General features: G+C 35.1%; 108 protein-coding genes and 3 CRISPR repeat arrays (2 of these 111 cut by a window edge). Of the genes, 81 read left to right on the forward strand and 27 right to left on the reverse strand.

Annotation, left to right across the window (positions count from 1 at the left end):
- Nucleotides 1-140, reverse strand: partial view of a helix-turn-helix transcriptional regulator gene (locus tag HCJ45_RS03215; protein ID WP_187123987.1) — the 5' portion only. 781 nt of this gene lie to the left of the window's left edge; the window shows 140 of its 921 coding nt (coding positions 1-140); it begins with the start codon at nt 138-140; its stop codon lies beyond the left edge, outside the window.
- Between the two features lie 100 nt (nt 141-240).
- Here HCJ45_RS03215 and HCJ45_RS03220 point away from each other — a divergent pair, with 100 nt between their 5' ends.
- Both HCJ45_RS03220 and HCJ45_RS03225 read left to right on the forward strand, forming a co-directional pair.
- Entirely contained in the window at nt 241-657 is a 417-nt protein-coding gene (locus HCJ45_RS03220; RefSeq protein ID WP_187123988.1) for an effector binding domain-containing protein, read from the forward strand.
- 318 nt (nt 658-975) lie between these two features.
- On the forward strand, nt 976-1332 hold the full coding sequence (locus tag HCJ45_RS03225) for a hypothetical protein (protein WP_187123989.1): 357 nt from the start codon (nt 976-978) through the stop codon (nt 1330-1332).
- A 153-nt stretch (nt 1333-1485) separates the two neighbouring features.
- Here HCJ45_RS03225 and HCJ45_RS03230 read toward each other — a convergent pair whose 3' ends face one another.
- Nucleotides 1486-1893: a 2'-O-methyl transferase gene (locus HCJ45_RS03230; protein WP_187123990.1), complete on the reverse strand. Its 408-nt coding sequence runs from the start codon at nt 1891-1893 to the stop codon at nt 1486-1488.
- Between the two features lie 3 nt (nt 1894-1896).
- Nucleotides 1897-2100, reverse strand: coding sequence for a helix-turn-helix transcriptional regulator (locus tag HCJ45_RS03235; RefSeq protein WP_187123991.1), 204 nt, complete (start codon nt 2098-2100; stop codon nt 1897-1899).
- Nucleotides 2101-2436: 336 nt separating this feature from the next.
- Here HCJ45_RS03235 and HCJ45_RS03240 point away from each other — a divergent pair, with 336 nt between their 5' ends.
- The 5 genes from HCJ45_RS03240 to HCJ45_RS03260 all read left to right on the forward strand — a co-directional run bounded on the left by HCJ45_RS03240 (nt 2437) and on the right by HCJ45_RS03260 (nt 5044).
- On the forward strand, nt 2437-2808 hold the full coding sequence (locus HCJ45_RS03240) for an iron chaperone (RefSeq protein WP_187123992.1): 372 nt from the start codon (nt 2437-2439) through the stop codon (nt 2806-2808).
- A 92-nt stretch (nt 2809-2900) separates the two neighbouring features.
- On the forward strand, nt 2901-3269 hold the full coding sequence (locus HCJ45_RS03245; protein ID WP_187123993.1) for a hypothetical protein: 369 nt from the start codon (nt 2901-2903) through the stop codon (nt 3267-3269).
- A 169-nt stretch (nt 3270-3438) separates the two neighbouring features.
- Entirely contained in the window at nt 3439-3891 is a 453-nt protein-coding gene (locus tag HCJ45_RS03250; RefSeq protein ID WP_187123994.1) for an MFS transporter, read from the forward strand.
- An 8-nt stretch (nt 3892-3899) separates the two neighbouring features.
- On the forward strand, nt 3900-4724 hold the full coding sequence (locus HCJ45_RS03255; protein ID WP_187123995.1) for an MFS transporter: 825 nt from the start codon (nt 3900-3902) through the stop codon (nt 4722-4724).
- A gap of 26 nt (nt 4725-4750) precedes the next feature.
- On the forward strand, nt 4751-5044 hold the full coding sequence (locus tag HCJ45_RS03260; RefSeq protein ID WP_187123996.1) for a DUF2087 domain-containing protein: 294 nt from the start codon (nt 4751-4753) through the stop codon (nt 5042-5044).
- Between the two features lie 115 nt (nt 5045-5159).
- Here HCJ45_RS03260 and HCJ45_RS03265 read toward each other — a convergent pair whose 3' ends face one another.
- Entirely contained in the window at nt 5160-6275 is a 1116-nt protein-coding gene (locus HCJ45_RS03265; protein WP_187123997.1) for a low temperature requirement protein A, read from the reverse strand.
- A 142-nt stretch (nt 6276-6417) separates the two neighbouring features.
- Here HCJ45_RS03265 and HCJ45_RS03270 point away from each other — a divergent pair, with 142 nt between their 5' ends.
- From HCJ45_RS03270 to HCJ45_RS03285, 4 genes are all read left to right on the forward strand, one after another.
- Nucleotides 6418-7080, forward strand: a complete 663-nt coding sequence (locus tag HCJ45_RS03270; protein ID WP_187123998.1) for a uracil-DNA glycosylase — start codon at nt 6418-6420, stop codon at nt 7078-7080.
- 146 nt (nt 7081-7226) lie between these two features.
- Nucleotides 7227-7532 carry an NfeD family protein gene (locus tag HCJ45_RS03275; RefSeq protein WP_187123999.1) on the forward strand — a complete coding sequence of 102 codons (306 nt, stop codon included), beginning with the start codon at nt 7227-7229 and terminating at the stop codon, nt 7530-7532.
- Nucleotides 7529-8467, forward strand: coding sequence for a flotillin-like protein FloA (gene floA / locus HCJ45_RS03280; protein WP_185345951.1), 939 nt, complete (start codon nt 7529-7531; stop codon nt 8465-8467). The genes HCJ45_RS03275 and floA overlap by 4 nt, the downstream gene beginning before the upstream one ends.
- A 35-nt stretch (nt 8468-8502) precedes the next feature.
- A complete protein-coding gene (locus HCJ45_RS03285) occupies nt 8503-8931 on the forward strand; it encodes a hypothetical protein (protein WP_185397941.1) in 429 nt (142 codons plus the stop codon).
- Nucleotides 8932-8979: 48 nt separating this feature from the next.
- Here the strand turns inward: HCJ45_RS03285 and HCJ45_RS03290 are convergent, their stop codons facing one another.
- The 4 genes from HCJ45_RS03290 to HCJ45_RS03305 all read right to left on the reverse strand — a co-directional run bounded on the left by HCJ45_RS03290 (nt 8980) and on the right by HCJ45_RS03305 (nt 12032).
- Complete coding sequence (locus HCJ45_RS03290; protein ID WP_187124000.1) at nt 8980-9822, reverse strand: polysaccharide deacetylase family protein; 843 nt, start codon at nt 9820-9822, stop codon at nt 8980-8982.
- Between the two features lie 13 nt (nt 9823-9835).
- Entirely contained in the window at nt 9836-10684 is an 849-nt protein-coding gene (gene rsiV, locus HCJ45_RS03295) for an anti-sigma-V factor RsiV (protein WP_187124001.1), read from the reverse strand.
- Nucleotides 10677-11180 carry an RNA polymerase sigma factor SigV gene (gene sigV, locus HCJ45_RS03300; RefSeq protein WP_187124002.1) on the reverse strand — a complete coding sequence of 168 codons (504 nt, stop codon included), beginning with the start codon at nt 11178-11180 and terminating at the stop codon, nt 10677-10679. The genes rsiV and sigV overlap by 8 nt, the downstream gene beginning before the upstream one ends.
- 219 nt (nt 11181-11399) lie before the next feature.
- Entirely contained in the window at nt 11400-12032 is a 633-nt protein-coding gene (locus HCJ45_RS03305; protein WP_187124003.1) for a Crp/Fnr family transcriptional regulator, read from the reverse strand.
- 306 nt (nt 12033-12338) lie between these two features.
- Here HCJ45_RS03305 and HCJ45_RS03310 point away from each other — a divergent pair, with 306 nt between their 5' ends.
- On the forward strand, nt 12339-13022 hold the full coding sequence (locus HCJ45_RS03310; RefSeq protein WP_185381024.1) for an NlpC/P60 family protein: 684 nt from the start codon (nt 12339-12341) through the stop codon (nt 13020-13022).
- Nucleotides 13023-13208: 186 nt separating this feature from the next.
- Nucleotides 13209-13634 carry a GNAT family N-acetyltransferase gene (locus HCJ45_RS03315; protein WP_187124004.1) on the forward strand — a complete coding sequence of 142 codons (426 nt, stop codon included), beginning with the start codon at nt 13209-13211 and terminating at the stop codon, nt 13632-13634.
- Nucleotides 13635-13640: 6 nt separating this feature from the next.
- Here the strand turns inward: HCJ45_RS03315 and proC are convergent, their stop codons facing one another.
- Nucleotides 13641-14441: a pyrroline-5-carboxylate reductase gene (gene proC, locus HCJ45_RS03320; protein ID WP_187124005.1), complete on the reverse strand. Its 801-nt coding sequence runs from the start codon at nt 14439-14441 to the stop codon at nt 13641-13643.
- A 310-nt stretch (nt 14442-14751) separates the two neighbouring features.
- Between proC and HCJ45_RS03325 the strand changes: the two genes are divergently transcribed.
- The 7 genes from HCJ45_RS03325 to HCJ45_RS03355 all read left to right on the forward strand — a co-directional run bounded on the left by HCJ45_RS03325 (nt 14752) and on the right by HCJ45_RS03355 (nt 18769).
- Nucleotides 14752-15234 (forward strand): SRPBCC domain-containing protein, encoded by a 483-nt coding sequence (locus HCJ45_RS03325; RefSeq protein WP_187124006.1) that lies wholly within the window; start codon nt 14752-14754, stop codon nt 15232-15234.
- 315 nt (nt 15235-15549) lie between these two features.
- Nucleotides 15550-15966, forward strand: a complete 417-nt coding sequence (locus HCJ45_RS03330; protein ID WP_187124007.1) for a DUF4064 domain-containing protein — start codon at nt 15550-15552, stop codon at nt 15964-15966.
- The gene (locus tag HCJ45_RS03335) at nt 15957-16370 is read left to right on the forward strand and encodes a hypothetical protein (RefSeq protein WP_187124008.1); all 414 of its coding nucleotides are present in this window, start codon (nt 15957-15959) and stop codon (nt 16368-16370) included. The genes HCJ45_RS03330 and HCJ45_RS03335 overlap by 10 nt, the downstream gene beginning before the upstream one ends.
- A gap of 104 nt (nt 16371-16474) precedes the next feature.
- Complete coding sequence (locus HCJ45_RS03340; RefSeq protein ID WP_187124009.1) at nt 16475-17482, forward strand: inorganic phosphate transporter; 1008 nt, start codon at nt 16475-16477, stop codon at nt 17480-17482.
- Nucleotides 17483-17496: 14 nt separating this feature from the next.
- Nucleotides 17497-17877, forward strand: coding sequence for a VOC family protein (locus HCJ45_RS03345; RefSeq protein ID WP_187124010.1), 381 nt, complete (start codon nt 17497-17499; stop codon nt 17875-17877).
- Between the two features lie 64 nt (nt 17878-17941).
- Nucleotides 17942-18334, forward strand: a complete 393-nt coding sequence (locus tag HCJ45_RS03350; RefSeq protein WP_185345924.1) for a DUF1149 family protein — start codon at nt 17942-17944, stop codon at nt 18332-18334.
- A gap of 12 nt (nt 18335-18346) precedes the next feature.
- Complete coding sequence (locus tag HCJ45_RS03355; protein WP_187124011.1) at nt 18347-18769, forward strand: NusG domain II-containing protein; 423 nt, start codon at nt 18347-18349, stop codon at nt 18767-18769.
- Nucleotides 18770-18834: 65 nt separating this feature from the next.
- Here the strand turns inward: HCJ45_RS03355 and ppsA are convergent, their stop codons facing one another.
- The gene (ppsA, locus tag HCJ45_RS03360) at nt 18835-21435 is read right to left on the reverse strand and encodes a phosphoenolpyruvate synthase (protein WP_187124012.1); all 2601 of its coding nucleotides are present in this window, start codon (nt 21433-21435) and stop codon (nt 18835-18837) included.
- A 200-nt stretch (nt 21436-21635) separates the two neighbouring features.
- Nucleotides 21636-22553, reverse strand: coding sequence for a hypothetical protein (locus tag HCJ45_RS03365; protein WP_343068869.1), 918 nt, complete (start codon nt 22551-22553; stop codon nt 21636-21638).
- 427 nt (nt 22554-22980) lie between these two features.
- Between HCJ45_RS03365 and HCJ45_RS03370 the strand changes: the two genes are divergently transcribed.
- The 3 genes from HCJ45_RS03370 (at nt 22981) to HCJ45_RS03380 (ending at nt 25652) form a co-directional block, all read left to right on the forward strand.
- On the forward strand, nt 22981-23160 hold the full coding sequence (locus HCJ45_RS03370; RefSeq protein ID WP_187124014.1) for a hypothetical protein: 180 nt from the start codon (nt 22981-22983) through the stop codon (nt 23158-23160).
- Between the two features lie 26 nt (nt 23161-23186).
- Nucleotides 23187-23996 carry a ZIP family metal transporter gene (locus HCJ45_RS03375; RefSeq protein ID WP_187124015.1) on the forward strand — a complete coding sequence of 270 codons (810 nt, stop codon included), beginning with the start codon at nt 23187-23189 and terminating at the stop codon, nt 23994-23996.
- Nucleotides 23997-24269: 273 nt separating this feature from the next.
- The gene (locus HCJ45_RS03380) at nt 24270-25652 is read left to right on the forward strand and encodes a polysaccharide deacetylase family protein (protein ID WP_187124016.1); all 1383 of its coding nucleotides are present in this window, start codon (nt 24270-24272) and stop codon (nt 25650-25652) included.
- Nucleotides 25653-25802: 150 nt separating this feature from the next.
- Here the strand turns inward: HCJ45_RS03380 and HCJ45_RS03385 are convergent, their stop codons facing one another.
- The 4 genes from HCJ45_RS03385 to pbp4 form a co-directional block, all read right to left on the reverse strand.
- Nucleotides 25803-27647, reverse strand: a complete 1845-nt coding sequence (locus tag HCJ45_RS03385; protein WP_187124017.1) for an InlB B-repeat-containing protein — start codon at nt 27645-27647, stop codon at nt 25803-25805.
- Nucleotides 27648-27920: 273 nt separating this feature from the next.
- Nucleotides 27921-28691, reverse strand: coding sequence for an endonuclease/exonuclease/phosphatase family protein (locus HCJ45_RS03390; protein ID WP_187124018.1), 771 nt, complete (start codon nt 28689-28691; stop codon nt 27921-27923).
- Between the two features lie 17 nt (nt 28692-28708).
- Nucleotides 28709-29989: a module of peptide synthetase gene (locus HCJ45_RS03395; RefSeq protein ID WP_187124019.1), complete on the reverse strand. Its 1281-nt coding sequence runs from the start codon at nt 29987-29989 to the stop codon at nt 28709-28711.
- A 209-nt stretch (nt 29990-30198) separates the two neighbouring features.
- Nucleotides 30199-32235, reverse strand: coding sequence for a penicillin-binding protein PBP4(5) (pbp4, locus tag HCJ45_RS03400; protein WP_187124020.1), 2037 nt, complete (start codon nt 32233-32235; stop codon nt 30199-30201).
- A gap of 170 nt (nt 32236-32405) precedes the next feature.
- Between pbp4 and HCJ45_RS03405 the strand changes: the two genes are divergently transcribed.
- The 3 genes from HCJ45_RS03405 (at nt 32406) to HCJ45_RS03415 (ending at nt 34755) form a co-directional block, all read left to right on the forward strand.
- Nucleotides 32406-32735, forward strand: coding sequence for a hypothetical protein (locus HCJ45_RS03405; RefSeq protein WP_187124021.1), 330 nt, complete (start codon nt 32406-32408; stop codon nt 32733-32735).
- A 132-nt stretch (nt 32736-32867) separates the two neighbouring features.
- Complete coding sequence (locus HCJ45_RS03410; protein WP_187124022.1) at nt 32868-33803, forward strand: LCP family protein; 936 nt, start codon at nt 32868-32870, stop codon at nt 33801-33803.
- A gap of 235 nt (nt 33804-34038) precedes the next feature.
- Nucleotides 34039-34755 carry a DUF2238 domain-containing protein gene (locus HCJ45_RS03415; RefSeq protein ID WP_187124023.1) on the forward strand — a complete coding sequence of 239 codons (717 nt, stop codon included), beginning with the start codon at nt 34039-34041 and terminating at the stop codon, nt 34753-34755.
- 36 nt (nt 34756-34791) lie between these two features.
- Here the strand turns inward: HCJ45_RS03415 and HCJ45_RS03420 are convergent, their stop codons facing one another.
- The 3 genes from HCJ45_RS03420 to HCJ45_RS03430 are packed head-to-tail and all read right to left on the reverse strand — an operon-like array spanning nt 34792 to nt 39063.
- Entirely contained in the window at nt 34792-36963 is a 2172-nt protein-coding gene (locus tag HCJ45_RS03420) for a DUF4129 domain-containing transglutaminase family protein (protein WP_187124024.1), read from the reverse strand.
- Nucleotides 36960-38111, reverse strand: coding sequence for a DUF58 domain-containing protein (locus tag HCJ45_RS03425; RefSeq protein WP_187124025.1), 1152 nt, complete (start codon nt 38109-38111; stop codon nt 36960-36962). Before HCJ45_RS03425 ends, HCJ45_RS03420 begins: the two co-directional genes overlap by 4 nt.
- Nucleotides 38112-38115: 4 nt before the next feature.
- On the reverse strand, nt 38116-39063 hold the full coding sequence (locus HCJ45_RS03430; protein ID WP_187124026.1) for an AAA family ATPase: 948 nt from the start codon (nt 39061-39063) through the stop codon (nt 38116-38118).
- A gap of 142 nt (nt 39064-39205) precedes the next feature.
- On the opposite strand from HCJ45_RS03430, the gene HCJ45_RS03435 reads away from it, so the two are divergent.
- The 5 genes from HCJ45_RS03435 (at nt 39206) to HCJ45_RS03455 (ending at nt 45797) form a co-directional block, all read left to right on the forward strand.
- A complete protein-coding gene (locus tag HCJ45_RS03435; RefSeq protein WP_187124027.1) occupies nt 39206-40801 on the forward strand; it encodes a PucR family transcriptional regulator ligand-binding domain-containing protein in 1596 nt (531 codons plus the stop codon).
- A 134-nt stretch (nt 40802-40935) separates the two neighbouring features.
- Entirely contained in the window at nt 40936-42219 is a 1284-nt protein-coding gene (locus HCJ45_RS03440) for a cytosine permease (protein ID WP_185345881.1), read from the forward strand.
- The gene (locus HCJ45_RS03445) at nt 42220-43320 is read left to right on the forward strand and encodes an S-methyl thiohydantoin desulfurase family protein (RefSeq protein ID WP_187124028.1); all 1101 of its coding nucleotides are present in this window, start codon (nt 42220-42222) and stop codon (nt 43318-43320) included. It begins immediately after the preceding gene.
- Nucleotides 43313-44863, forward strand: coding sequence for a hydantoinase/oxoprolinase N-terminal domain-containing protein (locus HCJ45_RS03450; protein WP_187124029.1), 1551 nt, complete (start codon nt 43313-43315; stop codon nt 44861-44863). Before HCJ45_RS03445 ends, HCJ45_RS03450 begins: the two co-directional genes overlap by 8 nt.
- 208 nt (nt 44864-45071) lie before the next feature.
- Nucleotides 45072-45797, forward strand: coding sequence for an NADPH-dependent F420 reductase (locus tag HCJ45_RS03455; protein WP_187124030.1), 726 nt, complete (start codon nt 45072-45074; stop codon nt 45795-45797).
- Between the two features lie 105 nt (nt 45798-45902).
- Here the strand turns inward: HCJ45_RS03455 and HCJ45_RS03460 are convergent, their stop codons facing one another.
- Complete coding sequence (locus tag HCJ45_RS03460; protein WP_187124031.1) at nt 45903-46898, reverse strand: HD domain-containing protein; 996 nt, start codon at nt 46896-46898, stop codon at nt 45903-45905.
- Between the two features lie 250 nt (nt 46899-47148).
- Between HCJ45_RS03460 and HCJ45_RS03465 the strand changes: the two genes are divergently transcribed.
- The 8 genes from HCJ45_RS03465 (at nt 47149) to HCJ45_RS03500 (ending at nt 58498) form a co-directional block, all read left to right on the forward strand.
- The gene (locus HCJ45_RS03465; protein ID WP_187124032.1) at nt 47149-47541 is read left to right on the forward strand and encodes a PH domain-containing protein; all 393 of its coding nucleotides are present in this window, start codon (nt 47149-47151) and stop codon (nt 47539-47541) included.
- 269 nt (nt 47542-47810) lie between these two features.
- Nucleotides 47811-48914 carry a dual-specificity RNA methyltransferase RlmN gene (gene rlmN, locus HCJ45_RS03470; RefSeq protein WP_187124033.1) on the forward strand — a complete coding sequence of 368 codons (1104 nt, stop codon included), beginning with the start codon at nt 47811-47813 and terminating at the stop codon, nt 48912-48914.
- Nucleotides 48915-49025: 111 nt separating this feature from the next.
- Complete coding sequence (locus tag HCJ45_RS03475) at nt 49026-49520, forward strand: GyrI-like domain-containing protein (RefSeq protein WP_187124034.1); 495 nt, start codon at nt 49026-49028, stop codon at nt 49518-49520.
- A gap of 158 nt (nt 49521-49678) precedes the next feature.
- On the forward strand, nt 49679-50044 hold the full coding sequence (gene isdG, locus HCJ45_RS03480; RefSeq protein ID WP_187124035.1) for a heme oxygenase IsdG: 366 nt from the start codon (nt 49679-49681) through the stop codon (nt 50042-50044).
- A gap of 141 nt (nt 50045-50185) precedes the next feature.
- The gene (locus HCJ45_RS03485) at nt 50186-50767 is read left to right on the forward strand and encodes a nitroreductase family protein (RefSeq protein WP_187124036.1); all 582 of its coding nucleotides are present in this window, start codon (nt 50186-50188) and stop codon (nt 50765-50767) included.
- A gap of 58 nt (nt 50768-50825) precedes the next feature.
- A complete protein-coding gene (gene rpmF / locus HCJ45_RS03490) occupies nt 50826-50996 on the forward strand; it encodes a 50S ribosomal protein L32 (protein ID WP_185345861.1) in 171 nt (56 codons plus the stop codon).
- 587 nt (nt 50997-51583) lie between these two features.
- Complete coding sequence (gene lcp, locus HCJ45_RS03495) at nt 51584-57637, forward strand: putative cellulose-binding protein LCP (RefSeq protein WP_187124037.1); 6054 nt, start codon at nt 51584-51586, stop codon at nt 57635-57637.
- A 132-nt stretch (nt 57638-57769) separates the two neighbouring features.
- Nucleotides 57770-58498, forward strand: coding sequence for an NUDIX domain-containing protein (locus HCJ45_RS03500; protein WP_187124038.1), 729 nt, complete (start codon nt 57770-57772; stop codon nt 58496-58498).
- A gap of 37 nt (nt 58499-58535) precedes the next feature.
- Here the strand turns inward: HCJ45_RS03500 and HCJ45_RS03505 are convergent, their stop codons facing one another.
- Nucleotides 58536-59429 (reverse strand): LysR family transcriptional regulator, encoded by an 894-nt coding sequence (locus tag HCJ45_RS03505; protein ID WP_187124039.1) that lies wholly within the window; start codon nt 59427-59429, stop codon nt 58536-58538.
- A gap of 197 nt (nt 59430-59626) precedes the next feature.
- Between HCJ45_RS03505 and HCJ45_RS03510 the strand changes: the two genes are divergently transcribed.
- From HCJ45_RS03510 to HCJ45_RS03550, 9 genes are all read left to right on the forward strand, one after another.
- Nucleotides 59627-61621, forward strand: coding sequence for an NAD(P)/FAD-dependent oxidoreductase (locus HCJ45_RS03510; protein ID WP_187124040.1), 1995 nt, complete (start codon nt 59627-59629; stop codon nt 61619-61621).
- Between the two features lie 99 nt (nt 61622-61720).
- The gene (locus tag HCJ45_RS03515; RefSeq protein ID WP_185345853.1) at nt 61721-62596 is read left to right on the forward strand and encodes a shikimate dehydrogenase; all 876 of its coding nucleotides are present in this window, start codon (nt 61721-61723) and stop codon (nt 62594-62596) included.
- A gap of 65 nt (nt 62597-62661) precedes the next feature.
- The gene (gene aroD / locus HCJ45_RS03520) at nt 62662-63420 is read left to right on the forward strand and encodes a type I 3-dehydroquinate dehydratase (RefSeq protein WP_187124041.1); all 759 of its coding nucleotides are present in this window, start codon (nt 62662-62664) and stop codon (nt 63418-63420) included.
- Nucleotides 63421-63520: 100 nt separating this feature from the next.
- On the forward strand, nt 63521-64114 hold the full coding sequence (locus HCJ45_RS03525) for a GDSL-type esterase/lipase family protein (RefSeq protein ID WP_187124042.1): 594 nt from the start codon (nt 63521-63523) through the stop codon (nt 64112-64114).
- Between the two features lie 186 nt (nt 64115-64300).
- Nucleotides 64301-65254, forward strand: coding sequence for a DMT family transporter (locus HCJ45_RS03530; RefSeq protein ID WP_187124043.1), 954 nt, complete (start codon nt 64301-64303; stop codon nt 65252-65254).
- A gap of 76 nt (nt 65255-65330) precedes the next feature.
- A complete protein-coding gene (locus HCJ45_RS03535; RefSeq protein ID WP_185345845.1) occupies nt 65331-65555 on the forward strand; it encodes a DUF896 domain-containing protein in 225 nt (74 codons plus the stop codon).
- Nucleotides 65556-65797: 242 nt separating this feature from the next.
- A complete protein-coding gene (locus HCJ45_RS03540; RefSeq protein ID WP_187124044.1) occupies nt 65798-66733 on the forward strand; it encodes a ribose-phosphate diphosphokinase in 936 nt (311 codons plus the stop codon).
- Between the two features lie 243 nt (nt 66734-66976).
- A CRISPR array of direct repeats spans nt 66977-67970; the repeat unit is 29 nt; unit sequence GTTTTAATTACTTATTGTGAAATGTAAAT.
- Nucleotides 67971-68177: 207 nt separating this feature from the next.
- Nucleotides 68178-68762, forward strand: a complete 585-nt coding sequence (locus HCJ45_RS03545) for a hypothetical protein (RefSeq protein ID WP_187124045.1) — start codon at nt 68178-68180, stop codon at nt 68760-68762.
- Between the two features lie 79 nt (nt 68763-68841).
- Complete coding sequence (locus HCJ45_RS03550) at nt 68842-69528, forward strand: type 1 glutamine amidotransferase (RefSeq protein WP_187124046.1); 687 nt, start codon at nt 68842-68844, stop codon at nt 69526-69528.
- Between the two features lie 108 nt (nt 69529-69636).
- On the opposite strand, the gene HCJ45_RS03555 is transcribed toward HCJ45_RS03550, so the two are convergent.
- Both HCJ45_RS03555 and HCJ45_RS03560 read right to left on the reverse strand, forming a co-directional pair.
- On the reverse strand, nt 69637-69996 hold the full coding sequence (locus HCJ45_RS03555; protein WP_187124047.1) for a Lin0512 family protein: 360 nt from the start codon (nt 69994-69996) through the stop codon (nt 69637-69639).
- Nucleotides 69997-70002: 6 nt separating this feature from the next.
- Nucleotides 70003-70461, reverse strand: coding sequence for a MarR family winged helix-turn-helix transcriptional regulator (locus HCJ45_RS03560; RefSeq protein WP_185345835.1), 459 nt, complete (start codon nt 70459-70461; stop codon nt 70003-70005).
- A gap of 359 nt (nt 70462-70820) precedes the next feature.
- Here HCJ45_RS03560 and HCJ45_RS03565 point away from each other — a divergent pair, with 359 nt between their 5' ends.
- The gene (locus HCJ45_RS03565; protein WP_187124048.1) at nt 70821-72695 is read left to right on the forward strand and encodes a LapB repeat-containing protein; all 1875 of its coding nucleotides are present in this window, start codon (nt 70821-70823) and stop codon (nt 72693-72695) included.
- Nucleotides 72696-72780: 85 nt separating this feature from the next.
- Nucleotides 72781-73212: a universal stress protein gene (locus tag HCJ45_RS03570; RefSeq protein ID WP_187124049.1), complete on the forward strand. Its 432-nt coding sequence runs from the start codon at nt 72781-72783 to the stop codon at nt 73210-73212.
- 33 nt (nt 73213-73245) lie between these two features.
- Here HCJ45_RS03570 and HCJ45_RS03575 read toward each other — a convergent pair whose 3' ends face one another.
- Nucleotides 73246-74058, reverse strand: coding sequence for a histidine phosphatase family protein (locus HCJ45_RS03575; RefSeq protein ID WP_187124050.1), 813 nt, complete (start codon nt 74056-74058; stop codon nt 73246-73248).
- 369 nt (nt 74059-74427) lie between these two features.
- Nucleotides 74428-74843: a CRISPR direct-repeat array (repeat unit 29 nt; unit sequence GTTTTAATTACTTATTGTGAAATGTAAAT).
- Nucleotides 74844-75189: 346 nt separating this feature from the next.
- On the opposite strand from HCJ45_RS03575, the gene cas6 reads away from it, so the two are divergent.
- The 23 genes from cas6 (at nt 75190) to HCJ45_RS03690 (ending at nt 100889) form a co-directional block, all read left to right on the forward strand.
- The gene (gene cas6 / locus HCJ45_RS03580; RefSeq protein ID WP_187124051.1) at nt 75190-75912 is read left to right on the forward strand and encodes a CRISPR-associated endoribonuclease Cas6; all 723 of its coding nucleotides are present in this window, start codon (nt 75190-75192) and stop codon (nt 75910-75912) included.
- Between the two features lie 17 nt (nt 75913-75929).
- Nucleotides 75930-77615: a type I-B CRISPR-associated protein Cas8b1/Cst1 gene (gene cas8a1 / locus HCJ45_RS03585; RefSeq protein ID WP_187124052.1), complete on the forward strand. Its 1686-nt coding sequence runs from the start codon at nt 75930-75932 to the stop codon at nt 77613-77615.
- Nucleotides 77605-78474: a type I-B CRISPR-associated protein Cas7/Cst2/DevR gene (gene cas7i, locus HCJ45_RS03590; protein WP_187124053.1), complete on the forward strand. Its 870-nt coding sequence runs from the start codon at nt 77605-77607 to the stop codon at nt 78472-78474. The genes cas8a1 and cas7i overlap by 11 nt, the downstream gene beginning before the upstream one ends.
- The gene (gene cas5b / locus HCJ45_RS03595; protein WP_187124054.1) at nt 78452-79240 is read left to right on the forward strand and encodes a type I-B CRISPR-associated protein Cas5b; all 789 of its coding nucleotides are present in this window, start codon (nt 78452-78454) and stop codon (nt 79238-79240) included. The genes cas7i and cas5b overlap by 23 nt, the downstream gene beginning before the upstream one ends.
- Before the next feature lie 69 nt (nt 79241-79309).
- Complete coding sequence (gene cas3 / locus HCJ45_RS03600; RefSeq protein WP_187124055.1) at nt 79310-81520, forward strand: CRISPR-associated helicase Cas3'; 2211 nt, start codon at nt 79310-79312, stop codon at nt 81518-81520.
- An 11-nt stretch (nt 81521-81531) separates the two neighbouring features.
- Nucleotides 81532-82020: a CRISPR-associated protein Cas4 gene (gene cas4, locus HCJ45_RS03605; RefSeq protein WP_187124056.1), complete on the forward strand. Its 489-nt coding sequence runs from the start codon at nt 81532-81534 to the stop codon at nt 82018-82020.
- A 3-nt stretch (nt 82021-82023) separates the two neighbouring features.
- Nucleotides 82024-83022, forward strand: coding sequence for a type I-B CRISPR-associated endonuclease Cas1b (cas1b, locus tag HCJ45_RS03610; protein ID WP_187124057.1), 999 nt, complete (start codon nt 82024-82026; stop codon nt 83020-83022).
- A 7-nt stretch (nt 83023-83029) separates the two neighbouring features.
- Entirely contained in the window at nt 83030-83308 is a 279-nt protein-coding gene (cas2, locus tag HCJ45_RS03615; protein WP_187124058.1) for a CRISPR-associated endonuclease Cas2, read from the forward strand.
- Between the two features lie 199 nt (nt 83309-83507).
- Nucleotides 83508-85464: a CRISPR direct-repeat array (repeat unit 30 nt; unit sequence GTTTTTAACTACTTATTGTGAAATGTAAAT).
- 478 nt (nt 85465-85942) lie between these two features.
- On the forward strand, nt 85943-86227 hold the full coding sequence (locus tag HCJ45_RS03620; protein ID WP_187124059.1) for a DUF3130 domain-containing protein: 285 nt from the start codon (nt 85943-85945) through the stop codon (nt 86225-86227).
- Nucleotides 86228-86596 carry a ribonuclease P gene (locus HCJ45_RS03625; protein WP_187124060.1) on the forward strand — a complete coding sequence of 123 codons (369 nt, stop codon included), beginning with the start codon at nt 86228-86230 and terminating at the stop codon, nt 86594-86596.
- Nucleotides 86593-88281, forward strand: a complete 1689-nt coding sequence (locus HCJ45_RS03630; protein ID WP_187124061.1) for a T7SS effector LXG polymorphic toxin — start codon at nt 86593-86595, stop codon at nt 88279-88281. The genes HCJ45_RS03625 and HCJ45_RS03630 overlap by 4 nt, the downstream gene beginning before the upstream one ends.
- Nucleotides 88282-88300: 19 nt before the next feature.
- The gene (locus tag HCJ45_RS03635) at nt 88301-88660 is read left to right on the forward strand and encodes a hypothetical protein (RefSeq protein WP_187124062.1); all 360 of its coding nucleotides are present in this window, start codon (nt 88301-88303) and stop codon (nt 88658-88660) included.
- Nucleotides 88661-88664: 4 nt separating this feature from the next.
- Nucleotides 88665-89210: an RNA 2'-phosphotransferase gene (locus HCJ45_RS03640; RefSeq protein WP_425489886.1), complete on the forward strand. Its 546-nt coding sequence runs from the start codon at nt 88665-88667 to the stop codon at nt 89208-89210.
- Nucleotides 89211-89247: 37 nt separating this feature from the next.
- A complete protein-coding gene (locus tag HCJ45_RS03645) occupies nt 89248-89484 on the forward strand; it encodes a transposase (RefSeq protein WP_187124064.1) in 237 nt (78 codons plus the stop codon).
- Nucleotides 89485-89492: 8 nt separating this feature from the next.
- On the forward strand, nt 89493-89891 hold the full coding sequence (locus tag HCJ45_RS03650; protein WP_246456451.1) for a hypothetical protein: 399 nt from the start codon (nt 89493-89495) through the stop codon (nt 89889-89891).
- A gap of 377 nt (nt 89892-90268) precedes the next feature.
- Nucleotides 90269-91513, forward strand: a complete 1245-nt coding sequence (locus HCJ45_RS03655) for an ABC transporter substrate-binding protein (RefSeq protein WP_185397444.1) — start codon at nt 90269-90271, stop codon at nt 91511-91513.
- A gap of 75 nt (nt 91514-91588) precedes the next feature.
- Nucleotides 91589-92479 (forward strand): carbohydrate ABC transporter permease, encoded by an 891-nt coding sequence (locus HCJ45_RS03660; RefSeq protein WP_185397445.1) that lies wholly within the window; start codon nt 91589-91591, stop codon nt 92477-92479.
- 2 nt (nt 92480-92481) lie between these two features.
- Nucleotides 92482-93318 carry a carbohydrate ABC transporter permease gene (locus tag HCJ45_RS03665; RefSeq protein WP_187124065.1) on the forward strand — a complete coding sequence of 279 codons (837 nt, stop codon included), beginning with the start codon at nt 92482-92484 and terminating at the stop codon, nt 93316-93318.
- A 14-nt stretch (nt 93319-93332) separates the two neighbouring features.
- Nucleotides 93333-95762, forward strand: a complete 2430-nt coding sequence (locus HCJ45_RS03670; RefSeq protein WP_187124066.1) for a glycoside hydrolase family 38 N-terminal domain-containing protein — start codon at nt 93333-93335, stop codon at nt 95760-95762.
- Between the two features lie 15 nt (nt 95763-95777).
- The gene (locus HCJ45_RS03675) at nt 95778-96659 is read left to right on the forward strand and encodes an ROK family protein (RefSeq protein ID WP_187124067.1); all 882 of its coding nucleotides are present in this window, start codon (nt 95778-95780) and stop codon (nt 96657-96659) included.
- The gene (locus HCJ45_RS03680) at nt 96637-98055 is read left to right on the forward strand and encodes a glycoside hydrolase family 125 protein (RefSeq protein WP_246456454.1); all 1419 of its coding nucleotides are present in this window, start codon (nt 96637-96639) and stop codon (nt 98053-98055) included. Before HCJ45_RS03675 ends, HCJ45_RS03680 begins: the two co-directional genes overlap by 23 nt.
- A gap of 89 nt (nt 98056-98144) precedes the next feature.
- On the forward strand, nt 98145-99017 hold the full coding sequence (locus HCJ45_RS03685) for a MurR/RpiR family transcriptional regulator (RefSeq protein WP_187124068.1): 873 nt from the start codon (nt 98145-98147) through the stop codon (nt 99015-99017).
- 123 nt (nt 99018-99140) lie between these two features.
- Nucleotides 99141-100889, forward strand: coding sequence for a class I mannose-6-phosphate isomerase (locus tag HCJ45_RS03690; protein WP_187124069.1), 1749 nt, complete (start codon nt 99141-99143; stop codon nt 100887-100889).
- Nucleotides 100890-100951: 62 nt separating this feature from the next.
- Here HCJ45_RS03690 and HCJ45_RS03695 read toward each other — a convergent pair whose 3' ends face one another.
- A complete protein-coding gene (locus HCJ45_RS03695) occupies nt 100952-101329 on the reverse strand; it encodes a DUF1304 domain-containing protein (RefSeq protein WP_185397451.1) in 378 nt (125 codons plus the stop codon).
- Nucleotides 101330-101473: 144 nt separating this feature from the next.
- On the opposite strand from HCJ45_RS03695, the gene HCJ45_RS03700 reads away from it, so the two are divergent.
- Both HCJ45_RS03700 and HCJ45_RS03705 read left to right on the forward strand, forming a co-directional pair.
- A complete protein-coding gene (locus HCJ45_RS03700; RefSeq protein ID WP_187124070.1) occupies nt 101474-102889 on the forward strand; it encodes a DHA2 family efflux MFS transporter permease subunit in 1416 nt (471 codons plus the stop codon).
- 127 nt (nt 102890-103016) lie between these two features.
- Nucleotides 103017-104021 (forward strand): ROK family transcriptional regulator, encoded by a 1005-nt coding sequence (locus HCJ45_RS03705; RefSeq protein WP_187124071.1) that lies wholly within the window; start codon nt 103017-103019, stop codon nt 104019-104021.
- A gap of 37 nt (nt 104022-104058) precedes the next feature.
- On the opposite strand, the gene HCJ45_RS03710 is transcribed toward HCJ45_RS03705, so the two are convergent.
- The gene (locus HCJ45_RS03710; RefSeq protein ID WP_185348346.1) at nt 104059-105375 is read right to left on the reverse strand and encodes a 6-phospho-beta-glucosidase; all 1317 of its coding nucleotides are present in this window, start codon (nt 105373-105375) and stop codon (nt 104059-104061) included.
- A 201-nt stretch (nt 105376-105576) separates the two neighbouring features.
- Between HCJ45_RS03710 and HCJ45_RS03715 the strand changes: the two genes are divergently transcribed.
- Both HCJ45_RS03715 and HCJ45_RS03720 read left to right on the forward strand, forming a co-directional pair.
- Entirely contained in the window at nt 105577-106329 is a 753-nt protein-coding gene (locus tag HCJ45_RS03715) for a MurR/RpiR family transcriptional regulator (RefSeq protein WP_185397453.1), read from the forward strand.
- A 105-nt stretch (nt 106330-106434) separates the two neighbouring features.
- Nucleotides 106435-106878: a DUF2798 domain-containing protein gene (locus tag HCJ45_RS03720; protein WP_187124072.1), complete on the forward strand. Its 444-nt coding sequence runs from the start codon at nt 106435-106437 to the stop codon at nt 106876-106878.
- Between the two features lie 50 nt (nt 106879-106928).
- Here the strand turns inward: HCJ45_RS03720 and HCJ45_RS03725 are convergent, their stop codons facing one another.
- On the reverse strand, nt 106929-108590 hold the full coding sequence (locus tag HCJ45_RS03725) for a SulP family inorganic anion transporter (RefSeq protein ID WP_187124073.1): 1662 nt from the start codon (nt 108588-108590) through the stop codon (nt 106929-106931).
- A gap of 186 nt (nt 108591-108776) precedes the next feature.
- Nucleotides 108777-109517, reverse strand: coding sequence for a MerR family transcriptional regulator (locus tag HCJ45_RS03730; protein ID WP_187124074.1), 741 nt, complete (start codon nt 109515-109517; stop codon nt 108777-108779).
- A 194-nt stretch (nt 109518-109711) separates the two neighbouring features.
- Here HCJ45_RS03730 and wsfD point away from each other — a divergent pair, with 194 nt between their 5' ends.
- The 4 genes in view from wsfD to HCJ45_RS03750 are tightly spaced (at most 15 nt apart) and all read left to right on the forward strand, a layout consistent with a single transcriptional unit that may run on beyond the window.
- Nucleotides 109712-111187: a glycan biosynthesis hexose transferase WsfD gene (wsfD, locus tag HCJ45_RS03735; RefSeq protein ID WP_187124075.1), complete on the forward strand. Its 1476-nt coding sequence runs from the start codon at nt 109712-109714 to the stop codon at nt 111185-111187.
- The gene (locus tag HCJ45_RS03740; RefSeq protein ID WP_187124076.1) at nt 111180-112679 is read left to right on the forward strand and encodes a DUF2334 domain-containing protein; all 1500 of its coding nucleotides are present in this window, start codon (nt 111180-111182) and stop codon (nt 112677-112679) included. The genes wsfD and HCJ45_RS03740 overlap by 8 nt, the downstream gene beginning before the upstream one ends.
- Before the next feature lie 10 nt (nt 112680-112689).
- Entirely contained in the window at nt 112690-113940 is a 1251-nt protein-coding gene (locus tag HCJ45_RS03745; protein ID WP_187124077.1) for a glycosyltransferase family 2 protein, read from the forward strand.
- A gap of 15 nt (nt 113941-113955) precedes the next feature.
- A protein-coding gene (locus tag HCJ45_RS03750; protein ID WP_187124078.1) for a cellulose biosynthesis cyclic di-GMP-binding regulatory protein BcsB crosses the window boundary here: on the forward strand, nt 113956-115343 show its 5' portion. The gene runs 658 nt beyond the window's last position; 1388 of the gene's 2046 nt are visible here — the first part of the coding sequence; it begins with the start codon at nt 113956-113958; its stop codon lies beyond the right edge, outside the window.

The raw sequence follows: 115343 nt of genomic DNA on the forward strand, positions 1-115343 counted from the left end.
ATGTTGGCCATTGCTAATGTATCAATATCGCGAAAAATAGTTCGTTTCGAAACTTCAAACATTTTTGCCATTTCAGAAGCACTGACTAATTCTCGTTGCAAAAGCAGCATAACAATCCCGATAAGTCGCTCAATTTTCATTTTTTTCTCCTTTTTTAAAAATGATGACAGACAGTTGTCATCATTCGCATGTTATAGTTACATCATATCAAAGTTAAATAACTTTTTGGAGGGAAATATTATGGCATTTGAAATTGTTGAATTAAAAGAAGAAACATTTACAGGAACGAAGACAGAAATCCCTGAATTCGATCCGCAAAAAGGTTTCGAGGTAATGAGCGAAATTAAAGAAACAGCATTTACAAAATTTGCAAAAAATGAAAAAAACTATGTAGGTATTAACGCAAGTCTCGATGGTTTGCAATTTTATATCGTGGCTAGTGTGGATGGTACTGGCGAGACGACTTTTAGTATCCCAGCAGGTAAATACGCTAAATTCGTAACCGCTGAAACAGACCGCCCAGCATTAGACGGATTCATCGGTGCAGCTTACGGCGAAGTTAGCCAAAGCAGTGATGTAAGTATTGCGGGCTCCTTTAATTTGGAAGACCTTAGAGAAGCTGAGTTTACGCTTTATATTCCAGTTGTAAGTAAGTAATAGTAATGTAAGAAAAGCCTTTTTCGATGAAAGGGGCTTTTTTTGATGGTTTTAAGGTTGCGGTGAAATATAAAAAAATGCTAAAATAAAACGATTTCTATTCAGTTGAGGTGATTAATATAGTTGGTATGTCTATAATTGTAACTATTGTTCTATTTGCTTTTATTACATTTTTAATTTTAAAAAAAAAAATGGAAAACATTGAGTATCGTATTAATTGTGTCACTCTTACTGATTATCTGGATGATTAGTTCTTCCTTAAGTATTTTCCAAAAATCTATCAACTTGTCTAGTGAAGGTTTAAATGGAGTTGAAATCTTGTCATCAATAGATGTCACTGACACAAATTCAGTAGAAAATAATAAGTTTTATCATTCATTAAAAGAAAATAAAGACATCTATATTGGAATAGATCACAATAAAATTATTGAATTAACTTTGCCATTTGACTCGACAAACACTGCTATTTCTACTAATAAAGGTATACATGTAAACAGTACTTTTAAGGAGGTTGTTAGTAGTTATGGAGAGTCTTATAAAGAAATGAATTTTGTAGATATGTATGGTTTTGGAATAGAATTTAAAGATAAGGAAAATAAAATTAACATAAGATTTTATTTTGATAATGACAGCAAGAGTGCTCCAGTTCGAAATATTGAAATTCTTGTATTTTGAATTTAAGCTTAGTAGAAAGATACAATGAAAGAGACTTCCGAAATGAAGAACAAACAGGAATTTAGTATCAAACCATTTAATAAAATGGAATGTACTAAATTCCTGTTTGTTTGTTATCTGTTTTTTTAAATGAAGCTCATTGGTATTGGGGTATTATGCTTTTCTTTGAATGATTTCTAAACAAATCATATAGAAAAAGCTAATTATAAAATAGCCAATAGCAAGACTTGAAAGTGATATTTGTAAATGGTGTTGCGTATTTAAAATAGCCATGAAAATTGGCAATATTATGGCTAAGGCGATAACAAAATAAAAAGAGAAGGTATTCCTATTTTTATAATAGCGCTCATCTTTTTCTGTTTTCTCTTTTTTATATTGCTTTTCAAAGGTTTCTTTAAATATGAAAATAGAGAAGACAGATCCGACAATAATTGCAGGAATTAATATGAGGAAATCATTTACTGTGGAAGGTTGTTCTCCTCGTGTAATTGGTAATAAAAAAAAGCATATAATTACCATAAAAGTTAAACTTACAATTCTCATAAATTGATATTTTTTCATCTTCTATGCCTCCTCTAGCTGAAATATCTCTTCTACCGATAACTCAAAATACCTTGCCATCTTTAAGCTAAGCTCTAAACTGGGGTTATATTTTCCTTTTTCAATCGCGTGAATAGTTTGCCTTGAAACTTCTAATATCGAAGCTAAATCATTTTGCGTAATCCCTTTTTCTTCGCGTAACGTTTTAACTCGATTTATTACTTTCAAATGATCACCACCTAGTAAAGATATCTTTACAAATACTTTAAAATAAAATGAAAGAAATGTAAAGCTTCCTTTATATTTTTTGGAAATTATTCTATTATTTGCCGCGCAATATTATGGCAAGTTACTTAAGGGTGATTTTTCTATTCATTAATTTGGTAACTGGTGAGTGTCGATGGAATTAGCTAAAGCAGGAATTGTTTCCGAGCAAGCCAAGACGATATAAGGGATTTATAAACAAGTCGTTCTACTTAAAGTAGCTTGTTTAAATTTGCAACACCTATTTTTTTCTATATAATGGGAGTAAGTAAAAGACGAGTTTTGATAGGAGGAAGAAATATGGAAGTTTTTGCAGAATATTTGGCTGGGATTGAAAACCCTGACCATCGTGAGCGTACAAAAGAAGTTTTAACATGGGTTACGGAAAATTTTCCAACTTTAAAACCAGAAATCAAATGGAACACACCAATGTTTTCGAATAATGGAACTTTCATTCTTGGCATTTCTGTTGCAAAACAGCATATGAGCATTTCTCCAGAAGTAGCTGGAATTGATCGCTTTGAAGAAGACATTAAGCAAGCTGGATATGGCTATACAAAAGGACTATTTAAAATCACTTGGGCAAAACCAGTTGATTATAGTTTAATAGAAAAAATTATTCAGTTTAACATACAAGATAAAGCAAATTACACCAGCTTTTGGCGTATTTAAAAGATTTAGTTACTTTTGTCATCTAGCAAACGCAGATATTTTATGCCATAATAAATAAGCTAATATGGATTTTATTAAAAGAGTGGTGTAAAATGCGGATTTTTTGTGGAATTATGTCAATCCAAGCTGGCTTTATCGGAGGACTTGCCGAAATCTTTAGTCCGGATAGCAAGAAAATCAACCTATTTATGATACCAGACAATCTAGCTGATTCATCCGGATATTTTATGTCGTTCGCAATGATACTCGCAGGCATCCTAATCATCTGCGCCTATCGCAACGACTTCCTAATTTTCATGGCCCTAATACTATGGCTATTTGGCTTAATCTTCGGCCTAATTTTCACCCCAAGCTATTCAGGAATCTACTTCCGACCAGTTGTCTGCCTAATAAGCTTTTTAATGGGGTTGTTCATTTTTACAGATTATACGAGACATCAGGATAGAAGTTTAGAGAGGTGAGCGGGGAGCTTGCTTCTTTTTTTACAAATAAATCAGTTACATCACGTTAATTAAATAGTAAAAGTGAAAAAGATGAAAATATATTATTACAACCAAAATCTCACTTTAAAAACATTAAATCCTCCAAATAAAACAAATATTTTAAACTTGCAATGTAAGGGAGAATAACATGTCAGAAAATACATTACTACGAATCCAAAAGTCTAAAAATCAATTGTTAAAATCTATATTAGCTAGTTTTACCGGTACACTAGGAAGTTCTATTTTCTCATTTTCTTTAGGATTAATGCTTTTAGAGAAAACCGGACTTTCGATAAGTTTTGGACTTTCGATTATGATAACTGCATTAATTGGCCTCTTATTATCACATCTAGTAGGGCCAATAGTAGATAAATTTTCTAGAAAATTTATTATTTTAACTAGTCAATCTATCACTATCGCAGCATTGATTGTATATACATTCATTTTTAATGGTCCAAGTAATCATATTTTGATTCCTACCGTAATACTTATGATTATTCTAGCAGTGACAGATGATTTTAATAGCACAGCCCAAGAGTCTACTAAAGTCAATGTTGTTCTAGAAGATGATTTACAAAAATTGGCAGGAATCAAGAATTAAGTGAGAACATGGTTGGTTTGTTTTCTGCCGTTATGGGAGCTCTCTTATATGCAATTCTCCCTTTTAATATCTTAATTATGCTTGAAATTATTTTAGAACTAACTACATTTCTATTAACAGCCACACTTGATTTTAAATTCAACAAAAGTTCGGAATGCTCTGTGGAAGAGAATAGTAGCACCTCTAACTGGCAATTATTTATCGATGGTCTACTTTACTTGAGAAGGCAGCCCTATCTAGTTATTATTATGGTCGCCTGTATGATTATTAATTTTTTCTATACAATCATTTTTGTAGGTTTACCTTCGCTCATGCTAAAGGTCTTGGAAGCTTCTTCTATACAGTTCGGCATTACTCAAGGTGCACTCAGTCTTGGTATAATCGTTGGAGCATACATCTTAACACGTAGAAAAGAATCACAAACACCTGTCTACAATCTAATGCAGCTAGGAAAAATATTGCCGATTTTATTTATCGGAATGGGTTCTTCCATATTTATTCACTCTCAGCTGTTAATAACAATATGGATTAGTTTATTAATGCTACTCATTGGTTTTTCAAGTTCTACATTAAATATTCCGTTCGCTATCTGGCTTCAAAAAAATGTGCCTACCAATTTACAAGGACGAGTTTTTCATCTATTGAGTGTAATGAGTATGTGTATTCAACCATTTGGGATTTTAATCTATGGTCTATTATTTGATCATAAAGTTACTTCAGCTGCTAATTGGGATTCCTTTATCTTTATTTCCAGTGGGATTATCCTATATACTATTGTATTGATATATACAAATATAACAAAAAAAGATTTAAAACATGCTAAAATATATTGAGTATGCCTAAATTAAGGAGGAGAAAAATGCGCTACGATTATACTGAAAAAGAAAAGGAAAAGGTTCTCTTAAACTTCATGAAGCAGGGTAAAGTAAAGCAAACTCCTGCTTCTGAGAAAAAGAAGTATATTTTACTTACAGAAGTTGTGTTAGAACAATTTGTTGAAGGAGAAATATACTCTGAAAAAGATATAAATTTGAAACTAAAGGAAGTATTTTCTGAAGCGGAATATGTAGAACAAAGAAGATATTTAATTATTTTTGAGTTACTTGATAGAACAAAAGACGGGTCCCAGTATTGGATGAAGCCAATATCTTAATTTTAGATATATTTTGTTTTTGCCATGAAGCTTATTTTTAAATATTTTAGCTCTTCTTTTTTGGGCTACAGTCTATTTCTTAATTATGCCAACCCAATATCATAGTAGGTAGATATTAATAATTACCTAACCTGAACCCCCCAACCCGCACCCAAAAATCCACTACCCCACAAACCAAAACACTCCCAAGCCCAACAAACACCGAAAAATCCCCAATCAAATTCACCAAAAACAACCCAACCAAAAGCCCAAGCAAACAAACATCCTTCCAAACATAAAATCGCACATCCGCCTTCTTATGCGCCACGAAAACAAGCTGCTTCGAAATAAAAAACACCGCCACCGAACCAAACAACATCAACAGTAGCACATCCTTATTCAAATGACCTTCATATAACAAATGCAAATTCGCAGCCAACAGCATAACTGATACAATAATAAAGAAATGCCCATAAATCAAAAACTGCCCGTGCGTCTTCTTATGATGATCAATAACCTTTTCAAAACTATAAAAATACGAAGCCCAAAGCGTGCTAATAATTAAAAATCCAAGTCCTACAAAACAAATCGTGTACCAATCCAGCGTATGGCCAACTAAAATTGTCGTAATCGCAACAATACTTTCGCCAAAAGTAATAATTACAAACAACCCAAATCGTTCGGCCAAATGCGGGAAATCAACCGGAACTTTCCGGAGCGTAGCCGATAAGAACAGCGGTAAAATTATATCAACTGCAATTCCCAAATACATAACAAAATACCGCCAAAAACCATCAAAAAATACCGAAGTCGCCGTTGTAATCACACCAAGCAAAAATACGCCCCCAAGCATTAACGCCACTTTTCGTGCATCCCCCGACAACTTTCGACTAATAACAAAATACTGAATCACGGTAATGAACCGAATTCCCAAATAACCAATCAGAAAGGTATAATATGTATTCGAAAAAGTTAAATCAAAACTTGCGGTCATTAAAATTAAGAAAAACATTTGGGGTAGCATATATAGCTCAGGCCATTTGATTTTTTCGCCAAACCGGTTGAAAAACATTGTCTGACCAACCCATGCCCAAAACATTGGCGTAACCATAAGTAAATATTCGCCAAAATACACCGCCGCTTTTTCGGGGTGATTATTAATACTTAACAATAAATGCGTAGTTGAAGCCACCGCAGTAACAAATATTAAATCAAAAAATAATTCTAACCAAGAAACTTTGCGCTCTTTCATCTCTCCACCTCATTTATACCTTCTTTACCCAAAACCATCCCATGCAAAAAGTAAAGAAAAATCTTACTTGCTTTTGACACAAGCTTCCGTCAATAAGTATAATTAAATAGCATACAAATTTTATTACTAGGAGGAAATAAAGATGGTAAAAACATGGGATGAATTTCTTGAGCAGGAAGCTGCCAAACCATATTTTATGGAATTAATGAAGGAAGTTGCGAATGCTAGGGCAAAAGGAAATGTCTATCCATCAGAGGAAGATATGTTTTCTTGTTTCCGCTTGTGTTCATACGATAAAGTCAAAGTTGTTATCCTTGGTCAAGACCCGTATCATGGACCAGGACAAGCTCACGGACTCAGTTTTTCTGTCCAAAAAGGTGTACGAATACCACCGAGCCTCCGAAACATCTACAAAGAACTAAAAACCGATCTAGGAATCGAACCAGCTGACCACGGGCATCTTGCTAAATGGGCTGAACAAGGCGTGTTGCTGATGAACACTAGCTGGAGCGTGGAAGAAGGCAAAGCAGGAAGCCATAAAAAATTAGGCTGGACAACATTTACCGATCATGTACTAGAAGAATTAAACAATTACGAAAAGCCATTAGTTTTTATTTTATGGGGAAATCATGCAATTAAAGCAGCAAGTGGAATCACAAACCCGAAACATTTACTAATCGAAGGTGTTCATCCATCACCATTAGCAGCGAGTCGTGGTTTTTTTGATAGTAAACCATTTTCCAAAACAAATGATTTCCTAATAAAAGCAGGACGGACACCGATTAATTGGGATTTAAATGAATAAAAAATAACTGGCTTGTATTTTTTATGAAAAAATGAAAAAATTTAAATATTTCTCATTGAAAGCTTTTTACTTAAAGTTTCATTCGTGTTATGGTTATTACAGGAGAAAGTAAAAATTTAAAAAAGTTCCTAAAGAAGGTGACTAGATTGAAGTACAATTTTACAGAAGATGACTTTGTATATGGAGAATCATGGGGACTCGTGCATCGAGGAGTTTTAGAAGACAAGGAAATCGAACGAATGAAAGACTTACGAGATAAAGTGGTCGGCAAAAGGGGCGTAGCTGCAACAACACTAAAACCAATTGGTAGTGTCAAAATAGAAGGAGAAGTCTATGAAGCGCGCTTGAAAACAGGGTATTTGGAAGTAGGGAAACCAATAATTGCCGTAGCTATTGATTTTGGATATGTGTTAGTAAATGAAGATATACAAGAGGAGGAAAAAGGACAATGATTGGACCAATTATTATTGCAGCATTAATTATCATCTTTTTGATCGTATTTTTCACTTTAGTACCAGTGGGGTTATGGATTAGTGCTTTATCTGCACGTGTACCAGTGGGACTAGGAACATTAATCGGAATGAGATTGCGTCGTGTTGTACCATCTCGTGTTGTAAAACCTTTAATCAAAGCCGTAAAAGCAGGTCTTGATTTAGAAGTAAACCAATTAGAAAGTCACTATTTAGCTGGTGGAGATGTGGATAACACTGTTGATGCGTTAATCGCTGCACACCGCGCAAATATTGAATTAGATTTTAGTCGTGCAGCAGCAATTGATCTAGCTGGACGTGATGTACTTGAAGCAGTGCAAACTTCTGTAACACCAAAAGTTATTCGTACTCCTGAATTTACTGGTGTGGCTAGAAATGGTGTAGAAGTAAAAGTTATTACACAAATTACCGTGCAGTCCAATATTGAACGTATTGTTGGGGGTGCTGGTGAAGATACGGTTATCGCTCGTGTCGGAGAAGCCGTAGTATCTACAGTTGGTGAAACTGGAGAACACACAGATGTACTTGAAAATCCAAATAGTATCTCGAAAAACGTCCAAGAACAAGGACTTGGAGATGGTACAGCTTATACTATTTTATCCATTGATATTGCTGAAATGCGTATTGGGGATAATATTAAAGCGAAACTAGACATTGAAAAAGCCAATGCAGACATGGAAGTTGCCCAAGCAGCTGCATCGAAACGTAAAGCTGAAGCGATTGCTCTAGAACAAGAAAATAGAGCAGCCGTAGTAGCCGCAGAAGCAGAAGTGCCACGTGCCTTGTCTCGTGCTTTAGAAGAAGGAAATCTTGGTGTAATGGATTACTACAAAATGGAAAATGTACAATCAGATACAGCAATGCGTGAATCGATTGCAAATGAAGACGAAAAATAAACCTCGATCTTTTTACAAGAAAGAAGGTGTTTTAAGTGGATTGGAATAGTTTTATTGAAGGCGGCTGGGAAAGTATTGTTGTTGTCTTAGGGATACTTGGTTTTATTATTAGTATGTTTAGTAAATCAGGTTCTGAATCTAAGGAGAGAGCCAAAAATGCTGCCTCTACACCAAAACACACCCATTCGCAAACTACTAAAAAGCCGGCGAAACGAAATGTATCACAAGGGACTTTTACACAAAAAGAACAACAAAATAAAGTGCTAGCAAAACAACAAGTGATATTACAAAATTCGCTTAAAGAAGCCGAGCGAGAAGCAAAACGCAAGAAAAAAGTGAAGCCGGTAGAAAGTAGTAGATCGCAAAGTTATAAGCGTAGTAGAAAAATACGTGGAAGTTTGCAAGAAGCTATTATTACTAAAGAAATATTGGATAAGCCGGTGTCATTACGAAAAGACCGTTAAAAAACAGTGGTTCCTCGAATTTCGAGAACCACTGTTTTTTTGCGCAAATTAGTCTTTAAAAATTTCTGTGAAAGGTGTTTTTTCATAATAAGCATCAAATCGGTAACCTTTGTCTTTAAGTTGTTTAATAATGGTTGGTAGTGCTTGGAGAGTATTTTTTCTTTCGTGAAATAAGATGACTAAAGGTTCGTTACTTTGTTCTAAGTTTTTTACTTGGGTCATAACAGACTGGATAACACTCTCTGCATTGTCTTTGTAGCGCCAATCGTTGCTATCTACATTCCAATCAAGCATTTTAAAGCCTTTTTGTTTTACGTTCTGATACTCGCTATCTGTTAAATAAGTACTGCCATAAGGTGCGCGAATTAGGTTGGTGGTAACCCCGGTTTTATTTTGAATAGCTGTTTTTAAGCGTTCCATCTCAGGGATAAATGTGGGGTTAGTATCTCGATAAAGTAGCTTTGCATCATGAGAGTAGCTATGTAGCCCAATGCTATGTCCGGATTTAACCAAAGTAGAAGCTGTTTCTTTATTCATTTGCTCTAAACTATTTCCTACAAAAAAGAATGTCGCCGGAGCTTCTGCTTTATTTAAAATGGAAATAAATTCATTTAAATAAGTGGTAGGGCCATCATCAAAAGTTAGAAAAACCGTTTTTCCGTCTAATTTCACTGGTTGATCGATTTTTTTAGGTTTTAGTTTATCGGTTATTTCTTTTGTGACAAATTGCTTGGCAGGTGGTGCTTTCACAGGATACTCACTAGAAGCATTGGTGTTATCGACAAACACAAAACTTTTTATTACAAGAATTACGCTAAGGAGGCAAATTGGGATTAGGCAAATTAGGAAAAATATCAGCAGGTTTCGTTTGTTTATTTTTCTTTTTTTCATGGTGTTTTCTCCTTTATTTTATAAATGTATTATTTTTAAGGTTGCTTTGAATAGCGCTAGTAGGAATTTCAAAGTCGATGGTTCCCATAAAGCCAGGTGCGATTTCAAACTGGTTAAATGAAATAACTAATTTGTTTTGTGCATTAATATAAAAGCGTTTTTCTAGGTTTTTGGAAGAAAAAGATGGCTCCCATTCATTAACATCCCAGTAAATTATTTCGGGATTTGCTTCCATTTGTGCATGTGCTTGTGAGAGAATATTTTCTTTAATTAATTTTACATAATCATCATTTTTAAATAGATTATGTAGTTTTAGGATGGTTTGATTTTTTTTATCTAAATTAAGATAACTATTTTCTGTGTAACTGTCTGCCCGAGTTTTTTCTGTGGTTAAACGAATAGTAAGAAGGTTAGCGGTATTCGTTATTTCTTTAAAATCACTAGAAATTTGGATATTTTCATTTCCGCTTTCCACAAAGGCTTTATATTCTTTCAAAAGTTCTTCGCCTGTATTAATATAAGTATTATTAATTCGTTTTTGTAGTTCGATTTCGTCTAGGCCTTGAATCTTAGGTAGTTTTAGAGAAATTTCTGTTTTAGCTGTTTGTTCTTTATGTTCAGAACCAACAAAAACTTGAACAATATTTTTTACAATTGGCACTTGCATCATTGCTTGAGCAACAGCCGTATTAGTTGAGATAGTGATGATAAATATCGCTATGCCGATTACTATGGTTGATATAATGCTTCTTTTAATAGAAAAAATCCGTTTCTGTGTTTTTTTATGCAAAGATTGTTGGATTACTCTATCTAGTTCATTGGGAATTGGTGTATTTTTATAGTTTTGTCGCAATTTATTCATCGTGATTCAACTCCTCATTGTTGAGATTTTGACGAAGTAACTTAATAGCTTTATAAAGTCTCGTCTTTGTTGTGCTTAAATTTCGGTTGATAATGTAAGATATATCTTCCAAACTTAAGTCTTCAAAATAACGTAAGACAATCACTGTTTTATATTTTATTGGTAATTTCTCAAGCTGGATTTGTAGATCGATATTTTCATAGTTATCTTCCACCAACCCATGTAAGGAAATGAGAGTATCTTGATTCATAACAATTAATTTTTTTCTTTTTCGAAGGAAATCAATCGATGTGCGCACAACGATTTTGTAAAACCAACTCTTCAGGGAGTCTTTATTTTTAACAGTATGTAAACTGATAAGTGCTTTTTGAATAGAATCTTGTATAATATCGAGTGCATCTGCTTCTGTCTTTACGTAACTAAATGCTAAACGATAGAAATCTGCTTTATTCTCCGTAATACAATCTACGAAATAATCTTGCATAGCTTTATTCATATTATGGTGCTCCTCTCACTATCCATATAATAGACGAATAACCCCGACAAAAAGTTTGTTTTTATTTAAAAAAATTTTGTAGCAAGCAAAAATGGGGAAAGCATGCCTGTTGTTACATTAAATATAATCTATTTTTGAATAATTGAACATAACAAAAAAAGGCACTATTTCCGCAAATGTTTTTGGGAATAGTACCTTTTAAAATTGAGTAAAAATAATTTAAATAGCTATTGATTTAACAAATACTTTCTCGTTTTTCCGTTTTACTAGGTTTTTTTCTTCTAAAGTTTCTAATTTGTTATATAAGTTTTTCCGAGACATGGAACCGTATTGAGCCATTTTTGTTTTATTTAAGAAGGTTGGTACTTCATAGTAATCTTTTGTAGTTTCTTCGGGTTTTGTTTTTTCGCATACTCGTTGTAATGTATAAACAATACGTTCGTCAGCAGGTAAATCGTGTTTCATTAATTCGAAACAAAGAGCGGATGTATTAGAAAGCACTGATTTTAATAACCACTCCATATAAGATACTTTGTTAGCTGCAAAATTTAAAAAGTATTCGCGATCAACAAAAACGATTTTGGCATTTTCGTCACAAACTAGTTTCAGTTGCATATCGACATTTAAATCAAAAGGGGATAAAAAGACAATATCACCAGCAGTGAAAAATTGTAAGATTTGTGAATTTTGATTTTCTAGGTGTAGGATTCCTTTTTCAAGAATTAAGAAATGTTTTAATAAATGACTATTTTCTAAAGTCGTACCTTCTGATAATGTGTCATAGGTTACCCAGTCGTTGTCAGCTTTATTACTTTCCAAGTCTTCTAAAATTAATTCTAAATTTTTTTCCATAATTTCCTCACCTATCCTTATACATAGATTAACATTCTAGAATGAGAGTCAATCAGTAAAAGTATAAGAATTAAATGAAATTCTACGAAGAAATTCTGTGAAGTAGATGAGAAACTTTTATTTTTGTAAGAGGGTTTTAAAACGTTTGTTACTTTGATACGTTAATATTAAAAAGAAAATAATCATAAATTTTGCTTCATTTGAAAAATAAGACTGTTACATAATAACGCGAAGTTTTAAAGTGGTTGTAGTATAACTGTAACATTGAGTTGGTATGCTAGCATTATATAAAAAGGGGTGCGTGTATTGAAAATAATAGCAACGAGAAGAAAGATTTTTTTTGCGTGGATAGCTTTAATGATTTCTTTTACAGTACTATTTCTACCAACAAATAATGCATTTGCAGCGACAACTTACAAGATGACAACTACGGCCGATGTAAATATTCGCACAGCTGATAACACAAAAGGGAAGGTTATCGGATTTTACAAAAAAGGCACGACGGTTACTTTTACTGCAAAAACTAAAAATAATTGGTATAAAACAACATATAAAGGCAAGACTGGTTATGTCTCAGGGAAATGTGTAACTACATATAAAGCTCCTGTTGCTGTGACACAAAGTTTTGCTTCTCTAAATAATGAAGCAAAAAAACATATTGGTAAACGCTATAAAATGGGTGCGACTGGTCCAAGCTGCTTCGACTGTTCTGGTTATACACAGTATGTTTATTCTAAAGGGATTAAGAAGTCCATTCCTCGTACCGCGAAACAACAGTATGCATCTGCCAAGAAAATTAAAGCAAGTGAATTAAAAAATGGCGATTTAGTTTTCTTTAATTATGGTAAAGGGATTGCTCATGTTGGTATTTACGTTGGTAATGGAAAGATGCTTAATGCACAAAACAATGGAGTTAAATATGACACTATCAAATCTGGCTACTGGAAAAAATATATTGCTGGTTATGGTCGTGTAACAAATTTAAAATAAATGATAAAACATCACTTGGTTATAGTGAAGTTTGAACTGTAGACAAAATGAGAAATCAATTTATCTACAGTTTTTTTGTCTTTTAATAAGGGTATTTATATAAAATAACATCTTAAAATACTTTCGTAACATCAATAAAAGCGCGAAGTTACTAAGAAATTAAAACAGAGGCAAGGAGGAATGGAGATGGCGTTTCAAATAAAAGAATTACCGTTTGAAGAAGTTGGAGCAAAGGTAACAGAGGGGTTGCTGGATCATAAGGAACGACTTGGTTATGATATACCAAAAAGTGATATGATACCTGTTAGTTTTGCGATATTAAATGATGCTTTAGAAATGGTTGGTGGGGTTACAGCGAAAATTAGCTATGGAGAATTACATATCTCACTACTTTCAGTGGATAAAAAAGTTCAAGGACATGGTTTGGGGACTGCGTTAATGAATAAAGTAGAGACATACGCGAAAATGCACCATTGTCATCATATAACAGTAACAACATTTAGTTACCAAGCTCCGGAATTTTATAAAAAATGCGGATATACGGAGCTTGGCCGAGTTCAGGATTTTCCTTTAAAAGGAGTAGAAAAGTATTATTTTGTTAAATATTTATAAATCAACTTACATAGAACTATTTTTTAATGCAGCTGCTTGAACAGCATTTATTACAGCTGAACGAAAGCCGTTATCTTCGAGTGATTTTACAGCTTCAATCGTAGTTCCACCAGGAGAGGTTACCATATCTTTTAATTTTCCAGGGTGTTCCCCAGTTTCGAGAACCATTTTTGCGGCACCTAGAACAGCTTGTGCAGCGAATTTATAAGCTTTATCACGTGGTAAGCCATTCTGGACAGCGCCGTCTGCTAAAGCTTCTATAAACATATAGACATAAGCAGGCGAAGAACCACTTACGCCAACAACGGCATCAATCAAATTTTCCGGAACGACTTCTGCTTTACCAAAACTTGTAAAAATTTTAGAAACGATAGCTGTTTCTTCGGCAGTCACACTTGCGCTAGGCGAAATGGAGGACATACCTTCGCCAACTAGTGCAGGTGTATTTGGCATGACACGAACAATTTTAGTTTCTGAAGTAGTTAGCTGTTCTAAATCAGCAATCGTTACCCCAGCAGCTACTGAAATAATTAGTTTATTTGGAGTAAGCTTTTCTTTTATAGTAGTTAGTACCTCAGAAATGGTATATGGTTTAACAGACAAAATAATAATATCAGCTTGTTCCGCTAAATATTGTGCGTTAGTCGTTAGCTGGATGTTGTTAAATTCTGTTTCAAGTGGCTGTAATTTCTCCATATTTCTACCACAGACAAATAAGTTTTTTTGATCTATAAAAGCCGTTTTTGCAAGACCGCGAATCATTGCTGTCCCCATATTTCCTGCACCGATAAACCCAATTTTAGTCATACTGTAATTCGCCCCAATCAATCTTTTTTTCTATTATCTCATGTTGTCCGGTTTTGTCCAATATTGGATGATTTTTATAAGAAAAAATCTTTTGCTAAATATCAATAATTAAGTGTAGTTAAAAGGTGTCTAATCAAACAACTGCAATTTTATCTGTTTTTGAAATGGAAGTTTCGATCGCCACTATTCATTTAGCTGTTTTTTGATCTTCATAGATGCTCAATTAAAGGTTCATTAAAACCTAATCTTTCTTTTTGCGATAATGACCAAACTATGCGAAAATAAAAGCAAATTGCTAGGGGTGATTTGTATGAAAGAAAGTATTGAAAAGCATGTTGGAAAACCTACAAAAGTTAGCTTCGAACTAGAAATAAATGCACCAGCTGCAAGTGTTTTTTCGTTATTAACTACAAATGATGGATTAGCTCAGTGGTTTAATGAACTAGAAATAGGTGAATCTGGACCTAGCGGACATCTGCTTTTTGTGATGACGCCAGAAGAAAAAATAACCATGCCGATTTTAGCATGGGAAACGGACAGAATAGTGAGTTTTGAATGGGATGAAGATAATGTTACTTTTGAGTTATCTAAATCAGCAAAAAATAAAACACTAGTGACTTTCACCGAACAACTTCAAACAATTACCGAGCATACCCCAAGAGACGTGGCAGGCTGGCATATTTGCTTGAAGAAATTACAATCGGTAGCCGAGGGAAGCGACTACGATTTTGATCAAACTGAGTTCGAGTCACTTTTTTTAAAGTATCAAAAAGCATTAAAGAGCGCTATATAAAATAATAATGTCAAGCCTTAAATAAAGCGAAACTAGTTTTATTTAAGGCTTTTTTTGGCTGGAACTAAAAAGTGGTTATGTTTAAAAATGAAATATAAGTATGACTTGAAGAAAATATATTTTTCGGAATGATAATATCTACAAATAACTCAATCTAAAGTAATAATTTAGCTTGAAAAGAAATAGTTCACTTTTAATACTATTAGCAAATGGCTTTTTTCGTGAATTTTTCGTGAATTTTTATACTTTTCCATTTGGTCAAGCATGATTTCGTGGTACACTATAGAGAGAATAATTAAACAGATGGAGGATTTAATGAATAGACAAACAGAATTTATTTTACTAATTATTGGTGCATCATTTAGCATTCTAACTTTTTTCGGAGCTGCTTTATACGCTGTTATATTTGGATTTAGCACTTTTTTGATGTACGCGGAGCCTTATTCCTATAGCAGTGGTGAAGATACATTTGTGGCTGGGTTATTTACTTTCTTTGCAGTTGTAGCTGCATTGTTCGCTATAGTTTCTGCAGTTTTCGGTTTTATCGGTGCATTTAAAATTAAGAATAACCATGCAAAAGTAAAGACTTTTGGAACATGTTTTATTGTTCTAGGTGGATTACAAATTTTCACGATTTCAGGAATTTTATTTTTAATCGCTGGAATATTAACAGTTAGCAAAAAGGAATATAAAACAAATTATAAAGAAGATGAGGGGATAAAATGGGAGTAGGAGTACTTTTTCCAATATTGATAATATTTGTGATGATACTTAGCTTAGCTGCAAAAGCGCTTTTAGCTATTTGGGTTTATAAAGATGCTGAACAACGTGGAATGAATGCAATTCTTTGGTGTTTACTGATGGTTTTTATCAATGTGTTTATTATATTGGTAATCTATCTAATCGTTCGTAGAAAAGGCGAAGTAATGAAGAAAAACCTGGGATTACTAATCAGTGGGATTGGAGTAGCAGTTGTTAATACGCTGTTGGCAATTATTTGTTTTGTTAGTCTAATGTTCTTTATCGCGAACGATGGCGGTATGCACAATATGATGGACGGCTATAATTATGAAGATGATTACCATTATGATGACAGCTATGATTATGATGACGACAACTGGAATGACGACTTTTAAAATATTACCTAGAATCTGTTGCTAAGATAAGAACAGGTTCTTTTTATTTTTATGATAAAAGGGTATATAGTACAAAAAGGAATTTCGACAAGGGGAACTGCTGAATGGATACAGTTATTTTAATTACGATTATTATCGTGTTTATGGGATTAGCGTTTGATTTTATTAATGGTTTTCATGATATTGCGAATGCTGTTGCTACAAGTATTTCGACAAGAGCTTTAAAACCACGTGTAGCAATAGGATTAGCAGCAATTATGAATTTTCTTGGAGCGATTTCTTTTACCGGGGTAGCGGAATCATTAACGAAAAGTATTGTGGATCCGTTCTCTCTCAATAATGGGGAGTTCGTCGTGCTTTGCGGGCTTATAGCAGCGGTCATTTGGAATTTGATGACTTGGGTTGTAGGTATGCCTAGTAGTTCCTCACATGCGCTTATTGGTGCGATTGCAGGTGCTTCAATTGCTTCTGCCAGCAGTTTTAGTGTACTTAATTGGGCTGGATTTACAACAATTATCATTGCGCTTATTGTATCGCCAATTATTGGTTTTACAGTTGGGTATTTGATTTATTCTTTATTTAAAAATTTATTTCATGATAAAAAATTAGGGAAAATGAATCGCCGTTTTCGTTTTATTCAAATTGGGACGGCGGCTTTGCAAGCTTATTGGCATGGGACGAATGATGCTCAAAAAACGATGGGGATTATCACGCTAGCTTTGGTTGCAAGTGGGCTGTTACAAGAGTCAGCAGGCATCCCTTTTTGGGTACAATTGAGCTGTGCTGCTGCGATGGCGATTGGATCATCAGTTGGTGGTTACCGTATTATCAAAACAGTTGGAACAAAAATAATGAAAATCACCCCCGTTACAGGAGTTGCTTCAGATTTAAGTTCTCTTACAGTTATTATGACCGCAACGTTAATTCATTTACCTGTTAGTACCACACAAGTAATTGATAGTTCGATTATGGGAGTTGGAACAGCTAACCATAAAAAAGAAGTGAATTGGCGGACAGGGAAGAATATGGTGGTGACTTGGTTTATTACATTACCACTAGCGGGACTTTTAGCGGCCGTGGTTTACTGGGTTTCCGCAGCGATTTTCTTATAAAAGGAGGTTTATGCATGAAAATAGAACATATTGCATTATGGACTAGAGATATAGAAAAAATGAAAGACTTCTATGTTACATACTTTGGAGCAACAGCGAATGCTAAATACGAAAATAAGACAAAAGGATTTACATCTTATTTTTTAACATTTGAAACAGGGGCGCGTCTTGAAATAATGAAACGAACAGATATATTAGAAGGAGTAGCAGCCGAAAAATTAGGTTGGGCTCATATAGCGATTGCAACAGAGTCAAAAGCGGCGGTTGATGAGCTAACAGAAAAACTAAGAGCGGCAGGGTTTGAAGTTTTAGGAGAAGCAAGGACTACAGGAGACGGCTACTACGAAAGCGTTATTGCGGATCCAGAAGGAAATCGAGTGGAAATCACTTGCTAAAATGAATTGTCACAAATTAAAATATCCTGTAGTATAAAGATATACATTATAATGAGGTGAATTTGTGGATATAGTAACGAATAAAATTATCGTAGAAAAATATAACTTTGAAACAATTTTGGAAGAAAACGGACAAATCGAAAATAAAATTGAATTAGAAGTCCATGAAGTAGAACCAATTGGTGGAAACGATGAACTAATGGCGAAAGGGAAAATTTTTAAAATAACTATTCCTTTTGTATTAGTACTTGAAAAGTTTCGGATAGATGGTAGAATCAGCCGTATTGTCCAAGTGAAAGATTATTTTGGTCAGTTTTCAGATTTAGCTATTCCAGATGTAGAAGGATTATCTAACCCATTAATTGATTATATCAAGCGCTTAACCTACGATGTGACGGAAATTGCGTTTGATGAGCCAGGGATTAGTCTTGATTTTAACGCTAATCATAAGAGCTAGTTAGGAGAGGAAATGCATCAATATATGAAAATGGTTCGCCCATTTGATGTTATTATTATCACTATACTAATATTGGGCTCATTTTTACCATTAATACTTTTTACTGCTGCTGAAGCAAAGACGGCTAGTGATGAAGTTATTGCGATTGTTTCGCAAGACGGAAAAGTTATTCGGAAAATCACATTAACAGGCCATAAAGGAAATGAACAATTTACCATTAAAGGAAAAGGCGCTCAGTATAATTTGATGGAAGTGGACGATGAACGAATCCGAATTAAAGAGGATAACAGTCCCGATCAAGTAGGTGTGATGATGGGCTGGAAATCCAAACCTGGAGAAACAATCGTTTGTTTACCGCATAAAGTTTTTGTGGAAATTAAATCAACAGCTAAAGAAAGTAACGATCCAGATACGGATTTAATTGTACCAAATTAGGAAAATCCTTTTAGCTTAGAGAACAAAAGCCCCGTGATTTCTATTTGAAATCACGGGGCTTTTGGTTAGTTAAGTATCTCAATATAGCCGTCTGTCCCATTTACACGTATCATCTGTCCATCTGATATTATCTTGGTTGCATTTTCCACACCAACCACTGCCGGCAAACCATATTCGCGGGCAATTACTGCGCCATGTGTCATTAGACCGCCAACTTCAGTAATAAGTCCTTTTATAGAGACGAATGTAGGTGTCCAGCTTGGATCAGTAAAGGCAGTAACTAAAATATCGCCAGGTTCTAAATCTGCATGCTCCATATCTAAAATAACTCGAGCACGACCTTCAATAACTCCTGAAGAAACAGGTAAACCAAGAATAGCATTTTCTGGGAGATTGTCCCGACTATATTCACCTCTGATAATCTCGCCATCTGAAGTAATAATGCGTGGCGGAGTTAGTTTTTCAAAAGAAGCAAAATCTGTTTTACGAGTAACTATAAGCGAATAGTCAACTTGATTTGTACGGATAACTTCATGCAGTTCTTCAAAATAAAGGAAATAAATATCTTCTTTTTCTTTTATCACACCACTATCTACAAGTTGTTCGGCAACTCGCAGTAATGCTTTTTTATAGATGAAATAGCGATTTATCATACCGTATTTTGGATATTCTCGGTAACCAATAAAATGACGCAAAATAGTTATTTTTTCTTTTGTTTCAGCAGCTTTTTGTTCACCATCAGGTAGCAGCTTTAGCCGACCTAATATCTCTTCTGCTTTGTTTTTTGCTGCTATTTCTCCTTGCTCAAATTTCTTTTTGCTCGCATCTGGCTCGAAGTTTTTCATATTACTTAGAATCAACGGAATGAGCGTCATAGGGTTTTCTATCCAGCGAGTTTTCGTTAGGTCAATTTCTCCAGGGCAGCGCATGCCATATTTTTTTAAATATGCTTCGATAGCTGTTTTTGCTTCATTACCACCAACTATTGTATCAAGTTTATCTAAAAAGTTCGGATCATTAGTTTTCTCCAAGTAGTTTATCACGGCTGGGTAGGGGCGAATGGCATCTGCAACATCTAATAATTCTAAGCCCATTTGTGAAGTAATGTTGTTTGGCGCTGATTCGGACAAAGTGTCAGCTACATTTTTTTCGGAGAGCCATTTATTGATATGTTCGTTTAACCAAGCGGAAGCATCCATTCCAGCCATAATTGCATCAATACTAATAGGATTGAAGAGGACATTTTTTAATTCTTGAATATCTTCTAAAATAAAATCAAATAAATCGGCGCCATTTTTTGTTTGGATAGCTTGATTTAATTTTTTTAAGGATGCTTCACTTTGCGCTATTAATTCTGAGATAACAGCTACATCGGGAACGTTGCGGTTAGCTAATTTTACGGGTGAAGGGGTAGGGCTGTTGGTGCTATCTTCGGCTTGCATTTTGATGAAATTCTCACGGGAAACAATGGTGTGAAGAGCATCTTTCATAAGTGGGTCTGATTGTCCAAGCGAATTTACCATAATATCTCTCGTTGCAGGAGAAGAGAGGCTTTTAGTAATGTCGACAAATAATCTACCGCCAGCTGGATGCATTGAGGCGGGAGTTGTCATTAAATAAAAAGATAATCCAAGCGGCTTCATTGCATCTGTCATCATTTGTTGATGGGCTACAGAAACATAAACATGATTTTCTTGATCTTTCATTTCTGGGACTGGATAAAGTGTGGTGATTGGCCGACTTTGAACAATATAAAAAGTATCACTCACTAAACACCATTCAATATCTTGGGGTTTGCCAAAATGTGCCTCTATTTTTCTGCCAATACTAGCTAATTGTAAAATTTGTTGGTCTGTTAATGCTTGTGCTGTTTGCTCGTTTTTTTCAAGTTGGCGAGTTTCGGTTCCGCCTTGATTTAATCCATAAATAGCTAACTTTTTCGTAGAGATAATTTTTTCGATGATTTTATTATTTTGCACTTTATAGGAGTCGGCAGAGACTATCCCCGAAACGAGTGCTTCACCTAGGCCGAAACTAGCGTCAATAGAGAGTGTTTTTCGATTGGATGTGATTGGATCAGCTGTAAATAAAATTCCAGATGCTTGAGGAAAAACCATTTTTTGAATTACAACTGCTAGATAAACTTTGCTATGATCGAAGTTATTTTGAATTCGATAAGTAATTGCTCGTTCCGTAAACAAAGATGCCCAACATTTGCTTATATATCGGAGTATTTCGTGCTCTCCGATAATATTTAAGTACGTATCATGTTGTCCGGCAAAAGAGGCGTAGGAAAGGTCTTCCGCAGTCGCACTAGAACGAACGGCAAAAGCATCATTTGCGCTATAATTCAAAAGAAATTGGCTTACTTCTGTTGAAATAATCTTTGGAATGGGAAGTGTTTCTATGAGATTCTGAATAGAAATACTAATTTTGGAGATTTTCTTTTTATCATTTGCATTTAGAGGAGCTAGTTGTTTTAGTAAATCTTGAAATTCGTTATTTTCTATTAATGTCTTTTTATATGCTTCTGTAGTTAGGCAAAATCCTGGTGGGACAGAAATTCCGGTGATTTTTGAGCATTCTCCTAAATTCTTTCCTTTTCCGCCTACAAGTGCTTCATTTGTTTTATTAATTTCTTGGAATCCTAAGACATATGGTTTCATTTAATCTCCTCCATTTTTTCTGAAAAATAATTCTTGACTAAAATAGACTCCATAATGTATAATTAAAATAGGGATTACTTTAGACAAAAATAATAATTCGTATACATCTAACTAAATTTACCATAAATAGCGCTATTTTTCAATAATAAATGTAGATAAAAAGCCAAAATTCTATTTAAAGAATTTTGGCTTTTGTTTTATTATTGTTCAAATTTGCATAATGTTAGGCCACGAGACTGGGCGTCGGATACGGTTACGGCAGTTTCACCATTGGAATTATTTAAACCACGACAATTTTGATCATAATGGTATTTTTTGCCAGTTTCGGTAATATAAACCATCTGTCCCTGTTCGTTACTAGTATCTGGCTTGGGGGCAGCTCTTTCAGCAGCGACACGTTTATCCTCTGCCGCTTTTTTCTCTGCTGCTATTTTTGCGGCTTCTTCGGCAGCTTTCTTATCAGCAGCTATTTTTGCTTCCGCTGCACGCTTCTCTTCTGCAATACGCTGTTGTTCTTCCGCTGCAATACGCTCTTTTTCAATTCGTTCATTTTCGGCTTTTTCAGCTTTTTCAGCAGCGATACGTTCTTCCTCTGCTTTAGCAGCAAGCTTCGTTTCATAACCTTCACTTACTTCCAAAGAAAGAGTCTGTTCTTTTGTTTTGCCATCAATAGTAATTGAAAGTAGGGCTTCACTTGGGTGGTCAAATTCGCTAAGTGAAATACTAAATGCCCCTTTATCATCTGCTGTGGTGCTAGATTCTGGGCTGTCATCTAAAACAAGTTTAACTTCTGCTCCAGGGTTCGTTTTTCCTTCAATAACGATTGTACCATTATCATCTGTTGTAAATGTTTTTTCTGCTTTTAAAAGTGTTTTTACAGATTCTTTTTTTGTTTTTTCTGATTTCTTTTTTTCCTCTTGTTTTGGTTTCTCGGTCGCGGCTTCATCTTCTGCGCTTGGAATAATTCCTACCCCAATAATAATTGCTAAAATAGAACTAAGTATAACAATTTGTGTTTTTTTACGCGGCCAAATTCCTCTTTTAGAACGTATAATCCCAAATATTAGTACACCTATCCCTGCTAAAAACAGCAATGTTCCTAATCCCGTCATATTAATCTCCCTCTCCCTTTTTTGTCTATCGTATTCATTATAGTATGATTGTTCATAAATACACAAGAAAAACCGGAAATAAATACTTAATTTTTTATACGTTCAGCTAATGAACTAAATAAAATGCCACAGAAAAGTGCGAAAATAATAAAAATAGTTACAGATTTTAACCATAGTTCACTAGAAAAAAAGCTGCTTTTTATAGAAAAAAAGGATAGAACAGGACCGATAAAGGCAAAAAGAAAGGTGATGGGAATAGAGCGAAAGGCGGATTTAGCAATATATTTAAAGGTTTTTTCGATAGTAATCTTCCTCTCTTTTAAAGTTTCCAAAAGAAGTATACTATAAAAAGTTCTAAAATAGTACTCTCTTGAATATTCTTCACGATTGCTTTATCATAAAGAAAAGATAAGTGTTTTGGAGGTGTGGAAATATGACAAAACCAATAGAAGAATGGAGCGCTATAGCGGAAAAAGCTGCTCGGAAAACTGGTGAAGTTGCAGGGACAGTTGCAAAAGTATCTGTTTATGGTTCCATTTGGGCTGTAAAAGCTGGTGTCAACAAATCTCGGACATTTGTACAAGGATTCAAAAACGGTTGGTCTGGTAAATAAAACCATGGGAAAAGGGAGAAAGTGAATTGTTAAATTACTTATCATCATTAAACCCAGTACTGCTGGCGCTACTTGCTGGTATCTTTACGTGGGCATGTACTGCGGCTGGAGCATCATTAGTATTTTTCTTCAAAAATCTTAATAAAAAATGGGGCAATGTGATGCTTGGATTTGCTGCTGGTGTTATGCTGGCTGCTAGTTTTTGGTCACTTCTTGCACCTGCAATAGAAATGAGTGCTGATTGGGGTAAATTTTCTTTTGTACCAGCGCTGATTGGCTTTCTATTAGGTGGTATTTTCTTGCGTGTTATTGATAGGATTATTCCACATTTACATTTTGGCTTTCCAGAACAATCAAAAGAGGGACCGAAAACATCTCTTAGAAAAAGTATTTTATTAGTTTTATCCATTACTATTCATAACATTCCAGAAGGTGCAGCAGTTGGTGTAGCTTTTGGGGCAGTGATAACAGGGGATACGGAAACATTAATTACAGCAATTGTGTTAGCGCTTGGTATTGGTATTCAAAACTTCCCTGAAGGTGCGGCTGTTTCGATTCCACTGCGCGGAGAAGGATTATCTCGCGGGAAAAGTTTTTGGTATGGACAATTGTCAGCGGTAGTCGAGCCGATTTTTGCTGTTATTGGTGCAGTGTTAGTAGTTTTTGTAACACCAATTTTACCATTTGCACTTGCATTTGCAGCTGGTGCGATGATTTTTGTTATCGTAGAGGAATTAATACCTGAATCTCAAGTAGAAGGTTCAGCCGATTTAGCAACTGCGGCGACAATGGCAGGATTTGCTGTGATGATGGTCTTAGACGTAGCACTTGGATAGAATTTATCTAAGTGTTTTTTTATGACTAAATTTATATTTGCGGATTAAGCGTATTTAATGTAAAATCAATAGTGAAACATTTCACAATAAGCTAGTTTTCAGGTATATTCCTGTGACTATACATTCGACACGGAAAAAAGCTCCCACTTTATCCGTGTCTTTTTTGGTGCTTTTAGCCTATTTTTAAACTATTACTAGCAACCATTATTTTTTGCTGTATAATTGGCATATAAGAAAAGCTGGGGAAGGCGATTCTTAGATGAGGTGCCTACTGTGCGAATCAGATGGTTTAGAGTATCTGTAGTAGCTATTTTTCTTATTATCATACTTGTAGTTGGAATGAAAGAATTTCAAAAATATCAATTTACAAAGTCTCGTAATAAAGTAATAGCACAAATGGATAAGCTAATGGAAGAAAAAAATGGTAGTGAATTTCACCGTTTGGAAAAGGTGAAAGAGGGAGTCGAAATAATTTCTTATATTCCTAAAACTGCTACAAAAGAAGATAACAAAACTATTCAAAATGAAGTGAATAATGCCATCGACAAAGCGCAACTTGAAAAGGCAGAAATTATTTTTTATACTTTTCAAAAGCGGAAATTGGCTAAAAACGCAGTATCTTATAAAGTGGAGCAATATGAGTATGTTAAAGAAGGCCAAACAAAACTATCGCTCCAAAATGAAAAAGATATATGCAAAAATTTAGTAACGGATGCTGAAACAGGCAACTTACTAACACTTGAAAATGTTCTACAAAAGAGTGATGAAACAAAATTAAAAATCAAAACAGCTGTAGAGCAAGAACTTATTAAATCAGGGGACATTCCTTTAAAAGACATTGGGGTTTTAGGGGAAGTTAAGAGTATAGCTAAATGGACAGATACAAATTTTGGGCTAACGGATACAGAATTAATTTTACCGATTGAAGTACCTGGATATTTAAAAATTAAAAAGGTTAATTTAAAATTAGCTGATATAGCGGATTTGGTCAATAAACGTTATTTACCAGATGATATGAAAGTACCAGCTACGCCAAAAGCAAAAGAAGGCAAAAAAATTGCACTTACTTTTGACGATGGTCCAAGTGCTTCAGTAACACCTAAAGTTCTTGAAATATTGAAACGTAATAAGGTTAAAGCAACTTTCTTTGTACTTGGTTCACGAGCGTTGCAAAACCCGGGATTAGTAAAACGTGAATTAAATGACGGTCACCAAGTTGGAAGTCATTCATGGAATCATCCACAATTGACAAAGCTCTCTAAAAAAGAAGTGTATGAGCAAATTTTGAAAACACAAAAAGTCGTTTTTGATCAAACTGGATATTTCCCAACAACGGTGCGCCCGCCTTATGGTGCGATAAACAAAGAAATAGCAGATGAAATTGGTCTTCCAATAATTCAGTGGTCAGTTGATACAGAAGATTGGAAGAATAAAAATCCAAAAATCATTACATCAAAAATCATGGCAAATGCTTCAGATGGTGCGATTGTATTAATGCATGATATTCATCCAACTACAGAAGCGAGTGTTGATAAAACTATCAAACTGCTAAAAAAACAAGGTTATCAATTTGTCACTATTAATGAGTTGTTTAGTGAAAAATTACAAGTTGGAAAGCAATACTTCGATGAAAGTGAAGCGAGGATAGTAAAATAATTCTATTTTGTTTAATTTGAACGTAGACAATGTGTTAAGTCATTTTGACTGCGTTTTTGTTTGCTATATAAATAAAAAAGTAACTAGCTTAAGCGCAACGTTGAACAGGCTTAGGATAGTTACTTTTTACTATTAGTTAAATGGCTATTTTTATTTGTCTTCTTTTATATTATTTATTTTACGTAAGGTGAATAGAGCGATGCTGAATAAAATTAGACCAAAAATTATAGGTAGAGAGCTTTCTTTATCGCCTGTTGTTGGCAATGCTACATAGTTATCAGGGCTTGAGTTGGAAGAGTTGATAACTGATGATTTTTCGGAGCTACTTCCATTTGTTGGCGGTGTACTGCTATTCTCTGATATAGGAGGAGTTAAGCTGCTACTATCATCACTATTATTAGTACCATCACCATTATTAGTAGTATCATCGCTATTTTTATTAAACTGGGCATATAATGTAATATCGTTAGCGGGCATTGTGTCGTTGGCGAAATCCCATTTATTTCCACCAGTCTGTGCATCATACCAACCAGTAAAAATATAGCCTTCTTTTGTTGGCGGTGCTGGTTCTTGGAGATGATTTTGATAAGTGATGGTTTGCGTAGTGGAAGAACCATCTACATTAAAAGTAGCTTGATAGTCATTAATATTAAACTGTGCATATAATGTAATATCGTTAGCGGGCATTGTATCGTTGGCAAAATCCCATTTATTTCCGCCAGTCTGTGCATCATACCAACCAATAAAAGTATAGCCTTCTTTTGTTGGCGGTGTCGGTTCGGTTAATAATTGATTTACAGCGTTTGCTTCACTTGTTTTTACACCATCCACATCATAGATAACCGTGAAAGCTTCTTCTAAAGGTTGTGATACCGTCCCTGAAAAATAAGTGTTTACATTAGCGATGGAGACATCTTGATCAAATGAATAATTTACTTCGTTAGTAAAAGTGGGTAAATCCCAAGTGATATTTGAATCAGCGTAAGTTCCATTATTACTAATATAATTAGGAACTATTTTTGCTCCTGTCTCATCTATAATATTATTCGGAAGGACTAGGTTAGTTTGGTAGTTTACAGGGGGATTAGTAATAGTTTGTGATTGTAAATCTAGTACAATTAAATTAGTTAGCCCAGCTAAAGGACTTATATCTTTTATTTGATTGCCGGAAAGATGTAAATCTGTCAGGCTAGAAAGTCCAGATAATGAGCTAATATCTTCTATTTGATTGTTACTTAGCATTAGATCTTCTAACATAGCCATTCCAGCTAAGGAATTTATATCACCGATCATATTATCGCCCAAGTTTAATATTTTTAAATTATTTAGTCCGGATAACGAGCTAATATCACTAATTTTGTTTAAATACAAAGTTAAAGTGGTTAGGTCTGATAAGTTAGCTAGTGCACTAATATCATTGACTTGATTAACCCCTAGATTAATTACTTTTAAATCAGTTAAATTAGCTAAAGCACTGATGTTACTTACTTCATTCATATATAAACCTAGTGCAGAAAGTTTTGTTAAGTTAGCTAAAGGACTAATATCATTAATCTGATTGACGGATAAATTTAAGGTAGTTAAGTTATTTAGGTTAGTTAAAGGGGTGATGTCACTTAATAAATTACCAGTTAGTTTAAGTGAAGTTAGGGAAGTCAAATTTGCTAATGGTGTTATATTGCTTATTTGGCAATAACTTAAATCAAGTGTTTGGATATTATTTAAATACTGCATGCCTTCCAGATTTTGTATGCCGCTAGAATTACCTAGCATATTAATGATTGTATCTAGCTCGTCTTGGGAAACATTATCTGTTGTCGATGATTTTCCAAGCGTCTTTTGCATAAGTTTTGCTAAATTAGTATCTGGAAAAATTTGATCAATAGGCGTTGGCTGTGAAATACTCTCTGCTTGGGCTTCTTTTCCAATACATAGACTTAAAATAGTACCTGTAACAATTATTAGACTTAGGAGAATATGTTTTGTTTTTTTCATTTTTATTAACGCTACCTTTCTGATTTAATTTGGATGATAGCAACTAATTATTAATATATCACAGGCCCTATATTTAGAAACTACTTTTAAAGAACTGTTTTTTTATAGTGTTTGTCGATTAGGTGAATTTCTAAACAAAATAGATATCAGTCGCTTATTTAAGACGAAATAGCTGTATACAGGCGTTTATAATTTGTTTTTGTTTTAAAATGTTCTTAAGATGACTAAATTAATGAGTTAAATAATGGAGAAATTTCCGGTATGGCAATGAAGCTATTTCCAATCCACAAGGGCAGTTACTGGAAAATGATCAGAAGCGGAAAATCCGTTCATTTCATCTGTAATTGTTTCATAAGTGATAACCTGAAAAGCATTGGAAACAAAGATATAGTCGATTCGCTGCAACTGATTTTCCGGGCGACGAGGATTAAAGTCATGGAAGCTGCCATTTGGACCGATAGCCGGAGTTTTAGCTATTAATTTTGCATCCTGATATTTTTCAATAATGTGCTGGTAAGTTAAAGTGGTGGGCTGGCTGTTTAAATCACCAAGTAATATTAGTGGCGCTCCTTCCGAAATTAGCTCAGCTCGTTGTAATATAAATTGAATGGCAAATAATCGAGCTTCTTCCGATACGTGGTCTAAATGAGTGTTAAAGACAAAAAATTGTTTTCCGTCGCTATCTGCTAATTTTCCCCAAACACAAATTCGTGGAAACATAGCGGTGGCATAAACGGAAGGAACATCAGGCGTTTCTGAAAGCCAAAAATGACCGCTCTCTAATAAAGTGAAACGATTAGAATTATAAAAAACAGCAGTAAATTCACCTTTTTCAAGTCCATCATCACGACCAACACCAAAATAATCCCAGTTAAGCATTTTCTGAATATCAAGCATTTGCTGCAAAACTGGTTCTTCAACCCCTATAATGTCCCAGTGATATTTTTTTAGTAATGAGTTAAGTAGCGGCTTACGTATTTTCCAACTCTTTTTTTGGTCAGAAGTATCATCAAAACGAATATTAAAACTAGTTACATGAAACATTATTTATCCTCCTTTTTTTATGATACTGATTTTATTGCAAGCAATTCGTGGATTATTTTATCCAAAAAATCTTTTTGCCATTCGTGATCATTTGTTGTTCCGTGTAAATTTGTACTAAGAGTAAGTTCCCCACGAAAAGTAGTTGCTGCAACTTGAAAAAATGGTACATATTTTAACGAGCCACAAATGAAGCAATCCGTTAAATAGCTATTTTTAAAGTGGAGTTTTTCCTCATCAATGATTCCGATGTTGGTGAAGCTGGTTATTGGAATAGAATATAATTTTCCAGAAGCTTTTTTTGCAAAGGAATAGCTTTTTTGTTTAAAAATAAATTCTAATAAATAATAAATTCGTAAGGGGGTAAGGCTGTTTTTTTGAGAGTTAAGTGATTTTTTCACTACTTGAAGTGCTTTTTCAAAAGAAGCTAAATCATCACTCGCGTCAATTTGGCATGTGATGTTGGCGGTTAGGTTGGTAATGCCCTGACTCGTTTTATTTGGTAGATATTTACGCAAATCAGTCGGGCAATCAATCGACATAGCGTGCCGTCCAGTTGTTTGTTGGATGGTTCGGGTCATTGCAGCAAAAAGAACATCATTAACAGTTGCATCGTGCTGTTTAGCATAGGTAATAACTGCCGAAAAATCAGTTTTTGAAAGTTTTGTCCAAATGATTTTTGGATTTTCAGGGTCGCCTTGAAGTGGGAACGTTGGGTTGTTAATCGGTTTTTTGTCAGATGTATCGGTTAAAATTTTTCGTTTCTCTTTCCGTGAAAACTGATCAAAAACTTGTTTTAATTTCCGAGAGCCTAAACTTAAACTGGCTTGATAAGATGGATTAACTAACAAGGCAGAATAAAGCGCACTCAATAAGTACAAATATTCTATAAAACCGGCGCCATCAGCAAGCATGTGATTCATAATAATTACAAGTTGATCAGCTGTCTTAGTTCGCACAATAGTGAAGCGGATTTGCGGCCCATTTTCGGTAGATAATTTTTTAACGAGTGCACGATTTACTTCTATTTCTGGATTAGTAGTCTCAATAAGAAAAACGAGGTCATCAGCAGAAAAAACACTTTCTTGCCAATACGCTCCTTTTTTTGTTTCTTTAAAATGACAGAGAAGTAGGGGGAGTTTTTTCGTAGACATTAGGACAGCTTTTTTTAAAGTGGTAAGATTTAAATGACTTTCAAATGTAAGAACCGTATGTAAGTGATGATCGTTTTTCATTTTCTCACCAGAAATATAGTGTTTAATATCAGAAGGTTCAGCCGGGTATTTCATGATTTTCACCAATGGATTTCCTCCTTTCTTCGGTTGGAATAGTTGTTAATAGTTTCCCTGAATAAGACGGAGCGAAACCAATTGGTGATTTAAGATAGTACAGCTGACTTTGTTTAGAAAAGAGTAAATGATTTATACACAAAGTTATTAGAAACGCTGAATTTTGAATGGTGGGATATAAAAAAGATTGGGACTCGCAAATAGGAGAGTCCCAATCTTTTTTATTTATACATACTTTCGACTACTGGTTTTAATTGATCAATAACTAGTCCGCTGCCACCGCGACCTTTGACGTTTTCAATCATTCCGACCATTAAATAATTTGGATTATCAGCATCAAAGGCATAAACAAATCCATTTTCAAGTCCATCTTCACCTTGTTTTTCTTTTAGTTCAGCGGTACCTGTTTTAGCTGCGATATTGTGTCCTTGGATTTGGAGATTGTGTGCTGTTCCGGCTGGGTCTGAAACAGTTTTGATTAATGCCGCTTTTACTTGATTAGCGGAAGTTGCTTCGGTTGCTTGTGTCGTTTTTCCAGCTTGTTCTTTCATGTCTAATTTTGGATAAGGCATTTTCCCGTTGTTGGCAATAGCCGAGTAGGCGATAGCTTGCTGGATCGGTGACATAAGTAATTCACCTTGGCCATAGGAAGTATCTGCCAGTAAAATATCTGAATTTAGCCCATCGTTGGAGATTTGTGCTGGCTCCATAGTGAAAGGTAGGTCATACTCTTTAGCAAAATCAAATTTTTCAAGTCCGGCTGTTAGTTTGTCTTTGCCGATTTCTAATCCTTCTTGTGCGAAATAAATATTATCTGAGTGAACAAGGGCATCCGTCATATTCACTTTTGGAACGTCATGAACACGAGTGACAAAATATTTACCCCAAGAAGCATCTTTTTGCCATTTTAGTCCAGAGATTTCACGGACTTTATCTGGTTTTGTAATACCTGTATCAAGTCCGATAGTTGCTGTAATTGTTTTAAAAGTGGAGCCAGGAGCATACCGATTTGCATATCTAGCTAGAAATGGTAGTCGTTTATCATCATTGTATTTTGCATAATCTTCTGCAGTAATACCAAGCACCATTTGATTTGCATCATAAGAAGGTGTACTTACTAAAGCTAAGAGTTCGCCATTTGTTGGGTTGATCATTGTGACAGCGCCTGTTTCTGAGCCAAGACTATCGAAAGCCTTCTTTTGAACGGCAGCATCAATAGTTAGCTTTATTTCTTCACCATCTTTACGATCGATTTTTTGTAGTGTGTCTTCTTGTTTTGTTTGGTCATTGATAATTTTGATTGCTCCACCATCTTTGCCGCGAAGTTGTTTATCATAATAACGTTCTAATCCGTTTTTACCAATAACATCGCCAACACCGAGTTTAGGATTTTTTTCAATATCTTCTGCACTTACTTCGCCAACATAGCCAATTAAATGCGAGGTAGCTTCATTTAATGGATAAGTTCGGAGTTCTTTTTGTGCATATGTTAGACCTGTTGCTTCAGGAAGTTTATCTTCATCTAGTGTAACAAGTGGAACAAAACTGTCTGCTTGAACCCATTTTTGTGCTAATTGTTTATTAATATATTCCGTTGAAATGTCTAGTTTTTTACTAATGTCTTGGATGTTTTTCGTTTTTTCATCGCCTTCACCTAGTTTGGTAGGGACGATACCAGCTTCGGAAAATTGACCTTTTGTTGCAAGCGGTACACCATTACGATCGACAATTTGACCACGTGTTGCATTATCTTCCGTTAGCCGAACTTTGTCAGTTTTCACCATTCCTGGGAAAATAAGAGCTGGTTTCCAGTCGATTTTCCAGTCGTCCCCTTGTTTAGAAATGGTTGTTTGATATTTTTGTGTAGCTAGTTTTCCTAAGCTAGTACGCATTTCCAGATTGTAAGTTAGGTTGAATTTTTTGGTTTTATCATCATAAACCGATTGTAGTTTTTTGACTTTAATATTTTCGGCGCCAATGCCACCATATACGGTTTGGTATTTTTCTTCCATTTCTTTGGCGGTAACTTCTACTTTTTTGAGAGATGCAGTGGTGACATTATTTCCAAGACTATCGTATTTTTCTTTAGCGATGTTTGAAGTAAATGTTTCTGCAGCAGCCAAAGCTTCTTTTTCATCCTTATGTTGATTTTGTATGAAAAAATAAATGGCAAGACCTATCAGGACAATAACGACGGCGATAATTCCTATAATTAGGGCCTTCTTGCTGTTCCTTTTTTTTCCATTTAAATTAGTCATAATACACCCCTTATATTCATAATTGTTCAACTAATTATATCAAATGATAGGAAGAATACGAAAAAAATTAAGAAAAACTTTAGAATTGCTGGACATATTTTTTTCTAATTGATGTCATAGTTTGTTCTTATTTACTTGTTAAAGTAGTAATAACGAAAGGATGATGCTAGGTGGAAGAGATGGAACAACAAGAAAAGAAAATCGTTTTTCGCGGAAAAGGTATCCATAATAAATGGAAGTGGAGTACGATTATTGTTAGTATTCTCTCTGTCATTATTATTAGTGTTTTGAGTTATCAGCTGTATTCAGTTAGTCAAAATAGCCCGGGAAATAGTAGTGGTAACATGCAACAAGCTCCTAGTGGAGACGGAGCCCCAAGTGGAACTCCGCCATCTGGTGAACCCGGTCAAAATCCTGGCAGTTCATATGATAGCAGTGATTCAGGCACAAGCGATAGTGATAGTAATAGTAATAGTACAAGTAGCGATAACACGATATGATTTTCTGCCCTCTAAACAGCTTGTTTTAGAGGGTTTTAATTAATCTTTAAAAAATCTTATGTTATTTTCGCTCTCTTTTTTTGTCATTTTATTGTAATATATAGGTAAGTTACAATAAATGAGGTGTGTAAAATGGCAAGACATGCGCAGAAAAAAAAGCGCCGTACTCGTAAAGGCAGAGTTTTTGTTACTATTTTATTGGCATTATTAATTTTAGTTGGTGTATTTGCAGTTATTGGTTATTTTCAATATCAATCTAGTTTAAAAGAAGCGCAAAGTGATAGCAATCTAAAGGACTATACATTCAACGGAGTCAAATCAGATGGTGATGCGATTAATGTATTGCTTATAGGTAGTGATTCTCGCGGAGAAGATCAAGGTCGTTCAGATAGTTTGATGATTGCTCATTACAATAAAAAAACGAAAACACCTAAACTAGTATCTATTATGCGTGATACTTATGTGGATATTCCAGGCCATGGAAAAAACAAAATCAATGCGGCATACTCTTATGGTGGTCCAGAACTTGTCCGACAAACAATTAAAGAAAATTTTGGTGTCGATGTTGAGTATTATGTCGTAGCAAATTTCGAAGGTTTCCCAAAAATTGTTGATACACTTGCACCGGAAGGAATTAAAATCAATGCAGAAAAAGATATGTCGAAAAATATTGATGTAAGTATTAAAAAAGGCGAGCAAGTGATGGATGGAAAAACATTACTACAATATGCTCGTTTCCGTAAAGATGCAGAAGGAGATTTTGGACGGATTCGTCGTCAACAACAAGTGTTAGAAGCATTAAAAGAACAAGCTCTTGATGTAGGTGATGTAACAAAAATTCCAGATGTAATTGGTAAGCTTCAAGGCTATTCATCTACAAATCTACCAACTGGGACGTTAATGTCTGTTGGTTCGGATTTCTTACTTGGTAAAACAGAAAATATGGAAAAATTTGCTATCCCTGTTGAAGGAAAATGGCATAATGAACGAATTGAGGGAGCAGGTTCTGTTCTTCGTTTAGATGATGTCGCTGCAAACGCCCAAGCATTACAAGATTTTTTGAAATAAATTAGAGCACGGAAGTCCATTCTTCGGATTTTCGTGCTTTTCTAGTTATAAAATACAGCTAATCTACACACGACTCGCTGCTTAATATACGAAGGTGCGGTAACAAAGACTATCCAATTTAGATGGAAAATCGGCACAAAATAATGATGAAGAAATGATAGGCTAGTTTTAAATTTCTTTTTTTGCTTGGGATGGCTTATAATGAATACATATTTGAAAAGGGGGAAGATACTTCGTGGAAAGTGTAACAAAAAAAAGGAAATGGAACTGGGCACAGATTCTTGCAATTTTTGTATTAATAACGCTCCTTATTTCAATGGTTTATGCAGTTATTAACTTGATTTCAGCACCATCTGGAACTGTTCCTGAGGGAGAAAAAACAAAGGGCGATTATACGCTAATGCTTATGCAATGTATACTTGGAGTGGTTGTGCTCTTTTTACCATCGCTAATAAGTAAGAAAATGAAATTCGTAATACCAAATGCCATGTATATTGTGTTTATTGTTTTCTTGTATTGCGCAATTTATTTGGGGGAAGTACAAAGTTTTTATTATTTAATTCCTAACTGGGATACAATCTTACATACGTTTAGTGGAGCAATGCTTGGGGGCCTTGGTTTCTCGATTGTAAGTTTACTGAATAATGATGAACGGGTTACTCTCTCGATGAGTCCAGTTTTTGTAGCATTATTTGCTTGTAGTTTTGCTGTATTTTTAGGTGTTTTCTGGGAATTTTATGAATTTGCAGCGGATAGCTTTGGAATGAACATGCAAAAAACAATGTTAGAAGACGGCACGATGCTTCAAGGGCATGCGGCTGTTGCGGATACGATGGGTGATTTATTCGTCGATTTCCTCGGCGCATTTGTTATTTCAGTTGTAGGGTATTTCTCCATTCGTAAAAACAAAAAATGGATGCTAAACTTTGAATTTAAAAAAGTGGATAAATAAGAAGTGAAAAAATGGAAAACAGCTAACGAAAAATCGTTAGCTGTTTTTGTATTTGGTTATAATAGTAACAATGTGATTGATAGCATGAATATCGTCTGAAGTTAAGCTTATTGTTTCGCTAGTTTGACTGTATATCTGATGCTCGTAAATTTTCGTTATTTTGGAAAAATCATTTATTTCTAGCCTATTGTCTACACGATTAGCAAACTCGCGCAAAGTTTCGCTAGTTTGACGAGAAAAGCCATAGGAAGTAAGGAGTTTCAGCAATTTATTGTAAATAGTATAGAAATTTGGATTTTTCTTTAATGACCGAAGTAATAAATACCCGCGAATACGGCGTCTGAAAATTATTGCCGCAGTGATAATTGCAAGTACTAATCCAGCTGGTATCCACCAAATCCATGATGGAATCTCAAAAGTACTGTTAGTGTTATCTTTTTTCGTTTGTTCTTTCTGCTCTGTTTCGCCAGTTGAACTACTGCCAGCTTCTTGTTCAGGAGTTTGTTCTGGCTGCTCAGGTTTTGCTGCTTCACTCGCGCTTTCACTTGGATTATCTGGTTTATTTGCCGTTTCTGTTGTTGGTTCTTGGAAATTCTCTGGGTTCGAAAAAGTGGCAGTTGGCTCAAATGGAACCCAACCAGTACCTGGGAAAAACACTTCTGGCCAAGAGTGAGCGTTATTATTCGTTATTGTATAGATGGATTTGTCGCCATTAGTTTCCTTTTCTCCTTCGCCAGGAGTGTATCCTTTTGCCCAACGCGCTGGAATTCCAAGTGTTCGAAGCATCATAACCATCGAAGTAGAAAAATTGTCACAATAGCCAATTTTAGTTTCAAATAAAAATTGATCTACATAATCGGCGCCATTCGGTGTTTCTTGAGCGTCATCAGTACTATAAGTAAAGTCACCTGATTTACTTAAATAATTTTCAATCGCTTTTGTTTGATCGTAAATGGAATTGGCATCTTTTGTCACTTTGTTAGCAAGAGTTGTAATGCGCTTTGGTAATTCACTAGGCGTTTGGGTATATTTGGAAATAAATGCATCTGGTAAAGTACTAAAATCGGCATTTTGCATCTTTTCAATATCATAAACGGGTGTTTGTAATTGAATAGTGTAATTTTTAATAGTATCTGCAGGTGTAATTTTTTCGGTTGTTAAATTGGCGTTAAATGTGTCAACAGCGCTATTAATAGTCTGCACTCCGTAAGGGTAAGGCACATATTCACTAGAAGCTTCAAAACTGATTTCGGCTGTTTTAGTGTCGCCAGTTGTTTCTTCAGAAAGTTGAATGGGAAAGTCATCACCAGAAGAAAATGTTTGTAGTTCGGTTGACTTTTCATTCGTCCAACCCGTACCAGTATAAATTCGTTTTGATTCTATACGCCAATAATGACCATTGTCAGTGCGTGCTTTAAAGACAGTTGCATTGTCTTTTTTTAGAGCACCGCCAAGCTCGGTATCATCTTCGCTATAACCAACCGTACGCGTCGTATTAATTCCAAGAGCATTGCGGATGACAGGAACAGGGTCCGGCCAAACCGGTGCTTTTTTTGGTAGCATTAACGAACTAAAAACAAAAACAGCGAGTAGAAATAGCACAAAAGCATGATATATAAAGCCATTACGTTTAATCGAATCAGAGTTTACCCGGTTTATGGCAGTAATTCGGCTCGTTAAAGCAAGATGTAGTAACAAGAAACCTTCTAAAACTGTTCGAACAATGGCCCAACTACTATTATAATTTGTAAAAGTATTTATAACAGCAAGATAACTAACTGTTAAAATAAGTACACTCATAATTCGTTGTTTCCGTAAAATGCTATATGTCGTAATATAACTAAGTAGCCACAACGCAATTAGAAAGACAATGAGAATAAAGTCCATTGAAATGTCAGATGAGCGGAATTGAACCATATTAGTAAAACCGCCAAATGTGGTTTGGAAAAACGAAGAAAACCATTCAGCTGAAAAAATTCCTGCTTTTGCATAATATATTCCGGATACAATATAGATCATTCCAATATGTAGCGGAATAGTCCAGTAATATTTTAACCGAATGAAAAAACTAGCTAGTGAGATGGTGATAAATAGAATTATCCAGGTTGCGGTATTTAATTCAGTTAAATTAGCAAAGGGATAAATCCACTCAGAAATAAGTAAAACAGACAAAATAAATAGTAAAAAAATCGAGAGCTTTTTCTTCATCCGTTTTCACGCTCCCATCGGCTCATCAAGCTAGTAGGCTCAAGAAATATAGCACCAGCTGCATCAACTGTTTTCGTTTGTTCATACTGAAATGTAATAATTTGCAGTTGTTTATTATCAGTTAAGCGAGTAACTTTTTGCATTAACATTGTATCCACCGTTGGAGTGAATAGCAGGATTTTCTCGCCATCATGTAAGTTATTATCAAGTGAATCTTGTAATATTAAACTATCTTCTGGTTTAAGTTCAGCAAATGCGGTCGAAATTTCTTGTAATGTATTTGCATCGAGAGCAGGGGCGAATTTGGTTATTTTGTCTCCTAAAATACTAACGCGAATTTCCCCTTGATCTTCAGAAATTTTCCGAATGAATGAATAAGCGGCACGTAAAGATAATTCAAAATACGGATGATTAGCGCCATAAAAAATAACGGACAAACGAGATGTGGCGCTATTTTCAAATTCACGTGTCATCAATTGATCTGTTCTAGCAGAAGACTTCCAATCAATTAAAGAAATTCGGTCACCAGAAGTGAATTCGCGCAAACTGTGCAAATTAGAATTCTTTTTAAGCGTCCAGTAAGCAGCATTTCGTTCATTTTCAGGAGAAGCTTCTTGGATTTTTTCTAGGATGTCAGGAAAGTAACTAGGATAGACAGTGAATGATTTTTCGGAAGATGTGTGAAAAGAACGTTCCAACAACCCGAAAGCATCACTTGTTTCTAAATCAATTGGCGCAAAAGTATGAATACCTCGAAGCCCTACAAAGCTCTGAAATGTCACAGTGAATTTTTTCTTGAAAAGTGGATATACTAATTGTTGACGCGCATTTGTTTGCCCAAAACTAAGTGGTATTTTTTGCTGAAATAACAAATAACCCACTGGATAATGAGATTTTCGCGTGAATGTCACTTGCATATCTATTAAATCACCATCATGATAGGTGTTTTTTGCAAAGTGACGATGCACGCTCCAAGCTTTCAGTGGGTAAACTGACGATAGCAATAATACAATGATAATAAAACTAAAGAAGTATGTTAGAAACCAACTTGCAGTATCACCTTGAAACAAAGTATACGACCAAAGTCCAGCATAAATTAGTAATAAAATAATCCATCTAGATGCCAATAAGAGACGTTTTTTTAACATCCGTTTACCTCTTTTCTACCGGGACTGATGTGTTTTTCAGAATAGAAGTAATGATTGATTCAGGCGTTTCCTCGTTATAATAAGCCTCTGATTTCAAAATTAAACGATGGGTAAAAATTGGAGGCGCTAAATACTGAATATCATCTGGAATAACATAGTCGCGACCTTCAATAAGTGCAAAGGCTTGTGCGGCTTGCATAAAAGCTAACGATCCACGAGGACTAATCCCCAGTGCGACCGAAGCATGTTCTCTAGTGGCAGTAACTAAACGAATAATATAGTTTTTTAAAGCATCATCAATAAAAACGTGTTTTGCTTGTTGTTTTAAGTCTAGTAATTCGTTCAGGGTTACGACTTGCTGAGTTTGGTCGAGTGGATCTTGATATTGTTTTAATGTAAGTAATTGCAGTTCTTCTTCTGCAGTCGGATAACCAATATTGATTTTTAATAAAAAACGATCTAATTGTGCTTCTGGTAGTGCATAAGTTCCCTCATATTCAATCGGGTTTTGAGTCGCCATAACAAAAAAAGGATTGGCTAGTTTGTGGGTTATGCCATCAACCGTAACACTATTTTCCGCCATACCTTCTAAAAGTGCAGCTTGTGTTCTAGGTGCAGTACGATTAATTTCATCTGCGAGAACGATATTCCCCATTATTGGACCTGGACGAAATGCAAAATCGCGGGTTTCTGGATTGAAAATGGATACCCCTGTTACATCCGCTGGCAATAAATCTGGAGTAAATTGAATTCGTTTGAAAGATACACCAATTGTTTTTGCTAAAGTACGCACCATCATTGTTTTACCAACACCTGGAACGTCTTCAAGTAATACATGCCCTCCAGCAAGTAGCGCTGTTAAGCTTAATTTAATTACATGTCGTTTACCGACGATTACTTTTTCCACTTCATTTATAATTTGTTCTATTTTAATGGATGGCTCTGCAGACATAATTTGCCTCCTATTTTTAGTTGAAATTTTCTCATTTATGTATTAATGCTACTATAATCGACCTTGAATGTAAAAGATTTGATGCGTGATGGACATTTTCTAGGAGATTGTTTACACTAAGAATAACTGGAGGCGAGGAACTTTGAGTGTGAAATTAGGAGATTTAATGAAATTACCATCTTTAAAAGAAGCGAAAGTAGTGTCAGGAAAATCTGGTTTATCTAAACTAGTTTCTTCTATTTCTGTTTTAGAATATACCGAAGTGACCCTTTTGGATGATGAGTTATTTGATAATAATGAATTTTACGGTAGTGAAATAGTAGTTTCGGCGTTTGTAAATATTTGTAATGATGTGGAAGCACAATGCCGAACGATCGAACGATTACATAAAGTCGGTGAAGTGGCTTTAATTTTATATTATGTGGGGATTTTTATTCCGAAGCTTGATGCACGGTTTATTGAATATGCTAACGAGTTGGATTTTACTATTATTGTGATGCCTGAAAATGAGATGTCTTTACGTTATAGTGAAGTGATTTATGAGGTGGTAGAAGCAATTGTTAAACAAGAAATGACGGATACTAACTTTGTGAGTGAGTCGCTGGAACAGATTTCAAATGTTAGACCAGCACAGCGAAATATTGATACAACATTAAAAGTTCTTTCTGATAGAACACATGTATCGCTTGTTTTAACGGATAATTCGTTTCAAATAATTAATTCGATTACTTGGCCAAGGACTCGGCAATGGGATTTTGATGAAATAATTGAAGGGTCAAAACAACTAAATGAACACGAACTTACAAAGTGGACAGTGGATGAGCGAGCTATTTATGCTGCTAGAAAGCCGATTTTTCAAGATGGGATGCAAGCGATGCACTTATTTATGATAAAGGAAAAAGACTCACTTACAACGGATGTTGCAATGCAAATCAGTGAGGTAGTTCAAGTGTTTATGAATTTATGGGGCAAAAACTATGTTGAAATTAGCACAGCGGAGTTAATGAAGGCTATTTTAAACGATGAAAGTTTGAAGATGCGCCGACTTGGAAAAATTTTAAATGTTGATGTTTCTTCTATTAAATGGATGTGGATTGTGAAAACAGAAGAAATTCGCGATAATGAACAAGTATTAAGTGAATTAAAAAGCTTTGTTGCAAGTCATTTTAATGTTTCGTTAATCGATTTATTTGAAAAAAATATTGTTGTGTTATTAGATAACTCAGTTGCGCAGAGGGACCGGACGCACACGGCACAAACTTTTGCAGAGATGATGAAGCAACTCGGAATTAAAATGAAAATCACTGTTTGTCAAGGCATGGAACAAACCTCAGATGTGCAATATGCCTATTCACTTGTCAATGAAAATAAGAAAGCTGCTAATGCAATTTATGCTAGAAAGCTAATTTATTCACTGCAAGAAATTGATTTTGCGGCAAAATGTGTGGAAATTGTTGGAAGAGGAGAGCTAACAATTGCAGATCATCTGCGCCCGCTTAGACCACTTGAGAATAACGAAGAATTGCTTGAGACGCTTTCAGTATTTTTATTAGAAGGAGAATCAAATTATAATCAGGCAGCAAATCTGCTCTTTCTTCATAAAAACACGATTAAATACCGGATTCAACGGATAAATGAATTATTGCAATACCCAGTAACGAAAATTCCCGAGTCTTATAATCTCTATTTAGCGGTGGCGGTTAGAAGGCTCCTTAGTGAAACGAACAATAATAATTAAAATCAGCGCGATTTTTGTCTAAAGTGACAAAGATTGCGCTGTATTTTTTTTATTCTGATAAATACAAATGATACCTAGTTCTTATATAATTAGTCATTAATATAACTATTACTATAAAAAAGGGGCGAAATAACATGACAACGAAAAAAACAGAGCAACAAACACAATCTTGGCAAAGCTTAGCATTTGTATGGACTGGAGCAATGATTTGCGTACCTAGTCTCCTTGTTGGGGGAACGCTTATTTCAGGTATGGCTCTTTGGGAAACGATTTTAATTGCACTTATAGGATATGGTGTTATCGTCTTATTTATGATATATCAAGGAATGCAAAGTAGTGACTTAGGTCTTCCGGCAGTCAATGTAGCAGCGCAAGTATTTGGCGAGCAAGGGAGTAAGAAGATTATTTCGATTATTTTAGCAATTGCTTGTCTTGGCTGGTTTGGTATTCAAGCTAATGTCTGTGGAGCAGCTTTTTCTCAGTTTTTAGGTATTTATGGTATTAATCTTCCTGTACCAATTTCTTCCTTGATTTGGGGAGTCATTATGCTACTTTCGGCACTTTATGGAATTCGAATTTTGAGTATTTTAAATTATATTGCCGTTCCAGTTCTATTATTCGTTTGTGTCTATGCTTTAGTTGTTTCGCTGAGTGGAGATGGCTTATCTATTGTTCAAAATTACAAACCAGTTGGACATATGTCATTCATGTCAGGTTTAGCCATTACGATAGGTTCATTCGCTTTAGGAGCGGTAATTGCTGGTGATTACTCTCAGTACACTAAATCACGTAAAGACGTTGTAAAGGCTGCGATCGTTGGAATTTTACCATCTGGGGTATTGATGATAGCTATTGGTGCGATACTTGCTCTTACGGCGGGAACAGCGGATATTTCTGTTGTATTTACTAATCTTGGACTGCCTCTTTTAGGAATTATTGGTTTAATTTTAGCTACATGGACTACAAATGCGGTGAATGCATTTTCTGGCGGTATTGCAATTATCAATGTATTTAATATCTCTGAAAAATACCATAAAGCCGCTGTGGCAATAACTGGTGGACTTGGAACACTCCTAGCTGTAATTGGAATTCTAAACCACTTTGTACCAATTATGTCCGTTCTCTCAGCGATGGTTCCACCTGTTGCAGGCGTGATGATTGCTTCCTACTGGATTATACAAAAAGGGGATAAATCCAAGTGGGCTCCTGTAGAAGGGGTAAACTGGCTTGGATTAAGTGCATGGTTGATTGGTGCAGTAATTGCGGGGATTCCAGTTATTTTAACTTTCTTCCCATCATTGCCACAATTACCAAATCAACCATTAATTGGAATTGTTTTGTCGCTTGCTGTTTATTTAATTGGAGCGAAAGTTTTAAACGGAAAAACGAACAATGTAGAAAACTTGGAGGGAAAATAAATGCGTTATTTAGATGAACAAGCTATTGAAAATATTGCGATTGGTGCCGCTTTTTTAGGAACTGGTGGGGGCGGAGATCCATACATCGGTAAAATGATGGCACTAACAGCAATTAAAAAATATGGACCAGTACAACTTTTATCTCCAGAAGAAATTGCGGATGATGATTTTTTCATTCCAGCAGCAATGATGGGTGCGCCTTCTGTACTTATTGAAAAATTTCCAAAAGGCGATGAGTTTGTCCGTGTGTTTGAAAAATTAGGAAGATACTTAGGTAAAGAAGTAAAAGGAACATTTCCAATGGAAGCAGGCGGAGTTAACTCAATGATTCCGATTGTTGTGGCGGCTCAACTAGGCTTGCCGCTAATTGATTGCGATGGTATGGGGCGTGCTTTTCCTGAACTACAAATGGTAACTTTCCACTTAGATGGCGTTTCAGCAACACCAATGGCGATTACCGACGAAAAAGGCAACATTGGGATTATGGAAACAATTGATAACAAATGGACTGAACGTCTTGCTAGAGTGACTACTGTCGAAATGGGCGCGAGTTCACTTGTTAGTTTATATCCTTGTGATGGAGCGCAAATTAAACAAAGCAGTATTAAAAATATCGTGACACTTTCAGAAGAAATTGGCAAAGTGATTCGAGAAACTTCTCTAGATGAAGCAGATAAATTACAAAAATTAATAGATGTAACGCATGGTTATCATTTATTTGAAGGGAAAATTATTGATGTGATGCGCGAAACTCGTGCAGGCTTTAACTTTGGTAGAGTAAAAATTGCTGGTTTAAATAAAGATATGAATAGCGAAGTAATAGTCCATTTCCAAAATGAAAACCTAGTCGCAGAGAAAAACGGTCAACCGATTGCAATAACACCAGATTTAATTTGTATGGTTGATTTAGAAACATTAATGCCAGTCACGACGGAAGCACTAAAATATGGTAAACGAATTCGCGTGATGGCACTTCCTGCAGATAAAGCTTGGCGGACAGAAAAAGGAATTGAGACAGTTGGGCCACGCTATTTTGGCTATGAAGTTGACTTTGAACCATTAGAAGAACTTGTACAAAAGGAGGAACGCCGCCATGTATAAAATAGGAATTGATGTTGGTGGTACAAACACAGATGCGGTTATTTTAGATGAAAATCAAAAACTCATCCATAGTGTCAAAATGCCAACAAGTGAAGATATTGAAACAGGAATTACCGAATCATTACATCGTGTCTTAAGTGAAACGGGAATTGATCGTTCGAAAGTAACACATGCGATGCTCGGAACAACACAGTGTACAAACGCGATTGTAGAGCGCAAAAAACTGGCAAAAGTAGGCGTTTTACGTTTAGGCTATCCGGCAACAGCATCCGTTTTACCATATACAGCTTGGCCAGAAGATATGGTAAGCTTTTTATCAGGAAAATACAAATTAACTGGTGGCGGCTATGAGTATGACGGTCAAGTGCTATCCGAAATTAATGAAGAAGAAATTCGTGCAACTTTGGCTGAATGGAAAGGGGAAGTCGAGTCTGTTGCAGTTGTAGGCGTCTTTTCTTCATTGAAAAATGACCAAGAATTAGCAGTTCAACAAATTATTACAGATGAACTTGGCGCAGATATTCCTGTATCCATTTCATCTACAGTTGGTTCCGTTGGGCTAATTGAACGTGAAAATGCAACCATTTTAAATGCGGCGCTTTTTAAAGTTATTGCGGCAACTAGTAATGGCTTTGAGAAAGCACTGGAACAAGAAGGAATTGAACACGCAGAAATTTATCTTTGTCAAAATGATGGAACACTAATGTCGCTAAATTATGCAAGACAATTTCCGATTTTGACGATTGCTTGTGGACCGACAAATAGTATACGTGGCGCTTCCTATCTTGCAGGATTAAAAGATGCAATGGTACTTGATGTTGGTGGTACAACGTCGGATATTGGAGTGCTTACAGACGGATTTCCTCGTGAGTCTTCACTAGCGGTGGATGTTGGCGGAGTAAGAACTAATTTTAGAATGCCAGATATTATTTCGATTGGTCTTGGTGGCGGTAGTATTGTTCGCGAAAATGATGGCGAAATTACAATTGGCCCAGATAGCGTCGGTTACCGCATTTCCGAAGAAGCACTCGTTTTTGGTGGGAAAACATTAACAACTACAGATATTGCTGTTCGTCTAGGCATGGCGGATATTGGTGATGCAAAATTAGTCGCACATATCCCAACCGATTTTGCTGAAAAAGCATATGAGCAAATCGCTTATATGACGGAAGATGCAATTGATAAAATGAAAACTAGCTCGAGTAACGTAAATCTTGTTTTAGTTGGTGGTGGGAGCGTGATTATCCCTGATGAAATTACAGGTGTAGCTACGATTTTCCGTGATAAAAACGGACCAGTTGCTAATGCGATTGGCGCGTCGATTTCACAAATCAGCGGACAATATGAGCAAATCTATATTTATTCACAAATAGAACGTGAAGATGCACTGCAAGATGCTGAACAAAAAGCAAGAGAACAAGCTAGACTTGCTGGAGCAGTGCCAGATACGATTGAAGTTGTAGAAGTAGAAGAGATACCACTTGCTTATCATCCAGGTAATGCGACTAGATTACGGGTGAAGGTTGTTGGAAATTTGGTTTAAAAATAGCACCTCCAATTTAGAAAAATAAATTGGAGGTGTTTTTTATACAGATATAGGAATAAAAACTACTATATTAGCGCTAATCTTCATCAAATGCTCACAAAAAACGTACCTAATTATGTTATACTAAATTGAATTGAAGGAAGTTATTTCTTCATTTAGCTAAACAAATAGGTAACTAAGTCTAAGAAAAAAGGATGATATAATTATGAAAATTGGTATTATCGGAGCAGGTCCAATCGGTACCACTCTATCCAATAAGCTGTCAGAAAATGGACATGAAGTAAAAATTGCTGATGTCCGTAGTATAGAACGTTTAAAAAACAAAACATTTAGCGGAAAAGCAGTAGATGTAGAAGATGTTATAGTTGATATAGATATGTTAATTTTATCCATACCTACTTTTGTTATACCTAGCATTGATCGCATAATATCTCAAGTTGCAAAGGAAGTTATTATTGTCGATACTTCAAACTACTATCCATTTAGAGATGATAAAATTGAAGCTATTGAAAAAGGTGAAGTTGAAAGTATCTGGGTATCGCAGCAAATTGGGCGCGACGTAGTGAAAGCTTTTAACAATCTATTAGCCTATACATTAGCCAATAAAGGAACACATCAAGATGATAAAAATCGTATTGCAATAGCTGTTTCAGGGAATAATATTGTAGAAAAAGAAAAAGTAATGCATATTGTAAATGAAGTAGGTTTTGATGTTGTAGATAATGGGGATTTAAACAACTCATGGAGAGCACAACCTGGGACACCTGCTTATTGTACTGAACTGACAAAAGAAGAATTAAAAGATGCGCTAGAAAAAGCTAACAAAGAAAAAGCTCCGTCACTTAGAGAGAAAGTCATTGCTAGCTTTTCACCCGATTTTAACCATGAAGATATTGTTAATTTGAATAGAAAAATCTATAATGAAAAGTAATCAAAAAAATTGGATATACAAGCTGTTATCGCAACATCACCGAAATATTAAGTTAAAAAAAGAAGTTCATATCTGCGAAAAATAGCTAAATTCTCAAAAAAGAAATCAGTCAGTAAGATTGGTTTCTTTTTTTGGTTGAATGACTTTCAAATAAATACCAGCCTGACTTTTTTGAGTTGCCACCCGATTCATTTTTCGCACTTTTTCAGAAATATCCGCCACAGGAATAAGCAGACCGTTCACTAAAACAGATGGATTAATCAATCGTGTTTTTTTCTTTTGATGAAAAGTGTAGTCTGAATGGTTTTCCTCTAAACGAAAGTCACTCCAAAGGACTTGAATTTGTTCTTTTACATCTGGATTTTGCATTAATTTAGCCAATAGTTCTGCATCTGTTAGCTGGAAATCAGCAGTTGTGATTGTTTCTTGCTGCAAAGCCAATCGAAGTGCAATCGCTAAAATCTCATTGGCAAATATATTCAGTGGATCATAAAAATAATCAATTACTTCCGAATAATATTGCTCTACAAACCACTCTGCAGTAGGTACATCCGTCAAATAAATCTGCCCATTTATAACTACTAATTTATCCAAAAAATGTGCTATTTCTGCCAAACTGATTTTTTCATGCCGATACAAGTCAACTAATGTATAATCAATCCGGTCCGCACAAAGTTCAGGTGCTTCCTGTTCTAGAATCTTCCACTTGGAAATATCTGCTAAAATTTCTTTATAAGAAAAACCATATTTTTCTAAGATAGTTGGAATAGTGGAGTTTTTAACAAAGTCTTCAAAAATTTGTTCATGATAATCCTCTTTTTCCAATTTAAGAGCCTCATCAACTGTATGAGAAAAGGCAGTATGAGAAACGTCATGAAGTAAACCAGCAATTTGTTCCTCCAGAGATCCACCAAATCGTCGGATAAACAGCATCACACCAATAGAATGCTCCAATCTTGTTACGTTCCAAAGCGGATTCACTAAATAACTAGCGCCGCCTTGATGTATTTCTCCAAGTCTTGTTACTGAAGGACTTGCAATTAATTCTTCTAGTACTTTTTCAATTTCAAAAGTTCCATAAATCGGGTTGGTAATTTTCATCGTTGCACCTCCTTGTTAAGTATAACGTAAAAAATGATTCTTCTCATAATGTATTCCATTAAAATATATAGCATTTATTTGTTAAAAAAGTGATATGTTAGGCAAAATCTATATGCTATAATGAATATTGTCTGAATAAAGTGTTTTCTTATTCAGTTCTCACTAATAATAGTTCTTTTTTTGTATTTGGTAGAATTTGAAAACAGTGAGATTTTTGGCAGCAAAAATATATCAAAAAAGGATGGGTTTTATGTTTGATAAGTTAATGGGAAAAGCTTCAGTGGTTACCGAGTCTTCTTATGGAATTGAAAGATTTTTAGATGAAGATGAGCAAATTATTCGTGTTTTTAAATTTGTAAGAGATGAATTAATTATTACTTCAAAAGGTATTTTTAATGTTGATGCACAAGGCTTAACAGGGAAGAAAGTTGAATATAAATTTTTCCCAGTAAAAGCATTGAAACACATTTCTATTGAAACAGCTGGAACTTTGGACCGAGATTTTGACTTAAAAATTGGTGTTGACGGGAATACAGTAGTGACACAAGCTACTTCATACTCTGCACCATTAACATTAAAAGTACACAAAAATGATACAGAACTAGGTATGGAACTCTTTAAAACAATCAAAGGAATGCTGTAAAATTAAAAGTAATTTTAAAACTACATATTTCGGACAAAACTATCACTGAAAATGGTGTAAAATGTTTGAAATGCAAAAAATAATCGTCTTTTTTAAACTATAAAACGTTTAAAGACGGTTATTTTTTAATTTCAAATAAAAATTTTGTCAAAAGTATTAAGGTTGGACAAAAATCTTAACAACGTATTTCCGAAATAGCATTGCTTGTGAACGACAAAACAGCTATAATCTTTATAGACGAAATACAAGACCTGAAAAGAGGCTGAACAATGGAAAAGAGCTCCATTTATGGATTAACATGGGCAAAATTAACGGAATGGCTAGAAGCACACGGCCAAAAGAAGTTCCGCGCAACACAAGTATGGGACTGGCTTTATAGAAAACGCGTTAAAACTTTTGAAGAAATGAGTAATGTTCCAAAAGAAACAATTGAGCTATTAATGGCCAATTTTGTTATGAACACTTTAGAAGAACAGGTCGTTCAAGAATCTAATGATGGTACGACCAAATATTTATTTAAATTAAGTGATGGCAATTTAATAGAAACAGTTATGATGAAACAAGAATATGGATTGTCTGTATGTGTGACGACTCAAGTTGGTTGTAATATCGGCTGTACTTTTTGTGCAAGTGGATTATTAAAGAAAAGTCGTGATTTAACAGCAGGCGAAATTGTAGAGCAAATTCTGAATGTGCAGCATTATTTGGATAGCCGCCATTTAGAGGAACGAGTTAGCCACGTTGTAGTCATGGGTATTGGTGAACCTTTTGATAATTACGATAATGTAATGGACTTTTTACGTGTAATTAACCACGATAAAGGTCTTGCAATTGGGGCAAGACACATCACTGTATCGACTAGTGGATTAGCACCAAGAATTATTGATTTTGCAAATGAAGATTTTCAAGTTAACTTGGCGATTTCTCTTCATGCTCCGAATAACGAACTGCGGACAAGTATTATGCGCATCAACAAAACCTATTCAATTGAAAAACTCATGGAAGCTATTCACTACTATGTTGAAAAAACAAACCGTCGAATAACTTTTGAATACATTATGTTAAAAGGTGTTAATGATCATAAAAAAGAAGCGCTTGAACTGGCAGCACTTCTTGGAGAGCACCGTCATTTAGCATACGTTAACTTAATTCCGTATAACCCTGTAGATGAGCATATTGATTATGAACGTAGCACAAAAGAAGACGTATTGGCTTTTTATGACACTTTAAAGAAAAATGGCATTAACTGCGTGATTCGTCGTGAGCATGGAACGGATATTGATGCAGCATGTGGTCAACTGCGCAGCAAACAAATTAAGCGTGTTGGTGTACGTGAAAGAATGAAACAAAAACAAGCGGCAGCCGAAGAATAATAATCAGACTATCCAGTTTCCATTTGGAGATTGGATAGTTTTTGTTTATACTAAAATTAGCGAATACTTACACAAAATAAAGCAAACTAATTCTAGAAGGAGCGATTAATCATGGAAGTAGAAATCGTCGAGAGAAATGCTTTTTCAGCTGTAGGAAAGAAACGTACTTTTTCCGTAAAAAATGAAGGACAAAAAGAAAAAATTACGCAGTTTTGGCAAGAAGTAAACGAGAATGGTGATGCAGAACGAATTGAAGAACTTGCCGAATTCGCGACTATTGATGGAATTCTTGGCGTTGGTTTAATGAGTGAGGAACAATTTGCGAAAGAAGAAATGGATTATTATATTGCAATTGAGACAGAACAAGAACCGCCAGAAGATATGGAGAAAATAACTATCCCTGCAAGTAAATGGGCTATATTTAAATCTATAGGACCTATGCCATCCGCTATTCAAGAAGTTTGGCAATATATATTTAGTGAATGGCTACCAGTGAGCAATTATAATCATGGACCTGGTCCGGAATTAGAAGTTTATTCGGAAGGTGACACATCCCAACCAGATTATTATGCAGAAGTTTGGATTCCCGTAATAGAGAAAAAATAATTAATCAAACAAAGAGTAAATTATCCGCTAATTTGCTCTTTATTTTTTTGTATAGTAGAGTAATAATTTCTATAATTGACATTGAGAATCATTATCAATATAATAGAATGAACAAGCTAAACAGACAGACAACACAATTATCTAAGGGGGAAGTAAGGATGATTATTGTAACGAATACGATTAAAGTAGAAAAAGGTGCAGCAGAACATGTTATCCGCCAATTTACTGGGGATAATGGTGATGGGCATCCAACAAAAGATATTGCAGAAGTAGAAGGTTTTCTAGGTTTTGAACTTTGGCATAGCCAGCCAGAAGATAAGGACTATGAAGAAGTAGTTGTTACTAGCAAGTGGGAAAGCGAAGAAGCACAGCGCAATTGGGTGAAAAGCGATTCCTTCAAAAAAGCACACGGAAGAACAAAAGATTCTAGAGCGCAAAGAGAAGATCGTAAAGGAATCGTTGGAAATGAAATTGCTCGTTTTAAAGTAATTCATGTGCAAAATCCAGTAATTACGGAACAATAAATGATTCCATTTAGCAAGCCTTGTATCCACTATATAGGCTTGTTTTTTTGTTATAACAAAAGTTGATTTACTAGCAAGCTGCAAACAACTCATGATATAATTCCCTAAATGATAACCTTTATCATTTAAGGGGGGATAGGAATGATAAAAAATACTATAATGGAGCGCCGTAGTATAAAAAAGGCAAATGATGCACCAATTTCAAGAGAAACAATCAATTCGCTATTAGAACAAGCAGCATTTGCACCTTTTCATAGTAAAATAGAGCCTTGGAATGTTTATATTCTTCATACACTTGAAGAAAAGGAACGTTATATTGAAAAAATAATCGCCTTTAATGAGCGTGAACAAGGTGTAACATTTTCAGCAGCAGAAGTAGCAGATTTAAAAGCCGGCTATGCCAAGAAAATTATTACGCCACCTTATTTATTAATCATCACTACTAAAATTATTGGTCATGGTAAAAAAGATTTTGAATCTATCGGAGCTACAAGTGCCTTTATTCAAAATATGCAACTACTAGGTTGGGAAGCTGGTATTGGGATGATTTGGCGTACAAATAAATTCATTTTTGATAATAAATTCGCAACTGATTTAGGTATTCCAGCCGAGCAAAAAATCATCGGAACACTACATCTAACAACTTTGGCAGAAATTCCAGAACCAAAGCCACGTCGACCTTTAAATGAATGGGTCACCGATTTAGCAGATTTGTCATATTGATGTTTCACAAGTTTAGCGTTACAATAGTACAAGTGTAAGAATGAAGGAGGCGAGCAAGATGGCAGTTCCAGCTAGACGTACATCCAAAGCAAAGAAAAACAAGCGTCGTACGCATAAAGGCCTAACAACACCAGGCTTGAGTCGTGATAGTGAAACAGGGGAATACCGGATGTCACATCGGATTTCACCAGATGGTACTTATAACGGTCGAACAATTATTGAAAAATAATATGCTGCTTTTATAGAGATATTTTATGATTTCAAAGGAGAAGACGAATTTTCGTTTTCTCTTTTTTGTTGTATTACATTTACTAATTACTAATTTTCACAATGAAGTAAGCGGGGAAAGCAGAAGAGGATGATTAATTGTGGAAAATAAAAGAATGTTAAAATCGAATATTTGGCAGTTTTAAACATAATGATAGTCCTTCTTCAGTGATTCATTTAATAACCAACTTAGTATCAAAAGTGAAGGTATAAAATTGCCTTCTCCTTTTGTTTCGCTGTTTTTAAAGAGAATATTAATTCACAATTACGCTATGTATTTAGTTTATTTTGAGGTTAATGTGTCTGAAATGTGTCTAAAACACCTTATGTTTGTGTCTAATGTTTGAATGAGATGTGAATTCTAAACATATATTTTAAATAGATGCCAAAATCCGATGTACAGCTCGTCGATTCGTCTGGTAATATTAGTTATTGCAAGAGCCTATACTGCATATAAACAATTTCAAATAGTAACGCAGACAAGTGAAATTGCAATATATATACATGATGAATTATCGGCTATAAACTACTTAGGAGGAGAATTTTTTTATGATTAGAACAACTAGAGTAAAACGGTCTTTGTTAGTAGTAATGACATTATTACTAATACTAACCCAGATGAATTTGGGCGCTTTCCATGCGTTTGCAGAAGAAAAAGACAATGATTCGGTTTCTTATGAAGTTCAATCTGAATTGTCAAGTGATAAAAAGAAAGCCAAACTTCAGCTAAAGGCAACTTCAAAACAGGAGCAAGTGAAAATCCTGTCAGTAGAAACACCTGATGGCGAAGTGATACAAGGTGAATCAGCAGAATATACAGCAGAAAAAAATGGCACGGTCCAATTTTTAATTAATTATCAAGATACTGCTTCAGAACAAGAACCAATAACAAAAACATATACTGCAACTTATGATGTAACTGGGATTGTCTCGGAAACAAAGGAAAACACAGCCGAGAATAATACTACAAGTCAGGAAAATAATACAACTCAAGAAAATACAACTACAAGTGAAGAAAAATCAAATCTAAAAGGGCTTCAAGCAACTAATGCATCCCTAACATTAGATATACCAAATTATGATCAAACTGCCTGGGCTAATGGAGACATCAAAACAGTTAATGTAACCGTAGATTTTAAAGATAGCATTTCTACAGGTAAAAAAGTGAATTTCACATTACCAGATGGAATGCGTTTTGTCTCTATACCAGTGCCTAATGATTATAAAGTAACAAGCGGAGTAGACAAAAGCGTATTAAGTTATTTAGGAGCAGGTGATCCATTAGGAAGTGCTACTACTTCATTAACAGTTCCAAGCCAAGAAACTACCTATGGAAAAGCTACTTATGGAACAGTAAGTTATGAGCTTGATCCAGGAACCGAAAAAGCTAGTTTTAGTTTTTCTGTTAGAGTAGACGCGGCAAAATACTACGGGACAACCGACTTACAAACGCCTATAAAAGCTGAAGCATTTATGGGAGACTCTAGTACACCAATCGCTTCTTCGGAACAATCAGTTCATGCGGAAGGGAACAGTGTAGTAGGGTACGCAAATCAAAATCATGTAAAAACAATGTTCCGTAATTGGTATTCAGTTCTAACAATGAGTGAGACTCTAGCAAGTACTGATACAACAGATTCTTACAATTATACAAAAACATATTCAGTCGTAAATGGTTTAAATGAGGTGGATGGTCGCGGCTCATCATTCTTTACACCAAAACATGTAACCACTACACTATATTATCCTGAAGGAATGGAATATGTAGGAGTAGTTGATAGTTATGGAACATTAAGAGGGAATACCGCAAACAAAACAATCACCCATGTTCCAAGTGAAAATAAAGTTGTCATCGATTATAAACAACTGAATTATTTCGGAGCAGCGGATACTATATATGCAATAAAATACAAAGTACCAAAAGGAACGCCAGCTGGAACTTATACAGCACCAAAAGTACCTCATAGTGTTATAACAACATATGATGATAAAGTATTTGAAACCGATGCACTTACAACACAGTCAAGCAATGTAACAACACTGGTTGAAAAAGATGTATGTAAAGTTGTTGATACTGCAGCAAATAAAATGACATTAACTACTAATAATCGAAATATCAACCCTGACAATGAGACATGGGCAGGTAACATTCGAATCGAAAATAAAACCACAGCGGGTGTGAAAACCAATCAAGTTTATCATGTTAAATTTGATGAAAACTGGGAAGCATATACATCTAACTTACCATTTGATGGAACTATTTCTGGTAATAAAATAACTAATCTTCAGTATAAGACCAATTTAAATCCAAACTATCAAACTTATAGTGGAACCCTACCAAAAACAAATGCCAACAGAATGGCAACATTGGATGCCAAAGCAGTTGGACTTCAAGATGGAGAATATTTTACCGAAATCCAAGCTAATGTAGGGGATTTTTCGCCGGGTTATATGAATACAAGCCCATCAGGAACGTTCTCACCTCCGTCTAGTATTTCATATGGGAAAGTAAAAACAGGCATAAATTCTGTTAAATTTAGTGCAGAAATCTGGGATGCGGATGATGAGGCGAATACGAAAGCATCTGGCGTATCCACCTATTCCGTTAATAATACTATCACTTCTTCAGCAAATGGGAGAGCAACTTTTTACAATGAAGATGGAGTGGCAGTGAAGACAGCAAGAGCAGGCGAGACACTAACAACGAAAGCATCTTTATTATTATTTGAGTATCCATATGGAACTCGCACAGTCCTTAATAACCCAAATGTTTATTTACGTGCGATTGATGGAACAAAAATTTTACCAGCAACGATTAAACTTACCGACCAAGATGGACAAGATGTTGACTTTACTGTTGAAGCAGAAACAGCTAATAATGGAGATAAAGTCTATGTTTTAAAGACAAATAATGTGTCGGTTGGGGGCTATATCGGGTATCCATCAAAGACCCAGTCCTTGAACCTAACATATGATACAACGATTGATGTAACATTAGATAGAAGCATTAATACAGATGCGCAAGAAATGATTGCTTGGGATGCAATCGCTGCATCACCAGTTAATTATTTCTCAGATACAGGATTAGATGTGAATAAAAATGGTAATACAAATGAGCGACTAATTTCTGTTAATAGTAGTACACTAAGTATTCCTAAACAAGATACAGTAACAGTAGAAACTTTCCTAAATGTAGATGGAGAGGGTGCCAAGTCTGCTTATATTGCAGGTGATGACACAACAGTTTCTTACTTTACACCAGGAACAAATGCAGATTATACTGTGCAAATAACAAATACTTCTTCAGGCAATGCGAGTACGTTTGAACTTTATATTCCTATTCCAAAAACGGGTCAAGACTTTGGGTCAAAATTCCAAAGTGAAGCCTTCAAATGGGATATGAAGCTGAACGGAGCACTACCTGTAACAGCAGAACAACAGTCGCAGTTTGAAATCAGTTATGCGACAACTGCCTCGGAAGCTAATTATCAATCAGAAGATATTTATGCTGCTTCTCTTACTAATTATGAAAACGTCAATATGGTTCGAATGAAAGTAAAAACACAAATTAATGCTGGCGAAACGCAAATTTTCAAAGTACCTCTAAAAGTAGATGAAACCTTTGATTCTGCAACAGCAGGTAATAAAATTAGCGAACGCGATGTTTATAATCCTTTTTATCGAGTAATCACAAATACCTTCTCAGGAACTTTACCTGGAACAACGGTAGGTGCTGAGCTCGTAATTGCTGAAGTATCCGGGCAATTGTTTAACGATAAAGATGCAAATGGTTTATATGAAGCGGCCAGTGGTGATGAACCATTAGCGAACGAAACCGTAGAACTTTATAAATGGAATGAAGCTAGTTCTAGTTATGAAGCATACGTGAATAATGGAGAAAATGTTACAACCAAAACCAATGCAAACGGGATATACAAATTTGATTATCATTCAGGTATAGCTTACGGGAAATATGCTGTGAAGTTCCCTAGTAAAGCAGGCTATCAATATACTTTGCAAAATGTTAGCAGTAATGATGCCGTTAACAGCAATGTAGCATTTGCAGGTGCTGATAAAGGATGGGTCAAAGATATTGATCCAACGCAACCAACATCACAATCAATTAGTGCAGGTTATTTAGAATATGAACCTAATCAAGACTTAAAAGTAAATTTAAATGAAAAATTAGTTCAATCTGGTAATAGTTTAAAAGTTACTTTACCAAAAGTAGCTTTAACAAGTGGAGTTGCTGCGGAAGATACAATCGAACCAGCCTTCTTCCAAAATATTCAAGCAGCTACAAATGGTTATAAATGGACATCAGCAGATACTAATATTGCTACTGTACAAACATTAAGTGATGGTTCTGCGGCTATTGTAGGCGTTTCGACAAATGGGAAAACAATCGCTACAACAGACTTAATGATAGAACTTCAAGATGTTTATGGCACAAAAACCACTTCTACAGCACCAGTTTTTGTTACAGAAACTAACGGAACTGTGACGCAAAAAGATGGCTTTACAATTGGTGCAACAAATTTTGCTATAGAATATAAAGCAGCGGCGGAATTAACAGAATCACAAGCACTAAGTCTAGCAAAAACAGCTGCCTTTGAAGAAGTGAAAAATGGCGTTAATTCTAGCGCTGAGGACCGTTCGAGTTTAATTCAAGTAAATGCTGCACAACTTGCCGCAATTCAAAAAGGTTCTAACCAAGGTGGCACATATCCGCTCACTTATACTGTAACCAAAGACGGTAAAACAGCAGAAGTAGTTATTCAAGTAACCGTTGCAAAAGATTTAACAGCTGTAAATGCACATGATTCCACAATTTATGTGGGAGATACTTGGACAGCAACTGACAATTTTGACAGCGCCCTTAATAAAGCAGGAGATGCAGTTAACTGGTCAGATATTCAAACAACAGGAACAGTAAATACAAATACAGCAGGAAATTATCCAATCACTTACACATATGCTGGTATTTCGAAAACTATTAACGTGACAGTGAAAGATAATTTAACCGCAGTTAACACGCATGATTCCACAATTTATACAGGAGATGTGTGGAATGCTAAAGACAATTTTGATAGCGCCCTGGATAAAGATGGGAATTTAGTAGAATTAAAAGACATTACTGTAACAGGAACTGTAGATACAACAAAAGCAGACAAGTATGAGATTACCTACACATATGCAGGTATTTCTTCTAAAGCAACTGTCATTGTAAAAGAAAATAAAAAAGGTGTTAGTGCCCATGACTCGACAATGTATGTTGGCGACAACTGGACAGCAAAAGATAATTTTGATAGTGCCTTTGATAAAGACGGTAATGCGGTTAATTTTGACGATGTACAAGTTACTGAAAAACCAACAGTGAACACGAATAAAGCAGGTAGTTATCAAATCACCTACAGTTATGATGGTGCATCCAAAACCATTACATTAACTGTAAAAGATATTCAAACAGCAGTAAATGCCCATGATTTAACTATTTATACTGGTGATAGCTGGAATGCAAAAGATAATTTTGATAGCGCACTAGATAAAGATGGTCAAACAGTTTCTTTCCAAAACATCCAAGTAACAGGAACCGTAGATGCAGCACAAGCAGGCGTTTATCCAGTTTCTTATAGTTACGATGGTGTTACTACAACGATTAACGTGACTGTAAAAACCGCTCAAACGGCTATTCAAGCGCATGACTCGTTAATTTATACAGGAGATACTTGGAATGCGAAAGATAATTTTGACAGTGCTGTAGATAAGAAAGGTCAAGCAGTAGATTTCCAAGATGTTACTGTAAGCGAAACGCCAAACGTCGATATGGAAACACCAGGCGTTTATCAAGTGACTTATAGTTATAACGGTGTTTCTACAACAATTAATGTAACAGTAGAACCAAGACAAACAAGCTTGACTGTTCATGACACAACGATTTATGCTGGAACTAAATGGAGCACAAAAGATAACTTTGATAGTGCAACAGATAAAAAAGGCGACAGTGTTTCTCTAAGTGACATAACAGTAAGTGGCTCTGTAGATTACGAAACACCTGGAACATATGAAATAAGTTACCTTTATGACGGTGTAAAAGCTGTAGCTCATGTGACTGTTTTAGAAAATCATGCAAAAATCATTGTGAAGGATAGCGATCTTTCATTTGACGCTAAGTGGGATGCGAAAGATAACTTTATTAGCGCAACTAACCGTGAAGGAGTAGAAATCAACTTCTCTCAAGTGAAAGTATCAGGAACAGTAAATACAAATAAAGCAGGCACATACAAAGTGACCTACACAATAGATCCAAATGAAGGAACTGTGGATGCTGGGAAAGAAGAAATTCAAGTAGTAGCTACCATTGTAGTAGCTGAAAAACCAGCATCACAAACTAACTCAGTTAAACCAAGTAAACCTTCTAAAGGAACTACTGCTTTAACAGTGACAAGCACGAAGCAACATGCAGCAACATATAAAGATGCAAAACCACTTCCAAAAACAGGTGACCAAAGTAATAATTGGACAATCTGGGCAGGTATCTGCTTACTTGGGATTGGACTAATAATGAGCGGCTTCTTATACAGAAGACGTAAACAACAATAATTGATAGGGATATGCCGCAATATTAGGCATATCCTTCTTTTATTTAATTGCTCTCTATGTAACAAAGTCGCTGTTTTATGATACTATAATAGAATGAATAGATAACGAAAATGAAAGGAGGATGATGTTGAGATGACAGAAGAATTTGTAAAAAAAGAAGATGCATTAAAACACTATCAAGCAAGTGAGTTTCGCACTCCAGACGGTTATACGAGCGATATGGTGCTAACAACTGTAAAAGAATTAAACGGGAAACCAACGCTACATGTCTTATTAATCAAGCGTGCAGCTACGAACGCAGAAAATCGTCCGAATATAGAAGGCGGCAAATGGGCAGTTCCAGGAGGATTTGTTGAAGAAAGTGAGTCAGCAGAACAAGCAGCTGAACGCGAACTTCAAGAAGAAACTAATTTAACAGGAATTCCCTTAACTGCTTTTGGGGTGTTTGATACACCTGGAAGAGATCCACGAGGTTGGATTATTTCGCGAGCTTTTTATGCGATTGTTCCAGTTGAAGCTCTAGAAAAGCGCGTGGCTGGTGACGATGCAGCGGATATTGGTCTTTTTCCAATGGAGGAAGCACTTAAATTACCGCTAGCTTTTGACCACTTAGATATGTTAGAAAAAGCTTTTAAGGCAATCACAGAAGAATTTTTATTAACTACCGCAATTCGTGATTTTTTGCCAGAAACATTTACAGCAGAATTGCTCTTTGAAACATTAAGTGGTTGCACGAAACCAGGTATTTTACCAGATGAAGTCGAATTTATGGAGAATATCGAATACCTTCCATTTTTAGAAAAAGTGGATACACATTATCAGTTTATTTCTGATGCAGAAGCAGGAAGTATCTATTATTAAATACAAAAGGAGCAAATGCCAAATTTGCTCCTTTTTTCTATAAGAAATGTTTCTCTCCATACTGAATTGCAAAATCTTTGAAAGCTTTTGAGGCGGGAGATATATAGTGGTTTTTTAGGCTTGCAAGATAAATAAAACGGTCGTGCTTTGGTTCATTGATAGATAAAACTTTGACATCGTAATGCGCGAGCGATGATATTTTGGGCATGATGGAAATGCCATAATCAACACTCACTAGCCCTACCATAGCCGTATCTTCTTCTACATAACAACCAATTTTGGGCTTAATATTTATTTCTTTAAAAAGAGAATCAATCAGCGGTCTAAGTCCACTAGTATCAGCAAAGAAAATATAAGAATAATCAGCCGTATCTTTTAAATCAATGGAGTCAAATTTGGCAAGGGGGTGGTTGTTAGGTACAACAATGACAAGTTCTTGTTTAGTTAATGGTATAAATTCAATATCAGGTTCATTTTCGACATAGGAGCAAATTGCTAAGTCGAATTTTTCATTTTTTAAATCAGGGATAATTGATTTAGTGGCCCCTTGGAAAAAGGAAAAAGAAATGTCTTTATGTGGGTCTGATTTTTTGAAATTCTGGACTAACTCAGGCACAGTATGGGCACCCATTGTATAAATAAAACCTAAATCAATATTTCCGTGAGAAGGGCTGGTTAATTCATGCAGTAGTTTTTCTCCTTTTTCAAGCTCAGCAAGAGACTTCTCTACATAAGTTAAATAAAAACGGCCATATTTTGTTAAACGGATATTGCGTCCTTGTTTTTCGAATAAATAAACACCAAGTTCACGTTCGAGTTCTGCGATAGAGTGACTTAAACTAGGCTGTGTAATAGATAATTCAGCAGCAGCGATCGTATAATGTTCTTTTTCAGCTAATTTTTTAAAGTAGTATAATTGACGCAAATTCATCGGTAAACCTCCTTGAAATACCTTGATAACTCTATTGTATTCGATTGCATAGAAAAAATCTATGGATAAATAGAAAAATATACATTAGATTAATAATTTATCCTGTTTTATAATTAAAAGGAAATAAGATTGTGCATTATTGAACGTGAATAATGTAACAAATCATTTGCTGAGATTATAGTCGCAGGAGGCTTATTATGACAGATTATCCGAGTATATTTGAACCACTTACTGTAAAACGAATGACGATTAAAAACCGTGTAATTATGCCACCTATGGGAACGAACCTTGCAGGATTAAATGGCGAATTTTTAGAAGAACATATGGCTTATTATGAGCAAAGAGCTAAAGGTGGAACTGGACTGATTACAATTGAGAATGCTTGTGTGGATTTCCCATATGGTACAAATGGGACAACACAGCTTAGAATTGATAACGATCAATATATTCCAGGTTTCTACAAACTAACTGAACGTCTTCATAAACATGGTACTTGTGTATCTATCCAAATCAATCATGCTGGTGCTTCGGCTTATCCAGCTCGTTTAAATGGCTTACAACCCGTGTCTGCTTCCAATATCCCATCGAAAAAGGGTGGAACAGTTCCTCGTCCGCTAACTGTAGAAGAAATTTACGATATTGTGGATAAATACGGGGATGCTGCTAGACGTGCACAACAAGCAGGTTTTGATGCAGTTGAAATTCACGGCGGACATTCTTACTTGCTGTGCCAATTTTTATCACCACTTTATAATAAACGAACAGATGAATTTGGTGGAACGCCGGAAAATCGCGCTCGAATTGTAAAACTAATCTTAGAAAAAGTTCGTGCCGAGGTGGGTCCGTTTTTCCCTATCATGCTTCGTTTTAGTGCGGATGAATTTGTCGATGGCGGGAATCATTTAGAAGATATATTGGAATTACTAGACTACTGCCAAGAAGAAGCGGATATTTTAAATGTATCGGCGGCAATTAATGATAATTTATACTTGCAAATTGACCAAATGAACCTAGAAGATGGTTGGAGAAGCTATCTTGCTAAAGCAGTCAAAGATAAATTCGGGAAACCAACGATTACTTCTGGGAACATTCGCAGTCCAAAAGCAGCGGAAAAAATCTTATCAGAAGGCTATGCTGATTTACTTGCGATGGGGCGCGGCTTGATTGCTGAACCTAATTGGGTAAATAAAGTAGCTGCCGGACAAGAAGAAATGCTACGAAAATGTATTTCTTGTAATATCGGTTGCGCGGATCACCGCATCGCAAAATCTAAACCAATTCGTTGTACTGTTAATCCGGACATTATCCATGAAGATAAATACAAAGAAACAAAAGTGACTCGTCCAACGAATGTCGTTGTTATTGGCGGGGGAACAGCAGGACTTGAAGCAGCTTGTACTGCAGCTGAAGTTGGTTGCAGCACAACACTGATTGAAGCAAATGAACAAACAGGCGGCTTAGCACGAGAAATCGCTAACCTTCCTGATAAAAGTAGAATTGCCGATTTTCCTAATTATTTAGCGAACCGAGCAGAAAAACTAACCAATTTAAAAATTATTACAGGCACTAAAGCTGATACTGCGCTTATTGATACATTTAATCCAGATGTGGTTGTTAACGCCACTGGATCCAAACCATTACTTCCACCAATTAAAGGTTTGTTAGACGTGATTGACAAAGAAGGCAGTAATGTTCATTCTATTTTTGGATTAATTTCTAATATAGAGGCATTTACTGATTTTAGTAACAAAAAAGTCGCAGTTATCGGCGGTGGTGCAGTTGGGCTGGATGTTGTTGAGTACTTCTCAGAACGTGGCTCAGATGTTACAATTGTAGAAATGATGCCGCTTCTAGGAAAAGATTTAGATATGATTACACGGCTATCAATGATGGACATTATCGAGAAAAATAATGTTGATGTTCAAACAGAAACAGCTTTAACTGAAGTAACAGTAGATCATTTTAAAGTGAAGCATGATGGCGTAGATGCAGAGATTCCATTTGATTATGGTTTTGTCTGTCTAGGAATGCGACCAGAGCGCCCACTAATGGAAGCACTAGAAGCATATGGAAAAGAAAAACAAATTGAAATCGTAAATATTGGCGATAGCACGGCAACTAGAAAAATTTTAGAAGGTGTCCGTGAAGGTAGAAATATTTTAACCACATTAGAAAAAATTGGTTCATTGTAATACGAAACGGCAAAGCAGAATTTGCTTTGCCGCATTCGCTCTCTATATAAGCTCACATTTTCACAAATAAACCTTATTTTGGAAAGGAACGATGTTATTATGACAAACAAAATCACAGAACGAATTACAGGACACACAGAGTTAATCGGTTTAATTGCCACACCAATCAGACACAGCTTATCACCAACAATGCACAACGAAGCTTTTGCAAAACTTGGGCTTGATTATGTGTACCTTGCTTTTGAAGTGGGCGACAAAGAATTAAAAGACGTCGTTCAAGGATTCCGTGCAATGAATTTACGTGGTTGGAATGTTTCTATGCCAAATAAAACAAATATCCATAAATACTTAGATAAACTATCTCCAGCTGCAGAACTTGTTGGAGCGGTAAATACAGTAGTGAATGATGATGGCGTTTTAACTGGTCATATCACAGACGGAACAGGCTATATGCGTGCTTTAAAAGAAGCTGGGCATGATATTATCGGTAAAAAAATGACGATTTGTGGCGCTGGCGGTGCGGCAACAGCAATCTGTATCCAAGCAGCACTAGACGGTGTAAAAGAAATCTCTATTTTTAACAGAAAAGATGATTTTTATGCAAATGCAGAAAAAACAGTAGAAAAAATCAATTCTAAAACAGATTGTAAAGCTAGATTATTTGATATAGAAGATCAGGAGCAATTACGTAAAGAAATCGCCGAAAGTGTTATTTTCACAAATGCGACTGGTGTTGGTATGAAACCTTTTGAAGGAGAAACATTATTACCAAGTGCCGATATGTTGCGCCCAGAATTAATTGTATCAGACGTTGTGTATAAACCAACAAAAACAAGATTACTTGAAATCGCTGAAGAACAAGGTTGTCAAACATTAAACGGTTTAGGAATGATGCTTTGGCAAGGTGCGAAAGCTTTTGAAATCTGGACACATAAAGAAATGCCAGTGGATTACATCAAAGAAATCCTATTTTAAAAACTTGCATTGTTAGAAAGTTATCGCTAATCTTAAGACATAATATTGAATGAGGAGAATTTTAGATGAATAAAGTAGTCGTAAAAAATGTAACTTTTGGTGAAGGTGCCCCGAAAATTTGCGTACCAATGGTCGGTAAGACAATCCCTGCTTTAAAAGAAGAAGCGGAAATGTTAAAAACGATTGATTTAGATGTAGTAGAATGGCGCGTTGATTTCTTTGAAGGTGTGGAAGATTTAGCTAAAGTGGAAGAGGCTTTAACAGAAATTCGTGTTATTTTACCAGAAACACCAATTTTATTCACTTTCCGTAGTGCGAAAGAAGGCGGAGAATTAGCGGTTAGTGATGCATTTTACTTTGAACTAAACAAAACAATCGCTGCTACTAAAAAAGTAGACTTAGTAGATGTGGAACTTTTTAATGAAGAAGCAGATGTTGCCAGTCTTATTGAAACAGCACATAAAAACAATGTAAAAGTAGTTATGTCTAATCATGATTTTGATAAAACGCCTGCGAAAGAAGAAATTATTTCGCGTTTAACTCGAATGGAAGCACTCGGAGCAGACCTTCCAAAAATCGCAGTTATGCCAAAATCAGCAGCAGACGTGCTAACGTTACTTTCTGCTACTAATGAAGTATTTGAAAAAGCCAATCAACCAATTATTACTATGTCAATGGCGGGAACTGGTGTGATTAGCCGCCTTGCTGGAGAAGTATTTGGTTCTGCGATGACCTTTGGAGCTGCGAAAAAAGCATCTGCTCCTGGTCAAATTGATGTCAATGAATTGCGCCATGTGCTAGATTTATTGCATAAACAATTTTAAGAAGTCCGTTTTTCAAAACCTTAAAATTAGATTTAACCATCTAAGTTTAAGGTTTTTTGTTATAATAAGGAAACAGGAAATTTAAAGGAGACGGAATTTAGTGAAGAAATTACTTTTTTTAGGTGATAGTGTAACAGACGCGGGAAGAGAGATTCAAGATGGAGCTGATTTAGGGCACGGGTATGTAAAAATCATTGCAGATCAATTAAGCGGAGAAGACGTTACTGTTTTAAATCGTGGGGTTAGTGCGAACCGTGTAGCAGATTTACACCGTCGAATGGATACCGATGCAATTGAGCTTGCACCAGATGTTGTGACAATCCTAATTGGAATAAATGATACTTGGTTTAGTTTTAGTAGATGGGAAGATACGTCGGTTACTGCATTTAAAGAAGTTTACCGGGTGATTTTAACGCGAATTAAAGCGGAAACAGAGGCGCAAATTGTTTTAATGGAACCATTTGTATTACCTTATCCGGAAGATAGAAAAGCTTGGCGAGGAGATTTAGATCCAAAAATTGGCGCCGTCCGTGAACTTGCTGCCGAATTTGGAGCAATACTTATTCCACTAGATGGTTTAATGAATGCATTAGCTGTTAAACACGGTCCAACATATTTAGCAGAAGACGGTGTGCATCCGACAAAAGCAGGGCATGCAGCAATTGCCTCCATCTGGCTAGAGTTTACAAAATAAGTCTTTACAGGGATTTTTATCCATGCTATAGTTGATTCTATGCGATGAGCCTACAAGCAGTGACTTAAGTATCACTGCCCCATTTTCCGCGTTATAGCTTTGTGGAAGGCTGCGGAAAATGACGCTATCAAATGCCCCTTAAAGAAATTTAAGGGGCATTTTTTTATAAAAAAAGGAGTGTTTGTTTTGCAGAAAGAGAAGGCACCAATTAGACTTTATTTTTTACTAATAGCAGTGATGGCGAGTTGGGGCTTTAATGTTACTATGACAAAAATTTTAGTAAGTTATTTTCCAACAGTTACGATGACGTCATTTCGAATTTTCACGGCGGCAATCACGGTTATTTTTATTTTAATAATAACGAAAAAATTAAGATTACCTACCAGACGGGAACTTGGTTACATCATTTTAGCGAGTATTTTTAATATCGTACTGCATCATTTCTTTTTATCTAATGGGTTAAGAATGACATCAGGTACAAATGCAGGATTGATTTTAGGGTCTGCGCCGATTATTGTAGCGCTCTTTTCGGTGATTTTTCTGCGGGAACGAATTGGGATAGCCAGAGCAATTGGATTTTTAGCAGGGATTTTTGGCGTGAGTTTGGTTGTTCTTTCAAGTGGAGCTGGAATAAGTGGCATTTCGACAGGCGATATTTATGTATTTATCGCGATGGCTTCTCAGGCGTTTAGTTTTATTATTATTAAAAAGCTTGCAGGATCAATGGACACGGGCTTAATGACTGGATATATGCTTTTTATTGGTTCCATTATGCTATTTGGATTGAGCCGTCTGATGGAGCCAAATGGCATATCGCAATTAGTAGCAGTTGATTCGTGGAAGCTTTGGTTATTATTCATTGTTTCGGCAGTAGTCGCAACCGCATTTGGGAACTTTGTTTATAACTATGCAGTAGGAAAAATTGGTCCATCTCGATCCGCGATATTTATGAACTTTAATCCACTTTTCTCATTAATAGGTGCACTGCTTTTCTTAGGTGAATCGATTAAAGCACTTCAACTAATTGGTTTTATTTTTATTATTATTGGCGTTTTGCTCGGTTCGGGAGCCTTAATGGATATTATTCTAGAACGTAAAAAAAGCAAAATTCGTAATCCAGAAAAACTACTAAGTGAATAAGTTTGACTTTTACTGACCTTTGTATTATAATTTTGTTAGTTACTTATTAAAAGTAACATTCGATAGGAGGGATAGCATGAAATTGTTATTAAAAAATATTAATGAATTAGCTGCAAAACAAAAGAATGAAGGACTTACTGATTTCGAAAAAGAAAGACAAGCTGTCCTTCGCCAAGAATATTTACAAAAAATCAGAGGAACAGTACAAGATAATTTACATCATGTGACAATCATCGACCCACTAGGCGACGATGTAACTCCTAAAAAATTAAAAGAAATTCAAGCTGAGTTACGAAGCTAATATAAATAAATTTAATCCACCTGAAACTAATTCTTAATCTAGTTTCAGGTGGATTTTTTTGTCACTTGAACCTTACTTATAAATAAAAAAATAAATCTCTAACTAAAGTAATCAAAACTAACGTAATAAACTTACATAATAAGCGATTAACTGTTGGTGGAACCTTTTAGCTAGTAGACATTGTTTGGTCATTTCTATATAATAAAAAGGAGAAGAAATTAGTACGGCGGAAGGGGATTGTAATGGCAGGCAAAATGAAACTTTTCTCTGTAACGAGTGAGAGACCACTTGCAACAAAAATAGCAGAGTATCTAGATATACCTTTATGTGAGGTGGAGCTTCAGAAATTCAGTGATGGAGAAGTGAAGATTAATATTGAGGAGAGTATTCGCGGGACTAATGCATATGTAGTACAATCGATGAATGCTAATGTCAATGAACGTATAATGGAGCTTTTAATTATGGTTGACGCTTTAAAAAGAGCTTCCGTTCATTCTATCAATATAATCATGCCTTATTATGGCTATGCTCGCCAGGATAGAAAAGCACGTTCAAGAGAACCAATAACTGCCAAATTAATGGCAAACTTAATCCAACGTGCTGGTGCAGATCGTTTAATTACAGTTGATTTGCATGCCGCGCAAATTCAAGGCTTTTTCAATATTCCAATTGACCATCTTTCGGCAGTTCCGCTTATTGGTGATTATTTAATTGAAAAATACGGAGAAAAAGATGTCGTAGTTGTCGCGCCAGACCATAGTGGTGTTGTTCGTGCACGCCGAATTGCAGATCGGTTAGATGCACCAATCGCTATTTTAAATCGTAAACCAAGACCACATGAAGACCAAATCATGAGTGTCATTGGAGATGTCAAAGGTAAAGTTGCAATTGTTGTCGATGATATTATTGATACTGGCGTTCGCGCAACAACTTCAGCTGATATTTTACTAGAAAAGGGTGCTACAGAAGTAATTGCTTGTGCAACCCATTCAGTTATGGCTGGAGATGCAACAGAACGTTTACAAAACTCAAAAATCAAAGAAGTTATCACATCCGACTCCATCGACCTTCCAGAAGATAAACAATTTGAAAAACTAACCACCATCTCGATCTCTCGCATTCTTGGTCGAGCAATTGAAGGCGTTCAAGAAAACCGCTCATTACATCCATTGTTTTAAAATATCATTTAAAGTAGAGACACAGTGGCGTCTCTACTTTTTTGCACACGAAAATCTGTCGACCGTTAGTAGTGCAAAAAACACGCTAGGTCGACAGAAATTTGTAATTACTTGCAGGAGAACGATTGAGACATTTTTACAAGCAATAAAGCAGAGTAAACACCCTGATTCTTCCCAAAAATAAAGCCGGTCGACAAAAAGTGAGGGTTGAGGTAAGATGGGAGTAAGAGGAAAATGGAGCGGGTTTTAATTACTTATTGTGAAATGTAAATAGCATTGATACTACTGTATCTAAAGAAGCTTCAACGTTTTAATTACTTATTGTGAAATGTAAATACTTAAATCTACACCAGTTAAATCGGCACCATACAGTTTTAATTACTTATTGTGAAATGTAAATTTCTTTAAATCATCTTTTAACTTAGCTTTATCTAGTTTTAATTACTTATTGTGAAATGTAAATAGAGGCTTTAGATGAGGCGTTAAATTATTTTAGAGTTTTAATTACTTATTGTGAAATGTAAATTTATCTGCTCCATCTTTTTTCATGTCCGAGTACAGTTTTAATTACTTATTGTGAAATGTAAATATTGAAAAAGCAAAAGACAGTGTAAAAAAAATTATTGTTTTAATTACTTATTGTGAAATGTAAATATCAGAAATGTTAAAAGTTACTTGTATATGGCGCTGAGTTTTAATTACTTATTGTGAAATGTAAATCACTGATTTTAAAGGCGGTAAAAACATTTTAGCAAGGTTTTAATTACTTATTGTGAAATGTAAATAAAATAGCAGATACAATAGATGCTCTTTCTTGTTCAGTTTTAATTACTTATTGTGAAATGTAAATTTTACAGCAAATGAAGTAAACCCCATAGACGCGCTGTTTTAATTACTTATTGTGAAATGTAAATTCAGGAGTGACAATGTTTTCTTTTGCGACCACATCGGTTTTAATTACTTATTGTGAAATGTAAATTGTAGATTATCATGTTTTGTTTCTATTACTTCGAGTTTTAATTACTTATTGTGAAATGTAAATGACAATCTGGGAGCGATGTATACAGAAGATGAACCGTTTTAATTACTTATTGTGAAATGGAAATACCTTTACCATAGCTTCCATCTGTTTCATGTTCCTAGTTTTAATTACTTATTGTGAAATGTAAATGACGCAAAATATCTAGCGGATGGTATTAGAGACCAATGTTTTAATTACTTATTGTGAAATGTAAATATGGTATGTGTTATGTAATTAGGTACAAGTGGTCTTATTTTAATTACTCACTATGTATAATCCGTTTAGCTCTATAACGTAGCTGTAGCGCACATTCTTAGTTAGCCTAGCTTCGATAAAGAAGCAAAAATTAGAAATAAAAGTTTTAAACTGTTTTTCCCGACTTAATGACATAAAACAATAAAACGACAAAAAGGGGAATATATTATGAAAAAAACATTATTTTTTTTACTTTTGCTATTATTTTTACTAGCTGGTTGCGCGGCGAAGGACGAAGAATTGTCCAAAGATACAGAAATTTATAAGGAAAATGTCATAAATGCTGATTATAAAGTGCCTCAAAACTTGACGGAACTTGCATCTGCCAGTGAAGATATTGTGCAGGTGAAATTAGTCCGAAATAAAAAAAGCGGCGAAGAAAACAATACAATAAGTGAAGTAGAAATAATTAAAAGTTACAAAGGTACATATAAAGCAGGAAATAAAATTGATATTTCAGAGCCATGGTTTTTTGTTGCCGGCAAATACCAAGCTGTTGAAAACTATATTGCCCTTGAAAAAGATTTAATCTATATTTTATTTTTAAATGGCGGACACGACCAGAGTGAAATAAATTATATTTCTAGCATGGGTTATGGTAAATTTTGCGAAAGTCTGCAAGAAAAAACAGCAATTATGCAAGATTTTTCGACTGTCAAAGAAATTCAACCATATGACTTTATTTCCAATTTAGATGAGGAAGTCTTAAAATATCAAGAAATAAAGCAAGAAGTGTTGAAAACATATAATTAAGCTCAAAATAACTTTTAAAACTAGTTGCGAAAATCTGTTTTTTCTAACATAATAGGAAAAAATAATAGGGGATGATGCTTTGATTATTGACGTTTTACAACATGTGCCACACGAAGGGCCAGGTCTTATTGCGAAATGGGCGAAAGAAAATCGACATCAATTAAGAATTCATTGTTTATTTAACGAAAAAATGCAATTGCCAACTGATTCGGAGTTTTTAATTGTACTTGGTGGACCGATGGGAGTGAACGATTCTGCTGAATTTCCATGGTTGATAGAGGAACGTAATTTAATAAAGCAGCTCATTGACCAAGGAAAAGCTGTTTTTGGTGTTTGCTTAGGAGCGCAACAAATTGCAGCAACACTAGGTAGTCATATTTCTATTAATGATGAAAAAGAAGTTGGCTTCCTTCCTGTGAACAGAACCTCAATGGCATTACCTTTTTTTCCAGAACAATTAAATGTTTTTCATTGGCATCAAGAAACTTTTTCCTTACCAAAGGGAGCTAAACGCTTATTTAATAGTGAAGGTTGTGCGAATCAAGGCTTTTTATATGGTAAAAATGTTTTAGGATTGCAATTTCATTTTGAAATGGAAAAAGCGGGGATTGAGACGATTTTGCAAGTGGATAAGGATTTTATTACTCCTGGAAAATTCGTTCAAAGTATTGAGGAAATGTGTGAAAGAGATGTCCCAGAAGATAATCAACGAATGTTAGAAGCGATTTTAGATCACTTAGTAGCGGGGAAAGAAACTGGGGAATAAGTACAAATTAGTCACAATAAAAAAGCAAGCATCTGTTCTATAGAGCCATTTTCAAAAAATGGACGAGACGAGATGTTTGCTTATTTTTCGTTTTAGAGACACATTTATTTAATACCCTGTTTCCACAGAAGCGTTAACAATATACATTAAATCATTTTTATCCTCTTTATCTTCTAAGAAAATTCCGCTCGTTGTTACCATTCCGCCTGGCATTGTTTCGATTGTAACCGTACCATAAGGAATAATCGCGCGAATCGCTTCTTCATTTAGCTTGTCAGCATCACAAGGTAACGCGAGTTTGATATTTACTACCATATTTTCTAAATTATTTTCAGGAAGCTGGCTACGTATTCCGGGCATAGAATTAGTGAAAATCGCATTTCTAACTGCTCGTTCAGCTGCTTTCGTAATATTTTGACCATGAACATCTACTCCAAAACCAGTTTGGATAAATAATAGTTTTTCCAACTTGACTCACTCCTTAAAATCTTTAATTAGTGCCGCACCAGGTCGGTTTTTGGCATAACCTTCCATGACTTTAGTGAACTGACTTCCTTCTAAATCAGAAGACTCTGCAAAAATTTGTGCCATTTGTTTACGTTGTGCTGCTCCAAGCTCGTTTTCTAAGTCCTTACCAGCTGTTGTTAAAAAAATACATCGTTGTCTTTTATCACGTGTTCCTTGTTCAATGGTAAGTAATTGGCGCTCTTTTAGTTCAGCAAGAGGTTGATGTAGAGCTTGTTTGGATATTTCTAGAAACGTCAAAAGCTCATTAATAGTGAGACCAGGTAATCTTGCAGTGAAAAACAAAATGCGGTGATGCAGTCTTTTCAGTGAATGCTTGGCAATAATCAAATCTGCGGTTTCAGTGAAAGCTTTATAACCAAAATAAAATAAAGCGATTTGTTGATTCATGCTTTGTTCATTGTTCATAAATAATACCCCTTTTTCTATCAATATCCATAGTATAGCATAAATAAGGGTTGGTAATAACTGCAAAAGCGATCCTTTTTTAGTAATCTAGCTTAATAATTATTGAGTAAAACTACCGGTAAAAAAGTGAAAAAACCAACGTTTGTGTCTAATTTGTTACGTAGTTAGAATATTTGTTCAATTTTAAAAAAGACATGATAGCGCTTTATTCCTTTTTGTTGAGCCATTTTAATAATTATAGATTGAATAATAAGAATATTCATTTAAAAAAGAATTGCTTTTTCTTCCTTGAACGTATTGTTAGTTATTTTTAACGACGGTATACTTTGGATAATAAATTGACCTATGAGGAGATAATTATGAAAAAACTTTTTAAACTTTTATTAGCAATTACATGTGTTATTGTACTGACATATCCAACTGTCCCTGCATTTGCAGAAGAAACTTCATCAGATAATGCCATCGTCAATATCCCTGATACAGCTTTAAAAGCATATTTGAACGGTCAACTTAATCAAGCAAGTGATGCAGATATTACAAAAGACCAAATGGCATTAATAAAAACAATCACTCTTTCAGGATCCACGTTTACCGATTTAACAGGCTTAGAAACGGCCGTAAACCTGGGTTCAGTGAGTATAAGTAATACAAATATCAGTGATTTAAATCCTCTTAAAAACAATACAGAATTAACCTATTTAAGAGTTATTGGTGATAACATTACAGATAGTTCATTTCCAGATTTGAATGGTTTAACTAAACTTGAGAGTATAAGTATAAGTAGTAAAAATGTAACGCATCATGTTTTTGAAAAGTTAAATAAATTGCCTAAACTAAGGTATTTATACGCGGAAAATTCAATGAAAATTACAGATATTTCCCCGCTTGCCTCATTAGAAAATTTGGAAACACTCTTTCTTCAATTTGATGGCATTGATGACTTTAGACCTTTAAATGATTTTGCTAGTTTTAAAAATGGCACACTTAAATCACTTTCAGCTTTTGGTCAGAATACGGGTCGAACTAATCCGAGAATTACTTTGAAATCTGGAAAATTAGATTATAATGAAGCGAATCAAACGCTTTACTTACCATTTTCAATGATGCCAAACCCATTAACTAGTTTTGATGGCACAGTAGCACCATTTTCAAAATCAACTTCTGCAAGTAATACCTATTTAGGTTTTAATGATGTAGCAGTTGCAAGTTCTCGTCTTACTATTACAGATGATGGTATTACTGTGAGCGGAGTAACAAAAGAGGAGTTCGATAGTCTAACAGAATTGGAATATAATGCGCGTTATGATTTCCCGACAGGAAGTTATCCAACACCACCGAGCATGACGAATTATGTTGTCTCTAGTGGGACATATGACCAATATTTTGACATTAGTCATACGTTAGATTTAACTGCAGATGAAACTATTGGCTACAATCAATATGCCGTAACTACAAATGACCAATTTTTACAAGATATCAATGCGAAAACAGATGACGGAACAGCGGTTCAAAGTAATTTTGACCAAGTAGTAGATTTAAACACACCTGGCGAATATATTGTTACTTTAAATGCAACAAATAGCGCTGGACTTCAAGCAAACCCTGTAGAAGTGAAAGTAACGGTTTATGCAAAACCAGTTATCACAGCAGATCCATCTATTAGCTATGAAGAAAATACTACCAAAACAGCGGAAGAATTTTTAGCAGAAACAAATAGCTCTGTTACAGAAAATGCAACTCTTACAAGTGATTTTAATGATGTTGTGGATTTAAACACACCTGGTGAATATACGGTAACTCTTCAGGCTGAAAACGAACGTGGTCAAAGTGCGGATCCAGTCCAAATCATCGTGACAGTAACAGCTAAAGTTAATCCAACAAATCCAGTCGAACCAACAGATCCGGTGGAGCCAACAAATCCAGTGGAGCCAACAAATCCGACCGAACCAACAAAAGTAACACCAGACCCTGAAAATAATAAAACGACACCAACAAAAGAACCGACAAACAAATCGACAAAAGCAAATGAACCAGCAAAACAACCTATAACCAAAGAGTCATCAACCAATTTAATGACGGAAGAAAGTATGGCACTAACAACAAAAGAGCCAACAAAAACAACCCAACAAAAGCTTCCTAAAACAGGTGATACAGATTCTAAAACATTGCCAGTTGCTTTCACTAGTTTGATGCTTGGTTTAACAGCAATGATCCTTTTGAAAAAACGTAAATAAGTAAACAAAAACACAAAATTCCTCGCCTAAAATTCTTTTTATAGGGTAAAGTATACTATAAGAAAAGCTATGGGAGGTCAGTATTATGGATAAATATCACCGTATTCTTGTCGCTGTAGATGGTTCAGAGCCAGCAAAACAAGCATTTGAAAAAGGATTAGATCTAGCATTAAAACTAGATGGAGTTCTTGGAATTGCTAGCATTGTGGATTTACGAGCCTTTTCGCCAAACGTTTCTTATGATGGTAGTTTGGAAGAAAAAGCAGAACTAGAATTAAAAGGTAATGTGAACGAATACGCCGAGAAAGCCAGAGCTGCAGGAGTAAAACAAGTAGAAACTTTCGTTGCTAAAGGAAATCCAAAAGTCTTACTTTCAACTGATATTCCAGCACAGTTCCAAGCAGACTTAATTATTTGTGGAGCTACAGGGATGAACCGAGTCGAAAAACTAGTATTAGGTAGCGTTTCATCTTATATTATGGCACACGCGATTTGTGATACGTTAATAGCAAGATAAGAAAAAGGAGCCGAGGGTGGGCTCCTTTTTTATTTATTCTTGACCTTTTTCTACATAACTCATATCATTTACATCCTCAATTTTGAAATTACCATCTTTATAAGTGATTTTTGTAACACTAGCATTTTGAATACCAGTTGCTGGAAGTTTATAACCAGGCTCAATAGTATCAAGAAGTGCGCCGATGCTTAGTCCGTGAGAAACAAGTAGGACATTTTCATCGCCTTTTTTACTTTCTTTTTTCGCTACTTCTGTTAGTCCATCTTTAAGTCGACTTTGAATAGTTGCGTAATCTTCCGCAGGCCAGTTTTCGCCTTCTTTCACACGTGTTTTATCTAATTTTGCTACACTATCAGCGAAATTTTTTGGTGAAATACCAGCACTTTGCCATTCTTCTAATGTTTTCCCTTGGCTTTTCGCAATATCTGACCACATATTGTGATTTAAGTCGCCTTCATATGATCCAAAGTTAAATTCGCGGAAACGTGCATCTGTTTGCAATTTAGTATCCGAGGATTTTGCACTTTCTTCTAAAATCAGGTTTGCCGTTTGAATTGCGCGTCCACTGTCACTACTATAAGCTGCCCCAAAATCAACATCTTTTAATCCTTTTCCTGCAGATGTGACAACTTCTTCCCCAGCTGGAGTAAGCACGGCATCAGACCATCCTTGTACTCGGTCTGTGGTGTTAAGCATTGTTTTCCCATGACGAACAACATAGAATGTCACTGTACCATCTTTCTTTTCTGTTGTTTTTGTTTTGCTCGAAGTTGAATCGTTCCCACAGCCCGCAATCAGAAGTAAAGCGCAAAACATAACCATCACTTTCAAAACATTTTTCTTCATTCTTTTTCTCCTTTTTTATAAGTATTTAGCAAAATAAAAACCCAGATAAATTAGAAAAAAGCCCAAAAGCCATCTTCCAATCCATCTAGGTTATGCCCAAATTAAGGTAACATTCCTGAATAGGTATTTGTATATAGGATGATTTTAGCATAAAAGGGAAGCGTTTACAAGAGCGTTTTTTCTGTCGATGGAGAGTAATGTGAAAAATACAGGTGACTGACAGATTTTGTGAATGTACTGGGAGAGAATGGAAGTAACTGCTTTTCTATTTTAAAATCATAGTTATAAACAGCATAAAAGTGAATTTTATAATCGGTCGACAAAAATAAAGGCGTGAGGTAAGATGGGAGTAGGGATAAAAAGTGGCGGGTTTTAATTACTTATTGTGAAATGTAAATTCTGAAAGTTGTGAGTGTTATGACAATGTAGCCACGTTTTAATTACTTATTGTGAAATGTAAATACCAATCAAGAACGTGGTGTAAAATCTCTCTTGAGTTTTAATTACTTATTGTGAAATGTAAATATATTTGTTGTTAAAAATATCAATAGATTCATTACAGTTTTAATTACTTATTGTGAAATGTAAATTCTGGATAGGCAATCTCAACACTCACACAATCTTTGTTTTAATTACTTATTGTGAAATGTAAATGGAAGAGTATGAATAAATGAATACTTTGCGATTAACGTTTTAATTACTTATTGTGAAATGTAAATATTAAATGAACTACTAAAATAGTAATGTGGGTGTGAAGTTTTAATTACTTATTGTGAAATGTAAATATCAAAGTACTCGTCTGTACCCACCATTTTCGTTTTAATACTTATCATGAAATTTAAGTATTGGAATTAATGGTTTTGGTGGTAGAGATGTGAATATTTTGACTATGACTTATAAAACAGCCTTTGAATTCTAGATATTTGTAATAATATTCATTGCTTATTAAATATATTTTAAAAAGTAGTAACTAATCAAGCTCTGAATCACCTTGAGAATAAAAGTGAATTATTTCAATAATATAAATGAGAAATGCCAAGAAATACACTACTTTTTTAAGTGTTTTATTTTCACTGGATTTAGTAGTTCTTTTATGTTAAATTAAACACAAATAGCGGAGGAGGTGACACGATGAGACTACGAATCAATTGTGATTTTGAATCAAATATAATTCCAAAAGATTATCGAAGTAAAATAATCAGTTTATTCAAAACAGGAATTGAGAAAACTGTCCCAGAAAAATATCAAGCTTTTTTTGGAAGTAATCAAAGGAAAAATTACACTTTTTCAGTATATCTTCCTAAGCCTCAAAATAAAAAAATGGAAATTTATTTAGAAGAGAAGAATTGTATCATTAATTTTTCTACCGGAAATGCAGAAACAGGTGTGATTTTTTATAACGCTTTTATGCAATTAAAGAATAATAAAATACCATTTTCATCTCAAAATAATATCACTATTAAAAGTGTTATCATGGATACTGAGAAAAAAATTATCGGAGAAAAAACAATTTTGAAAACGCTTTCTCCTATTGTTAGTCGAAATCACTATAAAGATACGTATAAAAATTGGTTTTATAGTTTTGAAAATGAAGCGTTTGAATCAACTTTAAAAAGAAATATGTCTCCTTTTTTAGAAGAGGAGTTTGGGGTACAAGCCCGTTATGATTTAGAGAAAATGAAAATAACGCCAATTTCAATGAAAAAAGTAGTTGTTTATTGCCATGATATACATATTGAAAGTTCGGTAGGCGTATTTGAATTAACAGCAGAACCTTATTTGCAAAAATATTTTCTTCAAAACGGACTCGGTACAATGACGGGATCTGGTTTTGGCATGATAGAGCAGCTTTAGAACGGAGGTGGATTTTTATGCAAACAGAGATTGAATTAAAAGCGAATGATTGGCTTGTAAATGCTGGTATAGTTGGTTTTCTTAATATTGTTGGGAAAGAAAATGTGAGAATTGATGGACAAACATTAAATTTTTCAACAGAGGTTTTAGAAAATTTTGAAACCAAATATTTCAATTATTTTATCAGAGAATACAAAGAAACTTTAGCTTGGCATAAAATTGTTTCATATAAAGAGAAGATGGAGTATTACAGGGCGGAAGATTTCGCTTCTTTTGATGAAAAGGCTTTAGAAGATTTGAATAAGTATGTAAAAGATGTAGTGAAATTTTATTTAAAAAAATCCAATTATATTAAAGTTTTTCCACTAATAGATCCTAAAGCTAATGTGGAAGAGTGGCTTGGTAATTTATCTCTTATTAAACTATCAAAAAAACAAAAATTGGAAGATGGAAAAGTGGAATTGCTTGAGGAAGTAAAAGAAACATACGACCAATTAGACGTTATTATCGATTTTTGTGCTAGCGAGAAAGGGCTCAAGTATTTAGGCGCAAAAAATCTGATTTATTCTGTGATTAATAAAGGGTGGGAAGGCGCATCATTTCTTTATTTAAAAACTAAATTTATTGATCCTTATGAAGATTATAACGTTTCGTTTTTGGCCCCTGTTTTCGAATATTTAGATACAGATTTATCAAAAGCGAAATATAGCTGTTTTATTTGTAATCAACCAATTAAAAAGTTGGAATTAGGGCTTAGCTTTATGAATGATATAGGGTTTGACATTAAAAAGAAAACATCACATGTCTGGGATTTTAATAATGATGTTGTGACCTGCCCAATATGTCGTTTAATTTATTCATGTGTTCCAGCAGGATTTACGTATGTATATGGAGAAGGGATGTTTGTTAACGATTCTTTTAGTATAGATAAATTATATGATGTGAATGAACATATGCGTGAATCCATTTTACACTTTAATAATGATGGGATTAATTCGGTTAATCCATATAGGGCGCTAGTGGAATCTATTACCATGGAAAAAGAGAAGCAAAGAAGGTTCGATTTAGCGGACATTCAATTAGTTAGATACGAAAATGAACATTACCGGTTTAATTTACTTTCCAAAAAAATGCTGCATATTTTAAATGATTCTAAAACAGTTTTACAGAGTTTAATAAAATGTGGTTATAAAGAAGGAAATCTGAATATCAATTTATACAAAGAAGTCATTCAACATTTAATGAATAATGAAAATTTATTTACACTTATTCATAAGCTGATTTTTTATAAGCAAACAAATGTAAGTGGCTTGTACTACCAAACAGGGCATGTTGCAGGGATTTTAGAGATAAACACAAAATTTTTGAAGGAGGTAAACGTGCTAATGAGTGAAAAAATTGATTTGGGGAAAATTCAGTTATTCGGAAAGCTATTTAAAGAAGGTTATTATGATAAAAAATCAGAAAATAAAATACCGGGAATCACATATAAATTGTTAAATGCTTTAAAAGTAAATGATAAGGATGGGTTTATGGATACTTTATTAAATAGTTATTCTTATTTAGCTAAACCAATTCCTCGTGATTTTATCGAAGTCTTTTCAAATAAAGAAACTTTTAAGACAATCGGTTATGCATTCATGTTAGGAGTGAGTGGAAATAGATTAAAACAAGAAGATGGAGGGAATTCAGATGAAAAATAAAGGACTAGCAATGACAATCGTTTTCCAAGCAGAAAGTGCCAATTATGGGGAGTCTCTTGGTAATATTTCGGCATTAAAAAAGATTTCTCGCAATAATGGTGATCAATATACCTATATTTCTCGCCAAGCAATTCGCTATAATCTAATGGAACAGATTGGCGAAAAAGTAGCACCTGTAAAAGCAGAAGGTGGCGGCGATAAGAAGGTTATTCAATTTTTAAGTGAAGCTTCTATTGTAGATTTTCCTGAGCTAGACTTTTTTGGTTATTTAAAAACAGAAAAAGGAACTGGCGGACAAAAGCGTTCAGCTAAGGTACGCTTGTCTAATGCAATTTCTCTTGAAACATTTAAAGGTGATTTAGATTTCTTAACAAATAAAGGTCAAGCAGATAAAATAAATGAAAATATGAATATCGCCCAAGCGGAAATTCATAAATCTTATTATCGTTACACCATCACAATTGATTTAGACCAAATTGGGATTGATGGAACGGTGGAAATTGATAAGAAAGAAAAAGCTCGTCGTGTGAACAAGCTAATGGATACTGTTGCATTCTTATATCGTGATATTCGCGGACGCCGTGAAGACTTAAAACCGCTCTTCGTTATTGGCGGAGTTTATGATGTGAAAAATCCAGTATTCCAAAATGTAGTAGATGTAATAGACAATAAAATCGTTATTGAGAATATGGAAGGTTTATTGAAATATAATGAAATTGGTGGAAATACAATGGTTGGTATTATTGATGGCCAATTTACGAACACGGATGAAGTAAAAACGAGATTAAACGCAAAATCTGTACCAATATTCTTCAATGAAATTAAAGAAAAGATTGATGACTATTATGAAGGCAATTAGAGTAAAACTTTGGCAGGATTTGGTTAATTATAAAAAGCCGACTAGTTTTCAATTAAAAGAAACATACCCATTGCCACCATATTCAACTGTGATTGGGATGGTTCATACACTTTGTGGATTTACCAGTTACCACGAAATGAAAATTAGTATTCAAGGTAAGCACTTCTCCAAAGTGAATGATTTAGCGACGAGATATGAGTTTAAAAACGGAATGACTTACGATGAAAAACGCCATCAAATTAAAGTCGATAATTATGGCGTGAGTCGTGGGATTTCCACTGTGGAATTATTAGTGGATTTAGAATTACTGCTACATATTATCCCAGAAGACCCATCGCTTGTTCCAGTTATTGAAAAAGCATTCAAAGAGCCAATTGAGTATCCGTCACTTGGTCGTCGGGAGGATATTGCTACAATTCAAGCTGTGGATGTTGTGGAAGTGGAGAAAAGGAAGCCTAAAGAAAATAAAAGTGTGCATATTTATAAAGATTATAATGCCTATGTACCAATTTCGCTCGCAGAAAGTAAATTGGTTCGCTTTAAATCACAAGAAAGCTCTGTTGGACGTCGTGAGCTATTAGGAACTAGGTATTTATTAACAGAGAAATATGAACGTGTTAATCATGGAACAGAAAAAGCGCCGAAATTTTTCCGTAAATGGCGTAAGAAAGATGTTATTTATTCAAGTAGAATTTTTGTTTCAAAAAATGATGTTTTTTATTTGGATAAAGATGATTGTTTGGTTTTTATTGAAGAAGAGGCGTAATAAATAAGAAAAGTTACCCCTTGAATAAAGTTTTCAAGGGGGTTTTTCTTCTAACTAGGAGGTTTCATCATGCAAAAATACTTAGCAAAATCAAATCCCCCCGAAACAATTCAAGAGCACACCGATAATTTACTAAAAAACTATCAAACCCTTAAAGAACTTTATCCAGAAATCAATGTAGATTGGTACTTATTAGAATTAGTTTGTTTACTGCATGATTTAGGAAAGATGAATCGGCTTTTTCAAAAGAAGGTGGGAAATGGTTCTGGAGTTGGAAAAGAGATTCCCCACGGCTATTTGTCAGTTGCGTTTGTCCCTTATAGTAAATTAGAAGATTTAGGGTATTCGGAAGATGAAATACAGGTAGTTTATCAAGCGATAGCGCGCCATCATGAAAGAAAAAAAGATTTTACGGAACAAGAATGGGAAAATGAAATAGAAAAATTAGCAGAGCAATGGAAAACATTTTTCTATGATCGATTAGCTGATAATGCGGATTATAGTAGCGAAATAGACGCAATTTATTTCTATCCAGATGCTCGTATTTTTGAAGAGGATGGTTCAGGCACAATAGAAAATTTCAAAAACTACGTCCAACTAAAGGGTCTACTAAACCGAATTGATTTCGCGGCAAGTGCTGGTATTGATGTAGAGCTCGAAAATGATTTCCTGCAAGAATCCATGGAGCACCAATTAGCGAATTTTCGAAAAAAAAACGCGGCTACTGATTGGAATCTACTACAAAAATATATGTTACAACACCAAAATGAAAACGTTATCGTAATTGCTGAAACTGGAATGGGGAAAACAGAGGCGGGACTACTTTGGCTTGGAAACAATAAGGGCTTTTTTACACTACCTCTACGGACAGCTATTAATGCCATATATACCAGAATTATTGATGAGATTGTTACTGATCGACAAGCACAAAGAGTTGGGTTACTTCATTCAGAAACTTATAGCCAATACCTATTACATGAAGAAAACGCAGACATGGAGATTGATGAATACTATACAAGAACAAGGCAAATGTCTCTACCACTCACTATTTGCACACTCGATCAGTTGTTTGATTTTGTATTCCGTTATGCTGGATTTGAACATAAATTAGCAACGTTATCATACTCCAAAGTAATTATTGATGAAATTCAAATGTATTCACCAGACTTACTTGCATATTTAATTATTGGGTTATCTTATATTGATAAATTTGGCGGTAAATTTTGTATTATGACAGCTACCTTGCCAGGAATTGTACGGGATTTGCTCCATGATAATGAAGTGGATTTTATTCAACCAGAAGAAAAATTTGTTTCAGAGCGAGTTAGACATAGCGTGGAGGTTGTTCATACTGAGATAGATAGTGCTTTCATTGAACCATTTTTTAACGGGAATCGAATTTTAGTTATTTGTAACACGATAAATAAAGCGAAAAAAATGCACTCGGAACTAAAATATATATTTCCAAATAAAAAAATCCGTTTAATTCACAGTCAATTTATTAAAAAAGATCGCTCCAAAAAGGAAGAAGAAATTTTTAAAGATGGGCAGAAAGATAATCCAGGAGAATGTATCTGGGTTGCAACACAAGTCGTGGAAGCTTCTCTTGATATAGATTTTGACTTGCTATTCACAGAGCTATCTGACATTAATGGGCTTTTTCAAAGAATGGGCAGATGTTACAGAAATCGTGCACTTGATGTGGCTACGAATGTGTATGTGTTTGATGGGGGAGAAAAAGTTTGTTCTGGAGTAGGGCAATTTATTGATAAAACAATTTTTGTGAATTCAAAAGAAACAATAAAGGATTGTAGTGGTATTTTGACTGAGGCGAAAAAGATGGCGATAGTTGAACAAATATATTCTACAGAAGCATTAAAAGGAACTGAATTTTATAAAGAACTTACTAAAACTTTAAAATATGTCCAGGGATTTGAGAGTTATGAATTAGATAAAAAAGAAGTTCGTAGCAAATTTAGAAATATAAATTCTGTATCAGCTATTCCAGAAAAAGTGTGGCAAGAGAATGAAGATGAAATTGTTAGATGTATGAAAATCTTAGACAAATCATCCAAAGAAGTATCAAAAAAAGAAAAAATGATGGCAAGGACTAATCTGGCTGAATTTATGCTGAACATTCCAGATTATCTGTATAACAAAAGCGAAAAAGAAATTCATAGAATCAACCGTTATGAAAATGTGATTGAGTTTAAATGCGATTACTCAGATGAAATAGGAATCATCATACAAGAAAAACAAAAAGAAAGTTTATTCTTTTAGGAGGCAAGCACATGAGAATTAGCGGGACACATGTGTATTACTATTTTGTTTGTAAACGAAAACTGTGGTGTTTTTCTAAAGAGATACGAATGGAACACTTAGATGAAAATGTTCAACTTGGAAAATTATTAGATGAAACTAGTTATACCAGAGAAAATGGGCAGATAATGATTGATGAAACAGTCAATATTGATTTTATTAAAGATTGGAAAGTTCTGCATGAGGTAAAAAAAAGCCGAGCAATTGAAGAAGCTGGGATTTGGCAATTAAAGTATTATATGTACTTTTTAAAACAGAAAGGGATAGTTATTGAGAAAGGAGTGGTTGATTACCCAAAACTAAGACAAAGAGAGACCATTTTCTTGTCAGAAGAAGATTTATTAAAAATTGAAAATATACTAACAGAAATAGAAAATATAACAAACGATACTAAACCACCAAAAGTAATAGATAAACCACTTTGCAAAAAATGTGCCTACTATGAGTATTGCTATATTTGAGGGGTGAGGAAAATAGAAAGCTATTATTTATTTTCAGATGGAGAGCTAAAACGTAAAGATAATGTTATTAGGTTAACGGCACCAGATGGAAGGTTTAAGGATTTAAAGGTTGAGATGACTCGTGAAATTTTCCTTTTTGGAGAGGTAAACATGAATACGAAAGGTTTAAATTATATTGGTCAATTAGGAATTCCGATTCATATTTTTAATTACTATGGTTTTTATTCTGGAAGTTACTATCCTAGAGAAACAAATGTCTCAGGGCAATTATTGATAGCACAAGTGGAACATTATACAGATGAAAAGAAACGACAATATATTGCTAGCGAGTTTACTCAGGCGGCTAGTTATAATCTGCTTAGAAATTTGAGATATTACAAGCAACGAGGAAAAGATGTAGCAAAAGAAATGGAGGAAATTAAGTTTTTACGAAAATCCATAGGAAAGATGGGAGATATACAAAGTTTAATGGGGATTGAGGGGAATATTAGAAAGCTATACTATGACGCATGGCAAAAAATTATTAATCAAGAAATTGACTTTGAAAAAAGAGTGAAAAGACCGCCAGATAATATGATTAATACTTTGATTTCATATGTTAATTCTTTAGTATATTCTAGTTGCTTAACAGAAATATATAAAACGCAACTAAATCCAGTAATTAGCTATTTGCATAGTGCGGGGGAACGTAGATTTTCTTTATGTCTTGATATTGCAGAAATATTTAAACCGCTGATTGCAGATCGAATAATATTTAGTTTGCTAAATAAAAAGGTGATTACGGAAGATGATTTCGAAAAAGAAGCCAATTTTTGTTACATGAATAAAACAGCACGTCAAAAAGTATTACAAGCATATGATTTAAGAATGAAAGAAACAATAAAACATCGTGATCTAGGTCGAAATGTTTCGTATCGACATTTAATTCGTTTGGAATGCTATAAAATAGTTAAACATTTAATGAATGACAAAGAATATGAAGGATTTAAAATTTGGTGGTGAGTAGTATATGTATGTAATTCTAATTTATGACATTTCTGTTGAATCTGGTGGTGCTAAAGTTTGGCGCAATGTCTTTAAAATTTGCAAAAAATATTTAACACATGTTCAAAAATCAGTATTTGAAGGAGAAATAACTCCAGCACTTTTGGTGAAATTACGAATGGAATTAGATAATTATATTCGTCAGGATGTTGATTCTGTGATTTTATTTTCTAGCAGACAACAAAAATGGCTAGAAAAAGAATTTTGGGGATTAGCGGATGAAAAAACATCGAATTTCTTTTAGCTGAATTTTTTCTGTCGACCGCTAGTAGTGTGAAAAACACGGGAGGTCGACAGAAACATGAAATGCGCTGGGGGAGAAGCTTTTTCGGAAATCTTACTTGTTTAAAATAGGAAAACAAAACTAAACTTCACCTATTTTTGTATCGGTCGACAAAAATAGGCATGTGAGGTAAGATGGGAGTAAGGAAAGATTTTGACGGGTTTTTAACTACTTATTGTGAAATGTAAATTTCGCTGATGGACAGGGCATGATGTTACAAGTTAAAGGTTTTTAACTACTTATTGTGAAATGTAAATAACGGTATACTCGTCAAGTATACTATCAGTGTATGTTGTTTTTAACTACTTATTGTGAAATGTAAATTCGTTTCTTTCGCCTCCCAAGAGATTTTATTTTCAGGTTTTTAACTACTTATTGTGAAATGTAAATGCTGTCATAGTTGATTTTAAGTCACTTTTGACAGAACGTTTTTAACTACTTATTGTGAAATGTAAATGTCGTATAAGTCAATGTGTCATCTTTCAAATATATTGAGTTTTTAACTACTTATTGTGAAATGTAAATCACATTTTTGAAGATGAGGAAGATGAGGAAGATGAGGAAGAATAGAGTTTTTAACTACTTATTGTGAAATGTAAATCAACTAGTCCCCACTATATCCCTATGCAACGACTGGGTTTTTAACTACTTATTGTGAAATGTAAATTATCATTTTAAACTACGATACTTAGATGAACTAACTGTTTTTAACTACTTATTGTGAAATGTAAATATAAATACTCACCGGAATATTTAAAAGCTTTTATTGTTTTTAACTACTTATTGTGAAATGTAAATATCGATCGTCAAGATGTCGCATTAAATAATGTGAAAGTTTTTAACTACTTATTGTGAAATGTAAATGCGTTTCATATATATTTCGACGTCGCTTTCATTTTCGTTTTTAACTACTTATTGTGAAATGTAAATATAGTAACTCTGTATTGTTTGTTCATATATAGTACGTTTTTAACTACTTATTGTGAAATGTAAATGCATTTATTATTGTGCCTCGTAACCTTCACATTTTCTCGTTTTTAACTACTTATTGTGAAATGTAAATCCTAGTATCCATTGTCCTTGGCTCATTGTACTTCACGTTTTTAACTACTTATTGTGAAATGTAAATAAAGAACAACATAACTAAAAAGGCTACGGTTAAATTGTTTTTAACTACTTATTGTGAAATGTAAATGCGGTTACGTCGTACCCATATTTCTTCTTGCTGTTTGTTTTTAACTACTTATTGTGAAATGTAAATAAAGAATAAAGGAATAAATCTAGTGAACTATCTCCGTTTTTAACTACTTATTGTGAAATGTAAATATAATCTGCCCCTGTTTCAACTTTTGACCTACAGGTTTTTAACTACTTATTGTGAAATGTAAATTATACTCTTTTTGCTACTAATCTACCTTTTTTGTTTGTTTTTAACTACTTATTGTGAAATGTAAATATTAATCATTTTATAAAACACCTGCTTCCAATAAAGGTTTTTAACTACTTATTGTGAAATGTAAATCAACACTAAAAGTCACTGTATAGGTTCCTTCTTTATCGTTTTTAACTACTTATTGTGAAATGTAAATTATCGAAGTCCCAGCTTTTACCAATGTAATCAACCAGTTTTTAACTACTTATTGTGAAATGTAAATATATTGGATTCAAAAATTCCAATTACATTTTTCTCCGTTTTTAACTACTTATTGTGAAATGTAAATATACAACACCAGCCATCACTTTGAAGTAAAGGCGTTTCGTTTTTAACTACTTATTGTGAAATGTAAATATATTAGCTGGAACTTTGTATCCTGCTTGCGAAAGAGTTTTTAACTACTTATTGTGAAATGTAAATAAAGTGGTGCTAGAAAATAAGGAGTGATTTTGAAAAGTTTTTAACTACTTATTGTGAAATGTAAATCATTTTTCGAGTTCGTGCGTATGTTTATACGTTTTGCGTTTTTAACTACTTATTGTGAAATGTAAATACAATATTGTAACATAAAACTAATCCTTCAAATCGGTTTTTAACTACTCATTGTGAAATGTAAATTTTTTTGTAAGTTCCGATAAATCTAAACTAGTTTGTTTTTAATTACTTATTGTGAAATGTAAATGAAGAATTGTGTGAGGAAGTTATTGAAATTTGCAAAGAAATGTAAATAGGCTTACCGTACGGAACTTATGTAGTAAGTGAACCGTTTTTAACTACCCATTGTAAAATGTAAATCTATCTACAGTTTATGAAAACTCTAGTAATCGATAACTATGATATTTTAATATGAGCAAGATTAAATTCTAAATCATTCATATTCTTCTCAACCACTTTAACTACTTTTTACGATATATAATCAATACTGAGATACTTATCTACAAAAACGCAAAAAAATGTAAATATCCAATATTTTTTCAATATATCCCAAACTTAGAGGTTAGAATTTCTAAGCTTTTTATAACCATCTAAAATATAATTAAGGTTATTTCCTCTTTTTTAAGCAGAAATTTCACAAAATACTCACAAATGCTTTCTAACAAAATGCTATACTAAAAGATAGGGAGAAATCCCCTCATTTTAGATAGAGAGGAAACGATGAGATGAGTGAGATAAAGGTACAAGAAACGACTTTCCAAAGCCATGCAAGCAACTTGGCAAGCGCCAGTGACGGGAGCTATTTACCACTAAAAAATGGTAATATGCCCTATTCAAGAGCCAATTCGATTAATGAATTGCGATCGGCATTAGTTGATTTATTGGATGTAGTGGAGCGTTTTCAAACGGTCACGAAAAAAGATAGCGAGCGACTGACACAAATGGGAACTGCCTACGCAAATCAAGATAAAAGCGCCGGACAGAAAATCAGTCAGCTGGAGGTGCGCTAAATGGATGCAACACACAACCAACTAGAACAAGAACTCCAACAAATACAAAAAGAAAAAACAACCGCAGAAACCCATATAGATCAGACTCGAATAAAACAAAATAAACAAGATTGGCTGGAAGAAGACACGAAGCACTTTGAACAAGAAAAACGGGAATTGCTGGAGTATTTCCGTACTGGCTGGCAAGGAGAAGAAGCGAATGGGTTTCATCATTTCTTAGAAGACCAACAACAGGAAGAAGCGACTGCCTGGAAGAAAGACCTCCAATTGAAAAAAACACATTTGGAAATGGAACAACAAGAAAATAAGGCTCAGCTCCACGCACTAGAAACGAAACAAACAACCTTGCAAAAGGAGTGGAGAGCATGAGCCGAATAGACATCGCAGAATTGAACGATTTTCTTCATGGTTTACGTAGTAGTAATGCAGAAGCAAAAGATATGATAGGAAATATCACTCAAGCAGCAGCCGATTATGCACAAGATGATCGCTTAAAAGGTGCAGCAGTGACCACATCCAAGCAGTATTTTACGGATACTTATATGCCCATTATTCAAAGTATTATCGAAGCGCTTAATGAAAGTGAAGAACGTTTAGCCCAATATATCCGAGAATTTGGCGCCCAGGTAGATCCTTCTCCTTCTGCCAAAGTCGATGCCCAGCTTTTACAAGAAGTGATGGAAAAAGTTAGCCAGCTCCAGCGAAAAGAAGAAGATTTACACCAACAATTAACCGCCCCAAATACACGACCAGACATGGAACAAGTTTATGTCGTGAAATCAAGAAGTGTCCATACGCAACTTTTGCGAGCAATCGAAAAGGAAAACATCCTGGAAAGATACCTGGCATTTGAACAAAGTCATGGGGATTTTTTTAGCGCACTGCATGAACTTATTCTCGCAACCAGTCGTTCGGTACAAGAATTACTTCAACATGTGACATTCAATGCGCAAACAGGTACCTACACCGTGTCACCAAGTGTCACTTCAAGCTTGCAGCTCATGAAGAAAGCCCTGGATAATGCCCGAAAAGAAAATGACAAAGACCCCTATCCAGATGGTTTCGAAGACTACACCTTGTTTGCTTATACTTACGTGAACGACAAAGGAAAAAACGTGACCATGTGGTTAATTGAAAAAAATGGGAAACGGGTAGAAAACAAGGAATTGCAAGACTTTCTCGAAAAAAACGGCCAAGATTTACCCCCTATTTCTTATACAGAACTATCAGGAGAAGACTTGGAACGCAAAGTCAATGACTCCTGGAAAGAAGGAGTGAATTATTTAACTGGCCAAAAAGTAACGGATGCCAGTGCTGGTATTTTAAGAACCTCTGCTTATATTGCCAGTGGGAAAGATGTCATGGACGATACCGGGTTAACAGATATGGCGCTAGGACTAGGTTTTAGCATTGCGGCAATCAGAAATAAAGCTATTTTAACAGAAAAAGGAAACGCGCCCAAAGTTACTAAAGACCCACAAATGAAGAAAGCAGGCAAGCTAAAAACCAAAACCAATAAGTTGCATCTACCAGACCAACTCAGCGAAATGGCCCGTAGAATCCGTCAAAATATCGAAGCGAGCCAAAAAGCAAGAGAAGCCTCCAATTTGAAAGAATATCTAAAAAAAGAAAAGGCTGTTTTAGAAAAGATTAAGAAAGCAAGTGGAGCTGGAAAGAATATTGAAAATGTTAACCCTTCGGAAATTAGGTTCAGTCAAACTTCTGTAAATGGTTCAGATGAAATTATTGCTAGTATGAAAGCGAATGGTTGGAAAGGTGACCCAATTGATGTTGTGAGAATGCCTGATGGTAGTTTGACGACTCTTGATAATACAAGAGTTGCAGCAGCTAGAAAGGTTGGGATAGACGTTCAAGCCAATGTTAGAAGCTATGATACACCTTTACCTAATCAAGCCACAATAGATAGATTTACAACAAAAAAAGGGGTTCCAAAAACATGGGGTGAAGCTATAGAGTTACGAGTTGGAAAACAGAAAGCTGATTTCAGAAATAACAATCCAATGGGGTCGTTTGACTTAGAGAAAATAAAATAGAAAGAATGTGCTTATAATTATGAAGAAATTTTATATTGAAGAAGACGTATTTATATATCCTGAAGCCTATAATAAATTAATTGAATTAAACTTGATAGATTTTGATGTGTGGTATTTAATTGAGTCAGGTCAGGCAACTAGAAGGTACCATGACTTGAAAGAAAGATACCCGAATAGAAAGTTAATACCTTTTGCAAGAAGAGACGATAATGATGATATAGCTTGTTTTGAGATTGGAAAAGAAAATAGAGTTCAATTAATTCATGATTTCACTACGGAAGGTTTTGAACAAAGAGGCGAATTTGAGGATTTATGGGAGTGGGTAGAATCTGCTGTTAAAACAATGATTGAATATAATCGGGAGGAAGAAATTGTCTAATGAAATAAATTATACAAAATTGAGTAAAGAAGTTTCTTATGCATTACGTCATGCTCCATGGGAATATGAGTTAGAACTGGATAAAAATGGTTGGGTGCCAATTGACCAATTATTACAAGCATTACGTCAGTCAACTGAATGGCAAAATGTAGAATTTGATGATTTAAAAGTAATGATTGAAAAATCAGAAAAAAAGAGGCATGAAATCAAAGAAGATAGTATTCGAGCATTGTATGGACACTCTATTCCAATGAAAATAGTAAAAGAAGAAGCTATTCCTCCTAAATTTCTGTATCATGGGACTGCACATGATTTTTTATCTGAAATTGAAAAAAATGGTTTATCTCCAATGTCCAGGCAATATGTTCATTTATCCGAAGATATAGAGACAGCTATTTTAGTAGGGAAAAGAAAAGAGAAGAATCCGATTATTTTAGTGATTAACACAGAAAATGCTAGAGCTAAAGGAATAACTTTCTATTTGGGAAATGAGAAAGTTTGGCTAGCAGACAGTATCCCCTCAAAATTTCTTGAATTATTACAAAAATAAAGATACTTTTTAATTCTGTTTTTAGATGATTAAAATAATGACAAAGGCTGATATTTTAGATGGTCTACCAGATGGTTGGAAATATACAGAAAACAATGGCTTTATTCATGTTAGAGATTTAAACGGAAAAGTTAGAATGAAAATTGATCCACCAGATAATATGACAAAGTTTGATCATGTACATTTATTTGACAATAACGGAAATCCAATAGATATAAATGGAAATATTGTGAATCGAAAAAGCTCAGATGCACATATTCCATATGAAAAGTAGGAGGAAATATGGAAAAAATTAAAATGATACAAAAAGTGATTGAGGATACAGAATACTGGGATGCTAGAGTATATGATTGTAAAACACTTTATTTTGGTGATGAAGTTCATGTGATATTTGAGGGAGAAGAGAATCAAGTATATACAATTAAATTCATGAATTGTTACAAAGTATCGTATAAAAACAGTTTTACTCCAGAGACTAGTATGAAAGTGAGAGATATGAGCAAGGGACAACTAGGCTATTTTATGCAAGATATTTCTCTGGAAAAGTATGGAGATAATGAAGAATTTATTGAGTGTTCCCTTAATTTATCAATAATCACAGCTTCTATAGTTTGTAAAGATATTATTGTGGAAGAATTGGATCAAAAAAATATTTCTTTTTTTGGGGAAGATAAGCAGTAGAATAAAAAGCACCTAATTATATGGGAATTGCCACTAAAAAATGAGAATAAAAGAAAACACTTTCGTTGGATTCATGTAAAATGAAATTAACGGAGGTGTTTTTTCATCATGTTCCACTTTTTTTGAGCAGACTGGTTTTATTTGGAAAATCAATTTCTCGATAATTAGTGTGTTCTCTCTTTTTCGTCCAGCGAAAACCGTTTTCGACATCTTTGTAACCGCTTGCAGGAGGGCGAGCCTATACTTATAATGAACGTAGCAAACAGGACAGACATAAGCGTTTTTCGGAATATTAGCCTGCTGGGAAGTTGGAAACAGAAAAATGGAAATATTTCATCATATTTTCATTCTAAACTAACAAAAAGGAGAGCTTAAGAATGAAAAAAATCGTGTCGATCAGTTGTATTGTTGCAGTTGTAATACTTCTTGCTAGTTGTGGTAAAGGAGATGCATCCAGTTCTAAAGTGGAGTTTTACACGGATAAAGGTGGAGAAAATGTAGGTATTATGAATTCTATGTCTGACCAAATTGAAAAAGATGGAGGCGTGGGCTATAAAACCGTTGGATACACAGAAGTGACAGCCTATGAAACGACCGTACAGCAGTCACTTGATAGTGAAAAGGCACCAGGGTTATTCACTTGGTGGAGTGGCGATAAACTGAAAAAATTGGTAGATAGCGATTTAGTTGTTGATTTAACGAAGGAATGGAAGGAATATTACGAAAAAGAAGGGGTCAATCCAGGGCTTGCAGATGCCTTTACAATTGATGGGAAAGTTTATGCAGCTCCGTTTAGTGTGTTATATAACGGAATTATATATAATAAAGCGGTATTTGATAAGTACGATTTAGAAGTGCCAAAAACTTGGGATGAGTTTATAAAAGTATGTGATACATTGAAAGCCAATAAAATAGATCCAATTGGTTTGAAAAATGATCCATGGGCTAGCTTCTTATGGTTTCAAACGCTAATTGCGAGTTATAATCCTGATTTATATGTAGGATTAACAAATGGCGATATAAAATATACAGATCCTGAAATGAAAAAAGTAATGAAAGTATGGCAAAAAATGATTAAAAAAGGATATTTTGGCGATCCAGTAGATCCAGCATCACAAATGAAAATGTTCTCAACAGATGAAAGCGCAATGGTCTATGAGCCAACTGTATCTTCTACCACTTTGAAAAAAGAGTATAACATGGAGCCTGGCAAAGATTTTGATGTATTTGTTGCTCCTTCTATGACAGCAAATCAGAAACAGGTCATTTTCTATGAAGCATCACCAATTGTTGTTTCAAAGAAAAGTAAGCAAAGTGCGGATGCGAAAAAAGTACTGCAAAGTTTTTACAAGAAAGATGTGCAACAAATTTTTGTAGATGAGGCAGGGATTATAAATACAAATAATACCAAGTCAGATGATCCGGTGAACGGTAGTTTTGTTAAGGAATCAGCGGATGCGAATAAATATCAAGTAATGGTTCGTTATTATGAAGCAACACCTAGTGAGATTGTAACAGTTGCAACCGATGAATTATGGAAATTTTTCTATAACCCTACAGATGCAGTGCTAGATGACACATTAAACACAATTCAAAAAGCAGCGGATAGTGCATTTAAATAACATGGGGAAAATGGCGAGCAATATAGTTATAACCAGATTGCTCGCCGCTTTTTTCAAAAGAAAGGTGTGAATGATATGGGTCTACAAGCCAAAGCGAATTTTAAAAAAGGGAGTGGATTAAAGGCTTATTTGTACATAGCGCCAGCGGTACTTTTTGTGTTTTGCTTTTGTATTTTATCGATTATTTTTACCTTGGTTATTAGTTTTACAGATTGGAGTGGTTTAGGAAGTTTTAAATTTGTTGGTTTTGATAATTATGTTGCTGTTTTTCAAGACAAAAACTTTTTATTATCTTGCATTAATACACTTGTTTGGGTGGCTGCGGGGCTTATTATTCCTGTTGTTCTGCCGCTTCTGTTTGCTATTGCGATTATTAAAAGTTCTTTTGCGACAATTTTTAAGAACTTATTTTATTTTCCAAATGCGGTTTCTGGAGTTATTGTAGGGTTGATTATGACAAGTTTGCTGTCTATGTATGGTTTGCCGCAACTGTTAGGGATGTTAGGCTTTGAAAATTTGGATAAAAATTGGCTTAACATTCCTTATGTCAATACAGGCGTTATGATTGTTGCGGGGATTTGGCAAGGGATTGGCTTAAATATGTTACTATTTATCATTGGTTTAGTGAATATGCCAACAGAGCCGATTGAGGCAGCAAAATTAGAAGGGGCATCGGGGCTTTCGCTATACACCAAAATCATTTTGCCATTACTAAAGCCAACGATTATTGTAGTTGTGCTAATGTCTTTAGTGAATAGCTTCAAGACGTTTGATAGTATTTGGGTTATGACTGGCGGTGGGCCGTATCGCACTTCGGAAACATTAGCCGTTACGATGTATAAGGAATCATTTTCAAATAATCATTTAGGGATGGGGTCGGCAATTGCTGTGATGCTATCTGTGATTATCCTAGTTATCTCCATCTTTTATTTACGAAAGACATTTAATAGAGAAGGGAGTAATTAATTATGATAGAAAGAAAGCACGCTGGAGTTGGAAAGTGGACGGTAAATATTATTCTAATCATACTGGCGATTATTTGGATTTTTCCGTTTCTTTATGTTATTGTCAACGCTGTGAAAAGCTCGGTGGAATATAGTACGGGGAATTTCTGGGATATACCAAAATCCTTTTCGATTGCGGAAAACTGGGAATACTTAACGCAGCAAATTCAACTTGGTTCAGGTTTTATTAATAGTATGATTTATGGGGCAATCGGCGGAGGACTTGGTATTATAATGGCGGCACTAGCAGCTTTCGCGATTGAGACACTAAAAATTAAACATGGCTTGTTTTGGTTTTTCATTATTTATAGCGGGACTATTTTTCCTTTTCAAGTGTATCTAATTCCCATTTTTAAAACGTATAATCAAGTTGGGTTATACGATACACGAGTGGGGATGATACTGATTTATGCAGCGCTGATTATTCCATTTAGTGTGTTTGTCTTACGGAACTTTTTGATGGGTATTTCTAAAGAGATGTTAGAAAGTGCAAGAATGGACGGGGCATCGGATTTCTCAATTTTTAGGAAAATTTATATGCCAATGGCTCGTGCACCACTTGCGGCAGTGTTTTTATTCCAGTTTACTTGGATTTGGAGTGATTTGTTATTCGGGATGACATTAACAAAATCTGAGTCTGCGCGTCCTGTAATGGCAGCGGTATCATTACTTGGCGGCTCTACCATACAAAAAGTACCACCTATTTTGTTAGCAGCTATTATCGTATCGATTCCGACAATTGTATTATTTATTCTGTCACATAGAAACTTAGAAAAAGGATTTATTATGACTACTAAATAAGGAGTGTTGTAGAAATGGCTTTATCAAAGAAATGGAAATTGTACGTGTTGCATCATTCGCATACAGATATTGGTTATACAGAGCGTCAGGAAAAATTAAAGCGGTATCATGTTGATTTTATCCAACAAGCGATTGATATTTTGACGGAAATTGAAAATGGCAAACGTCCGGAATGGGAAGGATTTCGCTGGGTATGTGAAAACTATTGGCAGGTTGAAAATTTCCTTAAAAATAGTAGCGAGGAAAATATTGCTTGTTTTGAACGATATGTGCAGGCAGGATTAATTGATATTTCGCTTAATTATTTAAATATGACTGAATTAGTAGATGATGACGTATTAAATCATAAACTGGCACAAGGTAGAAGTTATGCGGATCGTTTAGCGGTTCCACTTGATTCAGCTATGAGCGCTGATATTAATGGTTATGCTTGGGGTTATGCGGATGCGTTAGCAAAAAATGGAATTGAAAACTTATTTAGCTGTATTCATACGCATCACGGCATGTTTCCACTTGAGAAAAAGCATCAAGGTTTTTGGTGGGAAGGTCCAAGCGGCGAGCGGGTTTTAACTTGGGTATCCGATCATTATCATATGGGCAATGAGCTTTGTTTAGTGCCTGACCATGGTATTACGTATTTATTAGAGGATCGCTTTAATGAAAAGGCAGAGGTAGCTGATTTTAAAGTGGCAGAAGAACGCATTTTTCAATATATTGAGAAACTGGATAATGATGCAGATTATGAGTATGATTTCGTGCCAATCATGGTTTCGGGAATGAGTACGGATAACGGAGCTCCGAATGGTCGGATTTTAGAGCGAGTGAAGGCTTGGAATAATCTTCATGGGGAGCAAATTGAAATTGAAATGATCACGCTTAACCACTTTTTTAAAGTTTTGCGAGAGGAAATGAACGAACTACCAGTGTATCGTGGAGACTGGAATGATTGGTGGGCAGATGGTGTTGGATCAACCCCAGCTGTCGTGAAGCATTACAAAGATGCGCAGCGCAAATACCATATCGGCAAGCAATTAGCATCTGACTTTGTTGCAGCAGACAAGGAGTATTTAAATGAAGTGGAGTACGAATTGGCATTATATGCAGAACATACGTGGGGTTACTCCTCTTCTGTGACAGAGCCATGGGAAACACTTGTAAATGATCTCGACTTTAGAAAATCATCCTACGCAATTCGTGCTAACCAATTAGCATCACTGAAATTGGATGAGATTTTAGCGTCTAAAGGGGAAGTGACCATTCGACCTGACCGTGAAAAATTATTTAAGGTAATCAATCCGCAATCAGTGACTCGTACGGATAGTGTTCGCTTATATATTGAGCACTGGGAAGATGTGGAAGGTGTTGGCGTAGATATTTTATTGCAAAATCTCGAAGTAGTAGATGAGGTGACTGGAAAAGTATTGCCATCTCAAGTAAGAGAAATTGCTCGAGCGAAAGAAGTAGAAGTAGTTCTAGAATTGGCAGGTTTAGAAGAACGCATTTTACGTATTCGTCTAAAAAAAGAACTACAAAAAGCGCCTTATCGCTTTTTAGCAGTAGATAAAGTAAATGATGTGATGTATGATGGTTGGCAAAAAGGTTTACGTGTAAATGCGCATCAAGTGGAGACGAAATATTATTCGATGACTTTTGACGAAACGGAAGGAATTATCGCAATGACGGATAAGCGAGATGGTCGTTCGCTACTTCGCGATAATTTAGAATATGCACCGTTTGTAGGAATTTATGAGCGTACGAAAACAGAACCAAATGCTTGGGAAGTTCGTCATACAATGGGGCGAAACCGTAAAAAGATAAACACCAATCGTTACGTATCCAAATTACAAAATATTCAAGTGAGAGAAATTGGTGATGTAAGTGCAACTGTTGTATTTACATATGATTTGGAAGGCACACAAATGTATGAAATTCATATGAAAGTATTTCGTGATACGCCAAAAATAGATGTCACATTACGATTGCATAAAGACAGCATTTGGGATCCTGAAAATCTGTATATATCATTCCCATTTACGACAGGTCAAACGGAGGAACTTTATTTTGATAAAACGGGATGTCTTGTACGACCTGGTGTAGATCAGCTACCTGGAACTAATCAAGAGTTTTATTTAGTTCAAGAAGGAGCAGCTTATGTGGGAACGGAAAAATCGATTATTCTTGCGCTTAAAGATACACCACTACTAGTTTTAGGAGATTTAGAGCATCATCTTATTGAACTAGCTGGACTAGGAGAGACGGAAAAAAATAAAGAACCACTCTATGTTTGGGCGATGAATAATTTCTGGGAAACCAATTTTAAGGTGGATTTAGCAGGATTTTATGAGTTTAGGTACACCCTTTCGATTTTACAAACAAATCAGGCAGATGTTGCTTTGGATGCTTGTAAATCATATAATCAAGGCTTTTTATCGATGTATGTGTAAGGGGTGTGGAAAGAGATGTATCGAATTGGAATAGATATTGGTGCAACAAATATGCGAGTGGCTTTGTTCCAATCTGACACGCAACTGGTGGCACGTGAACAAGTTAAAACAGAAGCGGCATTAGGACCTGCGCAAGCATTAGAAAAATTAGTGAAAATGATTCAATTAGTAGATCCAAAACGTTTAGCAGTTGGAGTGGGGATTTGTGCTCCTGGACCACTTGATTTGGCTAACGGTAGTATTTTAGATGCTCCCAATTTACCAGGATGGTTTGGCTTCTCGATTCGCGATCAGCTTGCTAAATATGTTAATCGACCTGTTTTTTTAATCAATGATGCCAAGGCAGCCGCTATTGCCGAAGCTAGCATTGGTGCGGGACGTGGCTTTAATAGTGTGCAGTATATTACCGTAAGTACAGGTGTTGGCGGCGGTTTTGTATATGGTGGAGAACTATTTTCCGGGAGTCATGGTCATGCATCGGAAATTGGAAATATGATTGTTGAGGCAAGTTTGCCAAATGGTACACTAGAAAATATATGTAGTGGTAGTGCTTTGCTTTATACAAGTAAAAAATTATTCGGGGAAGATAAAACGGCAGCCGAGTTATTCGTACAATACAAAGCTAATCATAAACAAGCACACCAAGTAATAGATGAATGGTTACAGCATTTCAGTGCAGCAGTAACGTCCATTATCCAAGTGCTTGATCCAGAAGTTTTTGTTCTTGGTGGTTCTGTCATTTTACATCATCCATGGCTAATAGAAAAATTGCAGCCAGTTGTAGCAGGACAAGTATATGGTTCAATGAAGGAAAATATTCAGTTAAAAGTTGCTAGCCTTGGAGACGATGCGGGGCTTTATGGAGCGATGATGCTTGTTAAAGGAAAGGAATGGTGAAATATTGGAAAAAGATACAAGTTTAAATAAGGAAATGATGGGCGATGAAACGTATTTTCGCTTACGACGAATTACCGATGAAATTTTGCAAGAAGGCTTACATGATAATCAGGAGCTGCAAACGTTAATTGATGGGATGATAGATGACGTTTTGCAACAGACGAACATCTCTGAGAAACTACAGCGCATGTTTCGAAAATGTATGCTAAATACGATTACAACAACCCTTGTTCAAAAAAAAGATGATACAGCATTTTTATTTACCGGTGATATTCCAGCGATGTGGCTGCGTGATTCAGGAGGACAACTGCGCGTATTTCTAAATCTAAATGATCCAACAGGTAAGCTTTATGATGTGATTGGAGCTGTAATTAGACAGCAATTTCGCTACATTCTTCTTGATCCATACGCCAATGCATTTAATTTTGCGGGGAATGGGAACTGCTGGAGTGAAATTGATCAAAGTGAACGGCAAAATCCCTGGAGCTGGGAACGGAAATATGAACTAGATTCCCTTTGTTTTCCTGTAGAACTTGCGTATTTTTATTGGAAACAGACTGGTCGTGTAGATTTATTTGATCAAGATTTTTTGGCAGCAATTAAGGAAATGATTCGTGTATTTCGGGTTGAACAACATCATGAATCGCAATCAGAATACTTTTTTATTCGTGAAAATGGGGTTGAACAAGATAGCTTGCCAAATCAGGGGCGCGGGACCAAGGTGAGTTATACAGGAATGATTTGGTCCGGTTTTCGTCCTAGTGATGATGCATGTGAATATGGCTATTTACTACCAGCCAATATGTTTGCCGCTGTCATCCTAGGCTATTTGGAAGAAATAATGACAGCGTTTTACCCAGAGGAAAGTGATTTATCAAGCTCAATAACAACGATTAAAAAAGAAGTTCAAGAAGGAATCGCAAAATTTGGCATCATTAATCATCCTAAATATGGAAAAATATACGCATATGAAGTAGATGGTCTAGGTAACAGTAATATCATGGATGATACGGGAGTTCCGAGTTTGCTCTCTTTGCCGTATATAAAATATTGTGATACAAACGATGAAATTTATCAAAATACACGCCGTTTTTCTTTGTCAAAGGATAATAGATATTACTTTGAAGGAACGGCAGCGAAAGGATTAGGAAGCCCTCATACCCCACCAGAATATGTTTGGCATATGGGATTAGCAATTCAAGGCTTAACTTCAACGAGTGATGCAGAGTGTCGGGAATTACTACGATTATTTGAAACAACAGATGCGGGAACAGACCTAACACATGAAGGATTTTTAGCAGATGATCCAACAGTGTATACAAGGGAATGGTTTTCTTGGTCAAATTCAATATTTTGTGAGTTTATTTTAAAAGAAATTGGGAAAATGAAGCTATAACTTGTTTTCGATATACAGAATATCCTTGTAAGTAATTATGAGGATATTCGTTGTATAATAGTCACAAATAAGGAAAAGAGGTTTTAGCGATGAAATCAGGAATTGTGCAATTGCAAGCAATGGCCAAGCAGTCCATGGGGTCCTATCAAGATATTGCTAAGTATGTCGTGACGAATGCAGAAACGGTAAAAACGATGCATATTACACAATTAGCTGATGAATGTTTTACAAGTCCAGCAACAATTGTAAGGATGTGTAAAAAACTTGGCTATAATGGATTTACTGATTTTAAGCAGGATTTAGTTTTAAATTTACATAAGTGGTTTTTTGAGAAACAAGAAGTATACAATCGAGGCTATATTTATCCAAACAAGGCGGCTATCGAAATTGGTGAGGTTATTACTAATTTAACGATTAACGGCATGATTAAAAGTGTGCAATTTTTAGATTCTGAACTTGTAACGGACTTGGCGAAAATACTGTATGAAGTAGACCAAATTGATTTTTATGGTTGTGGAATTTCCAATCTTGTGGCGCAAGACTTTTCCTACCGTTTTTTGCGTTCAGGAAAGAGTACGAGTGCATTTGCAGATTCACATATTCAAACTTCACAGGCGCAACAATCAAGTGCTGGTTGTGTTGCTGTGGGGATTTCATACAGCGGTGAGACACAAGAAGTGATAACTGCACTTGAGATTGCGAAACAGCTGGGTGCATATACAATTTCGTTTACATCGGAGGCAGATAATAGTTTAGCGCAAGTTGCAGCTTGTAATATTACTGTGGCTCAAATCGAACATCCAGAAGGCTATGTTGCAGCGGCTTCACGTATTGAGATGTTACATGTGATGGATATTATTTATTCTGTTTATATTAGTATGTATGATGAAACTATTCCGGCGAAAATATCACGAACAAGACCATATTTTAAAAAGAAAAATGAAGAGACCGAACAAGAATAAAATATGCTTAAAAGACCTCTTTTTTCGTACGGCGGAAATGGTTTTCGCTATTAGCTACAAGTATTGTAGAAAACGCATTAAATTCTTATACTGGAAGCAAGAAGGGAAGGAGGCGCGTTAATATTGAGTAAAAATCAAACGAGTTACAATCACTCGCCAACAACAAAAGTAAAAGGTGATTTTAAAACTTGGACGGGATTTCAAGCTATTTTTTCGGAACTTTCCAGTGCAGTAGCTAAGCAATCAAAAAAGAAGACAGTTTTAGCGATAGAAACATACCCAGGAGTACGGATTAAAACGCTAAGACGCGCTTTAGAAGACTATTTTAAAAAGGCGACAATACTTTGTGCAGATGATTTTGCGATGCATGGACAGGAGATTCAGGATAAATTCGCCATGTTGATTACAGAAGATCGTGTTTTTGGAAGGATGGCAGCACTAAAAATTGTAGATTATTATGATAAAGCGAAGTTAGCTTTATTAATGGAAAAAGTGGCTGCAACAGATAGTTTAACGATTGTTTATGGGACAGGAGCAAGTATAGCAGCAGATGCTGATGTGACAGTATATGTGGATGTTGCTCGTTGGGAGATTCAACAACGAATGCGGTCAGAAGAGATTGGAAATTGGAATGATACTAATTTGGATGAAGACATTTTGCGGAAATATAAAAGAGGTTTTTTCTTAGATTGGCGCGCAGCTGATCGATTAAAAGTAGAATTATTCGACAAAATTGATTATTATGTGGACGAAAATTCACTTGATAATCCCAAAATGGTATGCTGGTCGGATTATTGTTTAGGGCTTGAGCAAATGTTGCAAGGACCATTCCGCTTTGTACCATATTTTGACCCAGGAGTTTGGGGCGGACAATGGATGAAGAAAAATTTAGGGTTAGATTCGCGCGTTAATAATTTTGCATGGGCGTTTGATGGCGTTGCGGAAGAAAACAGTTTATATTTAGAATTTGGGGATGTGCGCATTGAAACACCAGCGATTAATGCCGTTTTGAAATATCCGATGGAGCTACTAGGTGAGTTAGTATTTAGCAGGTTTGGCGCGGAATTACCAATTCGTTTTGATTTTTTAGATACGATAGAGGGACAGAATCTCAGTTTGCAAGTTCATCCGAATAAGGAATATATAAAAAAACAATTTGGTATGGATTATACACAAGAAGAGAGCTATTATTTGCTAGATGCAAAAAAAGATGCGGTTGTTTATTTGGGTGTGAAAGATGGAGTCGCACCAGCAGATTTAATTGGAGCACTTGAAGATGCACAAACAGGAACAGCCGACCTAGATGCAACCGAGTATATTAATACTTTCCCGGCAAAAAAACATGACCATTTCTTAATACCATCAGGCACAGTTCATTGTTCTGGTGCCGACTCAATGATACTAGAAATAAGTTTGTGTGCCTACATATTTACATTTAAGTTGTGGGACTGGGGACGATTAGGCTTGGATAATAAACCACGACCAGTACATCTAGAACATGGTAAAAAAGTAATTAATTGGAATCGCTCTGAGAAATGGGTGGCGGATAATTTAGTAAATAAATTTGTACCTCTAGTTGAAACGGCTTCACATACCAAAGAGCGAACAGGATTGTATAAAACGGAGCAGATTTATACAGAGCGAGATTGGTTTACTGATTATGTTGATTACGATAACACGGAAAAGACGGTCAATATGTTGAATTTGGTGGAAGGAGATTGCGTCATTGTTGAGAGTTTAGAAAATGCATTTGACGCTTTTGAAATTCATTATGTAGAGACATTCGTGATTCCGGCACAAGTAGAAAGATTTAGGATTAGGAATGTTGGAGAAAGCGAGCGAGTGGCAGTTTTGCGAGCACGAATTATGTAAATGGAAGGCGCAATCAACTAAACTGATTGCGCCTTCTGGTGTGTGGATTAATAGTCATTTTTTCAACTAATGACAGATAATAAAACTACAATCAACGCCAAAATTGCAGGTAGACCTTGCTTTACTAGAATTCCTTTGGAAGAAGTCGCCCCTCCAAATAATGCTGCAATAACCACACAGCTTAAAAAGAAAATTTGCACAGTGCTGGCATACACATCACCCGCAAAAAACAAACCCCAAGCAAGACCTGCCGCCAAGAAGCCATTATAAAGCCCTTGATTCGCAAACAATGTCTGCACTTTTTTATTCTCAAGTAATTCTTTTTCGACACCAAAAGTTTTTGCTGCCAGTTTAGTATTAGCGAAAAACATTTCTAAAATCATAATATAAATATGCTCAATCATTACGATGAAAGTTAAGATAAAAGCTAAAATAGTCATAAAAATCCCTCTTTTCTAATCCAAAGTATAGCATATAATAAATTATTTCTGATGAAATTAAGGCACAAATATTGACTTCTCTCCCAAATCTACATAATATCAAACGTAGACTACTATATTTTAGTCTGAAAAGGGGGAATTTATATGCAACAAGAGAGAGCAATGGAGCGACAGATTCGGCCAATCCCGATTATCGCCTCATTTTTAATGGCAGGATTTATTGGGTTATTTAGTGAAACGGCATTGAATATGGCGCTTAGTGAATTGACTCAGGTATTTGATATTAGTTCAGCGACAGTGCAGTGGCTTACAACTGGTTACTTGCTAACGCTTGGAATATTAGTACCGATTTCGGGGTTACTTTTACAGTGGTTTACAACGCGAGGACTATTTTTTACAGCAGTAAGCTTCTCGATTGTAGGGACATTTATCGCGGCAATCTCACCAACTTTTGCAATACTGATGGTGGGGCGTGTAGTACAAGCAATAGGTACAGCATTGTTATTACCGTTAATGTTTAATACGATTTTATTGATTTTTCCAGAGCATAAACGCGGCTCAGCAATGGGAATGATTGGACTCGTAATTATGTTTGCTCCGGCGGTTGGTCCGACGATCTCTGGGCTGATTTTGGAAAACTTAACATGGAACTGGATTTTCTGGATTTCTTTACCATTCTTAATTATTGCATTATTATTTGGAATGAAATATATGCAAAATGTGTCGGTTGTGACGAAGCCAAAAATAGATGTTTTATCAATTATTCTTTCTACATTAGGTTTTGGTGGAGTTGTATTTGCCTTTAGTAGTGCAGGGGAAAATGGTTGGGGAAGTACGCCGGTATTAACTGCAATTATTGTTGGTGGGATTTCACTCGCTTTATTCGTATGGCGTCAACTAGCAATGGAAAAACCGTTAATGGATTTAAAAGTGTTTAAATACCCGATGTTCACTTTGGGACTTATCTTGGTATTTATTAGTTTTATGATGATTCTTTCGACTATGATTTTACTACCACTTTATTTACAAAATAGTTTAGCGCTCGCAGCATTTTCGGCGGGACTTGTGTTGCTTCCGGGTGGAGTTTTAAACGGTTTGATGTCACCATTTACGGGAAGATTGTTTGATGCGTATGGACCGCGAGCATTAGTTATTCCTGGATTTGTTGTCGCAGTTATTGCGTTATTCTTTTTAACAAGAATCGAAACGGATACGACTGCATTAACAATTATTATACTTCATTCCGTGTTGATGATTGGGATTTCAATGGTAATGATGCCAGCACAAACCAATGGCTTAAATCAGCTGCCTCCTAAGCTATATCCAGATGGCACAGCGATTATGAATACATTGCAGCAAGTTTCTGGAGCAATTGGGACAGCAGTTGCAATTACGATTATGACAGCTGGGCAAAAAGCATATATGGAAACCGCGCAAGGAGCAGGACCTGAAGAAATGGTCGCATCACTTACTGCGGGCATTCAAAACGCCTTTATGTTTGGCTTAATCATGGCATGTATAGGATTAGTTTGTTCGTTATTTATTCGAAAAGCAAAATAATTATCAGAAAAGAACTTCTCGCTAAGGTGAGGAGTTCTTTTTTTGACAAAAATTAGCAAAGCAGTTAAAATAATATTGAATAAAGTTTATAAAGTTTGTTTATTATTATAGTGAGAGGATGGATTTAATGGCACTCCCGCGTGATTTAAAAGAACTAAATAAGCGAAATATCAAATCAATTTTACGGCAGCATGGAGCAATGACAAAAGCAGAAATTGCGGAAATAACGGACTTAAGTGTAGTTACAGTGAACAAATTAATTCGTGCTTTAGAAGAGGATGATGAAATTTTAGAGCAAGATAGTTCGGTTGCAACAGGTGGAAGAAGAGCGGTTTCCTATACAATTAATCCAAATTTCCAACAAGTTTTAGTTGTAAGTTTGCAAGAAAAATGGAAGAAAATCACTTATTCCTTTTCTGTATATAATTTGTTAGGTGAAGTGGAGTTTGTGGAAGATATGTCAGGTGAAGATTTAGATATTCATGCTCTTAAACGAAATATTAAAGACCATGTGTGCGCATTTCCAAAGATTTCTTGTATTGTGATTGGTGTCCCCGGAATTGAAATTGGTGGGAGACTGCGCGCTATGGATTTTCCACTACTTTTAAATGTGCATTTGCGAGAAACGTTGGAATCGGAAGTGAATTTGCCGATCTTAGTTGAAACCGATACGAATGCTGCCATTTTAGGTTATAAAAATCGTCCCGTTACAGAAAATAACATTGTTGGGCTTTATTATCCAGAACGTTTTCCTCCGGGTGCGGGTTTGCTAATGAATGGCGAAATTTTAAAGGGGAGGAACGGATTAGCTGGAGAGATAAAACATATGCCGCTGCAAATTAACTGGGATAACTTTGATTTTTCGGTGGATAAGATTAAAGAACATATTCGAAAAATGGTGCAACTAACAATGAGTTTTTATGATCCGGAAACAATTGTTATCTATACAAATTTTTATTTTGGACAAAAAGATTTTATGGAAGAATTAGTGCAAGATTTGGCCAAAGTATATCCATATGCTATACTTCCCAAAATACAGTTATCGCGTAAATTTACGACGGACTATCGAATTGGTTTATTGGCTTTTGGGATTGATTATCTGGAAAATAATTTGACAGATTGGAGAATATAAAAAAGATGAACCTTGAAAAAAGGCTCATCTTTTTTGTTTATTTAAAGAAATTTGGTAGGTATTCTTTGTGGGCTTCTAGAAGTTCATCAAGCATTTCACGTGCAACAGATTCGCTTGGAGTTAATGGGTTGATAGTCATCGCAAGTAGCGCTTTATCATAGTCACCAGTAACTGCGGCTTCTGCTGTTAGGCGTTCAAAAGTCTTGATTTCTTGGATAATTCCATTGATAGCAATTGGAAGACGTCCGCTTGCTAGTGGAATAGGACCTTGGCGAGTGATAACACAGTTTGTTTCTACTGCGGAATCAGGGTCAATATCAAGGATTGCGCCATTATTACGAGTATTTACAATTTGAATATCGCGTTTGTCGTTATAAATGGAATTAATTAGGTTACATGCTGCTTCACTGTAGTAAGCGCCGCCGCGTTGTTCTAGTTGTTTTGGTTTTTCTGCTAGTTCTTCTTGTTTATAAAGCTCAAATAGTTCTGCTTCTACTTTTTTAACAACTTCTGCACGTGTACCATGTTCTGCGTAGGCGCGGGCTTGGTCTTCCAGTTGTTGTTTTGTTTGCCAGTAGTAGCGCAAGTAGTCGATTGGAATCATGTTTAGTGTACGTAAGAATGTTTTATCCCAGCCAGTTGCATTGATATTTTTCAAGCTTGAGCCAGCTTCATCTTCCGTCATTTTGTAAACAACGTCTTTGGTTACGTCTTTACCATTATGATAAACGGTTTTTGCGAATACCATATGATTTAAACCAACGAATTCTACATAAATTTCAGATACATCTACACCAAGAGTTTCAGCAATATTGCGTTCGATGCCAATTGGTCCATTACATAAGCCAACTACTTTCTTTTGGTTACTATAACGAAGAACTGCTTCTGTTACCATTCCAGCAGGATTAGCAAAATTGATTAACCAAGCATCTGGACAAAGACGTTCCATATCTTTACAAATATCTAAAATAACTGGAATTGTGCGAAGTCCTTTAAACATGCCGCCTGGTCCGTTAGTTTCTTGACCAACCACACCATATGAATTTGGGATACGTTCATCTTTAACACGAGCATCTAGTAAACCTACGCGAAGTTGTGTTGTAACGAAATCAGCGTCTTTTAATGCTTCTTCACGATCAAGTGTTAAATGTACTTCCATATTAACGCCAGCTTTTTTCACCATACGTTTTGCTAGGTTGCCAACGATTTCTAATTTTTCACGGCCAGCTTCTACATCCACTAACCAAAGTTCGCGAACAGGTAGTTCGTCTTGACGTTTAATAAATCCTTCAATTAGTTCGGGTGTATAACTTGATCCGCCACCAATAGTAGCGATTTTAATACCTTTACTCATTATTCATACCTCCAAGGATATTTTTTGAAAAGGCTTACTTCATTGTTAGTTACCTTTTCTTCTCACAGTTATAGTATAGAAATATTATGAAAAAATAGCTAGTATTTGGCTAGTTTTAGGTAAGGATTTTCTAAGTAGGAACTTGTTACATTTGAGTAACGAGGTGTTACATGATAAAATAAAGCGAAAAGAGGTGCGGAAATGCTTTTTTTAGATAAAAGTTTAGAATTAAATGACACGGAATTAGATATTTATAATTATATTGTGGCAAATTTAGATAAAGTTGTTTATATGCGAATTCGTGATTTGGCAACGGAAGCGCACGTAAGTACAACAACCATTTTGCGCTTTTGTCGAAAGTTTGGTTGTAATGGTTTTTCAGAGTTTCGCGTGAAATTGCAACTTTATTTGGAAGAACAAAAGCTTTCACAAATTGATATGTCAGACGAAACTACCTATATCGATTTTTTAAAACGAACAGCCCAACCAGAATTTAAAGCGCAAATTCAAAATGCTGCTCGAATTCTTCGCGATCGGGAATTAGTTTTATTTGCAGGAGTGGGTTCCTCAGGAGTTATCGCGGAATATGGTGCGATTTATTTTTCATCTTTATTTACATTAGCGCTCCATATTGAAGATCCACTAAATCATCCGTTTTATCATCTATCAAGCAAACTTTCTGATAAAATTTGTATGATTGCCATTTCAGTCGAAGGGGAAAATGAAGATATTATAAAATATATTCACCAGCTTAAAGCGCAAAATTGTAAGGTGATTTCAATTACTAATAGCTCCAAATCAACTATAGCAAGGCTTTCTGATGCGAATATAGCTTATTATATTAATAAAGAAATGTATCAAGAAGCGAATATTACTTCCCAGTTACCAGCACTATATACAATTGAAAATATTGCCCGGGAAATAAGAACCCAAATTGATAAAGAAAAGAACTAATAGTGAGTTTTGCTTGGATTTCTAAGCAAAACTTTTTTTGTAACAAAATTGTCACTTACGAAGAATTTTTTTATTTGCTACGATTATTCTTTAGGAGGTGAAATTATGTACAGTAATACGAAAGAAAAAGTCGTGTTTACATTTATTATGTGTTCTTTAATGATTTTATGTATGAGCTCTTATAATATTTTTCTTGAAAATGGTTTTGGTACAGAGTCTTTTGTAATTATCTTAAAAGCTTTTGTTCCATTTGTTTTTGTGGGATTTTTATTAGATTTTTTTGTAGTAGGAAAACTAGCATCGCGTATTCAAATGCTATTAGTTAGTGAGAAAACTTCGAAATTCAAAAAAATTATTGTGATGCAATTATTAATGGTTACTTTTATGTGTGTCTTCATGTCAACGCTTAGTTTAATTATTAATCAGCAAGAATGGAGTCATCTAGGGATACTTATATTGCGCAATTATTTTGTTGCTTTATTTTTACAAATCGTTATTGTTTCACCATTTGTTCGTTTGATTAGTCCGAAAATTTTTGGGCTTTTGTAAAAGGAATAAAAAAAGCTTAGCATGAGATTAAACTCGAGCTAAGCATTTTTTTATTTTTGTTTGCTATGATAAGCATCAAGTGCATCTTCCACCGTTTTCTTCGTATAACCATTATCAATAAGGTAACCAAGTTCATGTTTTCTAAAACTTGTTTTTAAATGGTCGATAAGATCTGCAAAATAATATTCAATTCCTCTATCATCAAGCCATTTTAGTAGGTCTTTCATAGATTCTGTAGAGGTAGTATCAATATTTATAATCGCGCTAGCTTCAAAAATGACTAATTTGGTATCATCTTGAACTGCTTCTTTTAAACCATCTGCAAATTTATTAAAGTTACCAAAGAAAAGAGAAGCGCTATAACGATAAATAACGACATTTGGAATTGGTTTGGCTTCTGGTTTACGTTTTAAGTCAAAGTAGCCATGACGACCTTCAATTACTCCAAGAATTGCAATTGGAGAGTTTATCGAGCGACTTACGACATTAATGAAAGATAAGGCGATCCCAAGTAGAACTCCAAAAATAACTCCGACCAGAAGTGTTCCAAGTGCGGCAACAATCCAAACAGTTGCTTCGCGACGAGATACTTTAAATAAACCTTTCAAAACATCCACATCAATAATTCCAACAAGCGCTGCAAAAACAATTCCGGAAAGAACTGGCTGTGGCATATAATAAAGCAAGCCACTTAAGAAAGCAACAATAAGTGCGATAATAGTCGCTGCAACGATAGAAACCATTTGTGTTTTACCATGAAATTGTTCGTTTGCCGCTGTTCTTGAAACACTGGCACTTGCTGGAGGGCAACCAGAAATAGAAGCAACAAAATTGGAAATACCATAAGAAAATAACTCGCGATTATCGTCAATCGTATATTTATTACGTAGTGCAAAGCTCTCACTTGGTAATAGAGAACCAGCAAATGTTGCTATCGCGCAGATTAAGCCACCGCCAATTGCTAATGCCCAAGAACTTGCACCAAAATCAGGAAGCGCAAGAGAAGGAAACCCAACTGGGATTTTGCCAACAATATCTACATTGTACTGATCCAATTTAAAGAAATAAGCTGCAAGAGTACCTAGCATTAACACAACTAAAGACATAGGAACTTTAGGAATAGCTTTTTTACTGGAAATAACAATGATGACTGTAGCGACACCCATTGCAAGAGAAATCCAATTAGACTGGAAAAACTGGCCAACGATAATACCTAGGCTTGAGAAAAAACTATCTCCGCTTTCTTTTAGGCCCATTATCTTCGGAATTTGCCCCATAATAATAGAAACACTAAGTCCAGAAATAAAGCCACTAAGAACAGGCGCTGATATGTATTTAGCAAAACGACCTAGTTTCAATACAGAAAAAAGGACTAAAAATACTGCACAAAAGAAGGCAAGAATTGGAGCAAGTGCAATTGCCTCTTTGGAACCTGCTGCAAGACCCGCAGTTCCTAAAATAATCGAACCAGTAATTGCGCTTGCAGTTGCATCAATCCCAAAAATGAGCTGTGGCGAACTAGCAAAAATTACATAAGCGATAACTGGTAGAAAAGATGCATATAATCCGTAAATGGGTGGAAGTCCTGCTACTTGCGCATATCCCATTGCAACAGGAATCGTCAGTGCGGCGACTCCAACACCGGAAATAACATCATTTTTTAAATAGGATGCTTTATACCCATTTAATGACAGCAAAATGTGTTTAAACATAAGTTCCTCCCTTGAAAATATAATAATCATTTTATTCTACACTACAATAGTGATTAATGAAATCTATAGTATTTACCCTGTTTTTACCTAGTCCAATCATGAAAAGCCTAAAAAACTATCCTGCTGTTGGATGTGATGAAATAAAAAGCCACGATTCCATTAGTTCGAAATCGTGACTATCTTTAATTAGTTGTTTTTAGCATAAACAGACATTGCATCTTTTAGGAAGGCGGATAATCCGTCACCAAATTGATCAATATTTTTTGTGAACCGTTCATCGGCAACGTACATTTCCCCAAGTCCAGCAAAAACTTCTAAACTATAAATATTTCCATGTGTATCATTTAAATAATGGAAAAAATGGTCAATTGCTTGTTGGGCTTTTTCAGAGGAAGGGGACAATTTACGAACAGCTGCTAAATGCCGAAATTCAGCATCAAAGCTTTCTTTTAAGAAAAGTTGTTCTTGTTCACTTTTATTTTTGATTGTTTTATTAGCCTGTTCAAAAGTTTTGTCACCCCATAGTTGTCTTGCTTCTTCTTCATAGGGGTTCGTGGAAAAGTCAAATCCAGTAAATTTTTCTTCATTAGTCATTGTTATTTCTCCTTTTTCATTCCTGATGGTTTGATCAAGTGTTATTAACATCGTCTCAATACGATGTTTTTTTTCTACCAATAAATGCTGTTGTAATTCAAGTGCTTTCGTTTTATCAAATGACGGATCATCAAGAATTTGTTTTATTTTTTTCAAAGGGAAATCAAGTTCTTTAAAGAAAAGAATTTGTTGTAATTTGTCGACATCTGATTCTGAATAAATACGATAACCGTTCAAATTATCTTTTTGAGGGACAAGAAGACCGATTTTATCATAGTGATGAAGCGTGCGCACACTTACACCTGTTAATTCAGCTAATTCTTTCGTTTGCATGAGTGATTCCTCCTTCTAATGCCACTATAAAGTATGACGTGGCGTAATAGTCAAGGTTGTTTTTTTGTTTATTATACTCTTTTTAATAGGAAAATAAAAAAACATGGAAAATAAGAGAACTTTCTCGTATAATGAAGGATAAATGTGTCTAAAATGTGACGAAATGTGATAGCAATTTAAAAGGGGATAGCGGCATGGGGAAGAAAATGAAATCCATTACTATATGGCTGTGGCACCATTTGACACCGCAAATTTTTGCGGTTATTTGCGTTTTTGTGATTACTCTCGTGGCGTTATTTGTACCACCTTATATTGGGATGGCTGATAATGGCGACTTTTTTAGAATATTTTCGAGTAATGGTTTGTTTGTCAATAACGCTAATTATGATGCTTTGCAATTCGGGCATTTTGTCAAAGAGTTTGGGATTTATCAATATTTTAATGAAAATCAAATAGCTATTTTTTCCTCACAAAGCATCTTTATTCAAATGGCGCTTGTATTAAATAAAGTTTTTTGGTCTACTGCGGTTTTTGACATTCGTTTTTTAGGCGGTCTACAGCTAGCGTTACTATTGCCAGCTATTTATTTTTTAGTAGCTGGATTAACTGCGAAAATGAAGGGTTGGGCTGGGTATGTTATTGCAGCTTTAACCGTAATTATTTTTGCTGATACAGCCTATACTGCTTATTTTAACTCGTTTTTTAGCGAGGGTATTCTATTGATTATGATGCTTTATATTGCAGCGGGTTTTTTATTATTATTTCAACATAAATATAATGATTATGCGATGTTAGCGATGATTTTTTTGGCTTCCTTCATTTTAATTACTGCGAAACAACAAAATGCACCGATTGCAGTAGTTATTGCAGTTTGCGGAATTATTGTTTTTTTCATAAGGAAAGAACGGGCATTTCGTCTTTCAGCAGCATTTGCCTTTTCCGTTATTTTTATAAGTGGTGTAGTGATGTATGCCTTTATTCCCGGAGAATTTGTGACGATTAATCAGTATCAAACAATGACTCGCGGCGTATTGTTAGATTCGGAAAATCCAGAGAAATCACTACAGGAAATGGGTATGAATGAACAATATGCTCTGCTAAAAGGAACCAACTTTTATCAAAAATATAAAATGATCGATTTAGATAATGAATTAATGAAAAATGATTTCTATCCTAATTATAATTTTGTAACAGTTTTAAGCTATTACTTGGAAAATCCAAAACAGTTTGGCAAAATGTTAGATTTATCAGCACAAAACAGTTTTTCGATTCGACCATTTGAGATGGGGAACTTTGAGAAAACGGCAGGTTACCAGTTTAAAGAAAAAACGCACTTTTTCTCCGTTTATAGCGATACAAAAGCAAAATTTGCTCCAGAAAAATTTTCCTTTCTTATTTTATGGGCGCTGGTTTTCCTAATAAGTTATGGTGTCAGCGCGTGGAAGCATTTTCGGGAAAAAGATTTTCGAGGTATGCTGTTGTTTGATTTGGTCGTTTTGCTGATAGGTTCGGGATTTGCAGTGATTTTAGTAACGATTATTGGCGACGGGGAAGCGGATTTAACGAAGCATAACTTTCTATTTAACGTCTGTTTTGATTTAACGATATTACTTGGTGCTAGTTCGCTACTTACTGTTTATTTAAAAAGAAGGAGTGAAAAGGATGCGTAAAAAAATAATGATAGCAATTCTTCTCAGCCTCCCATTTTTCTTTGTAAACGGGCATAGTTTGACGGCAAAAGCAGATAGTAGTGTTACTGTTTTTTATGATAGTTTAGCAAAAAATACGGATAAAGAAGGGAATATAGATTCATTGCTGCGAATTTTGAATAGCATGGGTGAGCAAGTGGAAATGTATTCTTGGAATGAAAACCCCGACCTAAGCAAAATAAATAAAATGATTATATTACAAAATAAACAGGATGGCTTATCTCAAGAACGGTTGCAAAAATTAGCTGATAGCAAAGCGAAAATCGCCTATATTGGCGGAACACCTCCAGCTTTTTTGGCAGATAAATTAAAGTTGAAAATAAACGCTATTACAAATGCTGCCATCTCTGTTAAAACCAGGGCAGGGGTTACTGGTAAGCCACAATTAGTTGCTGAAACGAATTTAATTACGGAATATCAAGGAAATGCATTTGGAGAAATGGATGCAGCAGAAAATGGAAAATCTATTTATGGTGTACAATTTGAAAATTATGCCTATGCTCCATTTTTCCAAGCAGACAACCTCAGCCAATTTGCACTGGTGGATTTACTTCAATCGTTATTTGAAAAGGCTCAAACAACAAATAAATACGCACTCATTACTGATGTTAATCCTTTTGTTGACTTTGATATGTTGAAAAAAACAGCAGATACTTTTTATGAAAAAGGTATTCCATTTATCGTAAGTGCAGGTCCCGTTTTTTATAATCAAGATTTTATTGCTGCAAAAAATTATGCAGAAATTTTGCGATATGTTCAAGCGAAAAACGGAACGATTATGATGGATGTGCCAGTAGTTACGTATGGTGCTAGTCCAACAGGTGAATTAGAAAATATCATCCAAAAATCATTGCATTTCTTTGCTGAAAACGACATAGCTGCTCTTGGGGTTACCGCAGAGCTTTATTGGAATTACGATAAAGTCTATGGCACGGAAGGATTTGCCCCATTTAATACGGGAATTTTACTACCTAACGAAAAAGTAATTCATACTACAAAGAAAAATAATGGTAGTACATTTGAAAATTCTCCTCTAAGTATTACTAACAAAACGTATGAAACGATGTCTAGCAAACAAAACTATCCATTAGATATTGCAATTACGTACCCCTTTTTTAAAAATGAAAAAGCATTAAATACTGCAATTAATCAATTAGATGAAGAAAATATTAATGATGCTCGATTGCAAAGGCATACGGTGAAAACGGCTCAAGATACACTTGAATCAACTGATGGTGCGCTTTATATTAACAATCAACCAGTCACGCTTGATGGTGAATTAAAATATCTAAAAACAACAAAGATCCAAACGACGAAACAGTCTGGTAGTTTAGAAGGCTTTTTTGGCTATCAAAATACTTTTTTCACGATTGTTATAATTCTTTCGTTAGGGATTATTGGTGTTTTATTCATTTTTGGCTATCGGCTTTATATGAAAAAATATATGAAATGAGGTGAAATAAATGGTTGTTGCTGATTACTTAGCATTATTTGCGGTCATTTGTATTTGGGGGCTTTTACTAGTAAATATTATTTTAATTATTGCTGGATATATGTATTACCTAAAGAATGAAGCGCGAAAGATTCCAGATTTACCTAGGGAAGTGCCATTTATTTCCGTCATGGTGCCAGCCCATAATGAAGGTAAAGTTATCGTGAAAACTGTAGAATCATTGCTTGCATTTGACTACCCGGTGGATTGTTATGAAATCATTGTAATTAATGATAATTCTTCGGACGATAGTGCAGAACTTCTAGAAGCAATACAGACTAAAAATCCAACGCGGCAGTTAAAAATTATTAATACTGATAGTAAAACTGGCGGAAAAGGCAAATCGAATGCGCTGAATATCGGTTTTGCTGAAAGTCGTGGTGAGTATATTGCTATTTATGACGCGGACAATACGCCAGAACGCCAAGCACTGCGCATCTTAGTTGGAGAAATTACCAATGATGAAAAACTTGGAGCTGTCATTGGTAAATTTAGAACAAGAAATCGAAATGCAAGCTGGCTAACGCGTTTTATTAATATTGAAACACTTAGCTTTCAATGGATGGCGCAGGCCGGGAGATGGTCATTATTTCGACTGTGTACGATTCCAGGGACTAATTTTATTGTTAGGAGATCGCTGCTTGAAGCAATTGGTGGTTGGGATGTTAAAGCTGTCGCAGAAGATACGGAAATCAGTTTTCGAATTTATATGATGGGCTACCGCATCAAGTTTCAATCCAAAGCAGTTACTTGGGAACAAGAGCCGCAAACATTGTCTGTCTGGTTTAAACAACGCTCTAGGTGGGCGAAAGGAAATATTTATGTCATTTTAAAAAACGTTCCTTTACTGTTTAAAAAAGAAGGCAGACGAGTTAGATTTGATATTTTATATTTTTTATCGATTTATTTCTTACTTTTAAGTTCGCTAATTGTGAGTGATGTTTTATTAGTCTTATATGCACTTGATTTTGTTCATACTACGCTTGCGGGACTTAGCGCAACGCTATGGTTACTCGCAATTTTACTCTTTATCGCAGGAACTTTCATTACTTTAACTACCGAAAAAGGGGAAATCAGTTTTTCAAATTTATTTTTTATTCTATTAATGTATATTACCTACTGCCAACTTTGGATGGTAGTAGCAGCATATGGCTTTTTTATTTTCTTAAAAGATACTGTATTAAAAAAAGAAACCAAATGGTATAAAACCGAGCGTTTCTAAAAAGGAGAGTGCCTAATGAAAAAACTAATAGTTATGGGATTGCTGCTATTTGCCGTAGTATTTCTGTACCGGCCAGACGTTTTTGCAGCAGATAAAACATATCAAACTGTTTTTGGAACGGATAAAGCAGCACAAGGAAAATTTACAACGACAAAACAAAATTTTAAGGTGGAGAATTACTGGGATGTTTCTAGTGCAAAAGCAAAATTAGTTTATACGATTACACAATTAAATGAACAAGAAATTTCTACCATTACACTTAAAATAAATGATGTTGCTTTTTATTCCTTTCGACCAGATAAAACGGACAAAGGAACGCGCCAAATTGAAGTAGAGATTCCTAAAGACAAGTTAAAAAAAGGGATCAATGTATTATCTATAGAAAGTTTTGTTTATACAGACTTGCCAGATGGTCGCTGTACGATTGATGATACTCCAGCAAACTGGATACAATTCGATAAAACAAGCGCCGTGAATGTTACCTACGCAGATAAAGCGTTTAAACAAACAATTGCAGATTTTGGCGAGCGATTTACTGGAATTGATACGGTGAAAAGTCAGCAAGGTGTTGTCACAGTTTTAGAAAATGCGGGAGATGCAGAACTTGGCGCTGCGCTTGAAGGTCTTTCGGGATTCTCATCGGCCAACACACTAGAAGATAAAAACATTCCATTTGGTCAATATCAAACAACAAAGACACGCGAAGGTAAAAAGTATATTACGCTATTTTCGACTTTTAATAAATTACCAGCAGCTATTAAAGCTAAAATAACAGAAGACGAAAAGCTAGAAAAACAAGCACTTTTTCAAGTAATAACAATAGGAGACACACAAACTTTAGTAATTACTTCTAAATCAAATGAGGCACTAAAAAAAGCTGGAAAACTTCTAGCAAATCAAAATTATGTTAGTCAGCTTGTAACTAATACAAAATGGTTAACTACTAATGAAAAGATAGATACACCAGCTAATAACGTCGATAAAAATACAAAATTAACTACATCGGGGGATAAATTAAAAGGAATCGGGCATATCACACAGGACTATTTTATCAGTATGCCAGCGAATAGGAGTGCATCCACGGGAACAGAAGTATCACTCGATTTTAGATATGCACAAAACTTAGACTTTGAGCATTCGCTTGTTACAATTCTAGTCAATGGAAAACCAATTGGCAGTCAGAAATTATCCGCTAAAAAAGCAAATAAGGATAAGGTAACTTTCCAAATTCCAAGTGATTTAACTGTTAAGGGAGATTTCTCAGTAACTGTAGCATTTGATTTAGTTTTAACCAATAATTATTGTGGTTTTATTGCTGATTCAGAAATTCCGTGGGCGTATGTTACCCCAGAATCCGCTATTAAACTAAATACAACAGAAGAAACCGATTTATTATTTGAACA

It is taken from the genome of Listeria immobilis (assembly GCF_014322845.1).
Classification (GTDB): domain Bacteria; phylum Bacillota; class Bacilli; order Lactobacillales; family Listeriaceae; genus Listeria; species Listeria immobilis.

Coding starts and splice junctions, on each gene's coding strand:
- HCJ45_RS03220 (WP_187123988.1), top strand. CDS start 241: ATGGCATTTGAAATTGTTGAATTAAAAGAAGAAACATTTACAGGAACG.
- HCJ45_RS03230 (WP_187123990.1), bottom strand. CDS start 1,893: ATGAAAAAATATCAATTTATGAGAATTGTAAGTTTAACTTTTATGGTA.
- HCJ45_RS03240 (WP_187123992.1), top strand. CDS start 2,437: ATGGAAGTTTTTGCAGAATATTTGGCTGGGATTGAAAACCCTGACCAT.
- HCJ45_RS03245 (WP_187123993.1), top strand. CDS start 2,901: ATGCGGATTTTTTGTGGAATTATGTCAATCCAAGCTGGCTTTATCGGA.
- HCJ45_RS03250 (WP_187123994.1), top strand. CDS start 3,439: ATGTCAGAAAATACATTACTACGAATCCAAAAGTCTAAAAATCAATTG.
- HCJ45_RS03255 (WP_187123995.1), top strand. CDS start 3,900: ATGGTTGGTTTGTTTTCTGCCGTTATGGGAGCTCTCTTATATGCAATT.
- HCJ45_RS03260 (WP_187123996.1), top strand. CDS start 4,751: ATGCGCTACGATTATACTGAAAAAGAAAAGGAAAAGGTTCTCTTAAAC.
- HCJ45_RS03265 (WP_187123997.1), bottom strand. CDS start 6,275: ATGAAAGAGCGCAAAGTTTCTTGGTTAGAATTATTTTTTGATTTAATA.
- HCJ45_RS03270 (WP_187123998.1), top strand. CDS start 6,418: ATGGTAAAAACATGGGATGAATTTCTTGAGCAGGAAGCTGCCAAACCA.
- floA (WP_185345951.1), top strand. CDS start 7,529: ATGATTGGACCAATTATTATTGCAGCATTAATTATCATCTTTTTGATC.
- HCJ45_RS03290 (WP_187124000.1), bottom strand. CDS start 9,822: ATGAAAAAAAGAAAAATAAACAAACGAAACCTGCTGATATTTTTCCTA.
- rsiV (WP_187124001.1), bottom strand. CDS start 10,684: ATGAATAAATTGCGACAAAACTATAAAAATACACCAATTCCCAATGAA.
- sigV (WP_187124002.1), bottom strand. CDS start 11,180: ATGAATAAAGCTATGCAAGATTATTTCGTAGATTGTATTACGGAGAAT.
- HCJ45_RS03305 (WP_187124003.1), bottom strand. CDS start 12,032: ATGGAAAAAAATTTAGAATTAATTTTAGAAGACTTGGAAAGTAATAAA.
- HCJ45_RS03315 (WP_187124004.1), top strand. CDS start 13,209: ATGGCGTTTCAAATAAAAGAATTACCGTTTGAAGAAGTTGGAGCAAAG.
- proC (WP_187124005.1), bottom strand. CDS start 14,441: ATGACTAAAATTGGGTTTATCGGTGCAGGAAATATGGGGACAGCAATG.
- HCJ45_RS03325 (WP_187124006.1), top strand. CDS start 14,752: ATGAAAGAAAGTATTGAAAAGCATGTTGGAAAACCTACAAAAGTTAGC.
- HCJ45_RS03330 (WP_187124007.1), top strand. CDS start 15,550: ATGAATAGACAAACAGAATTTATTTTACTAATTATTGGTGCATCATTT.
- HCJ45_RS03335 (WP_187124008.1), top strand. CDS start 15,957: ATGGGAGTAGGAGTACTTTTTCCAATATTGATAATATTTGTGATGATA.
- HCJ45_RS03340 (WP_187124009.1), top strand. CDS start 16,475: ATGGATACAGTTATTTTAATTACGATTATTATCGTGTTTATGGGATTA.
- HCJ45_RS03345 (WP_187124010.1), top strand. CDS start 17,497: ATGAAAATAGAACATATTGCATTATGGACTAGAGATATAGAAAAAATG.
- HCJ45_RS03355 (WP_187124011.1), top strand. CDS start 18,347: ATGCATCAATATATGAAAATGGTTCGCCCATTTGATGTTATTATTATC.
- ppsA (WP_187124012.1), bottom strand. CDS start 21,435: ATGAAACCATATGTCTTAGGATTCCAAGAAATTAATAAAACAAATGAA.
- HCJ45_RS03370 (WP_187124014.1), top strand. CDS start 22,981: ATGACAAAACCAATAGAAGAATGGAGCGCTATAGCGGAAAAAGCTGCT.
- HCJ45_RS03385 (WP_187124017.1), bottom strand. CDS start 27,647: ATGAAAAAAACAAAACATATTCTCCTAAGTCTAATAATTGTTACAGGT.
- HCJ45_RS03390 (WP_187124018.1), bottom strand. CDS start 28,691: ATGTTTCATGTAACTAGTTTTAATATTCGTTTTGATGATACTTCTGAC.
- pbp4 (WP_187124020.1), bottom strand. CDS start 32,235: ATGACTAATTTAAATGGAAAAAAAAGGAACAGCAAGAAGGCCCTAATT.
- HCJ45_RS03410 (WP_187124022.1), top strand. CDS start 32,868: ATGGCAAGACATGCGCAGAAAAAAAAGCGCCGTACTCGTAAAGGCAGA.
- HCJ45_RS03420 (WP_187124024.1), bottom strand. CDS start 36,963: ATGAAGAAAAAGCTCTCGATTTTTTTACTATTTATTTTGTCTGTTTTA.
- HCJ45_RS03425 (WP_187124025.1), bottom strand. CDS start 38,111: ATGTTAAAAAAACGTCTCTTATTGGCATCTAGATGGATTATTTTATTA.
- HCJ45_RS03430 (WP_187124026.1), bottom strand. CDS start 39,063: ATGTCTGCAGAGCCATCCATTAAAATAGAACAAATTATAAATGAAGTG.
- HCJ45_RS03440 (WP_185345881.1), top strand. CDS start 40,936: ATGACAACGAAAAAAACAGAGCAACAAACACAATCTTGGCAAAGCTTA.
- HCJ45_RS03445 (WP_187124028.1), top strand. CDS start 42,220: ATGCGTTATTTAGATGAACAAGCTATTGAAAATATTGCGATTGGTGCC.
- HCJ45_RS03450 (WP_187124029.1), top strand. CDS start 43,313: ATGTATAAAATAGGAATTGATGTTGGTGGTACAAACACAGATGCGGTT.
- HCJ45_RS03455 (WP_187124030.1), top strand. CDS start 45,072: ATGAAAATTGGTATTATCGGAGCAGGTCCAATCGGTACCACTCTATCC.
- HCJ45_RS03460 (WP_187124031.1), bottom strand. CDS start 46,898: ATGAAAATTACCAACCCGATTTATGGAACTTTTGAAATTGAAAAAGTA.
- HCJ45_RS03465 (WP_187124032.1), top strand. CDS start 47,149: ATGTTTGATAAGTTAATGGGAAAAGCTTCAGTGGTTACCGAGTCTTCT.
- rlmN (WP_187124033.1), top strand. CDS start 47,811: ATGGAAAAGAGCTCCATTTATGGATTAACATGGGCAAAATTAACGGAA.
- HCJ45_RS03475 (WP_187124034.1), top strand. CDS start 49,026: ATGGAAGTAGAAATCGTCGAGAGAAATGCTTTTTCAGCTGTAGGAAAG.
- isdG (WP_187124035.1), top strand. CDS start 49,679: ATGATTATTGTAACGAATACGATTAAAGTAGAAAAAGGTGCAGCAGAA.
- HCJ45_RS03485 (WP_187124036.1), top strand. CDS start 50,186: ATGATAAAAAATACTATAATGGAGCGCCGTAGTATAAAAAAGGCAAAT.
- rpmF (WP_185345861.1), top strand. CDS start 50,826: ATGGCAGTTCCAGCTAGACGTACATCCAAAGCAAAGAAAAACAAGCGT.
- lcp (WP_187124037.1), top strand. CDS start 51,584: ATGATTAGAACAACTAGAGTAAAACGGTCTTTGTTAGTAGTAATGACA.
- HCJ45_RS03500 (WP_187124038.1), top strand. CDS start 57,770: ATGACAGAAGAATTTGTAAAAAAAGAAGATGCATTAAAACACTATCAA.
- HCJ45_RS03505 (WP_187124039.1), bottom strand. CDS start 59,429: ATGAATTTGCGTCAATTATACTACTTTAAAAAATTAGCTGAAAAAGAA.
- HCJ45_RS03510 (WP_187124040.1), top strand. CDS start 59,627: ATGACAGATTATCCGAGTATATTTGAACCACTTACTGTAAAACGAATG.
- HCJ45_RS03515 (WP_185345853.1), top strand. CDS start 61,721: ATGACAAACAAAATCACAGAACGAATTACAGGACACACAGAGTTAATC.
- aroD (WP_187124041.1), top strand. CDS start 62,662: ATGAATAAAGTAGTCGTAAAAAATGTAACTTTTGGTGAAGGTGCCCCG.
- HCJ45_RS03535 (WP_185345845.1), top strand. CDS start 65,331: ATGAAATTGTTATTAAAAAATATTAATGAATTAGCTGCAAAACAAAAG.
- HCJ45_RS03540 (WP_187124044.1), top strand. CDS start 65,798: ATGGCAGGCAAAATGAAACTTTTCTCTGTAACGAGTGAGAGACCACTT.
- HCJ45_RS03545 (WP_187124045.1), top strand. CDS start 68,178: ATGAAAAAAACATTATTTTTTTTACTTTTGCTATTATTTTTACTAGCT.
- HCJ45_RS03560 (WP_185345835.1), bottom strand. CDS start 70,461: ATGAACAATGAACAAAGCATGAATCAACAAATCGCTTTATTTTATTTT.
- HCJ45_RS03565 (WP_187124048.1), top strand. CDS start 70,821: ATGAAAAAACTTTTTAAACTTTTATTAGCAATTACATGTGTTATTGTA.
- HCJ45_RS03570 (WP_187124049.1), top strand. CDS start 72,781: ATGGATAAATATCACCGTATTCTTGTCGCTGTAGATGGTTCAGAGCCA.
- HCJ45_RS03575 (WP_187124050.1), bottom strand. CDS start 74,058: ATGAAGAAAAATGTTTTGAAAGTGATGGTTATGTTTTGCGCTTTACTT.
- cas6 (WP_187124051.1), top strand. CDS start 75,190: ATGAGACTACGAATCAATTGTGATTTTGAATCAAATATAATTCCAAAA.
- cas8a1 (WP_187124052.1), top strand. CDS start 75,930: ATGCAAACAGAGATTGAATTAAAAGCGAATGATTGGCTTGTAAATGCT.
- cas7i (WP_187124053.1), top strand. CDS start 77,605: ATGAAAAATAAAGGACTAGCAATGACAATCGTTTTCCAAGCAGAAAGT.
- cas5b (WP_187124054.1), top strand. CDS start 78,452: ATGACTATTATGAAGGCAATTAGAGTAAAACTTTGGCAGGATTTGGTT.
- cas3 (WP_187124055.1), top strand. CDS start 79,310: ATGCAAAAATACTTAGCAAAATCAAATCCCCCCGAAACAATTCAAGAG.
- cas4 (WP_187124056.1), top strand. CDS start 81,532: ATGAGAATTAGCGGGACACATGTGTATTACTATTTTGTTTGTAAACGA.
- cas2 (WP_187124058.1), top strand. CDS start 83,030: ATGTATGTAATTCTAATTTATGACATTTCTGTTGAATCTGGTGGTGCT.
- HCJ45_RS03620 (WP_187124059.1), top strand. CDS start 85,943: ATGAGTGAGATAAAGGTACAAGAAACGACTTTCCAAAGCCATGCAAGC.
- HCJ45_RS03625 (WP_187124060.1), top strand. CDS start 86,228: ATGGATGCAACACACAACCAACTAGAACAAGAACTCCAACAAATACAA.
- HCJ45_RS03630 (WP_187124061.1), top strand. CDS start 86,593: ATGAGCCGAATAGACATCGCAGAATTGAACGATTTTCTTCATGGTTTA.
- HCJ45_RS03635 (WP_187124062.1), top strand. CDS start 88,301: ATGAAGAAATTTTATATTGAAGAAGACGTATTTATATATCCTGAAGCC.
- HCJ45_RS03645 (WP_187124064.1), top strand. CDS start 89,248: ATGACAAAGGCTGATATTTTAGATGGTCTACCAGATGGTTGGAAATAT.
- HCJ45_RS03650 (WP_246456451.1), top strand. CDS start 89,493: ATGGAAAAAATTAAAATGATACAAAAAGTGATTGAGGATACAGAATAC.
- HCJ45_RS03655 (WP_185397444.1), top strand. CDS start 90,269: ATGAAAAAAATCGTGTCGATCAGTTGTATTGTTGCAGTTGTAATACTT.
- HCJ45_RS03660 (WP_185397445.1), top strand. CDS start 91,589: ATGGGTCTACAAGCCAAAGCGAATTTTAAAAAAGGGAGTGGATTAAAG.
- HCJ45_RS03665 (WP_187124065.1), top strand. CDS start 92,482: ATGATAGAAAGAAAGCACGCTGGAGTTGGAAAGTGGACGGTAAATATT.
- HCJ45_RS03670 (WP_187124066.1), top strand. CDS start 93,333: ATGGCTTTATCAAAGAAATGGAAATTGTACGTGTTGCATCATTCGCAT.
- HCJ45_RS03675 (WP_187124067.1), top strand. CDS start 95,778: ATGTATCGAATTGGAATAGATATTGGTGCAACAAATATGCGAGTGGCT.
- HCJ45_RS03685 (WP_187124068.1), top strand. CDS start 98,145: ATGAAATCAGGAATTGTGCAATTGCAAGCAATGGCCAAGCAGTCCATG.
- HCJ45_RS03695 (WP_185397451.1), bottom strand. CDS start 101,329: ATGACTATTTTAGCTTTTATCTTAACTTTCATCGTAATGATTGAGCAT.
- HCJ45_RS03700 (WP_187124070.1), top strand. CDS start 101,474: ATGCAACAAGAGAGAGCAATGGAGCGACAGATTCGGCCAATCCCGATT.
- HCJ45_RS03705 (WP_187124071.1), top strand. CDS start 103,017: ATGGCACTCCCGCGTGATTTAAAAGAACTAAATAAGCGAAATATCAAA.
- HCJ45_RS03710 (WP_185348346.1), bottom strand. CDS start 105,375: ATGAGTAAAGGTATTAAAATCGCTACTATTGGTGGCGGATCAAGTTAT.
- HCJ45_RS03715 (WP_185397453.1), top strand. CDS start 105,577: ATGCTTTTTTTAGATAAAAGTTTAGAATTAAATGACACGGAATTAGAT.
- HCJ45_RS03720 (WP_187124072.1), top strand. CDS start 106,435: ATGTACAGTAATACGAAAGAAAAAGTCGTGTTTACATTTATTATGTGT.
- HCJ45_RS03725 (WP_187124073.1), bottom strand. CDS start 108,590: ATGTTTAAACACATTTTGCTGTCATTAAATGGGTATAAAGCATCCTAT.
- HCJ45_RS03730 (WP_187124074.1), bottom strand. CDS start 109,517: ATGCAAACGAAAGAATTAGCTGAATTAACAGGTGTAAGTGTGCGCACG.
- wsfD (WP_187124075.1), top strand. CDS start 109,712: ATGGGGAAGAAAATGAAATCCATTACTATATGGCTGTGGCACCATTTG.
- HCJ45_RS03740 (WP_187124076.1), top strand. CDS start 111,180: ATGCGTAAAAAAATAATGATAGCAATTCTTCTCAGCCTCCCATTTTTC.
- HCJ45_RS03745 (WP_187124077.1), top strand. CDS start 112,690: ATGGTTGTTGCTGATTACTTAGCATTATTTGCGGTCATTTGTATTTGG.